96 protein-coding genes, 2 tRNA genes and 7 pseudogenes (1 of these 105 running past the window's edge) are annotated in these 115,343 nt (G+C 51.1%); 53 read left to right on the plus strand and 52 right to left on the minus strand.

What is annotated here, in order from left to right:
• Position 1: 1 nt before the first annotated feature.
• Positions 2 to 77: transfer RNA gene (locus ACLJQJ_RS19895), tRNA-Gly, on the minus strand.
• Positions 78 to 352: 275 nt separating this feature from the next.
• Here ACLJQJ_RS19895 and ACLJQJ_RS19900 point away from each other — a divergent pair.
• On the plus strand, positions 353 to 1,093 hold the full coding sequence (locus tag ACLJQJ_RS19900; protein ID WP_000727892.1) for an arginine ABC transporter substrate-binding protein: 741 nt from the start codon (positions 353 to 355) through the stop codon (positions 1,091 to 1,093).
• Between the two features lie 61 nt (positions 1,094 to 1,154).
• On the opposite strand, the gene orn is transcribed toward ACLJQJ_RS19900, so the two are convergent.
• Positions 1,155 to 1,700 carry an oligoribonuclease gene (orn, locus tag ACLJQJ_RS19905; protein WP_001271546.1) on the minus strand — a complete coding sequence of 182 codons (546 nt, stop codon included), beginning with the start codon at positions 1,698 to 1,700 and terminating at the stop codon, positions 1,155 to 1,157.
• A 106-nt stretch (positions 1,701 to 1,806) separates the two neighbouring features.
• On the opposite strand from orn, the gene rsgA reads away from it, so the two are divergent.
• The 3 genes from rsgA (at position 1,807) to mscM (ending at position 7,264) form a co-directional block, all read left to right on the plus strand.
• A complete protein-coding gene (rsgA, locus tag ACLJQJ_RS19910) occupies positions 1,807 to 2,859 on the plus strand; it encodes a small ribosomal subunit biogenesis GTPase RsgA (protein WP_000041988.1) in 1,053 nt (350 codons plus the stop codon).
• Between the two features lie 91 nt (positions 2,860 to 2,950).
• Entirely contained in the window at positions 2,951 to 3,919 is a 969-nt protein-coding gene (gene asd / locus ACLJQJ_RS19915; RefSeq protein WP_063809005.1) for an archaetidylserine decarboxylase, read from the plus strand.
• An 18-nt stretch (positions 3,920 to 3,937) separates the two neighbouring features.
• Positions 3,938 to 7,264, plus strand: coding sequence for a miniconductance mechanosensitive channel MscM (mscM, locus tag ACLJQJ_RS19920; RefSeq protein WP_001236755.1), 3,327 nt, complete (start codon positions 3,938 to 3,940; stop codon positions 7,262 to 7,264).
• Between the two features lie 136 nt (positions 7,265 to 7,400).
• On the opposite strand, the gene ACLJQJ_RS19925 is transcribed toward mscM, so the two are convergent.
• The 3 genes from ACLJQJ_RS19925 to epmA all read right to left on the minus strand — a co-directional run bounded on the left by ACLJQJ_RS19925 (position 7,401) and on the right by epmA (position 10,491).
• Positions 7,401 to 7,721: a hypothetical protein gene (locus ACLJQJ_RS19925; RefSeq protein WP_001736544.1), complete on the minus strand. Its 321-nt coding sequence runs from the start codon at positions 7,719 to 7,721 to the stop codon at positions 7,401 to 7,403.
• A gap of 64 nt (positions 7,722 to 7,785) precedes the next feature.
• Positions 7,786 to 9,288 carry a glutamate/gamma-aminobutyrate family transporter YjeM gene (yjeM, locus tag ACLJQJ_RS19930; protein WP_000149876.1) on the minus strand — a complete coding sequence of 501 codons (1,503 nt, stop codon included), beginning with the start codon at positions 9,286 to 9,288 and terminating at the stop codon, positions 7,786 to 7,788.
• A gap of 225 nt (positions 9,289 to 9,513) precedes the next feature.
• The gene (gene epmA / locus ACLJQJ_RS19935) at positions 9,514 to 10,491 is read right to left on the minus strand and encodes an elongation factor P--(R)-beta-lysine ligase (protein WP_000004794.1); all 978 of its coding nucleotides are present in this window, start codon (positions 10,489 to 10,491) and stop codon (positions 9,514 to 9,516) included.
• Between the two features lie 322 nt (positions 10,492 to 10,813).
• On the opposite strand from epmA, the gene frdA reads away from it, so the two are divergent.
• The 5 genes from frdA (at position 10,814) to ACLJQJ_RS19960 (ending at position 14,751) form a co-directional block, all read left to right on the plus strand.
• Positions 10,814 to 12,604: a fumarate reductase (quinol) flavoprotein subunit gene (gene frdA / locus ACLJQJ_RS19940; protein ID WP_001192954.1), complete on the plus strand. Its 1,791-nt coding sequence runs from the start codon at positions 10,814 to 10,816 to the stop codon at positions 12,602 to 12,604.
• On the plus strand, positions 12,597 to 13,331 hold the full coding sequence (frdB, locus tag ACLJQJ_RS19945; RefSeq protein WP_000829509.1) for a fumarate reductase iron-sulfur protein: 735 nt from the start codon (positions 12,597 to 12,599) through the stop codon (positions 13,329 to 13,331). Before frdA ends, frdB begins: the two co-directional genes overlap by 8 nt.
• Before the next feature lie 10 nt (positions 13,332 to 13,341).
• Positions 13,342 to 13,737 (plus strand): fumarate reductase subunit FrdC, encoded by a 396-nt coding sequence (gene frdC, locus ACLJQJ_RS19950; protein ID WP_000208749.1) that lies wholly within the window; start codon positions 13,342 to 13,344, stop codon positions 13,735 to 13,737.
• A gap of 10 nt (positions 13,738 to 13,747) precedes the next feature.
• Positions 13,748 to 14,107, plus strand: a complete 360-nt coding sequence (gene frdD / locus ACLJQJ_RS19955; protein WP_000609650.1) for a fumarate reductase subunit FrdD — start codon at positions 13,748 to 13,750, stop codon at positions 14,105 to 14,107.
• 110 nt (positions 14,108 to 14,217) lie between these two features.
• The gene (locus ACLJQJ_RS19960; RefSeq protein WP_063809006.1) at positions 14,218 to 14,751 is read left to right on the plus strand and encodes a lipocalin family protein; all 534 of its coding nucleotides are present in this window, start codon (positions 14,218 to 14,220) and stop codon (positions 14,749 to 14,751) included.
• Positions 14,752 to 14,767: 16 nt separating this feature from the next.
• Here ACLJQJ_RS19960 and sugE read toward each other — a convergent pair whose 3' ends face one another.
• Positions 14,768 to 15,085, minus strand: coding sequence for a quaternary ammonium compound efflux SMR transporter SugE (gene sugE / locus ACLJQJ_RS19965; protein ID WP_000118469.1), 318 nt, complete (start codon positions 15,083 to 15,085; stop codon positions 14,768 to 14,770).
• Between the two features lie 255 nt (positions 15,086 to 15,340).
• Between sugE and ACLJQJ_RS19970 the strand changes: the two genes are divergently transcribed.
• Positions 15,341 to 15,928 (plus strand): helix-turn-helix transcriptional regulator, encoded by a 588-nt coding sequence (locus ACLJQJ_RS19970; protein ID WP_000912959.1) that lies wholly within the window; start codon positions 15,341 to 15,343, stop codon positions 15,926 to 15,928.
• Positions 15,929 to 15,958: 30 nt separating this feature from the next.
• Here ACLJQJ_RS19970 and ecnB read toward each other — a convergent pair whose 3' ends face one another.
• The 3 genes from ecnB to efp all read right to left on the minus strand — a co-directional run bounded on the left by ecnB (position 15,959) and on the right by efp (position 16,974).
• A complete protein-coding gene (gene ecnB / locus ACLJQJ_RS19975; protein ID WP_000239598.1) occupies positions 15,959 to 16,105 on the minus strand; it encodes a lipoprotein toxin entericidin B in 147 nt (48 codons plus the stop codon).
• A gap of 107 nt (positions 16,106 to 16,212) precedes the next feature.
• Positions 16,213 to 16,347 carry an entericidin A/B family lipoprotein gene (locus ACLJQJ_RS19980; RefSeq protein WP_000977687.1) on the minus strand — a complete coding sequence of 45 codons (135 nt, stop codon included), beginning with the start codon at positions 16,345 to 16,347 and terminating at the stop codon, positions 16,213 to 16,215.
• Between the two features lie 60 nt (positions 16,348 to 16,407).
• Positions 16,408 to 16,974, minus strand: coding sequence for an elongation factor P (efp, locus tag ACLJQJ_RS19985; RefSeq protein ID WP_000257282.1), 567 nt, complete (start codon positions 16,972 to 16,974; stop codon positions 16,408 to 16,410).
• 40 nt (positions 16,975 to 17,014) lie between these two features.
• On the opposite strand from efp, the gene epmB reads away from it, so the two are divergent.
• Positions 17,015 to 18,043, plus strand: a complete 1,029-nt coding sequence (gene epmB / locus ACLJQJ_RS19990; RefSeq protein ID WP_000940482.1) for an EF-P beta-lysylation protein EpmB — start codon at positions 17,015 to 17,017, stop codon at positions 18,041 to 18,043.
• Positions 18,044 to 18,324: 281 nt separating this feature from the next.
• Positions 18,325 to 19,182, plus strand: a complete 858-nt coding sequence (locus tag ACLJQJ_RS19995; protein ID WP_001229227.1) for a YjeJ family protein — start codon at positions 18,325 to 18,327, stop codon at positions 19,180 to 19,182.
• Between the two features lie 47 nt (positions 19,183 to 19,229).
• Here the strand turns inward: ACLJQJ_RS19995 and ACLJQJ_RS20000 are convergent, their stop codons facing one another.
• The 3 genes from ACLJQJ_RS20000 to ACLJQJ_RS20010 form a co-directional block, all read right to left on the minus strand.
• Positions 19,230 to 19,583 carry a DUF4156 domain-containing protein gene (locus tag ACLJQJ_RS20000; RefSeq protein ID WP_000558210.1) on the minus strand — a complete coding sequence of 118 codons (354 nt, stop codon included), beginning with the start codon at positions 19,581 to 19,583 and terminating at the stop codon, positions 19,230 to 19,232.
• 234 nt (positions 19,584 to 19,817) lie between these two features.
• A complete protein-coding gene (gene groL, locus ACLJQJ_RS20005) occupies positions 19,818 to 21,464 on the minus strand; it encodes a chaperonin GroEL (RefSeq protein ID WP_000729126.1) in 1,647 nt (548 codons plus the stop codon).
• Between the two features lie 43 nt (positions 21,465 to 21,507).
• Positions 21,508 to 21,801, minus strand: coding sequence for a co-chaperone GroES (locus ACLJQJ_RS20010; protein WP_000027827.1), 294 nt, complete (start codon positions 21,799 to 21,801; stop codon positions 21,508 to 21,510).
• Positions 21,802 to 22,076: 275 nt separating this feature from the next.
• Here ACLJQJ_RS20010 and yjeH point away from each other — a divergent pair, with 275 nt between their 5' ends.
• Positions 22,077 to 23,318 (plus strand): L-methionine/branched-chain amino acid transporter, encoded by a 1,242-nt coding sequence (gene yjeH / locus ACLJQJ_RS20015; protein WP_023217921.1) that lies wholly within the window; start codon positions 22,077 to 22,079, stop codon positions 23,316 to 23,318.
• A 58-nt stretch (positions 23,319 to 23,376) separates the two neighbouring features.
• On the opposite strand, the gene ACLJQJ_RS20020 is transcribed toward yjeH, so the two are convergent.
• Positions 23,377 to 23,853 carry an FxsA family protein gene (locus tag ACLJQJ_RS20020; RefSeq protein WP_001267291.1) on the minus strand — a complete coding sequence of 159 codons (477 nt, stop codon included), beginning with the start codon at positions 23,851 to 23,853 and terminating at the stop codon, positions 23,377 to 23,379.
• A 340-nt stretch (positions 23,854 to 24,193) separates the two neighbouring features.
• Between ACLJQJ_RS20020 and aspA the strand changes: the two genes are divergently transcribed.
• The 6 genes from aspA to ACLJQJ_RS20050 all read left to right on the plus strand — a co-directional run bounded on the left by aspA (position 24,194) and on the right by ACLJQJ_RS20050 (position 29,996).
• Positions 24,194 to 25,630, plus strand: a complete 1,437-nt coding sequence (gene aspA, locus ACLJQJ_RS20025; protein ID WP_000069440.1) for an aspartate ammonia-lyase — start codon at positions 24,194 to 24,196, stop codon at positions 25,628 to 25,630.
• A 114-nt stretch (positions 25,631 to 25,744) separates the two neighbouring features.
• On the plus strand, positions 25,745 to 27,046 hold the full coding sequence (gene dcuA, locus ACLJQJ_RS20030; RefSeq protein WP_000637595.1) for an anaerobic C4-dicarboxylate transporter DcuA: 1,302 nt from the start codon (positions 25,745 to 25,747) through the stop codon (positions 27,044 to 27,046).
• A gap of 120 nt (positions 27,047 to 27,166) precedes the next feature.
• Positions 27,167 to 27,514, plus strand: coding sequence for a divalent cation tolerance protein CutA (gene cutA, locus ACLJQJ_RS20035; RefSeq protein ID WP_000887832.1), 348 nt, complete (start codon positions 27,167 to 27,169; stop codon positions 27,512 to 27,514).
• Positions 27,490 to 29,193, plus strand: a complete 1,704-nt coding sequence (locus ACLJQJ_RS20040) for a protein-disulfide reductase DsbD (protein ID WP_063809008.1) — start codon at positions 27,490 to 27,492, stop codon at positions 29,191 to 29,193. Before cutA ends, ACLJQJ_RS20040 begins: the two co-directional genes overlap by 25 nt.
• A gap of 36 nt (positions 29,194 to 29,229) precedes the next feature.
• A complete protein-coding gene (locus ACLJQJ_RS20045; protein ID WP_001188504.1) occupies positions 29,230 to 29,805 on the plus strand; it encodes a transcriptional regulator in 576 nt (191 codons plus the stop codon).
• 115 nt (positions 29,806 to 29,920) lie between these two features.
• Positions 29,921 to 29,996 (plus strand) — tRNA-Phe (locus ACLJQJ_RS20050).
• Positions 29,997 to 30,075: 79 nt separating this feature from the next.
• Here ACLJQJ_RS20050 and ACLJQJ_RS20055 read toward each other — a convergent pair.
• A pseudogene (locus ACLJQJ_RS20055) lies at positions 30,076 to 30,153 on the minus strand (helix-turn-helix domain-containing protein); the annotation flags it as partial.
• 552 nt (positions 30,154 to 30,705) lie between these two features.
• Here ACLJQJ_RS20055 and ACLJQJ_RS20060 point away from each other — a divergent pair.
• Positions 30,706 to 31,458 (plus strand): non-specific acid phosphatase, encoded by a 753-nt coding sequence (locus tag ACLJQJ_RS20060; protein WP_000842426.1) that lies wholly within the window; start codon positions 30,706 to 30,708, stop codon positions 31,456 to 31,458.
• Positions 31,459 to 31,589: 131 nt separating this feature from the next.
• Here the strand turns inward: ACLJQJ_RS20060 and ACLJQJ_RS20065 are convergent, their stop codons facing one another.
• The 10 genes from ACLJQJ_RS20065 to ACLJQJ_RS20110 all read right to left on the minus strand — a co-directional run bounded on the left by ACLJQJ_RS20065 (position 31,590) and on the right by ACLJQJ_RS20110 (position 40,416).
• Entirely contained in the window at positions 31,590 to 32,438 is an 849-nt protein-coding gene (locus ACLJQJ_RS20065; protein WP_039590031.1) for an SdiA-regulated domain-containing protein, read from the minus strand.
• Positions 32,439 to 32,463: 25 nt separating this feature from the next.
• The gene (locus ACLJQJ_RS20070; RefSeq protein WP_001112365.1) at positions 32,464 to 32,610 is read right to left on the minus strand and encodes a hypothetical protein; all 147 of its coding nucleotides are present in this window, start codon (positions 32,608 to 32,610) and stop codon (positions 32,464 to 32,466) included.
• A gap of 276 nt (positions 32,611 to 32,886) precedes the next feature.
• On the minus strand, positions 32,887 to 33,099 hold the full coding sequence (locus tag ACLJQJ_RS20075) for a FaeA/PapI family transcriptional regulator (RefSeq protein WP_000063793.1): 213 nt from the start codon (positions 33,097 to 33,099) through the stop codon (positions 32,887 to 32,889).
• Between the two features lie 72 nt (positions 33,100 to 33,171).
• Entirely contained in the window at positions 33,172 to 33,756 is a 585-nt protein-coding gene (locus ACLJQJ_RS20080) for a hypothetical protein (RefSeq protein ID WP_077950914.1), read from the minus strand.
• A 42-nt stretch (positions 33,757 to 33,798) separates the two neighbouring features.
• Positions 33,799 to 34,458 carry a DsbA family protein gene (locus tag ACLJQJ_RS20085; protein ID WP_023256219.1) on the minus strand — a complete coding sequence of 220 codons (660 nt, stop codon included), beginning with the start codon at positions 34,456 to 34,458 and terminating at the stop codon, positions 33,799 to 33,801.
• A 180-nt stretch (positions 34,459 to 34,638) separates the two neighbouring features.
• On the minus strand, positions 34,639 to 35,106 hold the full coding sequence (locus ACLJQJ_RS20090; protein WP_000750457.1) for a hypothetical protein: 468 nt from the start codon (positions 35,104 to 35,106) through the stop codon (positions 34,639 to 34,641).
• 716 nt (positions 35,107 to 35,822) lie between these two features.
• The gene (gene afaD / locus ACLJQJ_RS20095) at positions 35,823 to 36,260 is read right to left on the minus strand and encodes an AfaD family invasin (protein WP_000191852.1); all 438 of its coding nucleotides are present in this window, start codon (positions 36,258 to 36,260) and stop codon (positions 35,823 to 35,825) included.
• A 19-nt stretch (positions 36,261 to 36,279) separates the two neighbouring features.
• Positions 36,280 to 38,850, minus strand: coding sequence for a fimbria/pilus outer membrane usher protein (locus ACLJQJ_RS20100; protein ID WP_072102714.1), 2,571 nt, complete (start codon positions 38,848 to 38,850; stop codon positions 36,280 to 36,282).
• Between the two features lie 228 nt (positions 38,851 to 39,078).
• Complete coding sequence (locus ACLJQJ_RS20105; RefSeq protein WP_063809014.1) at positions 39,079 to 39,909, minus strand: fimbria/pilus periplasmic chaperone; 831 nt, start codon at positions 39,907 to 39,909, stop codon at positions 39,079 to 39,081.
• 201 nt (positions 39,910 to 40,110) lie between these two features.
• On the minus strand, positions 40,111 to 40,416 hold the full coding sequence (locus tag ACLJQJ_RS20110; protein ID WP_000370555.1) for a PapB/FocB family fimbrial expression transcriptional regulator: 306 nt from the start codon (positions 40,414 to 40,416) through the stop codon (positions 40,111 to 40,113).
• A 532-nt stretch (positions 40,417 to 40,948) separates the two neighbouring features.
• On the opposite strand from ACLJQJ_RS20110, the pseudogene ACLJQJ_RS20115 reads away from it, so the two are divergent.
• Together ACLJQJ_RS20115 and ACLJQJ_RS20120 are read left to right on the plus strand one after the other, a co-directional pair.
• Positions 40,949 to 41,092, plus strand: a pseudogene (locus tag ACLJQJ_RS20115) (transposase); the annotation flags it as partial.
• Positions 41,093 to 41,108: 16 nt separating this feature from the next.
• Positions 41,109 to 41,455: pseudogene (locus ACLJQJ_RS20120) on the plus strand (Rpn family recombination-promoting nuclease/putative transposase); the annotation flags it as partial.
• 280 nt (positions 41,456 to 41,735) lie between these two features.
• Here ACLJQJ_RS20120 and ACLJQJ_RS20125 read toward each other — a convergent pair.
• The 3 genes and pseudogenes from ACLJQJ_RS20125 to ACLJQJ_RS20135 form a co-directional block, all read right to left on the minus strand.
• A pseudogene (locus ACLJQJ_RS20125) lies at positions 41,736 to 41,984 on the minus strand (IS481 family transposase); the annotation flags it as partial.
• 214 nt (positions 41,985 to 42,198) lie between these two features.
• Positions 42,199 to 42,690, minus strand: coding sequence for a GNAT family N-acetyltransferase (locus tag ACLJQJ_RS20130; RefSeq protein WP_063809015.1), 492 nt, complete (start codon positions 42,688 to 42,690; stop codon positions 42,199 to 42,201).
• On the minus strand, positions 42,687 to 42,980 hold the full coding sequence (locus ACLJQJ_RS20135) for a DUF1778 domain-containing protein (protein WP_001110453.1): 294 nt from the start codon (positions 42,978 to 42,980) through the stop codon (positions 42,687 to 42,689). The genes ACLJQJ_RS20130 and ACLJQJ_RS20135 overlap by 4 nt, the downstream gene beginning before the upstream one ends.
• 317 nt (positions 42,981 to 43,297) lie before the next feature.
• Between ACLJQJ_RS20135 and ACLJQJ_RS20140 the strand changes: the two are divergent.
• From ACLJQJ_RS20140 to ACLJQJ_RS20165, 6 genes and pseudogenes are all read left to right on the plus strand, one after another.
• Positions 43,298 to 43,520 (plus strand): annotated as a pseudogene (locus ACLJQJ_RS20140) (hypothetical protein).
• A 265-nt stretch (positions 43,521 to 43,785) separates the two neighbouring features.
• Positions 43,786 to 44,661: an AraC family transcriptional regulator gene (locus tag ACLJQJ_RS20145; RefSeq protein ID WP_000921674.1), complete on the plus strand. Its 876-nt coding sequence runs from the start codon at positions 43,786 to 43,788 to the stop codon at positions 44,659 to 44,661.
• Positions 44,658 to 44,945, plus strand: a complete 288-nt coding sequence (gene rtsB / locus ACLJQJ_RS20150; protein WP_001269916.1) for a transcriptional regulator RtsB — start codon at positions 44,658 to 44,660, stop codon at positions 44,943 to 44,945. Before ACLJQJ_RS20145 ends, rtsB begins: the two co-directional genes overlap by 4 nt.
• A gap of 22 nt (positions 44,946 to 44,967) precedes the next feature.
• Complete coding sequence (locus tag ACLJQJ_RS20155) at positions 44,968 to 45,183, plus strand: hypothetical protein (protein ID WP_001595136.1); 216 nt, start codon at positions 44,968 to 44,970, stop codon at positions 45,181 to 45,183.
• Between the two features lie 7 nt (positions 45,184 to 45,190).
• Positions 45,191 to 45,334, plus strand: a pseudogene (locus ACLJQJ_RS20160) (hypothetical protein); the annotation flags it as partial.
• 120 nt (positions 45,335 to 45,454) lie between these two features.
• Positions 45,455 to 45,580: pseudogene (locus ACLJQJ_RS20165) on the plus strand (hypothetical protein); the annotation flags it as partial.
• A 293-nt stretch (positions 45,581 to 45,873) separates the two neighbouring features.
• On the opposite strand, the gene ACLJQJ_RS20170 reads toward ACLJQJ_RS20165, so the two are convergent.
• On the minus strand, positions 45,874 to 46,779 hold the full coding sequence (locus ACLJQJ_RS20170) for an SdiA-regulated domain-containing protein (RefSeq protein ID WP_001268200.1): 906 nt from the start codon (positions 46,777 to 46,779) through the stop codon (positions 45,874 to 45,876).
• Positions 46,780 to 47,082: 303 nt separating this feature from the next.
• On the opposite strand from ACLJQJ_RS20170, the gene ACLJQJ_RS20175 reads away from it, so the two are divergent.
• Positions 47,083 to 48,483, plus strand: a complete 1,401-nt coding sequence (locus ACLJQJ_RS20175; RefSeq protein ID WP_063809019.1) for a DUF1996 domain-containing protein — start codon at positions 47,083 to 47,085, stop codon at positions 48,481 to 48,483.
• Positions 48,484 to 48,567: 84 nt separating this feature from the next.
• Here ACLJQJ_RS20175 and ACLJQJ_RS20180 read toward each other — a convergent pair whose 3' ends face one another.
• The 4 genes from ACLJQJ_RS20180 to ACLJQJ_RS20195 all read right to left on the minus strand — a co-directional run bounded on the left by ACLJQJ_RS20180 (position 48,568) and on the right by ACLJQJ_RS20195 (position 53,071).
• Positions 48,568 to 49,161, minus strand: a complete 594-nt coding sequence (locus ACLJQJ_RS20180) for a molecular chaperone (protein WP_001524257.1) — start codon at positions 49,159 to 49,161, stop codon at positions 48,568 to 48,570.
• Between the two features lie 74 nt (positions 49,162 to 49,235).
• Entirely contained in the window at positions 49,236 to 50,009 is a 774-nt protein-coding gene (locus ACLJQJ_RS20185; protein ID WP_063809021.1) for a dimethyl sulfoxide reductase anchor subunit family protein, read from the minus strand.
• Positions 50,002 to 50,628, minus strand: coding sequence for a DMSO/selenate family reductase complex B subunit (locus ACLJQJ_RS20190; RefSeq protein ID WP_000816143.1), 627 nt, complete (start codon positions 50,626 to 50,628; stop codon positions 50,002 to 50,004). Before ACLJQJ_RS20190 ends, ACLJQJ_RS20185 begins: the two co-directional genes overlap by 8 nt.
• 13 nt (positions 50,629 to 50,641) lie before the next feature.
• Entirely contained in the window at positions 50,642 to 53,071 is a 2,430-nt protein-coding gene (locus tag ACLJQJ_RS20195) for a DMSO/selenate family reductase complex A subunit (protein ID WP_063809023.1), read from the minus strand.
• A 355-nt stretch (positions 53,072 to 53,426) separates the two neighbouring features.
• Between ACLJQJ_RS20195 and ACLJQJ_RS20200 the strand changes: the two genes are divergently transcribed.
• The 5 genes from ACLJQJ_RS20200 (at position 53,427) to fumA (ending at position 59,586) form a co-directional block, all read left to right on the plus strand.
• The gene (locus ACLJQJ_RS20200) at positions 53,427 to 55,058 is read left to right on the plus strand and encodes a sensor histidine kinase (protein ID WP_063809025.1); all 1,632 of its coding nucleotides are present in this window, start codon (positions 53,427 to 53,429) and stop codon (positions 55,056 to 55,058) included.
• Complete coding sequence (gene dcuR, locus ACLJQJ_RS20205; RefSeq protein ID WP_000611307.1) at positions 55,055 to 55,774, plus strand: two-component system response regulator DcuR; 720 nt, start codon at positions 55,055 to 55,057, stop codon at positions 55,772 to 55,774. The genes ACLJQJ_RS20200 and dcuR overlap by 4 nt, the downstream gene beginning before the upstream one ends.
• 316 nt (positions 55,775 to 56,090) lie before the next feature.
• On the plus strand, positions 56,091 to 56,357 hold the full coding sequence (locus ACLJQJ_RS20210) for a hypothetical protein (RefSeq protein ID WP_063809027.1): 267 nt from the start codon (positions 56,091 to 56,093) through the stop codon (positions 56,355 to 56,357).
• A 146-nt stretch (positions 56,358 to 56,503) separates the two neighbouring features.
• On the plus strand, positions 56,504 to 57,844 hold the full coding sequence (gene dcuB, locus ACLJQJ_RS20215) for an anaerobic C4-dicarboxylate transporter DcuB (RefSeq protein ID WP_000899149.1): 1,341 nt from the start codon (positions 56,504 to 56,506) through the stop codon (positions 57,842 to 57,844).
• A 95-nt stretch (positions 57,845 to 57,939) separates the two neighbouring features.
• Complete coding sequence (gene fumA / locus ACLJQJ_RS20220; protein WP_000037205.1) at positions 57,940 to 59,586, plus strand: class I fumarate hydratase FumA; 1,647 nt, start codon at positions 57,940 to 57,942, stop codon at positions 59,584 to 59,586.
• A gap of 97 nt (positions 59,587 to 59,683) precedes the next feature.
• Here fumA and melB read toward each other — a convergent pair whose 3' ends face one another.
• Positions 59,684 to 61,114, minus strand: coding sequence for a melibiose:sodium transporter MelB (gene melB, locus ACLJQJ_RS20225; protein ID WP_000028070.1), 1,431 nt, complete (start codon positions 61,112 to 61,114; stop codon positions 59,684 to 59,686).
• Positions 61,115 to 61,197: 83 nt separating this feature from the next.
• Positions 61,198 to 62,553, minus strand: a complete 1,356-nt coding sequence (melA, locus tag ACLJQJ_RS20230; protein WP_001534541.1) for an alpha-galactosidase — start codon at positions 62,551 to 62,553, stop codon at positions 61,198 to 61,200.
• Between the two features lie 268 nt (positions 62,554 to 62,821).
• Between melA and melR the strand changes: the two genes are divergently transcribed.
• The 7 genes from melR to pmrB all read left to right on the plus strand — a co-directional run bounded on the left by melR (position 62,822) and on the right by pmrB (position 72,312).
• Entirely contained in the window at positions 62,822 to 63,754 is a 933-nt protein-coding gene (melR, locus tag ACLJQJ_RS20235) for a transcriptional regulator MelR (protein ID WP_000106992.1), read from the plus strand.
• A gap of 232 nt (positions 63,755 to 63,986) precedes the next feature.
• Positions 63,987 to 66,254 (plus strand): arginine decarboxylase, encoded by a 2,268-nt coding sequence (adiA, locus tag ACLJQJ_RS20240; RefSeq protein WP_001538051.1) that lies wholly within the window; start codon positions 63,987 to 63,989, stop codon positions 66,252 to 66,254.
• A gap of 297 nt (positions 66,255 to 66,551) precedes the next feature.
• On the plus strand, positions 66,552 to 67,313 hold the full coding sequence (locus ACLJQJ_RS20245) for an AraC family transcriptional regulator (RefSeq protein ID WP_001217083.1): 762 nt from the start codon (positions 66,552 to 66,554) through the stop codon (positions 67,311 to 67,313).
• Between the two features lie 139 nt (positions 67,314 to 67,452).
• Positions 67,453 to 68,790 carry an arginine/agmatine antiporter gene (adiC, locus tag ACLJQJ_RS20250; protein WP_000093130.1) on the plus strand — a complete coding sequence of 446 codons (1,338 nt, stop codon included), beginning with the start codon at positions 67,453 to 67,455 and terminating at the stop codon, positions 68,788 to 68,790.
• Positions 68,791 to 68,923: 133 nt separating this feature from the next.
• A complete protein-coding gene (gene eptA / locus ACLJQJ_RS20255; RefSeq protein ID WP_000919294.1) occupies positions 68,924 to 70,567 on the plus strand; it encodes a phosphoethanolamine transferase EptA in 1,644 nt (547 codons plus the stop codon).
• Positions 70,564 to 71,232 (plus strand): two-component system response regulator PmrA, encoded by a 669-nt coding sequence (gene pmrA, locus ACLJQJ_RS20260; protein ID WP_000697899.1) that lies wholly within the window; start codon positions 70,564 to 70,566, stop codon positions 71,230 to 71,232. The genes eptA and pmrA overlap by 4 nt, the downstream gene beginning before the upstream one ends.
• Positions 71,233 to 71,241: 9 nt before the next feature.
• Complete coding sequence (gene pmrB / locus ACLJQJ_RS20265) at positions 71,242 to 72,312, plus strand: two-component system sensor histidine kinase PmrB (RefSeq protein WP_001212189.1); 1,071 nt, start codon at positions 71,242 to 71,244, stop codon at positions 72,310 to 72,312.
• Between the two features lie 7 nt (positions 72,313 to 72,319).
• Here the strand turns inward: pmrB and pmrR are convergent, their stop codons facing one another.
• Together pmrR and proP are read right to left on the minus strand one after the other, a co-directional pair.
• Positions 72,320 to 72,409: an LpxT activity modulator PmrR gene (gene pmrR / locus ACLJQJ_RS20270; protein ID WP_000844399.1), complete on the minus strand. Its 90-nt coding sequence runs from the start codon at positions 72,407 to 72,409 to the stop codon at positions 72,320 to 72,322.
• Positions 72,410 to 72,478: 69 nt separating this feature from the next.
• On the minus strand, positions 72,479 to 73,981 hold the full coding sequence (gene proP / locus ACLJQJ_RS20275; protein WP_000919711.1) for a glycine betaine/L-proline transporter ProP: 1,503 nt from the start codon (positions 73,979 to 73,981) through the stop codon (positions 72,479 to 72,481).
• Between the two features lie 467 nt (positions 73,982 to 74,448).
• Here proP and ACLJQJ_RS20280 point away from each other — a divergent pair, with 467 nt between their 5' ends.
• The 6 genes from ACLJQJ_RS20280 to yjcO all read left to right on the plus strand — a co-directional run bounded on the left by ACLJQJ_RS20280 (position 74,449) and on the right by yjcO (position 80,467).
• A complete protein-coding gene (locus ACLJQJ_RS20280) occupies positions 74,449 to 74,784 on the plus strand; it encodes a zinc ribbon domain-containing protein YjdM (RefSeq protein ID WP_000056482.1) in 336 nt (111 codons plus the stop codon).
• 119 nt (positions 74,785 to 74,903) lie between these two features.
• Positions 74,904 to 75,347, plus strand: coding sequence for a VOC family metalloprotein YjdN (yjdN, locus tag ACLJQJ_RS20285; RefSeq protein WP_001131305.1), 444 nt, complete (start codon positions 74,904 to 74,906; stop codon positions 75,345 to 75,347).
• Positions 75,348 to 75,498: 151 nt separating this feature from the next.
• Positions 75,499 to 75,933 carry an aminoalkylphosphonate N-acetyltransferase gene (phnO, locus tag ACLJQJ_RS20290; RefSeq protein WP_001526214.1) on the plus strand — a complete coding sequence of 145 codons (435 nt, stop codon included), beginning with the start codon at positions 75,499 to 75,501 and terminating at the stop codon, positions 75,931 to 75,933.
• 257 nt (positions 75,934 to 76,190) lie between these two features.
• Positions 76,191 to 77,099 (plus strand): lipid A hydroxylase LpxO, encoded by a 909-nt coding sequence (gene lpxO / locus ACLJQJ_RS20295; RefSeq protein ID WP_063809028.1) that lies wholly within the window; start codon positions 76,191 to 76,193, stop codon positions 77,097 to 77,099.
• Positions 77,100 to 77,453: 354 nt separating this feature from the next.
• Positions 77,454 to 79,601 carry a formate dehydrogenase subunit alpha gene (gene fdhF, locus ACLJQJ_RS20300; protein WP_077950916.1) on the plus strand — a complete coding sequence of 716 codons (2,148 nt, stop codon included), beginning with the start codon at positions 77,454 to 77,456 and terminating at the stop codon, positions 79,599 to 79,601.
• A gap of 176 nt (positions 79,602 to 79,777) precedes the next feature.
• A complete protein-coding gene (gene yjcO, locus ACLJQJ_RS20305) occupies positions 79,778 to 80,467 on the plus strand; it encodes a Sel1 family TPR-like repeat protein YjcO (RefSeq protein ID WP_000771454.1) in 690 nt (229 codons plus the stop codon).
• Positions 80,468 to 80,624: 157 nt separating this feature from the next.
• Here yjcO and gltP read toward each other — a convergent pair whose 3' ends face one another.
• The 7 genes from gltP to nrfA form a co-directional block, all read right to left on the minus strand.
• A complete protein-coding gene (gene gltP, locus ACLJQJ_RS20310; protein ID WP_000793278.1) occupies positions 80,625 to 81,935 on the minus strand; it encodes a glutamate/aspartate:proton symporter GltP in 1,311 nt (436 codons plus the stop codon).
• 344 nt (positions 81,936 to 82,279) lie between these two features.
• Entirely contained in the window at positions 82,280 to 82,900 is a 621-nt protein-coding gene (gene nrfG, locus ACLJQJ_RS20315; RefSeq protein WP_063809032.1) for a heme lyase NrfEFG subunit NrfG, read from the minus strand.
• Entirely contained in the window at positions 82,897 to 85,119 is a 2,223-nt protein-coding gene (gene nrfEF / locus ACLJQJ_RS20320; RefSeq protein WP_063809033.1) for a heme lyase NrfEFG subunit NrfEF, read from the minus strand. Before nrfEF ends, nrfG begins: the two co-directional genes overlap by 4 nt.
• Positions 85,112 to 86,068, minus strand: a complete 957-nt coding sequence (gene nrfD, locus ACLJQJ_RS20325; protein ID WP_023208375.1) for a cytochrome c nitrite reductase subunit NrfD — start codon at positions 86,066 to 86,068, stop codon at positions 85,112 to 85,114. The genes nrfEF and nrfD overlap by 8 nt, the downstream gene beginning before the upstream one ends.
• Entirely contained in the window at positions 86,065 to 86,736 is a 672-nt protein-coding gene (gene nrfC / locus ACLJQJ_RS20330; protein WP_001278035.1) for a cytochrome c nitrite reductase Fe-S protein, read from the minus strand. Before nrfC ends, nrfD begins: the two co-directional genes overlap by 4 nt.
• Complete coding sequence (nrfB, locus tag ACLJQJ_RS20335; RefSeq protein ID WP_000115065.1) at positions 86,733 to 87,299, minus strand: cytochrome c nitrite reductase pentaheme subunit; 567 nt, start codon at positions 87,297 to 87,299, stop codon at positions 86,733 to 86,735. The genes nrfC and nrfB overlap by 4 nt, the downstream gene beginning before the upstream one ends.
• Positions 87,300 to 87,410: 111 nt before the next feature.
• Complete coding sequence (nrfA, locus tag ACLJQJ_RS20340; RefSeq protein WP_063809034.1) at positions 87,411 to 88,847, minus strand: ammonia-forming nitrite reductase cytochrome c552 subunit; 1,437 nt, start codon at positions 88,845 to 88,847, stop codon at positions 87,411 to 87,413.
• Between the two features lie 431 nt (positions 88,848 to 89,278).
• Here nrfA and acs point away from each other — a divergent pair, with 431 nt between their 5' ends.
• The 3 genes from acs to actP all read left to right on the plus strand — a co-directional run bounded on the left by acs (position 89,279) and on the right by actP (position 93,437).
• Positions 89,279 to 91,237 carry an acetate--CoA ligase gene (gene acs, locus ACLJQJ_RS20345; RefSeq protein WP_021001033.1) on the plus strand — a complete coding sequence of 653 codons (1,959 nt, stop codon included), beginning with the start codon at positions 89,279 to 89,281 and terminating at the stop codon, positions 91,235 to 91,237.
• Positions 91,238 to 91,476: 239 nt separating this feature from the next.
• Entirely contained in the window at positions 91,477 to 91,791 is a 315-nt protein-coding gene (locus ACLJQJ_RS20350; protein ID WP_063809035.1) for a DUF485 domain-containing protein, read from the plus strand.
• On the plus strand, positions 91,788 to 93,437 hold the full coding sequence (gene actP, locus ACLJQJ_RS20355) for a cation/acetate symporter ActP (RefSeq protein ID WP_000832536.1): 1,650 nt from the start codon (positions 91,788 to 91,790) through the stop codon (positions 93,435 to 93,437). The genes ACLJQJ_RS20350 and actP overlap by 4 nt, the downstream gene beginning before the upstream one ends.
• Positions 93,438 to 93,475: 38 nt before the next feature.
• Here the strand turns inward: actP and ACLJQJ_RS20360 are convergent, their stop codons facing one another.
• Positions 93,476 to 94,165, minus strand: coding sequence for an LrgB family protein (locus ACLJQJ_RS20360; RefSeq protein WP_001067096.1), 690 nt, complete (start codon positions 94,163 to 94,165; stop codon positions 93,476 to 93,478).
• A complete protein-coding gene (locus ACLJQJ_RS20365; RefSeq protein ID WP_000257347.1) occupies positions 94,158 to 94,568 on the minus strand; it encodes a CidA/LrgA family protein in 411 nt (136 codons plus the stop codon). Before ACLJQJ_RS20365 ends, ACLJQJ_RS20360 begins: the two co-directional genes overlap by 8 nt.
• A gap of 103 nt (positions 94,569 to 94,671) precedes the next feature.
• On the opposite strand from ACLJQJ_RS20365, the gene ACLJQJ_RS20370 reads away from it, so the two are divergent.
• Positions 94,672 to 95,559, plus strand: a complete 888-nt coding sequence (locus ACLJQJ_RS20370; protein ID WP_000354962.1) for a LysR family transcriptional regulator — start codon at positions 94,672 to 94,674, stop codon at positions 95,557 to 95,559.
• Between the two features lie 94 nt (positions 95,560 to 95,653).
• Here ACLJQJ_RS20370 and ACLJQJ_RS20375 read toward each other — a convergent pair whose 3' ends face one another.
• From ACLJQJ_RS20375 to soxR, 4 genes are all read right to left on the minus strand, one after another.
• Complete coding sequence (locus tag ACLJQJ_RS20375; RefSeq protein ID WP_000402189.1) at positions 95,654 to 97,300, minus strand: Na+/H+ antiporter; 1,647 nt, start codon at positions 97,298 to 97,300, stop codon at positions 95,654 to 95,656.
• Between the two features lie 149 nt (positions 97,301 to 97,449).
• Positions 97,450 to 98,799, minus strand: a complete 1,350-nt coding sequence (gene ghxP / locus ACLJQJ_RS20380; protein ID WP_000106907.1) for a guanine/hypoxanthine transporter GhxP — start codon at positions 98,797 to 98,799, stop codon at positions 97,450 to 97,452.
• Between the two features lie 346 nt (positions 98,800 to 99,145).
• Positions 99,146 to 99,814, minus strand: coding sequence for a glutathione S-transferase family protein (locus ACLJQJ_RS20385; protein ID WP_000958575.1), 669 nt, complete (start codon positions 99,812 to 99,814; stop codon positions 99,146 to 99,148).
• A 292-nt stretch (positions 99,815 to 100,106) separates the two neighbouring features.
• Positions 100,107 to 100,565, minus strand: a complete 459-nt coding sequence (soxR, locus tag ACLJQJ_RS20390) for a redox-sensitive transcriptional activator SoxR (RefSeq protein ID WP_000412686.1) — start codon at positions 100,563 to 100,565, stop codon at positions 100,107 to 100,109.
• Between the two features lie 86 nt (positions 100,566 to 100,651).
• On the opposite strand from soxR, the gene soxS reads away from it, so the two are divergent.
• A complete protein-coding gene (gene soxS / locus ACLJQJ_RS20395) occupies positions 100,652 to 100,975 on the plus strand; it encodes a superoxide response transcriptional regulator SoxS (protein WP_000019483.1) in 324 nt (107 codons plus the stop codon).
• Here the strand turns inward: soxS and ACLJQJ_RS20400 are convergent.
• A complete protein-coding gene (locus ACLJQJ_RS20400) occupies positions 100,963 to 102,564 on the minus strand; it encodes an EAL domain-containing protein (protein ID WP_000083651.1) in 1,602 nt (533 codons plus the stop codon). The genes soxS and ACLJQJ_RS20400 overlap by 13 nt on opposite strands.
• Positions 102,565 to 103,125: 561 nt before the next feature.
• Between ACLJQJ_RS20400 and ACLJQJ_RS20405 the strand changes: the two genes are divergently transcribed.
• Entirely contained in the window at positions 103,126 to 103,407 is a 282-nt protein-coding gene (locus ACLJQJ_RS20405; RefSeq protein WP_000719058.1) for a YjcB family protein, read from the plus strand.
• A gap of 276 nt (positions 103,408 to 103,683) precedes the next feature.
• On the opposite strand, the gene siiF is transcribed toward ACLJQJ_RS20405, so the two are convergent.
• Positions 103,684 to 105,750 (minus strand): SPI-4 type I secretion system protein SiiF, encoded by a 2,067-nt coding sequence (gene siiF, locus ACLJQJ_RS20410; protein ID WP_063809036.1) that lies wholly within the window; start codon positions 105,748 to 105,750, stop codon positions 103,684 to 103,686.
• 39 nt (positions 105,751 to 105,789) lie between these two features.
• On the minus strand, positions 105,790 to 115,343 hold the 3' portion of the coding sequence (gene siiE, locus ACLJQJ_RS20415; RefSeq protein ID WP_108679513.1) for a non-fimbrial adhesin SiiE. 7,129 nt of this gene lie beyond the right edge of the window; the window shows 9,554 of its 16,683 coding nt (coding positions 7,130-16,683); its start codon lies beyond the right edge, outside the window — the gene reads right to left on this strand; the stop codon is at positions 105,790 to 105,792.

The following is a 115,343-nucleotide window of genomic DNA, read 5'->3' on the forward strand; positions in this document are numbered from 1 at the left end:
TTGGAGCGGGAAACGAGACTCGAACTCGCGACCCCGACCTTGGCAAGGTCGTGCTCTACCAACTGAGCTATTCCCGCAAATTTGTTGCTGTCGTAATTCGCATTTCTGCGTCGTTACGGGAGGCGCATTATACGAGAAATCCATTTAGCTGCAAGCCCCTGAACGCATTTTTTCGCGATTTTTGTTTGAATGCTGATTAAATCACCAAACAAGACAAAAAACGAGCAAAGCGTGCGCTATGCAACAAAAAACTTTTCACGCCACGCCTAAAGGCACAGAATCAGAATAGCACCCTGCGCCAAAAAAAGAATAGCACGGTGACCACAACATCCAATTGATATCAGGGATCAAGATGAAAAAAAAACTTATTGTCATGCTGTTAGCCAGCCTCTCCGTTCACGCCGCTTCCGTTTCCGCCAGAACATTACATTTTGGCACCTCCGCCACCTATGCGCCCTATGAGTTTGTCGATGCCGATAATAAAATTGTTGGTTTCGATATTGATGTCGCCAACGCGGTCTGCAAAGAGATGCAAGCGGAGTGCTCATTCACTAACCAGAGCTTTGATAGTCTGATCCCCGGCCTACGCTTCAAAAAGTTTGATGCGGTGATCGCCGGTATGGATATGACGCCCAAACGTGAACAGCAGGTCTCCTTTAGCCAACCCTATTACGAAGGTTTATCGGCGGTAGTCGTCACGCGTAAAGGGGCTTATCACACTTTTGCCGATCTGAAAGGCAAAAAAGTCGGTCTGGAAAACGGTACAACGCATCAGCGCTATTTGCAGGATAAACAACAAGCCATCACGCCTGTCGCCTATGACAGCTATCTAAACGCCTTTACCGATCTGAAAAACAACCGTCTTGAGGGCGTGTTTGGCGATGTCGCCGCGATTGGTAAGTGGCTAAAAAACAATCCGGATTACGCCATCATGGATGAACGCGCCAGCGATCCTGACTACTACGGAAAAGGGTTAGGCATTGCGGTACGCAAAGGCAACGACGCGCTATTGCAAGAAATTAATGCCGCGCTCGACAAGGTGAAAGCATCGCCGGAATATGCGCAAATGCAGGAGAAATGGTTTACGCAGTAATTCAGCGTGGGGAGAGCTGCCGGATGAGACGCTCTGGCGTTGCCATCCGGCATGTTACGCCTCACAGCTTAATGAAATGCTCGCGGTAGTAAGCCAGCTCCGCCACCGACTCGCGAATATCATCCATCGCCTGGTGCGTGCCCTGCTTGGTAAAGCCGGCCAGAATCTCCGGCTTCCAGCGGCGCGCCAGTTCCTTGAGCGTACTGACATCCAGATAGCGATAGTGGAAGTAGGCCTCCAGTTCCGGCATATATTTAAACAGAAAACGACGATCCTGACCGATGCTGTTACCGCAAATCGGCGACTTACCCGCAGGCACCCACGTTTTCAGAAATTCAATCGTCGCCAGTTCAGCGTCTCGTTCGCCCATCGTACTTGCCTTAACGCGATCTACCAGGCCGCTGCCGGTATGGGTGCGCACGTTCCAGTCATCCATTAACGCCAGTTGCGCATCGGATTGATGTACCGCAATCGTCGGCCCTTCCGCCAGAATGTTCAGGCTGGCATCCGTCACCAGCGTGGCTATCTCAATAATGCGATCGCGCTCGGGGTCCAGACCTGTCATCTCCAGATCGATCCAAATCAGGTTGTTTTCATCGGCACTCATGCTATTTTCCACCCTTCAGAGGTCACATTCACTGTGACTATATTCATCTACAATTGCGTGTATCATAGATGTTTTGCCCACTATGGGCGACCAGGAGCCAGTACGATTGAGCAAAAATAAACTCTCCAAAGGCCAGCAGCGCCGTGTGAACGCCAATCACCAGCGTCGTTTAAAAACGTCCGTGGAGAAAGCCGACTACGATGACAACCTGTTTGGCGAGCCTGCAGAAGGTATCGTCATTAGCCGTTTTGGTATGCATGCCGATGTGGAGTCTGCTGACGGCGAGGTTCACCGCTGCAATATCCGCCGCACTATCCGTTCGCTGGTGACGGGCGATCGCGTCGTCTGGCGTCCGGGCAAAGCCGCCGCAGAGGGCGTCAACGTAAAAGGCATCGTTGAAGCGGTGCATGAGCGCACCTCGGTATTGACGCGCCCGGACTTCTACGACGGCGTGAAGCCTATTGCCGCCAACATTGACCAAATCGTTATCGTCTCCGCGATTTTGCCGGAGCTGTCGCTGAATATCATCGATCGCTATCTGGTCGGCTGTGAAACCCTACAGGTTGAGCCGCTTATCGTACTCAATAAAATTGATCTGCTGGACGACGAAGGTATGGACTTCGTTAATGAGCAGATGGATATCTACCGCAATATCGGCTATCGCGTGCTGATGGTCTCCAGCCATACGCAGGATGGTCTGAAACCGCTGGAAGAAGCGTTAACCGGTCGTATCAGTATTTTTGCCGGGCAGTCCGGCGTCGGAAAATCCAGTCTGCTAAACGCTCTGCTCGGCTTACAGAACGAGATTCTGACGAACGATGTGTCGAATGTCTCCGGTCTGGGTCAACATACCACTACCGCTGCTCGTCTGTATCATTTCCCGCATGGCGGCGATGTCATTGATTCCCCCGGCGTGCGCGAGTTCGGCTTATGGCATCTGGAGCCGGAACAAATCACCCAGGGCTTTGTCGAATTTCATGACTATTTGGGACATTGCAAATACCGGGACTGCAAGCATGACGCCGATCCAGGCTGCGCCATTCGCGAAGCGGTAGAGAACGGCGCTATTGCGGAAACCCGTTTCGAAAATTATCACCGAATTCTTGAAAGTATGGCGCAGGTAAAAACGCGTAAAAACTTTTCTGATACGGACGACTGACAGATACGCTAGGCGTCGTTAGAATCGTCCCCTTTTTTCAGGATACCGGTATAACTGCCGGTTCAGGAACAACAATGGCCTGGAGGCTACCTTGTTAAACTCATTTAAACTTTCGCTACAATACATTCTGCCGAAACTATGGCTCACTCGCCTGGCGGGCTGGGGCGCAAGCAAACGAGCAGGATGGCTGACAAAACTGGTTATCGATCTCTTCGTAAAGTATTACAAAGTCGATATGACCGAGGCGCAAAAACCGGATACCGCCAGCTATCGTACGTTCAATGATTTCTTTGTTCGTCCGCTGCGTGATGACGTGCGTCCGCTCAATACCGATCCTAACATCCTGGTGATGCCTGCCGACGGCGTGATAAGCCAGTTGGGTCGTATCGAAGAAGATAAAATTTTGCAGGCCAAAGGCCATAATTACAGCCTTGAGGCATTGCTGGCGGGTAACTACCTGATGGCGGATAAGTTCCGCAACGGCACGTTTGTGACCACTTACCTCTCCCCTCGCGACTACCATCGCGTGCATATGCCATGCAACGGCATCCTGCGTGAAATGATCTACGTACCGGGCGATCTGTTCTCCGTTAACCATCTGACCGCGCAAAACGTCCCCAACCTGTTTGCCCGCAACGAGCGCGTTATCTGCCTGTTTGATACCGAGTTCGGCCCTATGGCGCAGATTCTGGTCGGCGCAACTATTGTCGGCAGTATCGAAACCGTCTGGGCGGGGACCATTACCCCGCCGCGCGAAGGCATCATCAAGCGCTGGACCTGGCCAGAAGGCGAATATGAAGGGTCTGTCGCCTTGTTGAAAGGCCAGGAGATGGGACGCTTTAAACTGGGTTCCACGGTCATCAACTTATTTGCGCCGGGGAAAGTGAATCTGATCGCGTCGCTGGCAAGCCTGTCCGTTACCAAAATTGGCCAACCGCTGGCGACGTCGACCGAAACATTCGTCGCGCCGGAGGTAGAACCTGCTCCGCTGCCGGCAGAAGAAATTAAAGCCGAACACGACGCCAGCCCGCTGGTTGACAATAAAAAAGACGACACCTAATCAAGAGAGAATGCTGACGTGCGCCTGATTATCGCTTTTCTGATGGCCTGGTGCCTCAGCACGGGGGCGTTCGCCGCAACGGCCCCCGACGCCAAACAAATCACGCAGGAACTGGAGCAGGCAAAAGCGGCGAAGCCCGCTCAGCCGGAAGCCGTTGAGGCGCTCCAGACTGCGTTAAACGCGCTTGAAGAGCGAAAAGGCTCGCTTGAGCGCGCGAAACAATATCAACACGTTATTGATAACTTCCCTAAGCTATCCGCCACCTTGCGCGCCCAGTTGAATAATCTGCGCGATGAACCTCGCAGCGTACCGCCAGAGATGTCCACCGAAGCGTTAAATCAGGAGATCTTGCAGGTTAGCAGCCAGCTACTGGATAAAACCCGCGAGGCGCAACAGGAGCAGGAGCGCGTCAGGGAGATCGCCGACTCGCTCAGCCAGCTTCCCCAACAGCAAAACGACGCCCGCCGCCAGCTTAATGAGATTGAGCGACGACTCGGCGCCGCAGGCGGAAGTGCCGCGCTTAGCCAGGCGCAAAGTCTCAGTATGCAGGCGGAGTCCGCCAAACTAAAAGCGTTAGTCGACGAACTGGAGTTGGCGCAACTGTCCGCCAACAACCGGCAGGAACTGGCTCGTCTGCGTTCCGAGCTGGCGGAAAAACAGAGTCAGCAATTGGATGCGTATCTTCAGGCGCTGCGCAATCAGCTCAATAGCCTGCGCCAACGTGAAGCGGAACGCGCGCTGGAAAGCACTGAGCTGCTGGCGGAAAACAGCGCCGGTTTGCCGGAAGGCATCGTCGAACAATTTAAAGTCAACCGCGAGCTGTCACAGGCGCTCAATCAACAAGCGCAGCGGATGGATCTGGTCGCTTCGCAGCAGCGACAGGCCACCAGCCAAACGTTACAGGTGCGCCAGGCGCTCAATACGCTGCGGGAGCAGTCGCAATGGCTTGGCGTGTCCAACATGCTTGGCGAAGCGCTGCGCGCGCAGGTCGCCCGTCTGCCAGAGATGCCTAAACCGCAGCAGCTTGATACGGAAATGGCGCAGCTACGCGTTCACCGTATGCGCTATGAAGAATTACTCAATAAACAGCCGCAGCTACGGCAAATACGTCAGGCCAATGGACAACCACTGACCGCCGAGCAAAACCAGATTCTTGACGCCCAGCTTCGCACTCAGCGCGAGCTGCTCAACTCTTTGTTACAGGGCGGCGACACGCTGATCCTGGAGTTGACCAAACTGAAAGTCTCCAACAGCCAACTGGAGGATGCGCTTAAAGAGGTTAATGAAGCGACCCACCGTTATCTGTTCTGGACCGCTGACGTTAGCCCGCTATCGCTCTCCTGGCCTGTTGATTTGGTTCAGGATTTACGTCGGCTTATCTCATTAGATACGTTTAATCAGTTAGGTAAAGCCAGCATCATGATGCTGACCAGCAAAGAGACGCTACTGCCGTTATTCGGCGCGCTGGCGCTGGTCGGGTTTAGCCTCTATTCACGCCAACACTTCAACCGGTTCCTTGAGCGCTCGGCCTCGCGCGTCGGGAAAGTCACCCAGGATCACTTCTCGCTGACGCTGCGAACGGTGTTCTGGTCGATTCTGGTCGCCTCGCCGCTGCCCGTCTTGTGGGCGACGCTCGGCTATGGTCTACAGGAAGCCTGGCCGTATCCGCTGGCCGTCGCCATCGGTGATGGCGTGACGGCGACAGTACCGCTGTTGTGGGTAGTCATGATTTGCGCCGCTTTTGCCCGTCCTAATGGTCTGTTTGTGGCGCATTTCGGCTGGCCGCGAAACCGGGTAGCGAAAGCGATGCGCTACTACCTGATGAGCATTGGGCTGATCGTGCCGCTCATCATGGCAGTGATCATGTTTGATAATCTTAACGATCGGGAGTTTTCCGGCTCGTTGGGCCGCCTTTGCTTCATCCTGATATGCGGCGCGCTGGCGCTGGTCACGCTGAGTCTGAAAAAAGCGGGCATCCCGCTCTATCTTGATAAAGAAGGCAACGGCGACAACATGGTCAACAGCCTGCTGTGGAATATGCTGATGGGCGCGCCGCTTATCGCGATTCTGGCGGCGGCGGTGGGTTATCTGGCCACGGCGCAGGCGCTACTGGCGAGACTGGAAACCTCGGTCGCCATCTGGTTCCTGTTGCTGGTCATTTATCACGTCATTCGCCGCTGGATGCTGATCCAACGACGCCGACTGGCTTTTGACCGCGCCAAACATCGTCGGGCGGAAATGCTGGCGCAGCGCGCGCGCGGCGAAGAAGAACCGGCGCACTCCTCCAGCCTGGAAGGCGCGGTCGACATCGATGAAAGTGAAATCGATCTTGACGCTATTAGCGCTCAGTCGCTGCGTCTGGTCCGCTCAATTCTGATGCTTATCGCCCTGCTATCGGTAATTGTACTGTGGTCGGAAATCCACTCGGCATTCGGCTTCCTGGAGAATATTTCGCTGTGGGATGTCACCTCTACGGTGCAAGGCGTGGAAAGCCTGGAGCCGATTACTCTGGGGGCGGTGCTCATTGCGATTCTGGTCTTTATCATCACCACGCAGTTGGTGCGTAATCTGCCTGCGCTGCTGGAACTGGCGTTATTACAGCATCTCGATTTAACGCCAGGTACCGGTTACGCCATCACGACCATCACCAAATATCTGTTAATGCTGATTGGCGGACTGGTCGGTTTCTCAATGATCGGCATTGAGTGGTCGAAGCTACAATGGCTGGTGGCCGCGCTCGGCGTTGGGCTTGGTTTTGGCCTACAAGAAATTTTCGCTAACTTTATCTCCGGCCTGATTATTTTGTTTGAAAAGCCGATTCGTATCGGCGATACGGTGACCATTCGCGATCTCACCGGCAGCGTGACCAAAATCAATACCCGCGCCACCACCATCAGCGACTGGGATCGTAAAGAGATTATCGTGCCGAATAAAGCCTTTATCACCGAACAGTTTATCAACTGGTCGCTGTCTGACTCCGTTACGCGCGTGGTGTTAACCATCCCGGCGCCAGCGGATGCCAATAGCGAAGAGGTGACGCAAATTCTGCTGACGGCGGCGCAGCGCTGTTCTTTGGTGCTTGATAACCCACCGCCTGAAATCTTTCTGGTGGATCTCCAGCAGGGTATTCAGATTTTCGAACTGCGTATCTATGCCGCGGAAATGGGACACCGTATGCCATTACGCCATGAGATCCACCAATTGATTCTGGCTGGCTTCCGCGAACACGGTATTGATATGCCGTTCCCGCCGTTCCAGATGCGTCTGGAGAGTCTCGGCGGTAAACAAACGGGGAGAACGTTAACGTCAGCGGGTAAAACCAGCCGCCCGGCGGGCAGTTTGTAGCGCATGATTCAGGCAAGAAATGCCGGATGCGACCCGTCGGGTCTTATCCGGCCTACGGGCCGGCAATTAACCTGTAGGCCCGATAAGCTTGCGCCATCGGGCATTTCATCGCAGCTCACAGATATTTTCGGACTTATTATGCGTCCAGATCGGCAACAGGCAGGTTAATTTCGCTATAGCGCATTCGGAATAAATCGCCGTAACCCACCAGTTCTCCGCGAAATACGAGGCATCTTATAACATACGCGCAATAAATATCCGACACATGTTTCCACTTATCCTCATCGCGATCCCTTAACGTGCCAATAGTCATTCCTACTACCATCGCAACCTTTCGACGTGCAACATGAACGGAAGAAAGAATAACCTTTTCTATTTCAAGGATATCTTCCGGAGTAAAATTGAGTGCCCTAACCTCATCTTCCGTGATAATCGGGTCTCTCGAACTATCATTCATAATGTTCTCCATCGGGCAATAAACGCCGGATGCGACCCTTGGGGTCTTATCCGGCATACGGTCTTTACTCCGCCGCCCACTCCGGATCAGCGCTCATGCGGCTGCTGTAATTCTGATAAATCGCCATCGCCAGCAGCGAGAAGAAGATCGGGCCGCCGATCATCCACAAGGCGCTGTCCCAGTCCCCAGCTTCAATCACCGGCTGGATGATGGTAAAGACGTTGGCAAACGTCACCACCAGCACCACAACACCCGTCGCGACCAGGGTAGAGGCTTTGGTTTTAAATAGAACAAATGGCCGCTCCAGATCCTGACGCGCTTTAAAGAAGGGAAATGCCAGCGCAAGGAACAGGTATGGCAAGGTCATTGAGACGTTCGCCATCAGCGTGAGTTTGTTATAAAACGCCGATGCAGTGTCACCGCCAAAAGAGACCAGCAAAATAAACAGACTCACCAGCACGCACTGTAGCCACATAGCGGTCGCCGGCATACCGTTAGCGTTCAGTGTCGTCATCGGCGCGGGCCACAACGCTTTTGGCGTCCCCTGAATAATGGCTTTCAGCGGTGAATAGCTCAACGTAAAAAACGCGCCGGTATAAGCCAGAAACATAGAAAGGCCGGTGATACGCGCAAACCAGACGCCCACCGTCATCGCAGCTTCCGGAGAAAGGTTTAACGCGTTACCTAATGTCGTGCCTAAACTCGACATCAGAATGTAGGTGATATTCCCTAAGTTAACGGCGCTATTACTTAATATCTGTTGCCAGTTAGTGCTGACGCCCCATAAAAAGATCGCCAAAGAATAACCAATTGAAATCACAATGGCCGCGAAAACAATACCTTTCGCAAAATTCTTTTCCGGTTTCTCGGTTTTATCCACCAGTCCGCCGACAGCCTCAATACCGCCGTAAGCAAAAATAGCAAATACCACAAATGACAACATTGCCAGGCCGGAGTGATAACCCGGATTCGGTGACGAGGTAAAATTAATCTCTTGTGCAAAATGCCCACCATTTAATAACAAAATAGCGACACTCACTAACAATAAAACTAAATTAAGACACATTACGGCAATACCTCCGACCGCCGTAATTCGCGCAATTTTATTGATCCCTCTGGCGGCGACACACGTCACCAGAATCATCCAGCCAACGGCGAGCAGCCCGACAACCTGCGTAGGCTCAAGCCCCGCAATACGCCAGTGCTGCGTCATATCGGCACCAAAAACAAAAGTAGAAAACGGTACCCAAATTTTTGCCGCCGTACTTACCATCCATATGACATACGATGAAAACCACATAAACGTGCCGATAAACGCGTAACGTGGCCCCACGCTATTATTCATCCACGAATAGATCCCGCCCTCTTCTTTGCGATAAGCGGAACCCATTTCAGCCATCATTAAGGCGAATGGAATAAAAAACAGCAAGGCAGAAAATATATACCACGGGATTGCGCTATACCCCATTAAATAAAACGCCGACGGGCTATTCGCAAAACCAAAAACAGAAGTAAAAATCATCAGGATAAGCCCAATAAGGCTCATCTTTTTTATCGTGTGGGTCATTCAACCATCCCTTACGCTCGAGCGCGTTTGCCAGACGCCGCTCACCGATTGACGCCGCCTTCTTTTTTACGAAGGTCAGCGATAAAAAAATCAACACAGGATTGATACCTAAATGGCATCAAAGTTCCAGCCTTATGTTGTGGAAAACAGAGGGTAATTGAAAAAATATGCTACAAAATGGCGCTTATTGCGCCATTTTATCTCGCGAAAGAGTGAATTTCAGATTTACGCCCGATCGACCGTAAAAGCAATCACGTCCGCCAGGCTTTCTGCTCCCAGCGCCAGCATCACCAGACGATCAACACCCAGCGCCACGCCGGAACAATCCGGTAGACCGGCGGCCAGCGCATCCAGTAGATTTTGGTCAATCGGCTGCTGCGGCAGACCGCGCGCGGCGCGCTTACGATTGTCCTGTTCAAAGCGCTGTTGTTGCTCACGTGCGTCCGTCAGTTCGTGGAAACCATTCGCCAGCTCAATACCTTTGTAGTACACCTCAAAGCGCTCGGCGACGCGATGATCCTCGGTACTGATTTGTGCCAGCGATGCCTGACTTGCCGGAAAGTGATAAATAAAGGTCGGCTTTTCTTTACCTATATGCGGCTCAACCCCCATCGTGAACAGCAGTTGCAGCAACGTATCACGGTCTTCTTCCGTATCGGCGATATTGCTTAAATCAAGCTTTGCCGCCGCCTCACGCAGTTGCGTTTTATCTGCTGATAACGGGTCAATCTCCAGATGGCGCTGAAACGCCTGTTGATAGGAGAGACTTTCCGCAGGTTGACAATCCAGCACTTGCTGAAGCAAATCATCCACTTCATTCATCAGGCGGTACATATCGTAATGCGGGCGATACCACTCCAGCATAGTGAATTCCGGATTATGATGTCGTCCCATCTCTTCATTACGGAAACTGCGGCATAGCTGGAAAACCGGACCGCACCCTGCCGCCAGCAGGCGTTTCATATGGTATTCCGGACTGGTCATTAAATAGAGGTTGATCCCCTGGGAATGGCCAGGTCCGACGAAACGCGTTTCGAACGGGAACAGATGAATGTCTGTGACCGTCGCCTGACTCATGCAGGGCGTCTCAACCTCAAGCACTCCACGATCGGCAAAGAAACGACGGATTTCCGCCATAATCGCCGCACGTTTTAATAAATTGGGGATGGACGCGCTCGGCTGCCAGGTTGCCGTTTCGCTCATGATTCTTTCTCCAGTTTAAGACAAGGTCACGAAGTCTACTCGCAACGCGCGGGCGAAACAAATTTTGCGCAGGCGTATCGGGCGCCTTCTGGAGGGTAAAAAAAGTGATTTCAGATGGTTTAGTAATTAAATTAATCAAAATCAATGATAATTCATCCCTCTGATACGCTAAAAAAATCGAACACGTCAAATTTCCCTCACATCCCTGAGACTATACTGTTGTACCCATAAAGGAGCAGTGGAAACGCATTCATACTTCGCAGAACCCAGAGGCTTTATCTGGCTGCGCGAGGGTGAAATTACAATAATCTGGAGGAATGTCGTGCAAACCTTTCAAGCCGATCTTGCCATTATAGGCGCCGGTGGCGCGGGATTACGTGCTGCAATTGCTGCCGCACAGGCGAATCCCAATGCTAAAATCGCACTGATCTCAAAAGTGTACCCGATGCGCAGCCATACCGTCGCTGCCGAAGGGGGTTCAGCCGCTGTCGCCCAGGATCATGACAGCTTTGACTACCATTTTCACGATACGGTAGCAGGCGGAGACTGGCTGTGTGAGCAGGATGTCGTGGATTACTTTGTCCACCATTGTCCCACTGAGATGACGCAGCTGGAGCAATGGGGCTGCCCGTGGAGCCGCCGTCCGGACGGTAGCGTTAACGTGCGTCGCTTCGGTGGTATGAAAATCGAGCGTACCTGGTTCGCCGCGGATAAAACCGGCTTCCATATGCTGCATACTCTGTTCCAGACTTCCCTGCAGTTCCCACAAATCCAGCGCTTTGACGAACATTTTGTGCTGGATATTCTGGTTGATGACAACCATGCGCGCGGCCTGGTGGCAATGAACATGATGGAAGGCACGCTGGTGCAAATCCGCGCCAACGCCGTGGTCATGGCGACAGGCGGCGCAGGCCGCGTATACCGCTATAACACCAACGGCGGCATCGTCACCGGCGACGGGATGGGCATGGCGCTGAGCCACGGCGTTCCGCTGCGTGATATGGAATTCGTTCAGTATCACCCGACCGGCCTGCCAGGTTCCGGTATCCTGATGACTGAAGGTTGCCGCGGCGAAGGCGGTATTCTGGTCAATAAAAATGGCTACCGTTACCTGCAAGACTACGGCATGGGCCCCGAAACGCCGCTGGGCGAGCCGAAAAACAAATATATGGAACTGGGGCCGCGCGACAAAGTATCCCAGGCTTTCTGGCACGAATGGCGTAAAGGCAACACCATCTCCACGCCGCGCGGCGATGTGGTTCACCTCGATCTGCGTCATCTCGGCGAGAAGAAACTGCATGAACGTCTGCCGTTCATTTGCGAACTGGCGAAAGCTTATGTCGGCGTCGATCCGGTTAAAGAACCGATTCCAGTACGTCCGACCGCGCACTACACCATGGGCGGCATTGAAACCGACCAGAACTGTGAAAGCCGTGTCAAAGGGCTGTTTGCCGTTGGCGAATGCTCCTCTGTTGGCCTGCATGGCGCGAACCGCCTCGGTTCCAACTCACTGGCGGAACTGGTGGTGTTTGGTCGTCTGGCTGGCGAACAAGCAATGGAACGCGCTGCTACGGCAGGCGCCGCAAATAGCGCCGCGCTCGACGCCCAGGTTGCCGATATTGAACAGCGTCTGAAAAATCTGGTGAACCAGGAAGGCAACGAAAACTGGTCGAAGATCCGCGATGAGATGGGTCTGTCTATGGAAGAAGGTTGCGGTATTTACCGTACCCCGGAACTGATGCAGAAAACCGTTGATAAACTGGCCGAGCTTCAGGAACGTTTCAAGCGCGTACGTATCTCCGATACTTCCAGCGTGTTCAACACTGACCTGCTGTATACCATCGAACTGGGTCATGGTCTGAACGTGGCGGAATGTATGGCGCACTCTGCGCTGGCGCGTAAAGAGTCCCGCGGCGCGCATCAGCGTCTGGATGAAGGCTGTACCGAGCGCGACGATGTGAACTTCCTCAAGCACACCCTCGCCTTCCGCGATGCTGATGGCACGACCCGTCTGGAATACAGCGACGTGAAAATCACCACCCTGCCGCCAGCCAAACGTGTTTACGGCGGTGAAGCGGAAGCAGCCGATAAGAAGGAGAAGGCGAATGGCTGAGATGAAAAACCTGAAAGTTGAGGTGGTGCGCTATAACCCGGAAACCGATACCGCGCCGCACAGTGCTTTCTATGAAGTTCCTTATGATGAAACAACATCGCTACTGGACGCGTTGGGCTACATCAAAGATAACCTGTCGCCAGACCTGAGCTACCGCTGGTCCTGCCGTATGGCGATCTGCGGCTCCTGCGGCATGATGGTCAACAACGTCCCTAAACTGGCGTGTAAAACCTTCCTGCGCGATTACACCAACGGTATGAAGGTGGAAGCGCTGGCGAACTTCCCGATTGAGCGCGATCTGGTTGTCGATATGACGCACTTTATCGAAAGCCTGGAAGCGATCAAACCGTACATTATTGGCAACTCTCGCACGCCAGATCAGGGGCCGAATGTCCAGACCCCGGCGCAAATGGCGAAGTATCACCAGTTCTCCGGTTGCATCAACTGTGGTCTGTGCTACGCCGCGTGCCCGCAGTTCGGTCTGAATCCTGAGTTTATCGGACCGGCTGCGATTACGCTGGCGCATCGCTATAACGAAGATAGCCGCGATCACGGTAAGAAGGAGCGTATGGCGCAGTTGAACAGTCCGAACGGCGTATGGACCTGTACTTTCGTGGGCTACTGCTCCGAAGTCTGTCCAAAACATGTCGATCCGGCTGCGGCCATTCAGCAGGGTAAAGTGGAAAGCTCGAAAGACTTTCTTATCGCTACCCTGAAACCACGCTAAGGAGTGCAACATGACGACTAAACGCAAACCCTATGTGCGGCCGATGACGTCCACCTGGTGGAAAAAACTGCCGTTTTATCGCTTTTATATGCTGCGCGAAGGCACAGCGGTGCCGGCAGTCTGGTTCAGTATTGAACTGATTTTCGGTCTGTTTGCGCTCAAACACGGCGCGGAATCCTGGATGGGATTCGTCGGCTTTTTACAAAACCCGGTGGTAGTGATCTTAAACCTGATCACCCTGGCGGCCGCGCTGCTGCACACCAAAACCTGGTTTGAACTGGCGCCGAAGGCGGCCAATATCATTGTAAAAGACGAAAAAATGGGGCCAGAGCCAATCATCAAAGGGCTTTGGGTGGTCACTGCGGTAGTCACCGTAGTCATTCTGTATGTTGCCCTGTTCTGGTAAGGAGTCCCGGATGATTAATCCAAACCCAAAACGTTCTGATGAACCCGTATTCTGGGGACTGTTTGGCGCAGGCGGTATGTGGGGCGCGATCATCGCGCCGGTGATCGTGCTACTGGTTGGCATCATGCTGCCGCTGGGGCTATTTCCGGGCGATGCCCTGAGTTTTGAGCGCGTACTGACGTTCGCCCAAAGCTTTATTGGTCGCGTTTTTCTGTTCCTGATGATCGTGCTGCCGCTATGGTGTGGCCTACACCGTATGCACCACGCGATGCATGACCTGAAAATCCACGTGCCTGCGGGCAAATGGGTCTTCTACGGTCTGGCGGCAATCCTGACCGTTGTGACGGCGATTGGCGTTATCACTCTCTAAGTTGCCACGACGCCCTCTTATCTACCCGATAAGAGGGCGTTTTTTCTTTTCCTGCCTCTCATTTTCCCGCCAGGTTCTACACTTAGAAAAAACACTGGAAGGAAAATTTTATGCGCATTCTGCCCGTCGTTGCTGCAGTTACGGCTGCATTTCTGGTTGTCGCCTGTAGTTCGCCTACTCCGCCTAAAGGCGTTACCGTGGTAAATAACTTTGATGCCAAACGTTACCTCGGCACCTGGTATGAGATCGCACGCCTCGATCATCGATTTGAACGTGGGCTGGAACAAGTCACGGCCACCTATAGTCTGCGTGACGATGGCGGGATTAATGTCATCAATAAAGGCTATAACCCGGATCGGGGAATGTGGCAAAAAACAGAAGGCAAAGCGTATTTTACCGGTAATCCAAACCGCGCCGCGCTCAAGGTCTCTTTTTTCGGCCCGTTCTACGGCGGCTATAACGTGATTGCGCTTGACCGGGAATACCGTCATGCGCTGGTGTGCGGCCCGGATCGCGACTATCTGTGGATACTCTCTCGCACGCCAACGCTTTCTGAGGAAATAAAACAGCAAATGCTGGCCGTCGCGACCCGGGAGGGGTTTGACGTCAATAAATTAATTTGGGTAAAACAATCAGGTTCGTAGCAATATCAGCGACAAATTAATGCGCACTGAGTTTTAGCCCAATGATACCCGCGACGATCAAGCCAAGACTGAGCAAACGCGCCGGTGAGGCAGACTCGCCCAGCAGAAGGATACCGGTGATTGCCGCCCCGACGGCGCCGATGCCGGTCCAGATGGCGTACGCCGTTCCAACGGGCAGCGTTTTCATTGCCCAGGAAAGTAACGCCATACTGATAACCATGGCCGTAATGGTGATAATACTGGGGGTCAGACGAGAAAAACCGTGGGTATACTTCAGGCCGACAGCCCATACCACTTCAAGTAAACCAGCGATTAATAGAATGATCCAGGACATAGCAGGCTCCAGATAATTAATGGGGCCGTCCCCGGTGAGAATAGCGTTTACAGGTCGTCCTGTAACGTATACGGATGAAAAGCCATTTTTGCCTGAGAGAAAATGAATTTCAACCTTTTTATTTTTTTCCGTCTAAAGGCGGGAATTGGCCCTTTTAAGCCGCGTAGTTTTCGCATTTAGCGCCCACAGGAGTTCTCTATGATGGAACGCCTTCTGGGAAAGAAAGTGCTTTACTACTTCCGGGTGCAAACAACTATGTTGAAAATTTTAGTGATAGACCGATGCCACTTTACCCGTACGGGCATGGAGGCCTGGCTTAATCACACTGATGTGCTCAGTTCTTCACTGCTGGTATCCGGGATGAATAACCTTATACTGGCGAAAGAACATATTCTGCAATGGAAGCCCCATCTGGTTATCGCTGATTTATATGGTTTTCTCAACGATGCCTTACCCGAGCAGCCTATCAATGCATTTTTTGCCGCCTGCAGGATGACGCCGTTGGTATTATTACAGTCAGGGAATATGCCGTACAGACCGCAATATGCCAGTCATGCGGTGTTATCTAAACACACGCCTTTACATGAGCTTGCACAACGAATTAAAGGAGCGCTATATACTCATCCACTGCAGGAAGCGCCGGAAAGCGCCACGCCATTGCTCTCTCCGCAGGAGGAAAAAGTGCTCGCGATGTGGACGGAAGGCACCAGCAATAAAGAGATTGCGTATGCGCTTGGCATTCACGGGAAAACGGTTTACACCTATAAGCGTAATATCCGTATGAAACTTCATATGGATAACCGGTATTCTCCCTTTCTTATGCTTCCGGAGAAAATCGATTAACGGTACGACGCCATGCCGTACCGTTGATGATTACTGCTGAGCTCTGGTTGCAGCGCCAGAGATCGCACTACCACCGTCCGAGATGTCCTCGCCCACGCCGCGCGTGGTATTACAAGCAGTTAATACAGTGGAAAGTACCAAAACAGAAAAGATCGCTGCAATTGTCTTTTTAACCATAATGTCTTCCTTTTCTAGCCAATGTTGTTTGTGTATAGCAACTTAATAATAGACAACATCCCAGAAAATGACGGGCGATCGACTAATTTTAGGAAGACGAGAAGCGATTAGCTGGCTGCGCGGGAGATGGCGTGGCCAAGATGCTGAATATCTTCACCGAAGCCGCGGGCGGTATTACATGCCGTTAATAATGTGCTGGTAAGAAGAACCAGCGCGACAAGACCGATAAAGCGTTTCATCATTGAGGCGCGAAAAATAGGATGGCGCAGCATACGCTGCACCATTTTTCCCGATAACGTAAATTATTTTACGCGGGATACGTATTCGCCGGAACGGGTATCGACTTTGATCACTTCGCCAATCTGCACGAACAGCGGAACTTTAACCACTGCGCCAGTAGACAGCGTGGCTGGTTTGCCGCCAGTACCTGCGGTATCGCCCTTCAGACCTGGGTCGGTATCAACAATTTCCAGTTCAACAAAGTTCGGCGGAGTAACAGAGATAGGCTGACCGTTCCACAGGGTTACGATGCATTCCGCCTGATCCAACAGCCATTTTGCGTTGTCGCCGATAGCCTTGGCATCTGCAGACAGCTGCTCGAAGGTTTCGTTGTTCATGAAATGCCAGAACTCACCGTCGTTGTACAGGTAAGTCAGGTTCATATCGACTACATCCGCGCCTTCTGCGGAATCGGTCGATTTGAAGGTTTTCTCAACGCGCGTGCCGGTCAGCAGACGGCGCAGCTTAACGCGGGCAAACGCCTGGCCTTTACCCGGTTTCACGAATTCACTGGATTCAACCGCATAAGGTTCGCCATCCAACATGATTTTAAGACCGGAACGAAAATCGTTGCTATAGTAAGTCGCCATAAGGCCCTCTGAAATTGTTAACTGGTAGCTAAGCCACAAAATGGCGCATATTGTAACCCTAAATACCCCATTGCGAGAAGATTGGTTAGCGCAACTTGCCGATGTTGTGACCAATCCCGACGAACTGCTGCATCTTTTACAGATTGAAGCTGATGAAAACCTCCGGGCAGGACAGGACGCCAGGCGCTTGTTTGCCCTCCGCGTGCCGCGCGCTTTTATTGCGCGCATGGAGAAGGGCAACCCTGACGATCCTCTTTTACGTCAAGTGCTGACGTCCCGGGATGAATTTATTGTCGCCCCCGGTTTCTCCACCGACCCGCTGGAAGAGCAACACAGCGTGGTGCCAGGATTATTGCATAAATACCAAAACCGGGCGCTATTGCTGGTAAAAGGCGGATGTGCGGTAAATTGCCGCTACTGTTTCCGTCGTCACTTCCCGTATGCGGAGAATCAAGGCAATAAGCGCAACTGGACAGTCGCGCTGGAGTATATCGCTGCACACCCGGAACTGGATGAGATCATCTTTTCCGGCGGCGATCCGCTGATGGCGAAAGATCATGAGCTGGACTGGCTGCTCACGCAACTGGAAGCCATTAAGCACGTCAAGCGGCTACGCATCCACAGTCGGTTGCCTATCGTCATCCCGGCACGCATTACTGACGAACTGGTCGCCCGCTTTGACCAGTCACGTCTGCAAATTTTGTTGGTGAACCATATCAACCACGCTAATGAAGTGGACGAGGCATTCTGCCTGGCGATGAAGAAACTGCGCCACGTGGGCGTCACGCTTCTCAACCAGAGCGTCCTGCTGCGTGGCGTGAATGATAACGCGCGAACGCTGGCGAATCTGAGCAACGCGCTATTTGACGCCGGCGTGATGCCCTATTACCTGCATGTGCTGGATAAAGTGCAGGGCGCCGCGCATTTTATGGTCACCGATGACGAAGCCCGGCAAATCATGCGCGAACTGCTCACGCTGGTATCCGGCTATATGGTGCCAAGACTGGCGCGTGAAATCGGCGGCGAACCGAGCAAAACACCGCTGGATTTACAGCTTCGGCAGTGCTAATCCTCGCGGGCGCGTCAGGGACGACGAAAAATATTACCGCGCAATATTACGAGGAGACTCCCCCGCGATTCTCCTCACCCTTTGGCGAGGATAAACTAACCTTCGTTAAATACACCTTTCCGGTCCTCTCTTTTCAATAAAGTCCGTTTTAGGACTCGCTTAGCGTGTACTGCATTTTCGAATTATACTGGTTCTCCTTTTTATAGGACGGCATAAACAATTTATATATCAAATACATTGCAGTAAAACATTTAATTATTTTATATTTGTGGAGAATTGACATGGCCTTAACGATTAAGGGACTAAATACCGGCGTTATTCGTCACAATGATAAGTTTATCGCGCTGGCGCTTAAGGTGAAGTCACTGAGAAATAAAGAAACACTGCTTTTCTTTCCTGTGCTCGCGCTGCGAGACTTGTTGATCGGCCTTGAACACCGGCTTTATTTACAACACTCGCTTCCGGAACAAGAGCAGGAAAAACGCCAGAAAGCCAAAAGCAGTCATGTGCTTAAAATGCATGAGAATATTCCGGCAATACTCCGTGAAGAGCTGGAAAACGCCGATGTTAATCAGCGTGTTGAATCTTTAGCGTTGAGCGATAATACAGAAAAAGTATTAACCTTTACGTTAAAGCTGCACAATGGTAGCCATCTTGATTTACAGGTCGGTGAGTGGCAGGTTGAAGTTCTGGTGATGGCTATTATTCACGCCATTAATAATGCCGAAATGCGTGAGCTCGCATTGCGTATTTCTTCAATGCTGGACTTTTTACCATTATACGATGCTGACTGCCTGGAAAACGGTAATATCGAATTCGATACCTATAACCAGCCTGACTGGAAACATAATCTGTATAACCATTATTTAGCGCTCGTTTATCGTTATACGGATGAGGCAGGACAATCGCATGATTGCGGCACCATCATTAAGACCCGTAGTCAGTCAGGCTCTAAAGAAGCTGAAGCGATATCACGCCGCTTGCTGAATTTCAGCCCGCGTCTTAAAAAGCTGGAAGGAAAACCGTGTAAGGTTTTTGTCAGAACGCTTGGAACCGGTAAAGCAGCGCGTCTGACGCAAGATCAATGCATGCGCGCGTTGCATAATCTACGCATGGCGTCATCGCAGGAAAAACGCTAACCATATCGCCCTCTGAATCTTTCAGAGGGCGTTACGATTCAGACATATCAATTCGGACATTTATAAACCTGGCCGTTCATCTCGCTGGCCGTCGGGACAAAACTGGACAACATGCCCTGTGACGGACTACTTACGCCATACAGCACGTTTCCACCCATCGCGGCCGCCTGATTACGCAGATCGTTCGCTGCGCCACGCATTGAGCCACCCTCTTCGCCGTGCTGGCCTGAAAACCAGTTACTCTGTTTACCGGTTGCCGTACCAATTAGCTGGCATTCCGCGCCTGGCTTATCTTCGACAAAGCGTACATTTTGGCCGGCAGCGGTGAGTTCGTTGCTGGAGCTACAACCCGCCATCAGCAGCGCGGCGCCAACGATCCCTGCTAAATATTTCACGTGCATGTTATTCCCCATAATCAATGAGCTGGACGTTTTGTCCGTATCTGAATCTTATACTAAAAAGATGACTAAAAGAAAAACCCCCGGTCATTTCTGCCCGGGGGTTTCTCAATTCTGGGAGATAAGCACCCAAATCATTCTGGTTGCAGGAAGGCGGTAATCCCCAGTCACTTACTCAAGTAAGTGACTGGGGTTAGCCAACGCATCTGCAGCCTGAAGGATGCAGGGTGTGGGCAATTACATCATGCCGCCCATACCACCCATACCACCCATGCCGCCAGCAGCGCCTAAATCAGGAGCATCGCTTTTCGGCAGGTCGGTCACCATGCACTCGGTAGTGATCATCAGACCAGCCACAGAAGCCGCGTACTGCAGCGCAGAACGGGTAACTTTGGTTGGGTCCAGGATACCCATATCGATCATGTTGCCGTATTCTTCAGTTGCTGCGTTGTAACCGTAGTTACCGTCGCCGCCTTTAACGGTGTTAGCGACAACAGACGGCTCTTCGCCGCAGTTCAGCACGATCTGACGCAGCGGAGCTTCCATTGCGCGCAGCGCAACTTTGATACCCACGTTCTGGTCTTCGTTCTGGCCTTTCAGGTCAGCAATTTTAGAAGCAACGCGGATCAGCGCAACGCCACCACCAGCAACCACGCCTTCTTCTACCGCAGCACGGGTCGCGTGCAGGGCATCTTCAACGCGGGCTTTCTTCTCTTTCATTTCAACTTCGGTCGCAGCGCCAACTTTGATAACCGCAACGCCGCCTGCCAGTTTCGCTACGCGCTCCTGCAGTTTTTCACGATCGTAGTCGGAGGTCGCTTCTTCAATCTGCTGACGAATCTGAGCAACACGGCCCTGGATGGCAGCTTCTTCACCCACGCCATCAATGATGGTGGTGGTGTCTTTGTTGATCACAACACGTTTCGCCTGACCCAGGTCTTCCAGGGTTGCTTTTTCCAGCTCCATACCGATCTCTTCAGAGATTACGGTACCGCCGGTCAGGGTAGCGATATCCTGCAGCATCGCCTTACGACGATCGCCGAAGCCAGGTGCCTTAACAGCAGCCACTTTCACGATGCCACGCATGGTGTTAACAACCAGGGTAGCCAGCGCTTCGCCTTCAACATCTTCAGCGATGATCAGCAGCGGTTTGCCTGCTTTTGCAACGGCTTCCAGAACCGGCAGCATTTCGCGGATGTTGGAGATTTTCTTATCAGCCAGCAGGATGAACGGGCTTTCCAGTTCTACTGCGCCAGTTTCCGGCTTGTTGATGAAGTAAGGAGACAGGTAGCCGCGGTCAAACTGCATACCTTCAACCACGTCCAGTTCATCCTGCAGACCGGTACCGTCTTCAACGGTGATGACGCCTTCTTTACCGACTTTATCCATCGCTTCCGCGATCAGTTTACCTACGGTTTCGTCGGAGTTAGCGGAGATAGTACCTACCTGAGCAATCGCTTTAGAGTCAGAGCACGGTACGGACAGGGCTTTCAGCTCTTCAACCGCCGCAGCGACAGCTTTGTCGATACCACGTTTCAGGTCCATCGGGTTCATGCCCGCAGCAACGGCTTTCAGGCCTTCGGTAATGATGGACTGCGCCAGTACGGTCGCGGTGGTGGTGCCGTCGCCTGCAGCGTCGTTCGCTTTAGAGGCAACTTCTTTCACCATCTGCGCGCCCATGTTTTCAAACTTGTCTTCCAGTTCGATTTCACGCGCTACGGAAACACCATCTTTAGTGATAGTCGGCGCACCGAAAGATTTATCCAGAACCACGTTACGGCCTTTCGGACCGAGGGTTACTTTCACTGCATCTGCCAGTACGTTTACGCCGCGCAGCATTTTCACACGAGCGTCGTTACCGAATTTTACGTCTTTAGCTGCCATTTTCTCTTTCCCTTAAATTCGTATGTTCAGTGTCGTTCGCGGATTACGCTTCAACAATTGCCAGAATGTCGCTTTCAGACATGATCAACACTTCTTCATTGTCGATCTTTTCAGATTTCACACCGTAGCCATCGTTAAAAATGACGATGTCGCCAACTTTCACGTCCAGCGGCTGTACAGTACCGTTGTCCAGGATGCGACCCTTACCGACAGCGATGATTTCGCCACGAGTTGATTTACCCGCTGCGGAACCGGTCAGTACGATGCCGCCAGCAGATTTGGACTCAACTTCTTTACGTTTGACGATCACACGATCATGTAACGGACGAATACTCATTGATAGCTCTCCTTTGAGAAAGTCATTATCAGTTATGGGTGACGCCGGCCCGTAAACGGTTTCCCGGCTGGTGACCAGAGAGATGGGGATGGGGTTTTGCCCCTTCAAGGGGGGAGATGAAAAAAAATTCTTCTGAGCGAAAAAAGCGGTAAAAACGCTACTTATCTCACGTTTACCCAAGGTTTAGAACATCCTGCTATAAGAAAAGGCGTGTGTGATACGCTTAAAAATGCCTGTCGTCACCTGACGTTACAATGCCGCCGGATAATGAGCTGATGAATGAACTAAAAAAAGAGCTTGGGTTGGTTCAGGGCGTTATCTTGTTAACCACATCATTATTAGGGACTGGCGTTTTTGCGCTTCCGGAGCTGGCTGCGCTGGCAGCAGGCGACATCAGCCTTTGGGCATGGCCGCTGCTCATTATTTTGATTTTCCCTATTGCGATTGTCTTTGCTGTGCTGGGGCGCCATTTTCCACACGCTGGCGGCGTAGCGCATTTTGTCGGGATGGCATTTGGCCCGCGTCTGCAACGAGTGATCAGTTGGCTGTTTTTATCAGTCATTCCTGTTAGTTTTCCCGCAGCCTTGCATATTGCAGTGGGTTTCGGCCAGGCGCTGTTTGGCTGGCAAAGCGAACAGCTCTTATTTGGGGAGCTGGGTACTCTAGGTTTACTATGGTTTATGGGATCGCGCGGCGCCAGCTCCAGCGCCAACCTGCAAGCCATTATCGCTGGATTAATTATCGCGCTTATTGCCGCCATTCTGTGGAAAGGCGCGATTAAACCTGCAGATATCACCTTCCCAGCCGCAAACGAAATCACCTTTTCCCGGCTGTGTACCGCCCTGGCGATCATGTTCTGGGGATTTGTGGGAATTGAGGCTTTTACGCATTTGTCGTCTGAATTTAAAAATCCTGAACGTGATTTTCCGCGCGCATTGATCATTGGCCTGATGCTGGCCGGCGCCATTTATTGGACCTGTACCGCCGTGGTGCTGCATTTTGGCGTCTATAGCGACAAGATAGCGGCAACAGCCTCGCTACCGCTTATTATTGTTCATCTCTTCGGTATCCAGGCGTTGTGGGTAGCCTGCATTATTGGTTATCTCACCTGCTTTGCCAGCCTGAATGTGTATGCTCAGAGTTTTGCGCGTCTGATATGGACGCAAATGCAATATCAGCCCGATCACTATCTGGCTCAACTCTCTCCCGGGCGCCTTCCCTTGCACGCGTTAAACGTTATTCTGGCCTGTTGTTGCGTGAGTTCTCTGGTCGTCTACGCCCTGAAGATTAACCTCAATGCGCTGATCGTCTATGCTAACGGTATTTTTATTATGCTCTATCTGCTTTGTATGCTGGCGGGCTGTCGACTGTTGAAAGGGCGTTGCTATGCACTGGCGGTGACGGGTTGTCTACTGTGCCTGTTATTGCTGGCAATGCTGGGGTGGAAAAGCTTATATGCCATTATCATGCTGGCTGCATTATGGCTATTTTTACCGAAGCGAAAACGCATGGCGTAAGACGCATCCGCTGGCCGGATAGCGCCTCACGCGACTTATCCGACCAACATCTCTACCTTTAATCCCGACGATCATCTTTATGTTCAATACGATCGCGATCGTCATCTTTACGTTGATACTCGCCGTCAAATGTTTCGCCACCGCCAGTACCCGCGCTAAACCCGCCGCCCGGCATCCGGGAAAAACGTAAATGCGGCAGCAACTTCAGCGTCAAATGTTTTTGCACTGGCGGTAACAAAAGGAGAAGGCCGAGAAAATCGGTGAAAAACCCCGGCAACAGGAGCAGTAAGCCAGCGATGATCAGCGATACACTCTTAATCATTTCTGCCGCCGGGCTCTCACCGGCCGCCATTTTTTGTTGCATCAGCAAAAAGTTTTTAAAACCCTGGTTACGTACCAGCGACATACCGATAACAGACGTAAAAATCACCAGGATTAGCGTCATCAGGACACCAAGCACATGGGCGACCTGGATAAAGATAGAAATCTCAATGTAAACATAGAGAAAGACAGCTAAAAAGGGTATCCAGCGCAAAGGACTCTCCTGTAAGTCATGGCCGTCTGCGACGACCATTTGAATGGGGTTGCGATTCGCATCGATCCGATATGGTGGTGCGTAGCAAAATTTCAAGTGGTTTGTACACCTATTTTAGGTAGTAATACTAAAGCGGTGACCTATTTCACAAAATAATAAATAAGGGGTAAATTCCCACACTTTAAGTGATCCAGATTACGGTAGGAATTCTGAACCAGCATATGATCTCGTTTATCAGGCCGATGGAGGGGATAATCGTCGGTCAGAAAACATTCGAAATCACATATATCCTGTGTGTTTTAAAGTAAAAATCATTGGCAGCTTGAAAAAGAAGGTTCACATGTCAAACAACATTCGTATCGAAGAAGATCTGTTGGGTACCAGGGAAGTTCCAGCTGAAGCCTACTATGGTGTTCACACTCTGAGAGCGATTGAAAACTTCTACATTAGCAATAACAAAATCAGCGACATCCCTGAATTTGTGCGTGGCATGGTTATGGTAAAAAAAGCGGCGGCGCTGGCCAACAAAGAGCTGCAAACCATTCCTAAGAGTGTGGCGAACGCCATCATTGCCGCATGTGATGAAGTCCTTAACAACGGTAAGTGCATGGACCAGTTCCCGGTAGATGTCTATCAGGGCGGCGCGGGCACTTCCGTCAACATGAATACCAACGAAGTGCTGGCCAACATCGGGCTGGAACTGATGGGTCATCAGAAAGGTGAATATCAGTACCTGAACCCGAACGACCACGTGAATAAATGTCAATCCACTAACGACGCCTATCCGACAGGCTTCCGTGTAGCGGTTTACGCCTCTATCGTCAAACTGATCGATGCCATCAACCAGTTGCGTGAAGGTTTCGAACGTAAAGCGGTTGAATTCCAGGACATCCTGAAAATGGGTCGTACCCAGTTGCAGGACGCCGTACCGATGACGCTTGGTCAAGAATTCCGTGCGTTCAGCATCCTGCTGAAAGAAGAAGTGAAAAGCATCGAGCGTACTGCTGAGCTGCTGCTGGAAGTCAACCTTGGCGCAACGGCAATCGGTACTGGTCTGAACACGCCGAAAGAATACTCTCCGCTGGCGGTGAAAAAACTGGCTGAAGTCACTGGTTTCGCCTGTGTTCCGGCTGAAGATCTGATTGAGGCGACGTCTGACTGTGGCGCGTATGTTATGGTTCACAGCGCGCTGAAACGTCTGGCAGTGAAGATGTCCAAAATCTGTAACGACCTGCGCTTGCTCTCTTCTGGTCCTCGTGCCGGCCTGAACGAGATCAACCTGCCGGAACTGCAGGCGGGCTCTTCCATCATGCCAGCCAAAGTGAACCCGGTTGTACCGGAAGTCGTAAACCAGGTATGCTTTAAAGTCATCGGTAACGACACCACCGTTACGATGGCGGCGGAAGCCGGTCAGTTGCAGTTGAACGTTATGGAGCCGGTTATCGGTCAGGCGATGTTCGAATCCATCCACATTCTGAGCAACGCGTGCTACAACCTGCTGGAAAAATGCGTTAACGGCATTACCGCGAATAAAGAAGTGTGCGAAGGGTACGTTTATAACTCCATCGGTATCGTCACTTACCTCAACCCGTTCATCGGCCACCACAACGGCGACATCGTCGGTAAAATCTGTGCTGAAACCGGTAAGAGCGTACGTGAAGTTGTGCTGGAGCGCGGCCTGTTAACGGAAGCCGAGCTGGACGATATTTTCTCCGTACAGAACTTGATGCACCCGGCTTATAAAGCTAAACGTTATACTGATGAAAGCGAACAGTAATCGTACAGGGTAGTACCAAAGAGGCACGTCACGATGACGTGCCTTTTTTCTTACAAGAAGTTACCAAATAACAACAATTTAATATCAACTTGTTAAACAACAAGGAAGGCTAATATGATAGTTGTCGAACTTATCATTGTTTTGCTGGCAATCTTTTTGGGCGCCAGACTTGGGGGCATCGGTATTGGATTCGCAGGTGGGCTGGGTGTTCTGGTACTTGCCGCCATCGGCGTGAAGCCAGGGACAATTCCATTCGATGTCATTTCCATCATCATGGCGGTTATCGCCGCGATCTCTGCTATGCAGGTCGCGGGCGGTCTGGATTATTTGGTAAACCAGACGGAAAAACTGCTGCGTAAGAACCCGAAATACATCACTATCCTCGCACCGATTGTGACCTATTTCCTGACTATTTTTGCTGGTACCGGGAACATTTCCCTGGCAACGCTGCCGGTTATTGCTGAAGTCGCGAAGGAGCAGGGAATCAAACCTTGCCGTCCGCTCTCGACCGCCGTGGTATCCGCGCAGATTGCGATTACCGCCTCGCCGATTTCTGCGGCCGTGGTGTATATGTCTTCTGTTATGGAAGGTCATGGCATTAGCTACATTCACCTGCTGTCCGTGGTTATCCCCTCTACGCTGCTGGCGGTGCTGGTGATGTCCTTCCTGGTCACGATGCTGTTCAACTCCAAACTGTCGGACGACCCGATTTACCGCAAACGTCTGGAAGAAGGGCTGATTGAACTGCGTGGTGAAAAGCAGATTGAAATCAAACCGATGGCAAAAAATTCCGTCTGGCTGTTCCTGCTGGGCGTTATCTGCGTGGTTGTTTATGCGATTGTTAACAGTCCGAGCCTCGGCCTGGTTGAGAAACCGCTGATGAACACCACCAACGCTATTTTGATCATCATGTTGAGCGTCGCAACGCTGACCACCATCCTGTGTAAAGTGGAAACTGACGCCATCCTCAACTCCAGTACCTTTAAAGCAGGGATGAGCGCCTGTATCTGTATTCTGGGCGTGGCGTGGCTGGGCGATACTTTCGTATCCGCTAACATCGACTGGATCAAAGACACTGCGGGTAGCGTCATCCAGGGTCATCCGTGGCTGCTGGCCGTCATCTTCTTCTTTGCTTCCGCGCTGCTCTACTCTCAGGCGGCAACGGCGAAAGCGCTGATGCCGATGGCGCTGGCGCTGAACGTCTCTCCGCTGACGGCAGTCGCTTCCTTCGCCGCCGTTTCCGGCCTGTTCATTTTGCCGACCTACCCGACTCTGGTTGCGGCGGTACAGATGGATGACACCGGTACAACCCGTATCGGTAAATTCGTCTTTAACCACCCGTTCTTCATCCCAGGCACCCTGGGCGTCGTTCTGGCTGTCTGCTTCGGCTTCCTGCTGGGCAGCTTTATGCTGTAAGTGTTTCACCCGCGGGGCGTATCACGCCCCGCATTCTCCCGCCCTTTGACTAACATCCTGCCCTCGTCCGTTGTATAGTGACCGTTCACTTGCGGGTCTTTTTGTTCTTTCGAGGTGTTTATGCTTGATGTTAAGAGTCAGGATATTTCCATCCCCGAGGCCGTTGTGGTGCTTTGTACCGCCCCGGATGAAGCTACCGCCCAGGATCTGGCCGCCAAAGTGCTGGCGGAAAAACTGGCCGCCTGCGCCACCCTCCTCCCCGGCGCGACATCGCTGTACTACTGGGAAGGCAAGCTGGAGCAGGAGTATGAAGTTCAAATGATCTTAAAAACCACCGTTTCACATCAGCAAGCGCTTATCGACTGCCTGAAGTCTCATCACCCGTATCAAACGCCTGAACTTCTGGTTTTACCTGTTACTCACGGAGATACTGATTACCTCTCATGGCTCAACGCATCTTTACGCTGATCCTGCTGCTGTGCAGCACATCCGCCTTCGCCGGATTATTCGACGCGCCGGGTCGCTCGCAGTTCGTCCCTGCCGACCGGGCGTTTGTTTTTGATTTTCAGCAAAATCAACACGATCTTACCCTCTCCTGGCAGGTAAAAGAGGGTTACTACCTTTACCGTAAACAAATCAGTATCACGCCGACGAAAGCGGATATCGCTGCAGTCCAACTCCCGGCAGGCGTCTGGCATGAAGATGAATTCTACGGAAAAAGCGAAATCTACCGTAAGCGGCTAAACGTTCCGGTAACGGTTAACCAGGCGGCGGCTGGCGCGACATTAACGATAACGTACCAGGGGTGCGCCGATGCGGGATTCTGTTATCCGCCGGAAACGAAAACGGTGCCGCTAAGTGAAGTTGCCGCGGCAATAGACGCCACGCCGACGCCAGCTGTCACCCAGACGGGTGAGACGTCAAAACCCGCCGCCCAGCTACCTTTTTCCGCGCTCTGGGCACTGCTGATCGGCATAGGCATCGCCTTTACGCCCTGCGTTTTACCCATGTATCCGCTGATTTCCGGTATTGTCCTGGGGGGAAGACAACGTTTGTCGACGGGGCGCGCACTGCTGCTGGCCTTTATCTATGTACAAGGGATGGCGCTGACCTATACCGCACTGGGTCTGGTCGTCGCCGCGGCGGGATTACAGTTTCAGGCGGCGTTACAGCACCCTTATGTGTTAATCGGCCTTGCCATCGTGTTCACCCTGCTTGCGTTGTCGATGTTTGGCCTGTTCACACTACAGCTCCCCTCCTCACTGCAAACCCGGCTGACATTAATGAGTAATCGTCAGCAAGGCGGCTCGCCCGGCGGTGTCTTTGTTATGGGGGCGATTGCCGGATTAATTTGCTCGCCCTGCACTACAGCGCCGTTAAGCGCGATCCTGCTTTATATCGCTCAGAGCGGCAACATGTGGCTGGGCGGCGGTACGCTGTATTTGTATGCATTAGGTATGGGTCTGCCGCTAATGCTGGTCACCGTGTTTGGCAACCGCCTGTTACCAAAAAGCGGCCCGTGGATGGCGCATGTCAAAACCGCTTTTGGTTTCGTGATCCTCGCGTTACCGGTCTTTTTACTGGAGCGGATTATTGGCGAGGCTTGGGGTTTACGTCTGTGGTCGCTGCTGGGCGTCGCTTTCTTTGGTTGGGCCTTTATCACCAGCCTTCAGGCCAGACGAGCGTGGATGCGTATCGTACAGATTATCCTGCTGGCGGCAGCGCTCATTAGCGTGCGGCCTCTACAGGATTGGGCGTTCGGATCGCCATCCGCGCAAGCTCCAGCGCACCTCAATTTCACGGCTATTTCTACCGTGGACGAACTCAATCAGGCGCTGGCGCAGGCCAAAGGCAAACCCGTTATGCTGGATTTCTACGCCGACTGGTGCGTGGCCTGTAAAGAGTTTGAAAAGTATACCTTCAGCGATCCGAGGGTCCAGCAGGCGCTCGGCGACACGGTGCTCTTGCAGGCTAACGTCACCGCTAACAATGCGCAGGACGCCGCGCTGTTAAAGCATCTGCAAGTCCTCGGGCTGCCCACCATTCTGTTCTTTAATGCCCAAGGCCAGGAACAGCCGCAATCGCGAGTCACCGGCTTTATGGACGCCGCCACCTTTAGCGCGCATTTGCACGATCGCCAACCGTGAGCGACACTTGCAAAAGCAAAGACGGAGGAGAATACCGTGCAACGTGAAGATATTCTGGGAGAAGCCCTGAAATTACTGGAGACGCAAGGGATAGCCGATACTACGCTGGAAATGGTGGCGGAGCGCGTAAATCGCCCACTCGACACATTACAGCGTTTCTGGCCAGATAAAGAAGCCATTTTATATGACGCGCTACGTTATCTGAGTCAGCAGGTAGATATCTGGCGACGCCAGCTTCTTCTTGATGAATCGCTTTCTGCTGAACAAAAGCTACTGGCACGCTACAGCGCGCTTTCGGAATGTGTCAGTAATAACCGTTATCCTGGTTGCTTGTTCATTGCCGCCTGTACGTTTTATCCCGACCCAACCCATCCTATTCACCAACTGGCTAATCAACAAAAACGCGCGGCACATGATTTTACCCATGAACTACTGACCACGCTGGAAATTGACGATCCGGCGATGGTTGCAAGGCAGATGGAGCTGGTGCTGGAAGGTTGTCTCAGCCGAATGCTGGTCAACCGCAGTCAGGCTGATGTAGATACCGCTCAGCGGTTGGCGGAAGATATTCTGCGTTTTGCACAGTGCCGTCAGGGTGGAGCGCTCACCTGACGGGTACTGATTTTATGCATTTTGCCTGAAAAGCAGGCAGTCAGCGCGCTTTTATCACTTTTTTCGTGTAAAGCCGTTGACGACCGCGCCCCTTTACGGTTTAATGCGCCCCGTTGCCCGGATAGCTCAGTCGGTAGAGCAGGGGATTGAAAATCCCCGTGTCCTTGGTTCGATTCCGAGTCCGGGCACCACTTATTCAGAAAACCCAGCCTATGGCTGGGTTTTTGCTTTTCTGGGAATGGAAATCCATAGCCCCCATCTCCGGCCTGACTAGCTATAACGAGAAGGCCAGATTTTCTCTGGCGCAACGCCCAGCGCTTCGGCGAACAGCCGCTCACCTTTGGGCCAGGGTCAAAAGCTTACTTAGCTACAGGGAGATTATTATCAGTAATAACGCGTATCACTCCATCTGACGGTTCGCTAGCCTCGACAAGTGAATCCAATATTTCCGCCATGAACTTTTCCATCACTGACAACAATAATCCCTTCGCCAATTTTGGCATTTTTCTTTGTCGGTTTCTTTATTCTTAAATACTGTTTCCGACTCTTGTTCATAATCATAAATTAATACTCAGCACATCATGACTGATGGTAGTTGTCGGGGTAATAGGGCACATAATTTAAAATACTTATTCATAGTTTGTTATTGCGGAAACATTTTAACCTAATGCGTGTCAGTCAGGCACGCAGATAAAAAATAATCGGGGAGAAAAGTTAAACAAAATGCTGTTAGCCGGAAATACCAGTATTGTTCTGTTATCCGCTGCAGTCAGTCCGGTATGGACAGACAATAATACCAGTGCAGCGTCCTGCTTTTTTACCTGTATGTTGAATAACCATTGCAATAAATCATTATAGGATTACATCTGTTTATTATTGCCTGATCCGGAGTGAGTCTTTATGAAAAGTCGTTATTTAGTATTTTTTCTACCACTGATCGTAGCTAAATATACATCAGCAGAAACAGTGCAACCCTTTCATTCTCCTGAAGAATCAGTGAACAGTCAGTTCTACTTACCACCACCGCCAGGTAATGATGATCCGGCTTTCCGCTATGATAAGGAGGCTTATTTTAAGGGCTATGCGATAAAGGGTTCCCCGCGATGGAAACAAGCTGCTGAGGATGCAGATGTAAGCGTGGAAAATATAGCCAGAATATTCTCGCCAGTAGTGGGTGCTAAAATTAACCCCAAAGATACGCCAGAAACCTGGAATATGTTAAAGAATCTTCTGACAATGGGCGGCTACTACGCTACTGCTTCGGCAAAAAAATATTATATGCGTACTCGTCCCTTTGTCTTATTTAATCATTCCACCTGCCGTCCTGAAGATGAGAATACTTTGCGAAAAGATGGCTCTTACCCTTCCGGGCATACTGCTTATGGTACACTTCTGGCATTAGTATTATCCCAGGCCAGACCGGAACGCGCGCAGGAGCTCGCCAGACGAGGATGGGAGTTCGGGCAAAGCAGAGTGATATGCGGTGCTCACTGGCAAAGCGATGTTGATGCTGGCCGTTATGTGGGAGCAGTAGAGTTTGCAAGGCTACAAACAATCCCGGCTTTTCAGAAGTCACTGGCAAAAGTTCGTGAGGAGCTGAACGACAAAAATAATTTATTGAGTAAAGAAGAACGCCCCGAACTTAATTACTGAAGGTGAAAGTCTTCCCGCAAACTGGCCACAGCAAATGAAAGGAAGTGCAACTGCGTAGGGGCGACCGGGCGTGGAGAACGCCTTTGGTTTCCCCGATTCGCAAACCACCCGTTTGCAGTCCGTCCAGACCGTCATGACATCGTTGTCCGGCTGAAGCGGTAAAACCGGTCTGGCTCACTGACTATCCACAGCGAATTCCGGCCATCAGAAGCTATCCCCTCCGCCTGTGGAATGTCCCGCTCCAGACCACTGTGTCCCCGGCGCAGCGGCATCACCCTCCAGCCGCCCTCGGGGTCTGACACCATTACCAGGGCTGATTCATGGGAAAGCACATACAGCCGCCTGTTTTTCCTGTCGTAATGCAGGCCGGAGATATCCTTCAGGAACCACGGCAGGGACAACCGGTGTGTCAGTGAATCACTGACCGACAGAGAGTCATGGCTGTGGTCCGTTTCTAAAAAACGAAGCGGTTTCTTTTCCTGCGCCACTATCAGTGCATTCTCTCCCCGTCCACGGGCAAGGCCTTCAAAACCGGCATTGTCGCTTTTTCTGTCCACATCCAGAGTCAGGGTGTATGACGCCGGCGGCAGGACAGACGTGTTCCTGCCAATGTGGTGGGTGGTGAGCATCCGTCCCCGCTCCCGGGACAGGACATAGCGGTTCCGGCCGAGGTACTCAATGGCCTCAAAATCATGGTCGCCATCCGATGGTATCACCCGCAGCACGTTCCCGTCCGTGTCCAGCTCCACCACCGACGACGGATGGTCGGTCACGGCAAACAGCGTTCCGCTGTCCGGGTTCCACGTCAGGCCGGAGAGACCGCCCTGTATACCGGGAATGTCTTTTTCTGTCGCAAGCTGCCACTGCGTTTCCTCCGGGTACCAGGTTTCCGGAAAATACAGTGTGGCCGCACCGGCCACCATCAGAAGAGCGCCAGCCAGCAGTGCCGGTTTTTGTTTAAGTAAACGTCTCAGAGTCATGGTTCCGGATGTTCAGTTCATCGCATTACATGCAGTCAATGACAAACCAGAGCATGGCCAGGGCTCCGGTCAGGAAGCCGGAGATAAAAGCGCTGGTCAGCAGCAGTAAAATCAGCGCCCGGAGCGAAAAGCGTCCCCCGCCATACCCGGCGCGTCTTTCGTCATCCGGCATGTTGTCCTTCTGCAAAAAAAATTCTCCGGGGAATTACCGGTATGGAGATGTCCGGATAAAAAGAGCTTTATTCCCGTAAGGCCTGTCATGCAGCCCCGGATTATATTCATTCAATATTCAGTAACAGAAATACCGATACAAAAAACACCAGTGATATCATGACGACAAAAGAAATACAGATGTAATAAATCATCTTCAGAAAGTTCATCAGTCAGTTACCGCAATATCTGTTCCGGCCACTTGTTCTCTCCATGCCCCTGTTTTACCGGATATCCGTCAGACCAGCCGCCATCGGCCGGACACGCCTTTACCTGCATTCATTTTCTCCACCACGCCGGCGTCCTCAAGCGTAACCAGATAAGCCCTGGCCTGGTATATTGTCAGCCCGGCCGCATCCGCAATACTCCGGGTCCTGACCGGTATATTTATCCTGCCGTTTGCCTGTGACTGCATAAAAGACAGAATTTTGTCGCAAGCGTCATTACTCATTTTGTTCTCCTGTAACTACGGGGAAGCAATGGTGTCCCGGAAGCTGAAATACCTGCCCCGGGTCTTCACATATCAGAACCGTTGTCCGGTCTCATCTGTAATCACCCCGGGTAACAGGCCGCTCGTGCACAGTACATGCAGATTCTCCACCCCTGCATACTCCACCAGGCAGGCCCGGAGGTAATAATCCTTGCGTGATGCCGCCTTCAGTGAGGCATTCCTGTTTATGGCCGTACACAGGGATATCAAAGTCCGCTTTCGCAAGTCAGTCAGTTCACCTGAGCTTTCCGGCCCGGCTCTTCCCTTAAGCGCCTGACGCAGCATGTCACGCAGCCGGAGGAGGCTGTCCCGGCCACTGATAACCTGCGCAGTTCCTCTCAGGAGTCGCATTTCCTGCAGCCGCGAAGGTACCAGAACAACCATGGGAACCGGACTGGACGCGTGCAGCATTCTGATACCCTGCAGATGCCGTCCCCAGCCGGCCAGCGGCTCCGCACTCAGTGCCACCAGGGCCAGGTCATATGCCCCGGGAGGTGACATCTCCGGTCGCACCACGGCATACCCCATACCGGCAAGCAGATGTGACACCCCCAGCAGTTCATATTCACAGTTCCCCGTCAGCAGTATGCGTTTCCGACGGGACATGGCATTTTCCACTTATTTAGCTTCCTCCAGTTCACCGGCCTGCCAGCCAGATGCTCATTTTTTCTCCGGTGTACAAACCGTGACCGGATCATTCAGCAGGCCTTTCACTGCAGCCACATACGCATCACGAAACCCTTCCAGGCTGTTCGCCTGAAACGCGCCGTTCTCAACACGGTACCGGCCTTTGACAAACACCGTCGGCGTGCCCGTCACGCCATATTCCTTAAACAGACGCTTCTGTTTTTCCGTCATACTGGCCACTTCCTGACTGGTTAGCATCCGGTCATACTCCTCTGCAGAAAGCCCGGCCTTCACAAACACCGCCCGGATATCTTCCGGCGTTTTCAGCGTCCGGGAAACCATGACGGCATCAAACAGTAACGGCTCTACCCTCTCTTCCAGACCGGCCACCATGGCAACCGACCATGCCCGGGTCAGTTCATCCCCCAACTCCCCCAGAAAACCGGCATGATATTTGACCATCTTCTGCCCTGCCGGCAGGCTGTCACGGATAGCTTTGTCAATCCCGAGCTTCTGAGAAAAGAAATAACAGGGCGGGCAGTAAAAGGAGAAAAATTCCACAATCGTGGTATTTTCCTGCACGTCGCTGGTCACTGTTTTGTTCAGTGTCACACAGGTTGTACTGTCCGCCGCATATGACGCTGTTCCTGCTAATACTAAATACAGAAAAATAACCAGCTTATATTGGCGCATTCTACAGCCCCGATTAAAATATTAATACGGCAGCCATCTGTAATAATATTTAAATGTTACAATGGCTGACATTAAATTCATTGTATGATTACCGGATTTAATTGTCTGAAATTTACAATCACACGACATGCAGGGTGGTTCTGCCACCCTGCATGGATTACTCTCAGCTGTTACTTAAAATTAATTAGTCGCTACCTGAACGGTCGCAGTCAACTCATATACGCCAGGCGTCAACGTTTGTTCTTGCGTTGCCTTCATATTAATATTAGATTTAGCACCAGCTTGAATCACCGGGGTGGTAAAGCCGGTAGCCTCAGCCCAGCTCAGTCCCTCAGCATAAACAAGAATGTTTTTTGTTGGATCGGTCTTCTCAATATAACACGGGCTTGTAGCGCTCTCAGAACGGCACATGTTTGCACCCTCAAATACCACTTCCGCCTTACCCTCGATCGGGCCCGCATTGCTAACAATGAATCCACCTACGTTAGTATCCTTACCAAGCCAGGTACCTAAAATTTTTGCAGGCTGTGCTTCAATACTATATACGGCATCTCCCGAGATGGTTACGGTTGAGGTCGCCTGTGTAGCAGCGTTAGCCGCACAAATACCACCCAGTGAGAGAGCTAAAAATAATGCAGTCTTTTTCATTGATAATGCCTTTTTTAAGTAATAAATAATCGAGCAAGTTCAATTAATCCGTGAACAACTGTCTCATTCACGTTTAATATATTAATCGTCTTACCCACTTAACTTCCGGGACAGACAGGCCTGCACTTGTAACATTGTACGTCTGTGTCGACAAGCTTGCTTAATAAAGCCGCAGATACTATCTTCCGGTGATAGTCAACCACACCGGTGGTCCCGTGTTCATTAAATTCGGTGCCCAGCCTGCCCATACCATACGATAATATTCAGAAAATAAGCCTGTTTCGTTATTTCTTAAATTAACTTCATACAAAACAGTTATTAGGTTTTGGGATATATTACCGCAACCACCAGTGTACTGGCATGAGCAGCACAAAACTTTCCATATAGCACGCATTATCTCTCCTTAATTATATCAGAACCCATATCGATGCAGTAAAATTAAACGAAGCTGGCGCAATAAACGCTCTCAAGGAGCAGTTATTTATGACATATTTATTCATCACCAATATCTACATGACATCATTAAAAATAACTTTATCAGGTTCATTGTTATAGTATAAACACCATAACGTAAGGATTTTCTCAAAAAACGATATATTCAAATATATTTCCATCACATATGGTATTAACGGATGCATTCCGCACTATTTACATACCCAAGCTAACTATAAACTTCACATCATTATTTACAGGTTTTTATCTGTCACCTGACAAATTCACGGCTCAAAATAACGACCCTGCACCGTAATAACATAGGTATCTACTGGCACACTCTGATGACCATTTGCCACAATATCAAATTGTTCCTGCATTTCACGGGTTCGTTTTATAATTCCCTCCCCCCCTTTATTATCCGGCACCCAGCCATTCTGACCAATTATTACGTACAATTTATGTTGTCTGTTACTTTTCCCGGTTAACACATACCGATCTGGCGACTCACCATTTCTTTCAGCATTCAGCCACACCTGGTATCCACTGTGCGCCTGCTGAGTACTGATTCGACCATAGCCAATGAGTTGGCCATCTCTGATTTGCGAATTTAAATTCAGTGCACTGTTTAGCGTGATGTCCACATCATCGTTAGCATGAGCATATACCGCCCCAAAGATAACGAATGCTACCATCCCCCTCTTTATTACACCCTGAGTCATTTTATCAGCTCCTGGTCACTTACCGGCACAATGCCTTCAGATTTGACACACCTGCAATTTCGTCACTTTTCAATAACTGATAGTCGGCCCGACAGTGTTGCTGCTGCCCGTTACCCCACATCACCTGAAGTTGCCCTTTTTCGGGTAAACCGCTCATATATACGTCACCACTATCTCCGACAATACCAGTATCCCACCGGGTATCCTCCTGGCCCACAAGGCTGGCTACAGCCCCGAAGGGAACAGGCTTACCATTCACCTGCGTCAGTGTAATCAGTGCACGCCCACCAACCCGTGTCGCAAAACTCGCCGGAATAATAGCTCCTTCTGTTGGCACTACCCTGGTATCTGTTTGCGGTATCGCCACATTTGCTGGCAGAGTTACCGGATTCAAACTGATGATATTCTCCTGGTACGGAGCCAGGTTCCCCAGGGTGGTATAACCACGAAAATCTGTTTTAACCCCTGCAGCATTAATAACCGAGACACCACTGGCATCGGGCGCTTTAATCAGGGCGGCCGTTTTCCCCAGACGTTGCCCAAACGTCACGCCATCCCGGTGAACAACCATACTTCCCTGAACCCCGGCATTTACCTGATTACCGTTTTTACGGTAGCCATATCCCCCACTGATTTCACCGTAGGTACCATTCCAGCGTAAGTTCAGGTCACTGCTGTTCTGGTTGCTACCTGTTCCCCCCTGTGCTATCTGTTCACTTACATTCCAGTACAATCGCTGGTCAAAGGCATAACCATTCAATCCCATGTTATGTAACGTGCCCTGGTTTGTTCTGTTTTGCATCTGGTAAGAAACACTGGTATTGCCTCCCAGCCAACGATTTAACGGTACGTTAATCCACAGGTTAATAGACTGCTCAGTCTTATTGTCGTTATTTCCACGATAGGTGGAGTAATTCCATTTACGTTGGGTCCAGTCTACTGACCAGGAAATGCCCTGTATCATTGGGCCAGAGTAACGTGCTGACACCTCATTTTGACTCTGCGAGCGATTCCAGTAATCTTCTCTACTTCCACTAAAATAAAGTGCACCCCATTCACCCAACGGCTGATTCAACGTCACACTGGTACGTGACTTTCGTTTATCTGCAAAATTATTGTTATTCCAGGAAGATTGATACCCCGCCCCTGGATACCAGTAGTCCTTTGAGGACCAGACCTCACCCGAGCGATAAGAGTCCAGTACCCCAGATAATGTGTTATAACCTGGCGACGCATACTGATAACTGGCCAGCGTAAACCCGGTATTGGTGCTTTCAAATGACTTACTATAACGAACACGCCAGCTCTGCCCACGCTCTACATCCTGGTTCCGCTTCTGTCCGCGGGATAATGTACTGTCCACCGATACTGCACCAAAGGCCCCCAGGGAAACCCCTAATCCCAACGTGCCCGCCTGGTAATGACTGGCCCATTGTCCCCCACTGTAAGCCGTTAAGTTCCAGGGTAAACCGTACATGATGGTGGCCTGACCAACAGGCACTTTATCGACCGACGTATCCGCAGAACGATATTGCCCCATCATTACGTTGTATTTCAGGTACCCCTGGCGTAACGCAATCGCTGGCGTGGTATAGGGCACGGTAAAGATCTGACGGGTTCCATCCGCCTCGAAAACCGTTACCTGCAAATCACCACCTCCATTAACACCAGGCAGGTCCGACAAAGCAAAGGGGCCTGGTGCCACTGTAGTGTTATAGATCACATAGCCGTTCTGTTTAACTTCAATACGTGCTTGTGTCAGGGCGACTCCCTGCACTATCGGCGCAAATGCTCGCTGACTATAGGGCACCATGGAATCATCAGATCCAATCATCCCACCGCGAAACGGAACGCTGTCAAATACATCGGATGGAGTGAATCGGTCACCCAAAGTTAAACGGCTTTTCAGGCTATACAGCCCACGTTCGGCATAGGTATAGGAGGTCTGCCATTTTCCCTTCTGTGAGTTCTGCTTCTGCCAGGTGGTCAGGTTACGTAAACGCCACGCCCCAAAATTCAAGCCAGGCAATAACTGAACATCCATACCGTTTGTGTTTAATGTTGCTCCATTACTACGATAGCTAGAACGAAAAGAACTCGCCTGGTAATCCATCAAAAATGCAGGGATACCATCATTCCAAAGTGCCTGAGGTGCGATACCTGTATAATGAGGACGCAGCGCAATCTGTGGAATACTCAGTAACAACTGTTGATTGTTGAACTGATAGGTTTCGCTGGCCTGGGGGATCGCTGATATCCGCGCACAGTCAGCCCCCCGAGTTGCACCACTGCCATCCCCCCCCTTGAGGACCGGAAATAATCCGGGATAACTATCCACCTTAATACCATAATCCATCAACTGCTTACGTGTTAAACATGTCTGTAAAAACGGATTACCTTTTGCATCTTTCTCGATATGAAAGGCCATCTCACGTGAGTCAACTCGTTTACCATTAAGCATCACATCCACCAGATAGGTACCGGGAAACTGAGCGCCCTGCTCAAGCAAAGAAATATCAACATTCCCACCCTTATCTAACTGAGAAGCATCGAAAGTGTAATATTTAGCTTGCACACCAGAGCTGTACATCCCACAGATAAAAACCGTGCTAACAGCCAGGGCTACAGGACTATAAACCAAACGTACAACCGATGTTTTTTTAGAGAAGATTTTTTTCATCAAGCCATATTCCATTTTATTACCTTCCCGAAACAATGGTTCTGATTCAGGACGTTAAATTAGCTGATTAACAACATCTAAATAATTACACTCTGCTGTATATGATGCTTAATTAACCCACAGACAAACCGATACTATTTACTTAATATCTGCCTGATACACTTTACTCACACCACCATAGTCAGTGACAACGGTCCAATAAACCTTGCCCGCAGTTCCTTTGGGCAAAGCGAATGTATATGATGAAAATGGTGGCACGTAGTGTATATCTGAAATATCAGTATTACCGACCTTTAAAGATGACAAATTCATATAAAACGGCGTATCATTTACCGCTTTCAACTGCGAACCATGGCGAACCCAGGACAACGATGATGCCACATCATCAGGATGACCTTTAATACTCTCCGGACGAACAAATAACTTAATACAATTATCCACAGATAATTTAAGGTTCAATGAAACAGCCTTATTTACCGCGGGTTTTCCTTCTTTATCTTTAGCCCATAAGTCATCCGCTTTCGGAGGAATACCCTTTACGCACAACCACTGGAGTGTCTCGCGATCCTTCGCAAAGTCCCCGCCAGTACGGATAATACGTAAATTATTCTGTTGCAATCCATCCAGGCGAAATAGAGGTGGAGTCACCACAAAGGGAGCTTTGCTTTTCATATCCTCGGAATACACCCGAGACTGGACCAGCATAGGGTAATCACTGGGATTACTTACCGATATGCTTTGCCCCGTCGAACCCGGTGAATAAATAAGTCGACTAACTCCCAACTTAACACCAAACTCCTGAGAGTTTTTTTCAACCTTTATTTTCTCTGCAGCAATACTTTGCAAAGAAGACATACTCAACATGCACCACGTCATCAACAGCAACATTGTTTTCTTTGAGAATTGATAACGCGTCACAACGTTTAATATGCCACACTCCGTGATATTCAATGACTGTTTATTTTGCATTATGAATTTCCTAGTGCATCAGAATTAATTAACGAGCAATATAACTCAGTAATTTAAGTGAGCCTTTAATTTGCACCTGTAAACGTCAAGCATTCAACTACACGGATAAACCAGTGCGGTTGAAATTCATTGCGCGAGATTAATTAAAATCACACACAAGATGGATTATCTAATATAAAAGTTCCCAGGCCTTGATGGCGTTCATTCCTGAAACATGGTCAGTAATGTAACCGCATTTTCAATTCTAATAATTTTCGCCAGACTTAATGAAAAATATCCAACCGCCACTCCATTGCGCTCACATGCTTCCCGCCTTGTGTAGCCCAACACAAGATGATCTTTTAACGCGGCAATCACTTTTTCACTGTGAATGGGTGAAATTTCAATCAACAGCCAGAAACGATTTTCCGACATATCACCAAAAGAATGGTGCTTTTTTTTCTTGAAAGAGATCTCATTATTAATGAGATCGCTCACTCTGTTTCGCTGAATGACACTATTATCCATACCACAGTATCCCACTTATTCTATGTGTCACTATCGATAAAAAATAACTATCTCTCCAAATGCACAGTCATGGCATTTATCCGCCGGATTGCTTTTCATCTGGCCGCCATTCTAGTTTCAATCATTAATGCTGTAAAAGCATATTTTAACGATCTTAATAACTAACAAATAACACAAACAAAGAATAAAAATCTAATTTTATTAATTAAGTCAACACATAAATCCAAAACAAAAAAGAATTGCAGAAAAAAAGATCGCTATGGTTCTTTTTGTCAGAATATTTCCATAGCAAAAAACATGAAAAAACAATGCCTAAAGTCAAAAAAGAATTAACATATTTAATTAAATGTATACATCCTTGAAGCACTAACAACAGCACACTGCCACCCCCGGGGGGTTAAACCGGCGTCTATTTTCTGTTTTTTTTTCGCCTGTGTGCCGTGATTTTGCTTTCCACCATTCAGGTATGAAGTGGAGTGTCCCCCGAGCCTTTAGACAAATCTGCCCTATGGTTTGAGCACAGAAGTAGTCTATAGGCACACCACATTTTGCCCCTGAATTTAAGGAAGAAGCTGTCCGCCAGGTAACTGAGCGGGGCTATTCCATCGCTGAAGGATCTGAACGGCCCGGCGTGTCGGCGCGCAGTCTTTATAAATGGCTTCGGGCCGTTAAGCCGTGATAACACGGAGGAGGCCGCCATGCAGCGCCACCTGGAGGCAGGGCATAAAAAACTGCCACTGGTGATACCAGTGTTGTTCTATACGGGGAAACGCAGCCCGTATCCGTACTCCCCCCGCTGGCTGGACGAATTTGACGATACGGCGCTGGCAGGCAAACTCTACAGCAGCGCTTTCCCGCTGGTAGACGTTACGGTCATTCCGGATGATGAAATCGCCGGCCACCGTAGCATGGCCGCCCTGACTTTATTGCAGGAACATATTCATCAGCGGGACTTGGCAGAACTGGTGACCGGCTGGCTCCCATCTTGCTGGCCGGATATCTGTCTTCATCACAGGTAATATCGCTGGTACACTATATGAGGTTAAAGAGTCTCTCCGGGTTAATACATAATTAAACAACAGACAGTGTAATTTTCGACAGGAAAGGAATGATCAGGGGAGATATAACACGGCTCCGATAACGGTCAGGTGCAGGACACAAAGTTGCGCAAACCAGCGGCCACCGGGCAGCAGACCTGACAGCATCATCACGCCCCCGGACGGGATATTGAGCAGCAGGACAGACATCGTCAGTCTGGCGGCAGCCATCATCTTCTGACATCCGATCGTCAAAAAGAACAGAACACACAGTCTGGCCGAGAATGTCTGCTGGTAAATACGCCCAACGCCTTTCAGGTTGCCAACATAGAATATGTCCTGTGACCCCAGATAACCGGGATGCGCCGTTTCGATTTCTCCACACGCCTCGTCGTCACTGGCTCTACGCTCCAGCGCTTTCAGGCGCTTTTTGAAGTTCTCAAGGTTATGGCGAAACCAAACAGAACGGACACCGCTTCCGGAGATAAAGACTCTCTGTTTACGTAACTCATTACTGGTTCTGTGCTGACCTCGCTGCTGCATAATAACAAGCGATAGCTCTTATAAGTAACGTAGGACCAGGGTGTGTTTCGTAACTATTTTTTGTACAACTTGACGCTGCATATCGACGAAAACCCACTTAATTTGATGGAAAATGTTCAAAACTGAATTCATTTTTTATTTCAGGGGCAATGTTCATCCGTAACTTGAAGTGTCTGTGAGGTTAAGGGATACGTTCTGGAGTTTAAACACTCTCCACCAAATCCCCCAACGTCACCATCAACATCATCGGATCCATCGGCGACGGTACAAACCCCACCTGCTGGTAAAATTCCCGCGCTTCATCCGACAGGGCGTGAACCAGCATCCCGCGAATGCCGATAGTCTCCGCCACCTGAATAACCCGCAGCCCTGCGTCGCGTACCAGCGCCCGACCAACGCCCTGCCCATGAAGCGATTTATCCACCGCCAGACGCCCCAATACCACAATCGGAATCGGGTCAGGCATATTGCGACGAAAGCGACCGGGGGCGGTATTCGTCGTGACCGCGCTGGACGCCAGCGAGTAATAGGCCAGTACGTTCGAATCGCTGCCACAACACACAAAGATACGGGACGCGCCAGTGGTCTGATTTTTCATCGCCCGCTGTTTCAGCCAGTTATCTATAGAATCCACACCGCAGCAAAACGGAGTAAGAATATGTCCGGCATGAAGCGGCTCAGGGGAGGAGATCATTTTTCCTGCTCCCACGGCGCAGGGGTCTGCATGGTTTTACGCAGTGCGGCATTAGGTGAAGGTGTTTGATCCAAACGAGCCAGAAATTCCTGATAAGCCTGTGGATCAGCCATAATGATGCGTTGTTCGATCAGCGCTTCCTCTGCGGCAGCACGGGCAGCTTCCAGCACAAAGTCAGTGCGGTTTTTCCCTCTGGCTTTCGCCGCCCGATCGATAAGATCGCGCTCAGCGGGCTTGATGCGCAGGTTCAGGGTTTCGCGTTTCATCGCCATACTGTTTGCGGCTGGCATAGTGTTGTCCTCTTGTACTTCTGTGGATATTAAGTATACAACACGCGTAACGCAGATGTCATTACGATAAATTTAGAAGGAATGGAACCGGAGTATCGAACCGAAAGGTTTTCTACTCATTTAGAGATTCAGGACCAGGCTGTGCGCTGGCATTCGCTGTGAGTGATTCCTCCTCGGGGCCGACGCAGCAAAAGATTCAATACTGCCGCGCCAAAACACGCAACATTATACAATCCAGAAAGCATAAACCTAACGGATACGCACAGTCAGAACCTCAATAACGTGTTACACCGTTTTTCATAAAGCCAACCATACGATTGAATGCTTCCCCTCCCCCTCAAACTTCCGGATATCGCTACGCCATCTACCCGCCGCCGTATATATTTACCGCGTTGTATGCCTTTCCTGGCCGAGAGCGTTAATATTTACCTCCAGGATAAACCTTATCACAAATTAACATCAGATCTTATACCTCATGCTAACTACCTCCATGAAATTAAAGAGCTATTCTCTAAAAGATTAAAGGCAATTATTACTTAATTCAAATTTTAAAGAGATAATTTGATAATAACATGAGCCAATTCTTGTAAATTTCCATCTTTTTTTTATACGCGACATAGTTTTTTAACGATACTATAATATGTAGAAATGCAATATAAAATAGCATTTTCCATAGAAAATGAAAAGATCGCCACCTGATACCTTAAGTTCGCAAATAATTATATAGCTATATATTAGTTTTCTTTTGAAATATTTTTCAGAATAATTTTTGATTTACACGCACATTTAATAAAAGGAAATTATCATGCTAAAAGTATTTAATCCCTCACCTGTCCAGGTGGGGAGCATTGAATGTTTACAATCAGCACAAAACTGGCAGAGGAAATCCTTATCACTTCAGGGATTAAATTTACTGCAGTCCGTACTCATCAAGCTCACCACGGGTAAAATTTCAATTACGACATCGTCCGGGGAGTATATTACGGCATCAGGGCCAATGTTAATATTTTTAGCTAAAGATCAAACTATTCATATCACTATGGAAGAGACTCATGAACAGTTAAATTATAATTTAATTGAATTAGATTCTGCGTCAATAAAAAATGCTTATAATTTTTTTCTGTATGAACATGCAGACTTTTCGGCCCCATTAACAAAACCGACGACAAAACATCTGTTAGCGCCAATAGAAACAGGCGTAGCAAGAGTATTCAACCTTTTACACTCTTCAAATAAAAGCCAGAAATTATCCCAAGATAAAAAGGAATATTTAATAAGATTTCTACTTTCAGAGTTCATCTATGAACCTGAAGCATTTGCCCTCTTTAGAGAACTATCGCAAAATACATTAGCCGAAAATATCTATAATATTATTATAAGCGACATAAGTCGAAAATGGGCGCTCAAGGATATTTCTGACTCACTCTATATGAGTTGTTCCACATTAAAAAGGAAATTGAAACAAGAGCACACCTCATTCAGCGAAGTTTACCTTAATGCGCGAATGAATAAAGCGACAAAACTTCTACGCAATAGTGAATATAATATTACTCGCGTGGCTTATATGTGTGGTTATGATAGTGCTTCTTATTTTACATGCGTTTTTAAAAAACATTTCAAAACTACACCATCGGAATTTTTAGCGTTTTTATCTTCCTCTCGTCATCAATATGTTAATTGAGATATCTGACAATGCAGTATAAGAACAAAGCAAAACATATTAATATAAGAGATGGGATTCTGTTGCTCGCTAAAAAATTCGACCTAACATTGAGCGAAAAAAAAGTTATTTATTACGTGGCAGCAGGATTATCTGTTAAAAGTTGCTCAAATTTATTAGATCGAAATATAAAAACGATTTCAACACAAAAGAGATCGGCCTATAAAAAAATGGATATTACTACTGATGTTGAATTAATCCATTTGATGCTGAATGAGTTTTACATATCAGTCGATATTACGTAATTTTTCCTAAAATGTTGGTAGAGTGGTAGGCAAGGCAACTCTGGATATCATCTTCAGAGATCGTTCCGCAAACGCTATGGATAATTCTTCGCTGTCTATCGGCTGGCTGACGATAGACTCTACACCGCCAGTACGTTCCATGGAGGATAATAGTGATATCGGCGCCGGAGGCGATAATATCACTAACATCAATACACCGACCTTTATCGGGTCGCTTAGAAGCTCACGCAACAATTAAGCTGACTATGGATACACAACCGTCCGCCGAACCAACGTTGGGATCGACTGTTAGCAGTCTGGATAACACCGTCACCCTTAAGGGAGTCGTGGAGGCGCATCAGGATATTCAGGTGAAGGTCACGGTCAACGATACGGACTACACCGCCAGTATCGATAACGATATCAGTAACTGGCATGTTTCTGTTCCGCAATCCGCTATTCTGTCGGGGGGGGAGAATCAGTACATCATTACGGCCACCGATCCCGCCGGGAATAGCGCCACCGCCAATGGAACATTTACAGGCACATCGCCGACGTAAAACCCGGTTAACAAGAGTTCCGGCGTAGATGAAATGATTTCGCTTAGCGAGGCGACATGGCATTCGGTAAGTGTTGATGAAGAATATTATGCCTGATAACTAAACATCACCCTGCGAGGCCTCTTCGGAGGCCTCCTGAAAAAACAGAATAATATTTATTGTCTGTTAATTATTACAGAGAGAGTTAATTTATAAAAAAAAGCGGCAGACTACGCTGCCGCAAATATGAGGAGGACAATTACCGTTACGCTACACCACAAAGTAATCCGTTACTGAGGTAAGTAAAACATAAATATCCCCAACAATGAATCAACGAATCAAGCAATCGTCAAATCATGGTATTAATAACCTTGTTCTGTTTTAGCATACTGTGACAGTAAAAATAGATTTTAGTCATTCTGTATATCACACGAAAATTTATAAAACAGATTTGGTTCACTCACAATATACAAATTATTTTCATTATCCATGGCTATCCCTTCTGGTTGGGGGATATCGTCTCTGAGCCCTGACCACTCCGCCGTCAGGAACAATCGATCGCGCACCCGCCACTCGGAACTGACTTCCAGAATCATTTTTGACTCGTCCGACAACACCAGCAGCGAATCCGTTGGGGCATGGTATTCAAGTCCGGAGACATCGCTCACACTTGCAGTGATGGCAGAAGGCAACGCTCTGGTGATACCATTTTTGCTCATCTCTACTTCTTTGATCATTATGGGTTTTCTTTCTTTTGCGGCATATAATCTCTCATTTTTCGCATCCCATGCCGTACCTTCCAGCCCTTTATTTTTTGCTTTGTCATAGCCCTCAAGCTTCACCATGGAGATTATCTGCATGGTGCCGCGCTGAATATCCACCTGTGTTTTATAGACCGCGCCATCTTTCTCACTGCCTATCTGGAACTGGTTGCCCCCACTCCATGCAATAGACTCCGGGTCGTGGATGCCCTGCAGCGGCATCCGCCCTACCAGCTGCCCTTCTGTCGTTAACCAGACCAGTTCAGGGGGATTATTAATAACGGCGAAAAGCATCCTGTCTTCGGCGGAGTAGGTCAAACCTGAAAGGTTACTCTTAACTCCTGCGACTGGTTTTTGCTGAATAACCGCTTTATAGCTACTCAGTGCTAGCGCCGAGGGTTTATCACCATATTTGAGGATCAGTTGATAAACATAGCGTATATCGTCCCTGACCATAAATAAAATCACGCCCAAGAGTACAACCACAATAACGCGTTTTAGTAATCTCATAAAAAATCCATAGCAGATCGCGTCACGACTGATGTCGTAACGCATTTCTTAAAAATAAAGCCGATGTCCGATAGAATCGTTATTCGGTTATGGCGAGCGCCATTAGCATAGGCAAAATGAAATAGTGAGGGTTATCACAAAAAGCCCGATTTTAATCACTAACGTACCCTTTTTGTAAATTGACATAATCAAGAGGAGGGTAGTTTCGGCTAATTATTTAAATAGTACGTCTGCAAATTCGCCCCTGTATGCAGGGCAAATGACAAAAAGTGATAATTAATGAGATGTAACACCGCAATCTGATCTGCTATTGCTGCTCCCACTTCTATTCAACCGGGCAGCAAAAAAATGAAACTCAACCTTATTACCGTCAGCCTGGCTACGCTCGTTGCCGCTGGCGCATTCCCGGCCCATGCCGGTCCTCAGGCGCATGTCGTGTGCGGCTATCACCACACGCTGGGCGATGACGCGATTATGATGTTTGGTAAATCGAATCAGGCGATGTGGCATGACTTTTTTGGCAACACCCACACCGACGCGGTCTCTACCTACCAGACGTTGCGCGCGCAACCCGATACCACCTGTGATAATAAAGCCGACAGCTCCGCTTACTGGGCGCCGTCCATGAAATTACCTGATGGTGAAATCGTAAATCCGGCCTACCAAAAGACCTATTATCAATCCACAAATGTAGCGCAATATCCGCTCCATCCATTCCCGGCCGGGCTGGAGTTACTGGCAGGCGATCATCACGGTACTGGCCCCAGTTCCGCAATCACCTTTTTATGTGCCAACGGCAAAGGTTACACCAACAAGGTAGGCGAAATATGCGGCCTGCGTAAAGCGGGCGATGCCGTCCAGTTTAATATCGGGATCGCTTTCCCCAACTGTTGGGATGGCGTCAACCTGAAACCAACCCATAGCCACAATAACGCTATCTATGCCGACCACGGGAAATGTTCCGCAGACTATCCGGTAAAAATCCCGACGGTTAATATGAACATCGCCTGGATACTCCCGCAGATCTCCTCGCTGGATACGTCTAAAGTGGAATTGTCGATGGACCCGGTAATGCATGGCGAAACCCGGGAAGAGCGCTGGGGAAGTCTTTATACCGCCCATGCCGATTTTATGAATGGCTGGACGGAAGATGGCGCGCAGTTTATGACGGATCTGTGTATGAATCAGGGACTGGATTGCGGCACTACGGTTCCTTACGCCTACAGTAAAGCGGAAGAAAATACCTGGGTAAGCAGCGAAGACGACAAGCCTCATGCCAGCGTCGATACCTTGTACGTACAGGATGACTGGACAAATGGCGGACGCACGCAGCACCCGGAAACGCTCACGCTGGTGAAATTTAAGATCCCGCCCCTGCCTGCCAATATGGACGCTTCGCTATTCAAATACCGTATTCGCCTTTTTGGCGGCAAAACGGAAACGAACGGCGCCGATCAAATTTTCTTTTACCCGACCAGCAGTGACTGGCACGTCAGTACCGTGTCCTGGAACAATAAACCGGCGATCAACTACCGTTCCGATGCCGTGTTATATCTGGACCATTCACATGAGTATCGCATGGTTGATGTCGATAAAGCGGTGCGCAAAGCGCTGGCGGAAGGGAAAACGGAAATATCCTGGTATATCGGCGGCGACCGTCAGGGAAATCACTACGACTTCACGCCAGCGGACTCAAAACAGAGCCTGGTGCTGATGCTGACCGGTTTCAAAAAGACGCCGGAGCTGTAATAGTAAACTGTGCCCGCTGACGCAACAGCGGGCACGATGGCGGCACAAGCATTATGTGCACGCCATCAAAACCTGACCAATACCTCAGAAAAACAACCGTTTATTCTCAGGCTGTAGTCCCTGTTGCTGCTGAACATCCTGCAGATAACAGGTCGCTACGACGGCAAGCCGGGCATAGAAGGCGCTAACGGTATTGCGTTGCAGCAATTCCAGATAGCGGAATCCCCAGGGCAGCAGATGCGCCTCCAGTAACCGGTTGGCCGCCACGTTGTCGCCTCGTGCCAGCAGATCGCTACAGGCTAATAGCATCAGGCCAAACTGATCTTCCGGCTCGCGTTCACGGTCAGTGAATACCATTCCCTGCGACTGTAAAAAAGCTCGATAATCGGCGGTGGTTTCCCCCATCAGCAAATTATCTTTTTCCAGATAGACCGATCCCCAGGGCGGGACGGGCATCTTTCCCTGGCCTTCAAACAACACGGAAAATTGCCATGTAAGCGCATCATCATCCGGTAGCGACCATGACGCACACAGTGATTCAATAGGTCCGCGATCGCGCCAGGGGTAAAGCTCAGGCAACGTTGGCAAACAATCGAACAACGCTTTCACCTCCGGCCTCTCAGGGGAGTAGTAAAACAGTGCGCCGAGGATACGCGGCAAAACAGCACGGGAAGGCATAGCAATAGCTCCTGAAATATTTCGCCTGATGACGCTACGCTGATCAGGCTTACATGGCACAAGCCGGGCAAAAACTACATTGGCAGCGTCCACAGATTGTAAAACGCAATCCTACCCGCCAACTCCGCCGCGATAACCACCACAGCCGTCATGGCCAGCACCGTAGCGCTCGATTTCAGGCGCGCGCAGACCACCACCCCGACCACACCCGCCGCCAGCAATATCGCCTGGGCGGTAAACCAGCTATGTTGCGCAGCGGTCAGAGCGCTATCGGCGCTCATCAGCGTCGCCATATAGCCCGGGCGCAGACAAAAGCTCACCAAAATCGCCAATACGCTGACCAGTAGCCCCAGACGGCGCACGCCAAACAATGCCGCCAACGCGCCGCCGCCAATCAACGGCGTCAATATCATCATTGCCGTGGTGTAAGATGAACGCCAGGTCGCCACCGTCGGCAGTTGGTAAATCTGCGGAACGGCGTATAAGAAGACTACTCCGACTATCGCCGCCAACCAGACCAACGCGTTACACAGCGGCGTCGCCCGGTTCAGCAACAAACCGAGCGCCCCCAGCCCGCCGAGCGTCGCAAAAGCCGCCGACAAGACAATCTCGTTACTCATCGGCGAATGTCCGACGCGCAGCAGCATATTCAGCGCACGCAGCGGTTGCCCGACGTGGAAGGTGCCGACAATGACGCCCAGCCCAAACAGGCACATCACCGAGAACAGACCAATAGCCTTGCGCCGCGGCGCGACCAGCCCCATTGCGCCGCCAATCAGCAGCAGAATAAACGCGCCGACCGCGCTCTGGGTAAAGACCGTAAAAAAGACCAGCGGTAACTCATGCATGGCGCACCTCCCGAATGTTCATGATTGCGCCTTCCGTATCGCCCGTGGGTCTCGCTTTCGGATGCGGTTTAATAATGAGGTTAGGATGGGTGAACGACGCTGAAGGCAGCGGCGCGATTTGATTCTCCGTGCCATATTTTGCCCGTAATTCATCGACAGGGCCGAAATCCAGCGCTCGCTGCGGGCAAGAATCCACACAGATAGGGCGCAGATTGTTCTCCAGTCGGTCAAGGCAACCGTCGCATTTACGCATCACGTTTGCTTGCGTATCAAACTGCGGCGCGCCGTAGGGGCAGCGCATTTCACAATAGCGACAGCCGACGCATACGCTGTCATCCACCACGACCAGACCATCTTCTTTGCGTTTATGCATCGCCCCGGTTGGACAGCCGGAGACACATACCGGCTCATCGCAATGGTTACAAGCAATAGAGAGGTAGTAGGTAAAGGTGTCGTGATGCCAGCTTTCCCCCTCTTTCACCCAGCTTCCGCCGCCATATTCATAGACGCGGCGCAGTTTCGGACCGACATCCAGATCTTTATTATCCTTGCAGCTTACCTGGCAGGTTTTACAGCCTGAACAGCGCGAGGAGTCAACATAAAAGCCATACTGTTTCATCGTACATCACTCCTTAAGCGCGTTTAATTTCAACCAGATTGGTATGCTGCGGATTGCCTTTCGCCAGCGGCGAAGGATGGTGGCTGGTCAGCGTATTGATACAGCCGCCGACATCAACGCCGTTGCCGTCAAGCCGCGTCCACGCGCCCTGCGGCATCGCCGCCACGCCGGGTAAAATGCGCTGGGTCACTTTACAGGGAAGCTCCACCACGCCGCGGTCATTGAATACATGCACCCGATCGCCGGACTTCAGTTGGCGGGCGCTGGCGTCAATCGGGTTAATCCAGACTTCATCCGGCACCGCCTCATGCAGCATCAGCACATTGCTGTAGGTAGAGTGGGTATGCCCTTTGGTATGGAAGCCGCTTAACTGCAACGGATACTTCGCCGTCAGCGCTTTGTTAAGGTGCGACTCTTTCGCCGGACAAAATTCCGGCAATGCGGGAATTCGCTCGCCTTCTGGCAACGTCCACGTTTGCGCCAGATCCGCCAGCGCCTGGGAGTAAATTTCAATTTTGCCCGACGGCGTGGAGAGTGGATTAGCCTCGGCGTCGGCGCGGAAATCGGCAAACGCAAGGCTCTGCTGCTCGGTAGCGATACGCTGGTCAATCACGCCCATCTCTTTCGCCACGCTCCACTCCGGCAGGTATGGACGTTTTTCACGGATCTGCTGATAGTGCATCTCCGCCCACTGCGCCTGAGTTCGGCCCTCGGTATATTGCTCGCGCAGTCCAAGATGCCCGGCGATATCCGCGCAGATGTCATACGTGCTGCGCACTTCCCACATCGGTTTAACGGTTTTCTGAATCGCAATCATATAGTTATGCGATCCCGCCGCATAGGAGCTGTCCACCAGGTCTTCCGCCTCAAGATAGCTGGTCTCTGGCAAAAGCAGGTCCGCATACATCGCGCTGGGCGTCATATGGTTTTCAATCACGATAATGGTTTCACACAGCGATTCATCCGCGAGAATTTGACGGGTGCGGTTTGTTTCGCCGTGCTGATTCAGCAAAGTATTACCGGCCTGGTTGAAAAACAGCTTAATCCCGGTTTTTAGCCTGTCCGCGCCTTTTACGCCCATTGTCGTCGCGGTCATTTTCTCCGGATGCTGAATGGCGTCCGTCCACAGATAGCAAGGAATAGAGGTTGTGATCGGATTCTTACCGACGGGCAACAATGGCACGCCATACGGCGTACCGTAAGGCCAGTTGCCATTATTGGTGCCGGGCCGCCCGAAGTGGCCTGTTAACGCTGGCAGCGTCTGAATAGCACGCACGGTTTGCTCGCCGTTGGCATGACGCTGCGGCCCCCAGCCCTGGCAAATATAGCAGGCGCGCGCCGAGGCGATTTCGCGCGCCAGTTGGCGAATACGCGTTGCCGGAATACCGGTGATATCCGCCGCCCATTCCGGGGTTTTCGCGATACCGTCATCGCCCGTGCCAAGAACATAATCTTTATAGCTGGCGTTAGGCGCAGCCGTGTCCGGCAATGTGCTACGGTCATAGCCGACGCAATAGCGGTTTACCAGCGCCTCGTCGAGAAGCTGTTCGGTAATCAGCGTATGCGCTATGCCGGCGACTAACGCAGCGTCCGTGGTTGGGCGAATCGGTAGCCATTCGGCGTGTTCGGTAATCACCGAATCGGTATAGCGCGGATCGATAATAATGACCCGGGCTTTCGAGGTCTCCAGCGCCCGGCGCAGCTCTTCAACCTGACCGCCGCCGGACATCCGCGTTTCTGAGAGATTCAGGCCAAATAGCACCACCAGATCGGAATGCGCGATCTGCGTAAAATGGCTACCGACATAATCACCGTGGGTATAAGGCGTGGCGGTGGCGATTTGCGCCGTGGAATAGGTGTTGTGATAATTTAAATAACCGCCGGTGAGATTTAGTAATCTTATCCAGGCGGGTCTACCCTGCGTGTGATAATACGCGCCGGATTGATAATTATAATAAATAGCTTCCCGGCCATATTTTTCGCTAACGCGCGTTAATTCCGCCGCAATAAAGGCCGTGGCCTCATCCCATGAAATACGTTTAAATTTTCCTTCGCCGCGTTTTCCCACTCTTTTCATCGGATACTTAATGCGATCCGGGCTATAGACCCGCCAGCGACTGGAACGCCCGCGCAGGCAGGGACGAATCTGATGCTCGCCGAATACCGCGTCATCTTTCGCGTCTTCCGGTTCAATACGCACAATGCGATCATTTTTCACGATAACCTTAAGCGGGCATCGGCTGCCACAGTTGACCAGACAGGCGCTGTGCCTGACGGTTTCGCCGTTGGCATCCTTCGGTATCGGGGTATCCTGCGCCCGGGCAGTGGTAGCAAAAGGCAGCGTAATCGCCTGGCTTAGCGTCACCGCCGCCCCTACTTTTGCGGTAGCGACAATAGCATCACGTCGGGTTATGGTTGTGTTCAGCCATTTTTTTATTTCCATTTTTTATTTCTCACATTGCTTCCATAATTATTAATAATATGTAATGAAAACTAATCATAATAGATTAAATATTTGTGCTGATTGATTGTGATCAAACGCATTCTGAACGTCAGTAAAAATAAAATGTGATACCGCATACGTTATTATAAAAATTAATGAAAAATTATTTTATGTAATTCTGATGAAAATAAATTACCCATCACGGTATCCGGCGATATTAATTAACGACATGAGCAGGTAGCGCGCCCTGCAAGACCAGACGGGCTTTTCAACACTGGAGCAACATCGCCTATGCCTTTGAATTAGACGCCTCATCAGGGATAATAACCTTACGATTCGTCCGCTCAGGTCCACTATGAAACACTCCCTGCCATGCCGGGCGTTACGCAAACGCCCCATGAAACTCGGCACTACCGTCATTCTGATGGTCAGTGCCGTTTTGTTTTCGGTGCTCGTTGTGGTCCATCTGATCTATTTTTCGCAAATCAGCAGCATGACGCGCGACGCGCTGGCAGATAAAGCGCTGGCGGTGGCTCGCTCGCTGGCGGACTCTCCGGCAATTCGCGAGGGGCTGAAAAAACCGCCTGCGGAAAGCGGCATTCAGCCGCTCGCCGAAGCGGTGAGCCAGCATAATGGCTTTTTGTTTATTGTGGTGACCAATATGCAGGGCATCCGTTATTCGCACCCAGAAACGCAGCGAATCGGCCAACCGTTCAAAGGCGATGATATTCTGCTCGCGCTGCAGGGAAAGGAAAACGTTGCCATTAATCGCGGCTTTCTTGCCAAAGCGCTGCGCGTTTTCACACCGGTTTATGATGAACGTCACCGGCAGATCGGCGTGGTAGCGATTGGCCTGGAACTCAGTCACGTTACGCAGCAGATCAACAATAGCCGCGGCAGTATTATCTGGTCCATTCTGTTCGGCGCTCTGGTGGGGTTATTAGGCACGTATGCGCTGGTCAAGGTGCTAAAACGTATCCTGTTTGGCCTCGAACCCTATGAGATCTCAACCCTGTTTGAACAACGCCAGGCAATGCTGCAGTCAATCAAAGAGGGCGTTATCGCCGTGGATGATAGCGGCGAAGTCACGTTAATTAACCATGCGGCGCAGGCGCTGCTCGATTATCGAAAAACGCAGGATGACGCCAGATTATCCACCCTGAGTCATGCCTGGTCGCAGGTGGTGGACATTAGCGAAGTGTTGCGTGACGGTATGCCGCGCCGCGATGAAGAGATCATCGTCAAAGGCCGCCTGCTGCTGGTGAATACCGTTCCGGTGCGCAGCAACGGCGAAATTATCGGCGCGATATCCACCTTCAGGGATAAAACAGAAGTTCGCCAACTGATGCAGCGGTTGGACGGGATGGTGAACTACGCGGATGCGCTCCGTGAACGATCCCACGAATTCATGAACAAATTACATGTGATTCTGGGATTATTGCACCTGAAGAGTTATAAGCAGCTTGAAGCGTATATTATCAAGACGGCCAATAACTATCAGGAAGAGATCGGTTTGCTGCTGGGTAAAATAAAGTCGCCGATTATCGCTGGCTTTTTGCTCAGTAAGATTACTCGCGCCTCTGATTTCGGGCACAGCCTGGTGATAAGCAGCGACAGCCAGTTACCGGATAATAACAATGAAGATCAGGTTACGGTGCTGATTACGGCGCTGGGTAATTTGATTGAAAACGCGCTGGAAGCGTTGAGCCAGGAATCCGGCGGCGAAATCAGCGTCTCGTTACACTACCGTCATGGCTGGCTGCATTGCGAAGTGAGCGATGACGGTCCGGGTATCGAACCTGAGCGCATCGAGGCGATTTTTGAAAAAGGCGTCTCGTCGAAAGGCGCCGAACGCGGCGTCGGTTTAGCGCTGGTTAAACAGCAGGTTGAAGCGCTTGGCGGCGTAATTTCCGTGGAGTCCGAACCTGGGATCTTCACACAATTTTTTGTACAGTTACCCTGGGATGGAAAAAGGACCAGCCTATGATCAATGTATTAATTGTCGATGACGATGCGATGGTCGCGGAGTTAAATCGCCGCTATGTCGCGCAAATCTCCGGTTTTCATTGTTGTGGAACCGCTTCGACGCTGGAAAAAGCGAAAGAGTTTATCTTCAACAGTGAAAATCACATTGACCTAATCCTGCTGGATATCTACATGCAGCAGGAAAACGGATTGGATCTGCTGCCTGTCCTGCACAGCGCAGGCTGCAAAAGCGACGTTATTGTCATTTCTTCTGCCGCTGACGCCGCCACCATTAAAGATTCACTTCACTACGGCGTGGTGGATTATCTGATCAAGCCTTTTCAGGCCACGCGCTTTGAAGAAGCGTTGACCGGCTGGCTACGTAAGAAAACGGCGATGGAAAAACGCCAGTATTACGAACAGTCTGAGCTTGACCTGCTCATTCACGGTAATTCATCCAGCGAGCAGGAGCCTCGTCGGCTACCAAAAGGGCTGACGCAGCAAACGCTACGCACCTTATGCCAGTGGATTGATGCGCATCAGGAGCAGGAATTTTCTACCGACGAGTTGGCCAACGAAGTGAATATCTCGCGCGTCTCCTGCCGTAAATATCTCATCTGGCTGGTGAATTGCCATATCTTGTTTACCAGTATTCATTACGGCGTGACCGGCAGGCCGGTTTACCGCTACCGCGTTCAGCCGGAACATTACTCTTTACTGAAACAATATTGTCAGTAAGGATACCGCATAAAGCCGACGCGAAGCGTTATATCCTGGTAACATTTATTATAACAATGCCAATAAAAACGCTATCACATTAATAACAAACCTGGGAAATTGTGTCAGATCAAATATACTCAACCCAGGCCTGTTAACGTTATTTTCTATTATTACAGCGCTCTGCGCTGTTTTTAATTTCAAAACGCTAACAAAAGTTAATTAAGTATTATCCCATGCCGAGAGTGTGTATTTTTATTAAAAAAGGGATTTGTCCGGAATTTTCCTGACACTTAAATAAAATTATGTTTGTAGCAATGGAGCTTGTGCTACGCCTATGGACAATACGTATATTGGTGAGCAGATACGCGTCTCCACACGCCATACTAATAATTTAAAAAAATGGCGTGACAATGATCACATAAGTCACATTCTGTTCGATTTATCTCGTGATTTACCTGATGGCGAGACACAAAAATTAAATAATAAACGCCTGTTTTTAAAACAGACAAATCATAATTTACTGATCTCGCTGGCTCCACCTGCCCATCGCCAGAGGGTGCTTCCCTCTGAACATCACCATCGCAAGAAAATAATTACTTAAAGCAACTCTGTAAAAAGCTTAATCGTTAATCGTCGCCACTGTCGCATTGAATATTCGCCATTTCCTGATGCTCATTCACACAAATCAGAAGATGGCTGTGATCCATTTATCAAAATTGACTGGGTTTATCGCGAGGATAAATAAAAATGTTATTTAGTATACAGCTTCTCATAATATTAATATGTCTGTTTTATGGCGCCCGAAAGGGCGGGATCGCGCTCGGGTTGTTGGGCGGTATTGGTCTGGTCATTCTGGTGTTTGTTTTCCATCTCCAGCCAGGTAAACCGCCCGTTGACGTAATGCTGGTCATTATCGCGGTAGTCGCCGCGTCGGCAACGTTGCAGGCGTCAGGCGGGCTGGATGTGATGCTGCAGATTGCCGAAAAGCTGCTGCGTCGCAACCCCAAATACGTCTCTATTGTGGCGCCGTTCGTCACCTGTACCCTGACGATTCTGTGTGGGACAGGCCACGTGGTCTACACCATTTTGCCGATTATCTATGACGTGGCGATCAAGAATAATATCCGTCCGGAACGTCCAATGGCGGCCAGTTCTATCGGCGCGCAAATGGGCATCATCGCCAGTCCGGTTTCCGTCGCCGTGGTTTCTCTGGTAGCGATGCTGGGCAACGTGACATTTGACGGAAAACATCTGGAGTTCCTCGATCTGCTGTCGATCACCATCCCGTCTACCCTGCTCGGTATCCTGGCAATCGGTATTTTTAGTTGGTTCCGCGGTAAAGATCTGGATAAAGACGAAGCGTTTCAGAAATTTATTTCCGTACCGGAAAACCGTCAGTACGTGTACGGCGATACCGCGACGCTGCTGGATAAAAAACTGCCGAAAAGCAACTGGCTGGCGATGTGGATCTTCCTGGCGGCGATTGCCGTGGTCGCTCTCCTGGGCGCGGACTCCGACTTACGTCCAACCTTCGGCGGCAAACCGTTGTCGATGGTGCTGGTCATTCAGATGTTTATGCTGCTGACCGGGGCGCTCATTATCATCCTGACCAAAACCAATCCTGCGTCTATCTCAAAAAACGAAGTTTTTCGTTCCGGTATGATTGCGATTGTCGCGGTATACGGGATCGCCTGGATGGCGGAAACCATGTTCGGCGCGCATATGTCGGAAATTCAGGGCGTGCTGGGCGAAATGGTCAAAGAGTATCCGTGGGCCTACGCCATCGTTCTGCTGCTGGTCTCCAAGTTTGTTAACTCCCAGGCAGCGGCGCTGGCGGCGATTGTTCCCGTCGCGCTGGCTATCGGTGTCGATCCGGCGTATATCGTGGCCTCTGCGCCGGCATGTTATGGCTACTATATCCTGCCGACCTACCCAAGCGATCTGGCGGCGATTCAGTTTGACCGTTCCGGCACAACCCGTATTGGCCGCTTCGTCATTAACCACAGCTTCATTCTGCCGGGTTTGATTGGCGTGAGCGTCTCCTGCGTCTTTGGCTGGATCTTTGCCGCAATGTACGGATTCCTGTAATGGCCGCGCGCGCTGCCCGGTTATGCGCGGCGCGCGACTTAGAGCCTGGCCCATGAGGCTCTTAATACATTTTCTTACTATTAGGCTGGAAGCACATGTCGAAAAAAGAGTTTATCTATCAGGCGCCTTTCCCGATGGGAGAGGACAAAACAGAGTATTATCTGCTCACCTCCGATTATGTCAGCGTCAGTGAATTCAACGGAGAATCTATCCTCAACGTTGAGCCGCAGGCGTTAACGTTGCTGGCTCAGCAGGCCTTCCATGATGCGTCTTTTATGCTCCGTCCTGAACACCAGCAGCAAGTCGCCGCCATTCTCAATGACCCCGAAGCCAGCGAAAACGACAAATATGTGGCGTTGCAATTCCTGAGAAACTCCGAAATCGCCGCCAAAGGCATTCTGCCGACCTGCCAGGATACCGGCACGGCGATTATCATGGGTAAAAAAGGCCAACGCGTCTGGACGGGAGGCGGCGATGAAGCCGCGCTCTCCAAAGGCGTGTTTAATACCTATATAGAAGATAACCTGCGCTACTCGCAGAACGCCCCGCTGGATATGTACAAAGAGGTCAATACCGGCAGCAACCTGCCAGCGCAAATCGATCTCTATGCCGTTGATGGCGACGAGTACAAGTTCCTTTGCGTGGCGAAAGGCGGCGGTTCAGCAAACAAAACGTATCTTTATCAGGAGACCAAAGCGCTGCTCACCCCAGGCAAGCTGAAAAACTTCCTCGTTGAGAAAATGCGCACGCTGGGCACCGCGGCCTGTCCGCCATACCATATCGCCTTTGTCATTGGCGGCACCTCGGCGGAAAGCACGCTGAAAACCGTTAAACTCGCCAGCACCCACTATTACGACGCGCTGCCGACGGAAGGTAACGAGCACGGCCAGGCATTCCGCGATCTCCACCTGGAACAGGAACTGCTGGAAGAAGCGCAAAAACTTGGCCTCGGCGCCCAGTTCGGCGGGAAATATTTCGCCCACGATATTCGCGTAATTCGCCTGCCGCGTCACGGCGCTTCCTGTCCGGTGGGGATGGGCGTCTCCTGCTCGGCCGACCGTAACATCAAAGCGAAAATCAACCGCGAAGGCATCTGGATCGAAAAACTGGAACACAATCCGGGCCAGTATATTCCGCCAGCGCTGCGTCAGGCGGGCGAAGGCGACGCGGTGAAAGTCGATCTCAACCGTCCGATGAAAGAGATCCTCGCCCAGCTATCGCAGTACCCGGTCTCGACTCGCCTGTCGCTGACGGGCACCATTATCGTAGGTCGCGATATCGCCCACGCGAAGCTAAAAGAGCGTATTGAATCCGGCGAAGACCTGCCGCAGTATATTAAAGACCATCCCATCTATTACGCAGGTCCGGCAAAAACCCCGGCAGGTTATCCATCTGGTTCATTAGGCCCCACCACCGCAGGCCGAATGGACTCTTATGTCGATCTACTGCAATCCCACGGCGGCAGTATGATCATGCTGGCGAAAGGCAACCGTAGTCAGCAGGTCACGGATGCCTGTAAAAAACACGGCGGCTTTTATTTGGGCAGTATCGGCGGCCCGGCGGCGGTACTGGCACAGCAGAGCATTAAGCATCTGGAGTGCGTCGAGTATCCGGAACTCGGCATGGAAGCTATCTGGAAAATTGAAGTAGAAGATTTCCCGGCCTTTATCCTGGTGGATGACAAAGGCAACGATTTCTTCCAGCAGATTGTCAGCAAACAGTGCGCTAACTGCGCGAAATAACCTGGCAGGCCCGGTGTTCTCCCGGGCCGCGTTATCGGTTAATTGCCGGATGGCGCTACGCTTATCCGGCTTATCCGGCCTGCACGAGAGACCATGCTCACGCTTTTACATCGCTGGTCGCTACCACAGAAATCGCCGGGCTATCCGGCTGTTCGACGAATGGCGGCGTTTTCCGGTATTTATCCAGCAGGTGGATCTGAATCTTGCGCAGCATGTCGCCGTTCAAACGGTAGTAGCGGAAGTAGAGAACCAACGTCATCATGAAAAACAGTACCGGCAGGACAATCATAATAAACTGCATCCCCTGCAGGGTTTGCGCAGACTGCGCCACGTTCGGCGTGTAGCCAATCAGCCCCAGCACCAGAGCGATAAAGAACGCCGCAAACGCCGAGCCGCCCTTCACGACCATCGTCTGTACGGAATAAGCGATACTCTCGCAGCGAATATTGAGCTTAAATTCCCCATAATCGACCGTATCCGCCACCATGATTACCTGAAGCACCCAAAAGAGCGCGGTCCCGATATTCAGGAAAATACCCGCCGCCACGATTAAAGCGGCATTATGGACATCCGCCAACGCCATCGCGAAGAGCCCTGCGCAACTCAGAACGGGCATCACGGAGGCGCCCGCCCACAATATCCGCCGCGATAACATTTTCACCAGCCGGGGGAAGACAATCAGCGTCAGCAGATTCGCCGCGCCAGCGTAAGAAAGGTAATAGGGAAAAAGATCGGCATCGCCAATCACATAGGTGAAGTAGTAGATCGCAAAGCCATTGATAATATTGGAGGCAATGTTATACGCCAGCGCCATTCCCAACAGGCAAGAGAGCTGATCGTTTTTGTATATCAATCCAACGATCGTTTTTAACGTCAGATGTGGGCGGCCCGCCGTTACACCGTTGTCGGAGGAGTACACCTCATGTACGTTGCGTAATGTCACGATAGTCGAGGCGATAAAGAACGCAATCAGCACCAGCGTAAACATCTGAAAGCCGAACCCACGATCCGCCCCGCCAACATAGTTCACAAACGGCAGCGTTATACCGGCAGTGACGAAGCCAGCCAGACTGGCGAAGAAACGCGGGAACGGCACCAGTTGTTCGCGTTCTCGCTTATCAAGCGTAATGGTCGGCACCAGCGACCAAAATGGGATATCCATAATGGTATACGTCATGCCCCACAGGATGTAAGTTACGCAGACAAATACAACCTGCGCGGTTCCCTCAAAAAGATGGGCGCTGAACAGCAGGAAAAGCACCAGCGAATTGGTTAAGGTGCCGATCAATATCCACGGCTTAAATTTCCCCCACCGCGAACGCGTGGCGTTGACAATCCAGCCCATGATGGGATCGTTTATCGCATCCCAGATTCGCGCGACCAGAAAAAGGGTGCCGACGAGGCCGACCGAGAGTCCCACCACATCGGTGTAGTAATACATCAGGTACATATACACAATGCCGATGGCGAAATCCTTACCAAACGCACCGAACCCGTAACTCAGCTTTGTTGTCAGAGAGATGCTCATAGGGTACCGGGTCGCTGTTACCAGCGCCCGCCTTCTGTTAGTAGAGGTTAAACGCCGGATCTGCCGTCCAGCGCGGCTGGAGATTAACGGCGTAACCAGGCCGGAAGCCAGTCGCCATGCGCGGCGATCAGATCGTCAACCAACGCATAGATTTCTTCGATACCCAGCACCGCTGCGGTATGAGGGTCCATCATCGCCGCGTGATACACGCGATCGCGGTTTTCCGTGAGGATGGCTTCGGTCAACAGCGTTTGCACGTTGATGTTGGTCTGCATCATCGCCGCCAGATGAGAAGGGATCGTCCCCACCTTCGTCGGTTGAATGCCGTTGGCATCCACCAGACAAGCCACTTCCACGCAGCTTCCCTGCGGCAGGTTATCAATCAGCCCCTCATTACGCACATTGCCGTAAATCACGCTCGGCTCGCCGGTCCACAGAGCGTTCATAATGGTGCTGGCGTACTCGCGGGACGGTTTGATGTCGATACGCTCGGCGGTTTTATACTCCTCCAGCTCTTTATGCCAGTTCGCCAGTTGTTCTACGCAGCGTTTCGGATATTCATCCAGCGGCACCTTGTAGCGCGCAATCAGATCCTCGCGTCCCGGTTTAATAAACCACGGCGTGTACTCGGCAAAATGCTCTGATGACTCGGTGACGAAGTAGCCCAACTTTTTGAACATCTCGTAGCGCACAATGTTCTGGCAGCGTTCATTGCCGTGAATATTGGGCTTCGGCGCCTGTCCGGCGTCATAGGCTGCCAGCAATTCAGGATAGAGATCGACATAAGTCCCGTCAGCCGTTTTGCGCTCCAGTTCCAGGTAAAACGCCATGTGGTTAATGCCGGCGCAGCGGTAGCGCAGCGAGGCGGGATCGATATTCAGGTCGCGCGCCAGTTCTTCCGCCGTTCCCTGTACCGAATGGCACAGGCCGACCTGTTTGATATGCGGATAGCGGGCATACATCGCCCAGGTATTCATCGCCATCGGGTTGACGTAATTGAGCATGGTGGCCTTCGGACAGACTTCCATCATGTCTTCGCAAATCCGCCACAGATGCGGGATAGTCCGCAGCGCGCGCATAATGCCGCCCGGCCCCAGCGTATCGGCGATCGTCTGTTCCAGGCCATGACGCTTACAAACCTCAAAATCGGTCACGGTGCAGGGTTCATAGCCGCCAATCTGAAAGGCGACCACCACGAAATCCGCATCCTGTAGCGCCGCTTTCTGATGGGTATGGCAGGTAATCCGGCCTGAAGCGCCCGCGGAGTCCATCAGTTTCCGTACCACAATGTGCGACTCTTCCAGCCGGGTTTCGTCAATATCCATCAGGGCGACATGCGCTGACTTTAGCGCCTCGCGGTGAAACACATCGCCGAGGATATTTTTGACGAAAATCGTAGAACCTGCGCCGATAAAGGTAATTTTGGGTGCCGTCATCATGACTCTCCAGAACAGTAGTGAACACCTTCATGGTGGCACGCGTTCCCGGTGAAAACCTCCGTCTTCCCCGATGAGCATTCCCGAAAACTCAGATCGTATGCTGGCGCGCGGGAGATCTGAGTTTTTGGGACAAAATGGCGTAAAAAGCAGAGTATTCGGCCTGATAGTCAGGCTACGCTCTACAATATCGACGGATTCTGTGTCCGGATTCCCGGTTTCCTCCCGGCTAAAGGGGCATAATTCTGATAATTCAGGAAATGGAGTGACGATGAGTACGCAAGCAATATCCCTCCTCCCGCCCGACCCGCACATGTGCAACGGCGATGAAAAGCAAACCCGTAGCCCGCTGTCGCTCTATTCCGAATATCAACGACTGGACGTTGAACTGAGGCCGCCGCACAGAATGGCCAGCAGTCACTGGCATGGACAAGTAGAAGTGAATGTTCCGTTTGACGGCGATGTGGAGTATTTAATCAACAATGAAGTCGTGCAGATAAAGCAGGGACATATCACCCTGTTTTGGGCCTGTACGCCACACCAGCTTACCCGCCCCGGCAACTGCCGCCAGATGGCGATTTTCAGTTTGCCGATGCACCTGTTTCTCTCCTGGCCGCTGGATCGCGATCTTATCAACCATGTCACGCACGGGATGGTGGTTAAATCACTGGCGACCCAGCAGCTTAGCACCTTTGAAGTGTTGCGCTGGCAGCAGGAAACAAGCAGCCCGAATGAGCAAATTCGCCAGTTGGCGATCGATGAAATCGGCCTGATGCTTAAACGCTTTAGCCTTTCCGGCTGGCAACCCATTTTGCTCAATAAAACATCACGCACCCACAAGAATAGCGTCTCACGCCATGCGCAGTTTTACGTAAGCCAGATGCTGGGATTTATTGCCGATAACTACGATCAGGCGCTCACCATTAACGACGTCGCGGAGCATGTCAAACTCAATGCTAACTACGCGATGGGGATATTCCAGCGGGTTATGCAATTGACGATGAAGCAGTACATCACGGCGATGCGCATCAATCACGTACGTGCCTTATTGAGCGATACTGACAAAACGATCCTCGATGTCGCTCTGACTGCCGGGTTTCGATCCAGCAGCCGTTTTTACAGTACTTTTAGCAAATTTGTCGGTATGTCGCCGCAACAATACCGCAAGCTAAGCCAGCAACGACGCCAGACGATGCCCGGCTAAAGCCGGATACCACTATCAGCCAAAAAAATAATTCACCTGTCGATAAACGGCGGGTGAAATCGCTCGCTATCAATAATTAACACATTGTTTATTAAAAAATAATATCAATAACTGACCATTATTCCATCACTTTACACCCCCTATTTGACGGGGTAATACTTGCCCACGTCACATTCATACGGCGGGTCGGCAAGGCGTAAATTGCACGGCCTCCACAACCGGGTAAAAGATGATGAAAGTATTAATTGTTGAAAGTGAGTTTCTGCATCAGGACACCTGGGTTGGCAACGCGGTTGAGCGTCTGGCGGATGCCTTGAGCCAACAAAATGTTACCGTCATTAAATCGACATCCTTCGATGACGGCTATGCCATCTTGTCCGCGAACGAAGCCATTGACTGTCTGATGTTTAGCTACCAAATGGAACAACCGGATGAGCACCTGAGCGTCAGGCAATTGATCGGTAAGCTTCACGAGCGTCAGCAAAACGTGCCCGTTTTCCTGTTAGGCGACAGGGAAAAAGCGACGGCATCGCTGGACCGCGACCTGCTGGAGCTTGTCGATGAATTCGCCTGGATTCTGGAAGACACCGCTGACTTTATCGCCGGACGCGCCGTTGCCGCCATGACCCGGTATCGCCAGCAACTGTTACCGCCGCTGTTTAACGCGTTGATGAAATACAGCGACATTCATGAATATTCATGGGCGGCGCCGGGACACCAGGGCGGCGTCGGTTTCACTAAAACGCCTGCCGGTCGCTTTTATCACGATTATTATGGCGAAAACCTGTTCCGCAGCGATATGGGGATTGAGCGTACCACGCTCGGTTCACTCCTCGACCATACCGGCGCGTTTGGCGAAAGCGAGAAAAACGCCGCCCGCGTATTCGGTGCTGACCGCTCCTGGTCCGTGGTTGTCGGGACCTCCGGTTCTAACCGTACTATTATGCAGGCCTGTATGACGGATAATGATGTCGTTGTACTGGATCGTAACTGCCATAAATCCATCGAGCAGGGGCTGATCCTCACTGGGGCCAAACCGGTATATATGGTGCCAAGCCGTAACCGTTACGGCATTATCGGGCCAATCTACCCGCAGGAAATGCAGCCTGAAACCTTGCAGAAAAAAATCAGCGCCAGCCCGCTGACCAAAACCAAAGCCGGACAGAAACCGTCTTACAGCGTGGTGACCAACTGTACCTATGACGGCGTATGCTATAACGCCAAAGAGGCGCAGGATCTGCTGGCAAAAACCAGCGATCGCATTCACTTCGACGAAGCATGGTACGGCTATGCGCGCTTCAACCCGATTTATTGCGATCACTACGCGATGCGCGGCGAGCCAGGCGACCATAACGGTCCGACCGTGTTTGCCACCCACTCCACGCACAAACTCCTGAATGCGCTTTCACAAGCTTCCTATATTCACGTCCGTGAAGGCCGTGGCGCGGTGAATTTCTCCCGCTTCAACCAGGCATATATGATGCATGCCACCACCTCTCCGTTATATGCCATCTGCGCATCCAACGATGTGGCGGTATCGATGATGGACGGTAACAGCGGTCTGTCCCTGACTCAAGAGGTGATTGACGAAGCGGTTGATTTCCGTCAGGCGATGGCGCGTCTTTATAAAGAGTTTACCGATGAAGGCGACTGGTTCTTTAAACCGTGGAATAAAGACGTCGTCACCGATCCACAAACCGGTAAAACATATGACTTCGCCGACGCGCCGGCAAAACTGCTGGCCACCGACCAGAACTGCTGGGTCATGCGCCCCGGGGAAACCTGGCACGGCTTTAAAGACCTGCCGGATAACTGGAGTATGCTGGACCCGATTAAAGTCAGTATCCTGGCGCCGGGTATGGGCGACGATGGCGAACTGGAAGCATCCGGCGTACCTGCTGCGCTGGTCACAGCATGGCTTGGCCGCCACGGTATCGTGCCGACCCGCACCACCGACTTTCAGATTATGTTCCTGTTCTCTATGGGGGTAACTCGCGGGAAATGGGGAACGCTGATCAACACGCTGTGCTCCTTCAAACATCATTACGACGCGAATACGCCGCTGGCGCAGGTGATGCCGGAACTGGTGCAGGATTATCCTGACACTTACGCGAACATGGGTATTCATGACCTGGGCGATAAAATGTTTGCCTGGCTACGTGAAAATAACCCGGGCGCCCGTCTCAACGCCGCCTATTCCACCCTGCCGGTTGCGGAGATTACCCCGCGCGACGCCTACAACGCGATCGTGAACGACAATATTGAAATGGTGGCGATTGAAAATCTACCGGGTCGCATTGCGGCGAACTCCGTTATTCCTTACCCGCCAGGCATCCCGATGCTGCTCTCCGGCGAAAACTTTGGCGATGAAAACAGTCCGCAGGTGGGTTACTTACGCTCACTGCAATCCTGGGATCATCACTTCCCTGGCTTTGAGCATGAAACCGAAGGCACGGAAATTATCGATGGCGTATATCACGTTATGTGCGTGAAAGCCTAATCACAAAGAGTCTTTTTTTTGAGGATGGCATGTATTCCCTGAGTATTGCTGCAAAACAATAATACTGTCATACCTTTTTGCGCGGGCCCCATCCCGCGCTTTTTTTATACAAAAATGACAAGTTGCCACTCGCGTACAACTTTTTGTACACCCTAATTCATCGTACAAATATTGTAATATTATTCAGGAAAGTTATTTTAGTGCAGTTTCAATTCATCACACAATTGACTCAGTCCCCGTTATCTCTCCCGTTTGGCGAGATCCGGTCTTTTATGTTCATATTCCAGGAGTTCGGGTATGAGGATTTGCAGCAACGAGCCTTGCATAGTGTTATTAACCGAAAAAGATACATGGTTACGAGTAAATGGTAAGGAGCCAATCAGTTTAAAAGCGAATTATATGGCCATTCTGGCTTGTGAAAATAACGTTATTGACATTTCATCATTAAATAGCGTGCTAGTAATACAAGTGAGTCGCAATAATATTAAAGACTATTTACAATTCCTGAATAAAGATCTCTCACACCTTCCCGTCTGGCAACGCAACGCCGATCCCTTATTGACCGCCAACTGTCTGACGCCGGATATCTTCAGGGTCGCCGCCCGCTACAGCGCGATGGAAACACCGGATGAAATTGTTAGTGAACGTACCCGTGCGCTCCTTTTCACCGTTTTATCCCGCTTTCTTGACCACAAAAAATTTATTTCTTTGTTAATGCACATGCTACGCAGCCGCATCAGTGACAGCGTTTACCACATCATTCAGAGCGATATTCATAAAGACTGGAATCTGAGCGCCGTTGCCAGTTGCCTGTGCCTGAGTCCAAGCTTGTTAAAGAAAAAGCTCAAAAACGAGAATACCAGTTATAGCCAAATAATCACGACCTGCCGAATGCGTTATGCCGTAAACCAATTATTAATGGACGGAAAGAATATCTCTCAAGTCTCACAGCTGTGTGGGTATAACAGCACATCGTACTTTATTTCCGTGTTTAAAGAGTTTTATGGTATGACCCCCCTGCATTATGTTAGCCAACATCGGGAACGATCGGCTGCCTAATTTTTCTACACTCAACGATAAGACACGATAATAACAGCATTGGCGATAACCCGTCTCCGACATAATTCAGCGGCATTCTGAGGGGGTATGATACGACGTAATTTATCGTAACGAAGTCACCTTTTCAGGAGTCCAAATTATGTCTTCGGATGCTGATGCTCACAAAGTGGGCCTAATCCCCGTCACCTTAATGGTATCGGGGAATATTATGGGTTCAGGGGTATTCTTACTCCCTGCCAACCTGGCGGCCACTGGCGGGATTGCAATCTACGGATGGCTGGTCACTATCATCGGCGCCCTGGCGCTGTCGATGGTTTATGCCAAAATGTCGTCCTTAGATCCCAGTCCCGGCGGTTCCTATGCCTACGCACGTCGCTGCTTCGGGCCGTTTTTGGGCTATCAAACGAACGTGCTGTACTGGCTGGCATGCTGGATCGGTAATATCGCGATGGTCGTTATCGGCGTCGGCTATCTGAGCTATTTCTTCCCGATTCTGAAAGATCCGCTGGTATTAACGCTTACCTGCGTCGCGGTGCTGTGGATTTTTGTTCTGCTGAACATCGTCGGGCCGAAAATGATTACCCGCGTACAGGCCGTCGCCACCGTACTGGCGCTGGTGCCTATCGTAGGGATTGCGGTCTTCGGCTGGTTCTGGTTTAAAGGCGAAACCTATATGGCGGCCTGGAACGTGAGCGGTATGAATACCTTCGGCGCGATTCAAAGCACGTTGAACGTCACGCTATGGTCATTCATCGGGGTAGAAAGCGCCTCCGTTGCGGCCGGTGTGGTCAAAAACCCGAAACGCAACGTGCCTATCGCCACCATCGGCGGGGTACTGATCGCCGCCGTCTGCTATGTGCTCTCCACAACGGCGATTATGGGGATGATCCCCAACGCGGCGCTGCGTGTATCGGCATCGCCTTTCGGTGACGCGGCGCGTATGGCGCTGGGCGATACCGCAGGGGCTATTGTTTCCTTCTGTGCGGCAGCAGGTTGCCTGGGCTCTCTCGGCGGCTGGACGCTGCTTGCCGGTCAAACCGCAAAAGCGGCGGCGGACGATGGTCTCTTCCCGCCGATCTTCGCGCGGGTTAATAAAGCCGGTACGCCAGTGGCTGGGTTGCTTATCGTCGGCGTGCTGATGACTATCTTCCAGTTCAGCAGTATGTCGCCGAACGCCGCGAAAGAGTTTGGTCTGGTCTCCTCCGTGTCGGTTATCTTCACCCTGGTGCCTTATCTTTACACCTGTGCCGCGCTGTTGCTATTGGGCCACGGTCACTTTGGTAAAGCGCGCCCGCTGTATCTGCTGATTACCTTCGTCGCGTTTGTGTATTGCATCTGGGCGGTCATCGGTTCCGGCGCCAAAGAAGTGATGTGGTCGTTCGTCACGTTGATGGTGATCACCGCGCTGTATGCGTTGAACTACAACCGCATTCACAAAAACCCGTATCCGCTGGATGCGCCGGTTAAACAGGATTGACCACGTGTAGTTAATGTTATCGCAACAGGCCGGATAGCGCAGGTTATCCGGCCGCCACCAACATTAAGTTCTTAAGGTTCACTTAATTTTACTTTGTCACGATTAGCGTCACCGAATCGATGGACGCATCAACATGTTAAAGCGCTTTCTTAAAAGACCTGTTCTTGGGCAAATCGCCTGGCTTCTGCTTTTTTCCTTTTATATTGCCGTCTGCCTGAACATTGCGTTCTACAAGCAGGTACTACAAGACCTACCGTTAAACTCGCTACGCAATGTGCTGGTGTTTATTTCCATGCCGGTCGTCGCGTTTAGCGTGGTCAATAGTGTGCTGACGCTGGCCTCATTTATTTGGCTAAACCGACTGCTGGCCTGCGTTTTTATTCTGGTCGGCGCTGCCGCGCAGTATTTTATTTTGACTTACGGCATCATCATCGATCGCTCCATGATCGCCAATATGATGGATACCACGCCCGCGGAAACCTTTGCGCTGATGACGCCGCAAATGGTGCTGACTCTGGGATTAAGCGGCGTTCTGGCAGCCGTGATTGCCTTCTGGGTCAAAATCCGTCCGGCGACGCCGCGCTTACGTAGCGGGCTTTACCGCCTGGTCAGCGTCCTGATCTCTATTTTATTAGTTATTCTGGTCGCCGCCTTTTTCTATAAAGATTACGCCTCGCTATTTCGAAATAATAAACAGTTGATCAAAGCGTTAAGCCCATCGAACAGTATTGTCGCCAGTTGGTCATGGTATTCGCATCAACGGCTGGCGAATTTGCCGCTGGTACGCATTGGCGAGGATGCCCATCGCAATCCATTAATGCTGAAAGGCGATCGCAAAAACCTGACGATTCTTATTGTTGGCGAAACCTCGCGCGGCGATGATTTCTCTCTTGGCGGCTATCCGCGCGACACCAATCCGCGGCTGGCGAAAGACGATGTGATCTATTTCCCGCATACCACCTCTTGCGGTACGGCGACCGCGATCTCCGTTCCCTGCATGTTTTCTGATATGCCGCGCAAACATTATGACGAAGAGCTGGCGCATCACCAGGAAGGGCTGCTGGATATTATCCAGCGCGCGGGGATTAACGTACTGTGGAATGATAATGACGGCGGCTGTAAAGGCGCATGCGATCGCGTTCCGCATCAAAATGTCACCGAGCTAAACCTGCCCGGACAATGTATCGACGGCGAGTGCTACGATGAAGTGTTATTTCACGGTCTGGAAGACTATATCGACCATTTGAAAGGCGATGGCGTTATTGTATTACATACCATCGGCAGCCACGGCCCAACCTATTACAACCGTTATCCACCGCAGTTTAAAAAATTTACCCCAACCTGTGACACTAACGAAATTCAGAACTGTTCCCAACAGCAGTTGATCAACACCTATGATAATACCGTGCTGTACGTGGACTATATTGTAGATAAAGCCATTAACCTGCTGAAATCCCATCAGGATAAATTCACCACCAGCCTGGTCTATCTTTCCGATCACGGTGAATCATTGGGTGAAAATGGCGTTTATTTACACGGTCTGCCGTATTCCATTGCGCCGGATACGCAAAAACATGTCCCGATGCTCATTTGGCTTTCTAAAGATTATCAACAGCGTTATCAGGTGGATCAGGCCTGCCTGCAAAAAAGGGCGAGCACGCTGGATTATTCACAGGACAATCTTTTCTCAACCATGCTGGGATTAACCGGCGTACAAACGACGTATTACCAGGCCGCAGATGATATTCTGCAACCGTGCAGGAGACTAAGCGAATGAAGATACTGATTGTTGAAGACGACACGCTATTATTACAGGGGTTAATACTCGCCGCGCAAACCGAAGGCTATGCGTGTGATGGCGTTTCGACAGCGCGTGCCGCCGAGCATAGTCTGGAGTCTGGTCATTACAGTCTGATGGTGCTGGATTTAGGGCTGCCCGATGAGGATGGCCTGCATTTCCTGACGCGAATCCGACAGAAAAAATATACCCTGCCGGTACTCATTCTGACCGCCCGCGATACGCTCAATGACCGCATTACCGGGCTGGATGTCGGCGCAGATGATTATCTGGTTAAACCCTTCGCCCTGGAGGAGTTGCACGCCCGCATCCGCGCGCTGCTGCGCCGCCATAATAATCAGGGTGAAAGTGAACTGACGGTTGGCAATCTGACGCTCAATATAGGCCGCCATCAGGCATGGAGGGATGGACAGGAACTGACCCTGACGCCTAAGGAGTACGCGTTGCTCTCACGGTTGATGCTCAAGGCAGGCAGTCCGGTGCACCGGGAAATTCTTTATAACGATATCTACAACTGGGATAACGAACCCTCGACCAACACTCTGGAAGTGCATATACATAATTTGCGCGACAAAGTCGGCAAGTCGCGCATTCGCACGGTTCGCGGGTTTGGCTACATGCTGGTTGCCACTGAGGAAAGCTAAGTGAGCCTGATGCGTTTTCAGCGAAGAGCGATGACCCTTCGCCAGCGTTTAATGCTGACAATTGGTCTTATTCTGCTGGTGTTCCAGTTAATCAGTACCTTCTGGTTATGGCATGAAAGCACTGAGCAAATCCAATTGTTCGAGCAGGCGCTGCGGGATAATCGCAACAACGATCGCCATATCATGCACGAAATTCGCGAGGCGGTCGCCAGCCTGATCGTCCCCGGCGTATTTATGGTTAGCCTGACGCTGCTAATTTGTTACCAGGCGGTACGGCGTATTACCCGTCCGCTCGCCGAACTGCAAAAAGAGCTGGAAGCGCGGACGGCGGATAATCTGGCGCCGATCGCCATTCACAGCTCCACGCTTGAGATTGAGTCCGTCGTCTCGGCGATCAATCAACTGGTTACGCGTTTGACCACCACGCTCGACAATGAACGCCTTTTTACCGCCGATGTGGCCCATGAGCTACGCACGCCGCTGTCGGGGGTGCGTTTGCACCTGGAATTATTGTCAAAAACCCACAATGTTGATGTCGCGCCGCTTATCGCCCGTCTTGACCAGATGATGGATAGCGTCTCCCAGCTTCTGCAACTGGCGCGCGTGGGCCAGTCATTCTCTTCCGGGAATTATCAGGAAGTAAAACTGCTGGAAGATGTGATCCTCCCCTCCTACGATGAGCTGAACACCATGCTGGAAACGCGCCAGCAAACTCTGTTGCTGCCGGAAAGCGCGGCGGACGTGGTGGTGCGCGGTGATGCGACGTTACTGCGTATGCTGTTGCGAAATCTGGTGGAAAACGCGCATCGCTATAGCCCTGAAGGAACCCATATCACTATCCACATTAGCGCCGACCCCGACGCTATTATGGCGGTCGAAGACGAGGGGCCGGGTATTGATGAAAGCAAATGCGGGAAGCTAAGCGAAGCGTTCGTGCGGATGGACAGCCGTTATGGCGGAATTGGCCTGGGGCTGAGTATCGTCAGCCGCATCACCCAACTACATCAGGGACAGTTTTTCCTGCAAAACCGTACGGAAAGAACAGGCACCCGTGCCTGGGTGCTGTTGAAAAAGGCATAACAGGCGTTTAATACGTCGTGACCCACACATAGATAAAACTGCTGACAATCAGCACACTACACAGGGTCGTCAAACTTTTATAAATATAGCTTTTCATGACGCTCTCCTCCAAAGGTATGGAGGAGAGTATGCCCGCGAGAGATTAAGCGAACCTTAAGCGCGAAATTTATTCATCGATACGCGGATGTTGCTGTACCAGACGCGAACGTTTAACCTGCAGCTCCGCAATTTCCTGATCGATGTCGTCGATTTTCTGCTCAATATTATCGTAATGCTCACCCAGAATTTCCTTCGCTTCCTGGATGTCCGACGCCGCTGGCGTTGCGCCTTTTAGCGGACGATTGGCCGTCTCTTTCATGGAAATACCGGTAACCAAGCCTATCACCGCGATGACCATCAAATAATACGCCGGCATCATCAGATCCTGCGAGCTTTCCACCAGCCAGGCCGCCAGCGTTGGCGTCAGACCGGCAATTAATACAGAGATATTAAAAGCCGCCGCCAGCGCGCTGTAACGAATATGCGTCGGAAACATCGCCGGCAATGTCGAGGCCATCACCCCGGTAAAGCAGTTCAGAATCACCGCCAGCATCAACAAACCGGCAAAAATCAGGCCAATAACGTTACTGTTAATCAGGATGAAGGCCGGGATCGCCAGCGCGAACAGCGCAATGCTGCCCATAATCACAAACGGACGACGACCGAAACGATCGCTCAGCAGCCCCATCACCGGCTGCACAAACAGCATCCCGATCATAATGGCGATGATAATCAACACGCCGTGATCTTCAGAATAGTGCAGGTTATGCGACAGGTAGCTCGGCATGTAGGTGAGCAGCATGTAGTAGGTCACGTTGGTGGCAATCACCAGACCGATACATGACAACAGGCTACGCCAGTGTTTGGTGGCAATTTCTTTAAAGGAGACTTTCGGCCCATCCTGCAACCCTTCGCGGTCGCCCTGCTCCAGTTTATCCACGTGCTGCTGAAACGCTGGAGTCTCCTCCAGCGCATGGCGTAAGTAGAGACCAATAATCCCCAATGGCAGGGCGATAAAGAACGGAATACGCCAGCCCCACTCAAGGAAATTCTCCTCGCCGACAATCGTTGAGATCAAGACCACCACGCCCGCGCCCAGCACGAACCCGGCGATGGAACCAAAATCCAGCCAGCTTCCCATAAATCCGCGTTTACGATCCGGCGAATATTCCGCGACAAAGATCGACGCGCCGGTATATTCCCCGCCAACCGAGAAGCCCTGCGCCATTTTACACAGCAACAACAGTATTGGCGCCCAGATACCGATCGTCGCGTAAGAGGGGATTAACCCGATACAGAAGGTACTGATCGACATAATCACAATCGTGATCGCCAGGATCTTCTGGCGCCCGTATTTATCGCCGAGCATACCAAAGAATAACCCGCCGAGCGGACGAATCAGGAAGGGAACGGAAAATGTGGCCAGCGCGGCAATCATCTGGACGCTGGGATCGGCGCCGGGGAAAAAGACTTTACCCAACGCGTAGGCAACAAATCCATAAACACCAAAATCAAACCACTCCATCGCGTTGCCCAGCGAGGCGGCGGTAATCGCTTTGCGAAGTTTACCGTCATCAATGATGGTCACATCGCCCAGTGTAATCGGTTTTATTTTTTTCCTTTTCAGCATAGCTGTCCTCATAGGCTAAGCCCTGTAGCGCTATATACGGCGGGCACTGGCATACCGCACCAGCGTCGCCGTCGAGCGGAGGGAGGGGCGCGAACGCTATCCCTCATACAAGCGTAGCAGGTTTACTTACACTGTCCGGTTACGGACTGTACAACCGAACCTGTTGACGCCTGAATGGGCAGTTAATGACCTTTTTACCCTAACAGGGTTTAAATATGTGATCAACTTCACATATATATGTCAATTCGGTCAAAAGGTGTAAATAAGGACGCCCTAATGCGCTGTGGTGACAGTAAAAAAGCGGTTATTTGAGTGTAAACCATTGCTGACTGGCGTGGCGCAGACCCTTTTATAAAAGCGGCAATAGTCCCGACAACGCTAAGGATTTTGTGTATAATTGCGGCCTTTTTCGGCGATCTGCCATTTTTGGGCGCGTTTGCCCCCGCTGACTTTTTGAGGATATCAACATGTCATTACCCCACTGCCCGCAATGTAACTCCGAATATACCTACGAAGATAACGGCATGTTCATCTGCCCGGAATGCGCTCACGAATGGAACGATGCGGAACCCGCTCAGGAGAGCGATGAGCTGATTGTCAAAGACGCCAACGGCAACCTGCTGGCAGACGGCGATAGCGTCACCATCGTGAAAGATCTGAAAGTAAAAGGCAGCTCTTCCATGCTGAAAATCGGCACCAAAGTGAAGAACATTCGTCTGGTTGAAGGCGACCATAACATCGACTGCAAAATCGATGGCTTTGGCCCGATGAAACTGAAATCCGAGTTCGTGAAAAAGAACTGATTTACCGCGTCATTGCCCGGTAGCGCCTCGCTTACCGGGCCTGAGCGGCCCTGCCACCGACAATATTGTGCCAATTTCGAACTACACTTAACGAGCATCTCTTATCTGAGGTAACCATCATGCCGTTAAGTCCCTATCTCTCTTTTGCCGGCAACTGTGCCGACGCCATCGCGTATTATCAACAAACGTTAGGCGCAGAACTGCTTTATAAACTCAGCTTCGGTGAAATGCCCCCCTCGGCGGCGGATAACGAAGAGGGCTGCCCGTCAGGAATGCGCTTTCCCGATACTGCTATCGCCCACGCCAACATGCGCATTGCCGGCAGCGATATCATGATGAGTGATGCCAGCCCGTCGGGAACGGCGCATTATTCCGGCTTTACGCTGGTGCTTGATACCCAGGATGTAGCAGAAGGGAAGCGCTGGTTTGATAACCTTGCCGCACAAGGGCAAATCGAAATGGACTGGCAGGAGACTTTCTGGGCGCAGGGTTTCGGCAAGGTCAGCGATCGTTTCGGTGTGCCGTGGATGATTAACGTGGTTAAACATCAGCCTGCCACCTAACTCCCCGGGAGGCTCGCCCTCCCCCTTGCCATCAGAGTGATCTTTGGCTGCACGTTATCCGCCGTTTAGCTGCCATAGAATAAATCATGACGGTAGTTTGCTACAGTCTGGCGAAAGATGGTTGATCCTGATGAAGCGTCGGGAGGACATTATGCCAGTCTGTGAATTACGCCACGCGACAACAGAGGATACCGATTCTGTTTACGCGCTTATCTGTGAGTTACTTAAAAATGAGCTTGATTATCAGGCTTTCAGGGATGGATTTGCCGCTAATTTACTGGACCCCAACGTTCATTATCGTTTAGCACTGCGCAACGGAGAGGTAGTCGGCATGATCAGCCTGCATATGCAGTTTCATCTCCATCATGCCAACTGGATTGGCGAAATTCAGGAGCTGGTGGTATTACCGCCGATGCGGGGACAAAAAATTGGCAGTCAGCTTCTGGCCTGGGCAGAAGAAGAAGCACGTCAGGCTGGCGCCGAGCTAACGGAGCTTTCCACAAATATTAAACGCCGCGATGCACACCGTTTTTATCTTCGCGAAGGTTACAAGCAAAGTCATTTTCGGTTTACGAAAGCATTGTGATCTGGCAGCCGTCATCGGGAGATAAGACATAACGTAATCAACCGTCACCGGGTGAAGTAGCGGAGCCATCTTAATTCTACTGTCGGCAAGCCTGGATAAAGGTTAAACGAGCTGACTCGCTTCTTTAGCAAAAATGGCCCTTTTAAGTTGTAGAAATGTAAATTTATTGTCAACGAACTACACTTTTCTCTTTGGCATCACCGGGAGGGTTGCCTGAAAATCCCGGGATGAGGTTTTCTTAGAAGGACAGTGACGTTATGTTCGCAGCAATCATTATCGGTATTTTTATTATCAGCGTCATTTATGCGCATTCACGCGGTGTGGAAAAACAAAAACTTTCCCGTCAGCTCTTTGACCACTCGACGTTTATGGCGCCGATCAATATGTTCATGACTCGCTTCTCAACGTTACCGGCAAAGCAGCCGTACTTTGATACCATGGCATTTCCAGAGCTGCAGAAGCTGACGGAAAACTGGCAGGTGATTCGCGAAGAGGCGCTACGGCTTCAGCATCACATAAAAGCCGCGCAGGCCAATAACGACGCCGGATTCAATACCTTTTTCAAGCGCGGCTGGAAACGGTTTTACCTTAAATGGTATTCCGATGCCCACCCGTCGGCGGAAACGTTATGCCCGATAACGACAAAGCTGGTCAACAGCGTCCCCTCTATTAAAGCGGCGATGTTCGCCGAGTTGCCTCCCGGAGCCTATCTGGGAAAACATCGCGACCCCTATGCCGGTTCAGTACGTTACCATCTTGGATTAAGCACACCGAATGACGACCGCTGTTTTATTGAAGTTGATCGACAGCGCCATAGCTGGCGCGACGGCGAAGCCGTCATCTTCGACGAAACCTACGTTCATTGGGCGGAAAATAAAACTGAGCAGACGCGTATTATCCTCTTTTGCGATATTGAGCGCCCAATGAAATGGCGCTGGGCGCAGAGCGTAAACCACTGGGTCGGCGCATCGTTGATGTCCGCCGCCAGTTCGCCAAACGACGAGAACGATCGCACCGGTGCGATTAATCGCATCTTTAAATACGTTCACGCAGCACGCGATGCCGGGCAACGGCTGAAAAAGAAAAACCGCACTCTCTATTACGCACTGAAATATCTCGTTATTGCCGCTATTTTTGCCGCGATAATCCTTTTCAGCCTCCTCTGAAGCCGGGCCGCGGTATGGAACTGCCTGCCGCGGCCTGTTCTATCCTGGCGTTAGTCTCAAAGCGTTCCCTGGCCTTGAGTCTATCCATCCGGGTAATTTCCACTTCAGGCAGATCAGATTGCCGGATGGCGGATCCGCCTTATCTGGCCTGCGCTCAGCGTTTCTCCCCATAATAAATGTCATGCGGCATTTTCTTTCGACACGTCAAAACTGACGATAGCCTGTTTTTCGTCAGGGTTTTGAGCAAAATTCGCCCGTAATATCAGGGAAAGCCCATACTAAAAAAGTGGCATAAAACATGCATACTGAGGGCGACAGCGCGTATGCGCGATTTGATTAACTGGAGCGAAACCGATGAAAAAAGTCGTCACGGTTTGCCCGTATTGCGCATCAGGTTGCAAAATCAATCTGGTGGTCGATAACGGCAAAATCGTCCGGGCTGAGGCGGCGCAGGGGAAAACCAACCAGGGTACCCTGTGTCTGAAGGGCTACTACGGCTGGGATTTTATTAATGATACCCAGATCCTGACCCCGCGCCTGAAAACCCCAATGATCCGTCGCCAGCGTGGCGGCAAACTGGAATCTGTTTCCTGGGATGAAGCGCTCAATTACGTCGCTGAACGTTTGAGCGCCATCAAAGCGAAGTACGGTCCGGATGCAATCCAGACAACCGGCTCCTCTCGCGGTACCGGAAATGAAACCAACTATGTAATGCAAAAATTCGCACGCGCCGTTATTGGTACCAATAACGTTGACTGCTGCGCTCGCGTCTGACACGGCCCATCGGTTGCAGGTCTGCACCAATCGGTCGGTAACGGCGCAATGAGTAATGCTATCAATGAAATTGATAACACTGATTTAGTGTTCGTCTTCGGGTATAACCCGGCGGATTCCCACCCTATCGTGGCGAATCATGTGATTAACGCTAAACGCAACGGGGCGAAAATTATCGTCTGCGATCCGCGCAAAATTGAAACCGCGCGCATTGCTGACATGCATATCGCGTTGAAAAACGGCTCGAATATCGCGCTGCTCAACGCCATGGGGCATGTCATTATTGAAGAAAACCTGTACGACAAAGCGTTTGTCGCCAGCCGTACCGAAGGTTTTGAAGAGTACAGTAAGATTGTCGAAGGCTATACGCCGGAGTCCGTCGAAGAGATCACTGGCGTGAGCGCACAGGAAATTCGTCAGGCGGCGCGGATGTATGCCAGCGCGAAAAGCGCAGCGATCTTGTGGGGTATGGGCGTCACCCAGTTCTATCAGGGTGTGGAAACCGTGCGTTCACTGACCAGCCTCGCGATGCTGACCGGTAACCTCGGCAAGCCAAGCGCGGGCGTTAACCCGGTTCGCGGCCAGAACAACGTTCAGGGCGCGTGCGATATGGGCGCGCTGCCGGATACTTATCCGGGCTACCAGTACGTTAAGTTCCCGGAAAACCGCGAGAAGTTCGCAAAAGCCTGGAGCGTAGAAAGTCTGCCTGCGCATACCGGCTATCGCATCAGCGAGCTGCCGCACCGTGCGGCGCATGGCGAAGTGCGCGCGGCGTACATTATGGGTGAAGATCCGCTGCAAACCGATGCGGAACTCTCTGCGGTACGTAAAGCGTTTGAGGATCTGGAACTGGTCATCGTGCAGGATATCTTCATGACCAAAACCGCGTCGGCGGCGGATGTGATTTTACCCTCTACCTCATGGGGCGAGCATGAAGGCGTCTTCTCTGCGGCTGACCGTGGCTTCCAGCGCTTCTTTAAAGCCGTTGAGCCGAAGTGGGACCTGAAAACCGACTGGCAGATTATCAGTGAAATCGCCACCCGGATGGGCTATCCGATGCACTACAACAATACCCAGGAAATCTGGGATGAGTTGCGTCATCTGTGCCCGGATTTCTACGGCGCCACTTACGAGAAGATGGGCGAACTGGGCTATATCCAGTGGCCGTGCCGCGACACGTCGGATGCCGATCAGGGAACCTCGTACCTCTTTAAAGAGAAGTTCGATACCCCCAACGGTCTGGCGCAGTTCTTCACCTGCGACTGGGTAGCGCCTATTGATAAACTCACCGAAGAGTACCCGATGGTACTGTCGACGGTGCGCGAAGTCGGCCACTACTCCTGCCGCTCAATGACCGGTAACTGTGCGGCGCTGGCCGCGCTGGCCGATGAACCGGGCTATGCGCAAATCAATACCGCCGACGCCGCGCGTCTGGGCATTGAAGATGAAGCGCTGGTGTGGGTTCATTCGCGCAAAGGCAAAATCATCACCCGCGCGCAGGTCAGCGATCGCCCTAACAAAGGGGCGATTTACATGACCTACCAGTGGTGGATTGGCGCCTGTAACGAGCTGGTGACTGAAAACCTCAGCCCGATTACCAAAACGCCGGAGTACAAATACTGCGCCGTACGCGTTGAGCCGATCGCCGATCAGCGAGCCGCCGAGCAGTATGTGATTGATGAGTACAACAAGCTGAAAACCCGCCTGCGCGAAAGCGCAATGGGTTGATCTGCCGGATGGCGGCATCAGAATGCTTTATTCGGCCTGCGTCTACTGTAGGCCTGATAAGATGCATTAGCATCGCCATCAGGCATTTTCCCTATAACAGCCTCCGCCCGGAGGCTGTTTTTTTATCCATACGATCTCTTTATACTGTCTTTTCCGTACCCTAAATAAAATTCAAAATGAAACTACTTCTTGCATTGATGTTGTTTATGACATTCTTTGCCCATGCCGCAGATCCTGAGCCGGGTAGCCAGTATTTGCAGGCAGCAGAGGCAGGTGACAGACGCGCACAATATTTTCTGGCCGACAGTTGGTTGAGCTATGGCGATTTGAACAAAGCTGAATACTGGGCGCAAAAAGCCGCCGACAGTGGCGACGCCGACGCCTGCGCGCTACTGGCGCAAATCAAAATCACTAATCCGGTAAGCCTGGATTATCCCGACGCGAAAAAGCTGGCTGAAAAGGCGGCTAACGCGGGCAGTAAAGCGGGAGAAATTACGCTGGCGCGGATCCTGGTCAACACCCAGGCCGGGCGCCCGGACTACCCAAAAGCCATCTCGCTGCTGCAAAAGGCCTCTGAAGATCTGGATAACGACTCCGCGGTGGATGCGCAAATGTTGCTTGGCCTGATTTACGCCAACGGCGTGGGCATTGCCGCCGATGATGAAAAAGCCGCCTGGTATTTCAAACGCAGTTCCGCCATTTCCCGTACCGGCTATTCAGAATACTGGGCGGGAATGATGTTTTTAAACGGTGAACCGGGCTTTATTGAAAAGAACAAGCAGAAGGCGTTGCACTGGTTGAATCTAAGCTGTCTGGAAGGGTTTGATACCGGTTGCGAAGAGTTCGAAACGCTAACAAATGGCTGATGTTTATTGCCGGATGAACGTAGTCGTTGTAGGCCTGATAAGCGTAGCGCCATCAGGCAACCCGGAGCAGGTTGTCGGGTGGCAGCGTGAACGCCTTATCCGGCCTACATTCTCTTTCGCTGTAGGCCGGATAAGCAAAGCGCCATCCGGCAATCCGTTATTGGGCGGTCTTATCAAATTTGCCCAGCACGTCGCGCTCGTAGGCCAGCGCTTTTTTGCGGTCAAACTTGTGTTCCCACTTGGCGATCACCAGCACCGCCAGCGCATTCCCCACCACATTTAGCGCAGTACGCGCCATGTCGAGGATACGGTCGACACCAGCGATAAACGCCAGCCCTTCCAGCGGAATGCCCACGCTTCCCAGCGTCGCCAGTAACACCACGAAGGAAACGCCAGGCACGCCGGCAATCCCTTTCGACGTCACCATCAGCGTCAGCACCAGTACAATTTCCTGCCACAACGACAGGTCGATACCGTATAGCTGCGCGATAAAAATGGCGGCGATGCTCTGGTATAACGTGGAGCCGTCGAGGTTAAATGAGTAACCGGTCGGTACCACGAAACTGGTGATAGAGGCTGGCGCGCCGTAAGCTTCCATCTTCTCGATAATGCGCGGCAGTACGCTCTCGGAGCTGGCGGTCGAGTACGCCAGAATCAATTCATCTTTCAGAATGCGAATCAGAATCCAGATACTTAACCCGCACAGGCGCGCCACGATGCCCAGCACCACCAGCGCAAAGAAGATAATGGCAAAGTGTACCAGCAGCACCAGTTTCGCCAGCGGCCACAGCGACGCGAAACCAAAATTCGCCACCGTGACGGCGATCAGCGCAAAAACCCCGACTGGCGCGTAACGCATCACCATGTGCGTCACTTTAAACATGGTTTCGGAGATAGAGCGGAATACCGTTACCAGCGGCTCGCGGTGAGTTGCCGGCAGAGAAGACAGACCTAAACCGAACAGTACCGAGAAGAAGATAATCGGCAGCATGTCCCCTTTGGCCATCGATGCGATGATATTGGTCGGCACCAGCGACAGTATCGTCCCCATCAGCCCATGCGCATGACTTTGTACTTCCGCCGTGGTGTTCTGGTATTTCGAAATATCGACGGTCGCCAGTTGCGACATATCAATGCCTGAGCCTGGCTGAAAGACATTCGCCAGCGTAATGCCGAGGATAATCGCCACCGTAGTGATCAGTTCAAAATAGAGAATGGTTTTGGCGCCGATACGGCCTAGCTGTTTTGCATCGCCAACGCCGGCGATGCCGACAATCAGAGTCGAGATCACGATCGGCACGACGATCATTTTAATCAGGTGGATAAAGATATCGCCAGCAGGCGACAGCAGGTTGGCAATCAGCCATTCACGACTGTCACTGTGATAATGCAGATAGCTGCCCAACAGAATGCCCAGCACCATAGCCAGCAAAATTTGCCAGGCCAGGCTGACTTTCAAATTTTTCATAACAACAGACTTCCTCGATGAAGCGTTGCTCTCCGCCGAAAGCATGAGAGCAATACATACTGAAAGGGTATGATTTGTGTTGCGTTGGTTTGTAGAGTTTTTTAACGCGCATAATCAGTATCATTTGCATAGCGTCTTGCGCAACCCTTTCATAACAGGGCTTTTGGCTGTTTTTATGCATAATAACGCGAGTTTATGGCGTTAATGATGAATAACTATTTGTTATGGAAAGTTTTTTACTTCGTCAAAAACGAATAATACACTGAGGTAATTAATTTTTACTTGTGTCTCATTCGCCGTTTTTTTAAACAGCACACATGACAAAAGTCACAAAAAAGAAAAAATTATTTCTGCAGATTTTGTAACAATTTAGCCAAATTAATGGCCTCTACCAGCTGCGCGCGGTTCACTCGCGGCGAGTTGGCATCCAGTAAGGTTTGCCACAGCGACACGGCTTGCGCATAATCCGCCTGCATAAACGCATCCGCCGCCAGCAGCATCTGCGCGGTCACTTCTGTCGCATCCAGCGCTAACGCTTTATTAATCATTTCACGCGTCGCAGGCGTCATATGTTGCCCGGCCTGGTAATACAGCACCGTTGCCAGCGCGGCGAAAAGCTGCGCGTTATCGCCTCGCAGACGCAACGCCTGACGATATGCCAGCAGCGCATTGTCATACGCATTGCGATAGAGATAATACTCGCCCAGCCGCGCCCATTGCTCGCTATCCTGCGGATTGGCGCGGATTTTTTCTTGCAGCCTGGAAAGCTGCGCCTCTGGCGTTTGCGGGTTCGTAAAGTCACGTAGCGGATCGGCCAGACGCTGTTGCTCGCTACGCACAGCCTGCCATTTCGGCGTCATCAGATAGCCGCCGACACAGGCAGCCACCATCAACACCGCCGCAGCCGCCAGACGCTTTACGGGCATGGGACGTAACGGCGCAGTGGAGTGTTCAGACTGGCTCATTGTTCCCCCTTTTCTGCGTGCTGACGCTTTCTCACCCGCCAGACTACCACGCCCACCAGCAATAACAGCAGGTACGGCAGCGCCCACAACAGCAGCGTTTGCTCATTCAACGGCGGGTTGTAGCGCACAAAATCACCATAACGGTCGGTCATCCAGGCGGTGATTTCCGCTTCGCTTTTACCTTCGGCCACCATGCTGTAAACCTGATGGCGCATACTGACCGCCACGGGCGCATTGGATTCCAGCAAATTCTGGTTCTGACACTGCGGACAGCGCAGTTGACCGGCAATAGACAGCGCTTTTTCCTGCTGTTGCGGATTGTCAAAGCGCCAGGTATCCACCACCTGGGCGTGGGTGCTAAAAGGCAGAAAAATCAGAAAAGCCACAAGTAACATCGTCTTGCCGGATGGCGGCGTAAACGCCTTATCCGGCCTACCATGCTTTTCACTCGTAGGCCTGATAAGCGCAGCGCCATCAGGCAATAACTCAGGATGCTTCCTCCCCCGCCATCCGCTCAGCAGCGCGCCACACACCATCAACAATCCCCCACCCCAGATCCAGCGCACGCCGGTCTGCACGTATAAGCGCATGGCGTAACGATCCGGTCCGGTTTTTTCGCCCATCACTGCGTACCAGTCATGTAGCAGGTTCCAGTGAATCCCCGGCTCCATCATCTGTTGACGACGCGCGGCATAGAAGCGCCTTTCAGGCTGCAGGCTGCCAATGCGTTTTTCATTCCGCCACAACGTGATCCGCGCTTTTTCACTGGTGTAGTTGCCTTTGGCTTCCAGATCCAGACGCTCAAAGCGGAAAATGTAGCCCGCCAGTACCACCTGCTGACCGGGGCTGAGGTTAAGGCTGATTTCATGCCGACTGCCGCTGGAAACCATGATCCCGGCGGCGAAGATAAATACGCCCGTATGCGCCAGCAATGCCGGAAGCTGACAACGCACAGAGACTTTGCGGCTTCTGATTGTCGCCAGCACGATAACTACCAGCATCAGCAGGCCAAACGGCAGCGTGACGCGATTAAAATAGGGCGCGCCCACCGAAAGCCTTCCCCAGCCCATCAAACCATAAATCATGGGGTAGAGCGTCCCGACCAGCACGATCAACAAGACGGCGCTAAAGAGTAGCAGCGTCGCCAGAATGAGCGTTTCGCGCTTTCCGCCGCCCAAACGCGTCGCCGGATACGGCTCCCGTGCCCGCCAGCCGTACAGAGCAAGCGATGCCAGACTTAACGCGGCAAAAAGGATAAACAGCGGCACCGCGCGCACATTATCTAACGCAAAAGCATGGACGGAGAGCAGAATGCCGGAACGCACAATCAGCGTTCCCAGCAACGAGAGGATCAGCGTCAGTATCGCCAGCAGCAACGACCAGTGGCGGAAGCTCCCGCGCTGGCGGCTGACATACAGACTGTGCAGCAACGCGCTGGCGGCAAGCCACGGCAACAATGAGGCATTTTCCACCGGGTCCCAGAACCACCAGCCGCCCCAGCCCAGTTCGCAATACGCCCACCACGATCCGAGAATGATCCCCAGCGTCAGAGCGCACCAGCCGGGTAACGCCCAGCGCCAGCACACCCAGGCGGTTGCCGCGTTAAAGCCGCCGCACAGTAGCGAGGCCAGCGCTACGCTCGCCGCGGTCATCAGGCCGCCATAACCCAGATAGAGCAGCGGCGGATGTAAGATCAGCCCCAGATGTTGCAGCATGGGATTAAGGTCGCGCCCTTCCATGGCGGGAGGGAAAATACGCAGGAACGGATCGGACCACAGCACAATAAATAGCAGCAGCGAAGCCATAATGAGGGACAAGACGCTCAGGGTCAGCGGAAAAAGCGCGTCAGATTCATGCCGGGAGCGCCAGGCGAATAGCGCCGTCCACCCCGAAAGAAGCAGCGCCCACAGCAGGAGCGAGCCTTCATGACCGCCCCATACCGCCGCCAGTTTCAGTCCCCATGACAACTGACGATGGCTATGCTGCGCAACATAAACGACCGAAAAATCGCTGGTCAGAAAACAGCTAACCAGAATCGCAAACGCCAGTAGCAGCAGCGTGAACGCCGTCCACGCGCCGCAGGTCGTCAGGCGCATGACGCCGCGCCAGTGCAGCCCCATCCCGCACCACGTCGCCAGCGGGGTCAACACGTTGACCCCGAGACTCAACAACAGCGCCAGAAATCCGGCTTCAGGAAGGAAGATGTCCAGATTATGCAACCGTTAGCTGTCCCGCATAAAGAATGAAAAAGCGCAGCAGCAGCACGCCGGTCAAACTGGCGCCGCAAACGGCCAGCACGCCGTGAAACGTGACGCTACGATTTGCCCAGGGTTTCAGCAGCAGCGGGATAATCAATCCCAGCCCTACGACGCCGAGCCAGAACCACCAGCTCCAGAATCCGCCGCCCAGCGCCGCCGCCAGCGCGCGCATTTTGCCGTCATCGCCCAGCGCCAGCCCGATAAAAAAGGCCGCCAGCAGGAAGATCTCCAGCCATACCACTGGGGTTTCAATGCGATGTACAAAGCGCGCCTCGGTGCTGTGCGGGTTGCTACGATGGCGTAACGCCATAGCGATCAGCGCCACCGCCGCGCCGGAGGAGATGCCGGAGAACAGAAACAGCGCCGGCAGGATCGGGTTATTCAGGAACGGATAGGATTTCAGCGCCGACAGCAGAAAGCCGGTGTACGCCCCGAGCAGGACCGCCAGCACCAGCATTAACGTCTCCAGCGCGCGATGAAACGGCGTTATTAGCGCCAACACTTTCTGCACGATCTCTAACCGCGGCAGCCAACGCTGTTGCAGGGCAATCACCTCTTTTTCAAAGATTTTTGCCAGCCACAGCACCAGCACTACCATGTACAACTGGAACAGCATCACCCCCATCGACATCACCGAGGTAAAGCTGTAGTGGAACATCAGCTTCCAGAAGGTCCACGGACGCGTCAGGTGGAAGACCAGAATCAGCAGACCAAGAATAATCGCCCCCGGCCCTAACACCAGCGTAGTGCGCAACAGCGTGCTGTCCGAACCGCCCGCCTCCGGATGGAAGCGGCGCAGCAGAATCGCCAACGTAACCAGTCCGGCGGAGATGCCAATCAGAAACAGATAGATGGCGATGGGCCAGTCCCACACCAGTGATGCAAAATGAAATGCAGAAGCGGATGTCATTGGCTCACCTCCCCATAGTTAAAGGGAACGCGGTAGACCTTCGGTTTTGTGCCCAGCGCCAGCTTGTAACGATAGGTGGTTTTCTGCCGCAACAAACGGGAAATATCGCTGTTGGGATCGTCCAGATTACCAAACGTCAGCGCCTTCGTCGGGCATGACTCAACGCAGGCGGGCTGTTTGCCCGCTTTCAGGTTGGTTTTCCGGCAGAAATCGCATTTATCCGCCGTCTTACTGACCGGATGGATAAAGCGCACGCGGTAGGGACACGCGGCAATGCAGTACTGGCAGCCGACGCAAAGGTCCGGGTTCACGTCGACAATACCGCTGGCGGCATCGCGGAATGATGCGCCGGTCGGGCAGACGTCAACGCAGGGGGCATGGTCGCAATGCTGGCACGAGTGGCGGAAGAAGCGATATTTCACATCAGGAAACGTCCCCTGCGGCTCGCTGCGAATAATCGTCAGGCGCGATACGCCTTCCGGCACGTTGTTGACTTCCCGACAGGCATCCATGCAGGCCGTGCAGCCGATGCATAATGACTCATCGTGTACCATGCCATAACGCACGCCGTTAATATTCAACGTGTTCGCTACAACGCGTCCTGCCATCCCACTGACCACCGCCAGCGCGCCGACGCGGGTAATAAATTGACGTCGGGTGCAACTCATGGCTGCTCCTTAAGCAACGGAACGGACGCCGGGTTAAAGTGCGGGTTAGTACGCTGATCGCTGTGGCAATCCACGCATATTTTGATCCGCCCTTTCTCGCTTAGCGTCTGCATCGTGTCTTGCTGCGGATGCAGGGAATGGCAACTGGCGCAGGTCACTTTAGTAACATGAACATCGTGCGGCCAGAACGCTTTTTGCAGTTGTTCAGGCAAGTGGCAGGACATACAGACGCTGTTCTGCTGCTCTACCGTATACATCGGGTCGTTAAAACGCATCACATCTTTCACCCCTTCACGGTGGTGAAGCGACGGTTGACCGTGGCAGTTGGTACAGGTTATCGGCAATTTATTGTTCGGGTTGATAGCGCCCGTATGTTTACCGTGCATACCTTCGGTGTCCGGCTTGTGACAGTCCAGACAGGCAGCATCCGGATTACGCTGCTGGGTGACCGTCCAGCGTTGATCCGACTCCTGCGGCGTTGGCGTGGCAGTAATTCCACTCAGGCTCCAGAACAGGCCTGACGCCAGCACCCCAGCAGTTAATAACGAACGTAATACGCTCATATTCACTCCATTACATAATGCCTGATGGCGCGCAGCTTTAAGGCCTACAAGACTTCTGTAGGCCGGATAAAGCGCTTGCGCTGTCATCCGGCAAATTTGTCACATGTGAGGTTATTGGCTTAACAGACCGTTTTTACGCGCCTGATCTTCCCACTGCGGTACGACCGTTTTCAGGAAGTCCTGCTTCTCCGCGTTGATTTGTTGCATATTCAAACCAATCGCTTTCTGCGCCTTCTCTTTCGTCGAAATATCCGGCAGCGAAATTTCATGGGTAATGCCTTTGGTCGCCAGCAGTCGCGCCAGTTTAGTACGGGCATCCGCGGCTTTATCCATCGCACTGCCTAACATCCGTAGACCTTCTTCCGGGGCATGCATATGAATACCGTGTGACGCAATCGCCAGATCCCAACGCCACTGCGCGTGGCGAATATCGTTCAGAATCGGTTTCATTTCCGCGTCTGTCGCCCCCGCATCCCATGCGGCTTTCGCTTCGAAGTGCGCATGTACCAGCTGATCTTCAACCTTGATTTTCAGGTCATGAATCGCCTGTTTACGCTCGGCGACCACTTTTTGCAGGGACGCTTTGTCCTGGGTGTGGCAGTTGGCGCAGGTTTGCGCGAAATTGTCGAACGGGTTGCCGATTTTATGGTCGGTGTAGAGCTTGCCTTCGGCGTTCTGTACTTTCGGCATGTGGCAGTCGATACAGGTCACGTTGTTCTTACCGTGAATGCCCGCGCTCCAGGTTTCATATTCCGGGTGCTGCGCTTTGAGCATCGGGGTTTTCGACAGAGAGTTAGTCCAGTCAGAGAAGGCGATGGCGTCGTAGTATTGCTCCATATTTTCGACCTTCATGCCCTCATCCCACGGGAACTTAACGGCTTTGTTTTTACCGTCAAAGTAGTACTCCACGTGGCACTGACCGCAGACCATCGATTGCTGATCAAAGCGACCGGCTTTCTCAAACGGTTTGCCGATAGCCTCCATCGCCCGTTCAGCATAGGGGCGCGACAACGTTAACGCTGGCTTCCCCTGGGCGAAATCGTCCGACGCGGTGTTATGACAGTCGGCACAGCCCAAATCGTTGACAATTTCCGGGCCGCCTCGCGCCCATTTGCCATGGAAGTAGCCGTCTTCGCCTTCTTGTTGGATAAGGCGCGCGACATCGGGGCTTTTACAGCTCCAGCAGGCCATCGGCAGCGGGCCGTCTTCCGCCGTTTTTGGCGCGCCGGTACGCAGTGTTTCGCGCACGTCAGTTACCGCATACGCGTGGCCGCGTGGTTTGTTGTAATCACGGGAGAAGGGATAGCCCGCCCACAGGATCACCAGACGAGGGTCTTCCGCCAGCGCATCTTCACGGGCAGACTGTTCTGACGTCGCTTTCCATGACTGATATTGGTCGGGGTGTTGAGGCGCGAACATTTCATTTTTCGCTTCAACAGTAACGGTTTTTGCGGATTCAGGCGTTTGCTCAGCGTAAACAGAGGTAATGAAGAAAAAAGGAAATATAAGGCTGAAGAAACGGCGTGCGCGTAGTGTTTTCCTTGCCATAGAGGTCTCATCCAGATTGCGCCATTATCTTTAATGGCGATTTTTTATCGTTTTCCATAACAGCAACCGCACAAATACTGTTATTACATTGATCTCCTCTATGTGTAACAAATAACCACACTTAAAATGTTGTCTTTAATCAATTGTAAGTGTATGTAAAATACCACTTTAGAGTTAGTAACCTGGACAAAACTCCCTCTCTTTTCTGATTTCCGGACACGGATCACTTTTTTAAAAAATTTCATATAACGTCATGTTATCCCGAAAATTTATCTAATTTTGCGGGACACAATCAAAAAATAGATTGCTGCTTATTTGCACAGTTCCCTTTTTGCGTGATCTGTCGCCCAAATACTAAACAAAACTTATTAAGACCCTACATTTAACGTTTATGCGACATATTATTAACATCCTACAAGGAGAACAACAGCATGAGCCAAACACATAAACACGCCATTCCCGCCAACATTGCGGATCGTTGCCTGATAAATCCAGAGCAGTATGAGACTAAATATAAACAGTCTATTAACGACCCCGATACGTTTTGGGGCGAACAGGGAAAAATTCTCGATTGGATCACGCCGTACCAAAAAGTGAAAAACACCTCCTTTGCGCCAGGCAATGTGTCGATTAAATGGTACGAGGACGGCACGCTGAATCTGGCGGCGAACTGTCTTGACCGCCATTTGCAGGAAAATGGCGATCGCACCGCCATTATCTGGGAAGGCGATGACGCGTCGCAGAGTAAACATATCTCTTATCGCGAACTGCATCGCGATGTCTGCCGTTTCGCGAATACACTGCTGGATCTGGGCATTAAAAAAGGCGATGTGGTAGCGATTTATATGCCGATGGTGCCGGAAGCGGCGGTGGCAATGTTGGCCTGCGCCCGCATCGGCGCGGTGCATTCGGTGATCTTCGGGGGCTTCTCGCCGGAAGCCGTCGCCGGACGCATTATCGACTCCAGCTCGCGGCTGGTGATCACCGCTGACGAAGGTGTACGTGCCGGACGCAGTATCCCGCTGAAAAAGAATGTCGATGACGCGCTGAAAAACCCGAATGTCACTAGCGTTGAGCATGTGATCGTCCTGAAGCGCACCGGCAACGACATTGACTGGCAAGAAGGCCGCGACCTGTGGTGGCGCGATTTGATTGAAAAAGCCAGCCCTGAGCACCAGCCTGAAGCGATGAATGCCGAAGATCCGCTGTTTATCCTTTATACCTCCGGCTCCACCGGCAAGCCGAAAGGCGTGCTGCACACCACCGGCGGCTATCTGGTCTACGCCGCGACCACCTTTAAGTATGTCTTTGATTATCACCCTGGCGATATTTACTGGTGTACCGCCGATGTGGGTTGGGTGACGGGGCACAGCTATCTGTTGTATGGCCCGCTGGCCTGCGGCGCGACCACCTTAATGTTTGAAGGCGTGCCGAATTGGCCAACGCCCGCTCGCATGTGCCAGGTGGTCGACAAACACCAGGTCAACATTCTCTATACCGCCCCGACGGCCATCCGCGCGCTGATGGCGGAAGGCGATAAAGCCATTGAAGGCACCGACCGTTCTTCACTGCGCATTCTGGGTTCCGTCGGCGAGCCGATCAATCCCGAAGCGTGGGAATGGTACTGGAAGAAGATCGGCAAGGAAAAATGTCCGGTCGTCGACACCTGGTGGCAGACTGAAACAGGCGGTTTTATGATCACGCCGCTACCAGGCGCTATCGAACTGAAAGCCGGTTCCGCCACCCGTCCTTTCTTTGGCGTACAGCCTGCGCTGGTGGATAACGAAGGCCATCCGCAAGAAGGCGCGACGGAAGGCAATCTGGTCATCACCGATTCCTGGCCGGGCCAGGCGCGCACTCTGTTCGGCGATCATGAACGTTTTGAGCAGACCTATTTCTCTACCTTTAAGAATATGTATTTCAGCGGCGACGGCGCGCGTCGCGATGAAGACGGCTATTACTGGATCACCGGTCGCGTGGATGACGTGTTAAACGTCTCCGGCCACCGTCTGGGTACGGCGGAAATCGAATCGGCGCTGGTGGCGCATCCGAAGATCGCCGAAGCGGCGGTGGTGGGTATTCCACACGCTATCAAAGGCCAGGCGATTTACGCTTATGTGACGCTCAACCACGGCGAGGAGCCGTCGCCAGAACTGTACGCGGAGGTGCGCAACTGGGTACGTAAAGAGATTGGCCCGCTGGCGACGCCGGACGTGCTGCACTGGACCGACTCACTGCCAAAAACCCGTTCCGGCAAAATTATGCGCCGTATTTTGCGCAAAATCGCGGCGGGCGATACCAGCAATCTGGGCGATACTTCGACTCTCGCCGATCCTGGCGTGGTGGAGAAACTGCTCGAAGAGAAGCAGGCCATCGCGATGCCGTCATAACCATAAATGCCGGATGGCAACGCGAACGCGTTTTATCCGGCCTACGACCCTACCCCTGCCCTCTCTCAAACCGGGAGAGGGAAATATAAAAAACCCTCCCCCAAAGGATTTCGTGTTACAGGAAGGCGGCAAGCGAGCACACCCTCAGCAGCATAGTTCACTATGTGGCTGGGGCGCGCGAGTGCGGCCAGCGCGCCTGTAGCGCGAAAGACGCAGGGGGACCTCTGGAGAGCTCTGTGATGAATGACCAAATTTATCAGCGGATAGAAGACTGTGCGCGTTTCAGGGAATTAGTTGAAAAACGGCAACGGTTTGCCACGATTCTGTCGGTTATCATGCTGGCGGTTTATATCAGCTTTATTTTACTGATCGCCTTCGCGCCTGGCTGGCTGGGCACGCCTCTACATGCGGGAACCAGCGTCACCCGAGGAATTCCCATTGGCGTCGGGGTGATTGTGATTTCTTTTGTGTTAACCGGAATTTATATCTGGCGGGCGAACGGCGAATTCGATCGTCTTAATAACGCCGTACTGCATGAGGTGAAAGCATTATGAAGAGAGTTCTGACGGCGCTTGCCGCCGCACTCCCCTTCGCCGCTCATGCGGCGGATGCCATTAGCGGCGCGGTTGAACGCCAGCCCACCAACTGGCAGGCGATTATCATGTTTTTGATTTTCGTCGTGTTTACGCTCGGTATTACCTACTGGGCCTCTAAACGCGTACGTTCCCGTAGCGACTACTACACCGCAGGCGGCAATATCACCGGGTTCCAGAACGGCCTGGCGATTGCCGGCGACTATATGTCCGCCGCGTCATTTCTCGGCATTTCAGCTCTGGTGTTTACCTCCGGTTATGACGGGCTGATCTATTCGCTGGGCTTCCTTGTCGGCTGGCCAATCATCCTGTTTTTGATTGCCGAGCGCCTGCGTAATCTGGGACGTTATACTTTTGCTGACGTTGCCTCTTATCGCCTGAAACAGGGGCCAATCCGTATTCTTTCGGCCTGTGGCTCCCTGGTAGTGGTGGCGCTTTATCTCATCGCCCAAATGGTCGGCGCCGGTAAACTGATTGAACTGCTGTTCGGCCTCAACTATCACATCGCTGTGGTGCTGGTCGGCGTGCTGATGATGATGTACGTGCTGTTCGGCGGGATGCTGGCGACAACGTGGGTGCAAATTATCAAAGCCGTCCTGTTGCTGTTTGGCGCCAGTTTTATGGCCTTTATGGTGATGAAACACGTCGGCTTTAGCTTCAATAATCTGTTTACCGAAGCCATGGCGGTACACCCGAAAGGCACGGCGATTATGAGCCCAGGAGGATTGGTGCAAGATCCGATTTCGGCATTGTCGTTGGGTCTGGGACTGATGTTCGGCACCGCCGGCTTGCCGCATATTCTGATGCGTTTCTTTACGGTCAGCGATGCCCGCGAAGCGCGCAAGAGCGTGTTCTACGCCACCGGTTTTATGGGCTATTTCTACATTCTGACCTTTATTATCGGTTTCGGCGCTATCATGCTGGTGGGGGCGAATCCCGCCTATAAAGATGCGGCGGGCGCGCTGATTGGCGGCAATAACATGGCGGCGGTGCATCTGGCCAACGCGGTAGGCGGCAACCTGTTCCTCGGCTTTATTTCGGCAGTGGCGTTTGCCACCATTCTGGCAGTGGTCGCCGGTCTGACGCTGGCGGGCGCATCGGCGGTGTCGCATGACTTGTACGCCAACGTGTTCCGCAAAGGCGCAACCGAACGTGAAGAGCTGAAGGTGTCGAAAATCACCGTCCTGGTGCTGGGCGTGATCGCCATTATCCTCGGCGTCCTGTTTGAAAATCAGAACATCGCCTTTATGGTGGGCCTGGCGTTTGCTATCGCCGCGAGCTGCAACTTCCCCATCATTCTGCTTTCCATGTACTGGTCAAAACTGACCACGCGCGGCGCTATGCTGGGCGGCTGGTTAGGTTTACTGACAGCGGTGGTGCTGATGATTCTTGGCCCTACCATTTGGGTGCAGATCCTCGGCCACGAAAAAGCGATCTTCCCGTATGAGTATCCGGCGCTGTTCTCTATCAGCGTGGCGTTCCTGGGGATCTGGTTTTTCTCGGCCACCGATAACTCGGCAGAAGGCAACCGTGAACGTGAGCAGTTCCGCGCTCAGTTTATCCGCTCCCAAACGGGATTCGGCGTACAACAAGGGCGTGCGCATTAATCTTACCGTTTCCTCCGGCCCCGTGGGTCGGAGGAAAATCAGAACATCACCCTCGCCACCAGCGGGGCTGCCAGCACCATCACCACGCCGGACAGCATCATGACCAGACTGGCGACGACGCCCTCCTGCTGACCAAGTTCATAGGAACGCGCTGTGCCCGCCCCATGTGACGCCGCGCCGAATCCTGCCCCTTTTGCCATGCCTTCCCGGATAGAGAGACGCAAAAATAGCGCGTCGCCGACCGCCATGCCAAACACGCCAGTGACGACCACGAACAGCGCTACAAGATCCGGCTGCCCGCCCAGGGGTTCTGCCGCCGCCAGCGCAAACGGCGTAGTCACGGAACGTACCGCCAGACTACGCTGAATCTCATCCGATAACGTGAACAGACGCGCCAGCCAAACGGAACTGGTGACCGCCACCACCGTCGCCGTCACTACGCCCGCGGTGAGCGACATCCAGTGACGTTTGATAATCGCGAGGTTATCGTACACCGGCACCGCAAAGGCAATGGTCGCCGGGCCGAGCAGCCACAATAGCCAGTGCGATTCACCAATATAGTTTTGCCAGGAGATATGACCGAACACCAGCATTAACACCAGCAGTGCCGGCGTCAACACTAATGGCATCAACGGCAGTTTGCGAAAACGGCGATACAGACGCTTATTGGCGAAGTAAATTCCCAGCGTAATCACCAGGCACAGTACGCTTAACTGAACGTTATTCACGGTTTAGCCTACTCATCTCATAGCGATACACTTTATCCACCACCCACGCCGTCGCGCCGAGTACCATTAAGGTACTGATCGCTATCACCGAGAAAATGCGCCAGCCGTCCACCAGTAACAGATGGGCATAGTTCACTACCGCCACGACGGCGGGAACAAAGAATAACAGCATCTCCGCCAGCAGCCAGCGTGCGCCTGCGCGTACCCAGCTAAGCGGAATAATCCGGCAAACGATCAGCGCCAACATAAGCACCATGCCGACCAGATTCGCGGGCAACGGCAGGTGCAGCCAGGAGACAAGATATTGGGAAAAAATGAATAAACCTGCATAGAGCAGTACCTGAACCGGTACCTGGAGTCGTTGCACAACGGCAGGCGTAACGCGGCTTATCGCCACAGCCATGAGGGAATGTCCTGAAAAATAATACGGAGCGCCAGTATAGAGAACCTCCGTCACGGGCAGAAATGAATTAAAATCATTGCAGGCATAGTCGGAAGGAATAATCATGGATATCAGAACGCTGCGTTATTTTGTCGAGGTGGTGCGCCAGCAAAGTTTCACCCGCGCAGCGGAGAAGTTATTTGTCACCCAGCCCACCATTAGCAAGATGCTGAAAAATCTTGAAGATGAGCTTAACTGTACGCTACTGATCCGCGACGGACGTAAGTTATTGCTGACCGATACCGGACGCGTGGTGTTTGAACGCGGTCTGGCGATCCTCGCTGAGTTTCGCCAGTTAGAGGCTGAGTTGAGCGATATTAACCATCTCAATAAGGGCGTGCTGCGGCTGGGTATTCCCCCGATGGTCGGCATGTTGATGGCCGGGCCAATCAGTTTGTTTCGACAACGCTACCCTGGCGTTGAACTCAAAATTTCGGAGTTTGGCGGCCTGACGGTACAGCAGGCGGTAATGAATGGCGAGCTGGATGTTGCGATGACCGCGCTCCCGGTGGAAGAAGCGAGCGGGCTGACGACGTTATCGCTGTTCAGTCATCCGCTGTGCGTGCTGGTTCCCCGTTCCGGTCAGTGGACAACCTGCGACTCCATCGCGCCTGAAGCTCTGGCGGAGCATCCTCTTCTTATCTATAACGAAGACTTTGCCCTGAGCCGCCAGTTGATGACCTTATTTAGCCAGCATGACGTAAAACCACGGATTGCCGTGCGCAGCGGGCAATGGGATTTTCTCGCCGCCATGGTGCAAGCGGGCGTCGGCATCGCCATTTTGCCGGAGCCGATTTGTCAGCGTCTGGATAAGGCCACGCTGCGCTGGCTACCGCTGGAAAGCGATCTCCGCTGGCAGTTGGGCATGATTTGGCGAGAGGGCGTGTATCTGTCGCACAGCGCCCGGGCATGGTTAACCTGTTGCGAAGGGTTTTGGCTGAAACAACCGTAAGCCATGGGTTAAGACCCTTGCCGGATGGCGGCGCAAGCACCTTATCCGGCCTACTTGTAGGCCCGGTAAGCATGGCGCCACCGGGCCACAAGGACTACTGATTTTCTATCAGTAGCGCTTCCATCAAATCCAGGTCGTGCAGCAGCTTTTGCAATGTTTCATTGCTGATTTCTCGCGTGGCGCGCAGATGATACAACTCGGCGCGTTCGGAACGCAGCGCCGCCAGACGGAAACGTCGCTCCAGGTTTTCTTCCTGTATGGAGCTTTCGACATCGTTTCGCCCATCGGCACGGCGACGCAAGTTACCAATGACACGCGAGCTTACTTCAGTAAGCAACTGATTATCGATGTTTTCTTCGGTATCCGCCGCCAGACGCTCTTCCATTTTCTGAATGGCAACAATCGCCACTTCCGCCGTCGCCGCGCGGGCGATACGCTCCTCTTTCAACTGTTGCGCATGATCGGCGACTTCCAGATGTTGCAACAGCAGCGGCAGCATGATCACGCCGACAAACAACGAGAACAGAATGACGCCAGCCGCCAGGAATACCAGTTCATAACGCGCCGGAAATCCGCTGCCATCCGGCAAAAGTAACGGTATAGAGAGCACACCAGCCAGGGTGATCGCCCCACGAACGCCAGCGAAGGAGGCAATCAGAATTTCACGCGACGTCCAGCTGGCGAACTCCATCGGTTTCTTCTTCAAAAAGCGCAGGCTGAACTTTTTCATGGTCCACAGCCAGCCGAAGCGAACCAGCATCAATGCCGCATAAATCAGCACGATATCGGTAAAGAGCATCCAGGTTTCGACATTCGGGTCAGCTTCCGCCGCCGCCAGCGAAGATTCCAGAATACCCGGCAATTGCAGTCCCAACAGCAGAAAGACCATACCGTTAAAGACAAATTCCAGCATCGCCCAGGTACTGTTCGCACGCAAACGCATTGCCAGCGGCGCGCGGCGCATTACGCCAGAACGGGTGATGGTCATCCCGGCGGCAACCGCGGCCAGGATGCCTGAGACGCCAATATGCTCGGCAATCAGGTAAGACGCGAAGGGCAGCAGAAACAGCAGGACGATTTGCGTCGCGGGTTCATCGCCGCCCCAGCGGCTCAAAAAACGCAGCGAGCGGCCATACAGCCAACTGACCACAAAACCCGCCAGAATACCGCCGATAGCGACCTTAAAAAATTCCAGCGTCGCGCCGCCGACGGTAAAGACCATCGTCCCCATCGCCACCGCGACGGCGAATTTCAGCGATACCAGACCGGAGGCGTCGTTCATTAACGCCTCTCCCTGCAGAATGCCCATGATTTTTTTCGGGATGCGCCCCTCGCCCACAATTCCGGAGAGCGCTACCGCATCGGTCGGCGACAACACGGCGGCCAGCGCAAAGGCGGGGATCAGCGGAATGCCGGGCACCAGCCAATAAATCAGGAAGCCGATTCCCACGACCGTTACCAGGACCAGCGCCAGCGCCAGCCCGAAAATCTCTCGTCCATGCTCAAGAAATTCACGAGTCGGCGTCTTCCAGCCATCCGCAAACAGCAGCGGCGGAATAAACAGCACCAGGAAGAGTTCCGGGTCGAATTCCACATGCAAACCAAACGTCGGCCACGCCAACAGCGCGCCAATGGCGATCTGCATAAGGGGTAAAGGAAGCTGGAAGGGTAATACACGCGTAAATACCCCCGACAGCGAGACCACAAGGGTCATGATGAGTATTGTGAAGAAAATTTCCATGCGTTCCCTGTTTGCGATGTTTTTTATGATGGAGAAAGGCATCATGCCTCGGTTTCACCTTCTTCAGATTAACGCAAAAGGTAACGTGATGTGTCCTGAAAATGAAAACGGGCGACCAACGCCGCCCGTTTTTCAGAATGAAGGCAGAACTAGATAGCCCAACCGCCGGCATAAAAAGCGACCAGCGCGACCGCAATGACGACAGTTCCGATATTCAGCTTACGCCATTCGCCGGAAACCAGACGCCCGACGACCAGCGTGGCAAAGCCGATCATAATCCCGGTGACAATGTTACAGGTCAGTACAATAAATACAGCCGTTACCAGCCCCGCCATCGCATCGACGAAATCAGCAAAATCGATTTTCGCCACGTTACTCAGCATCAGCAGACCGACATACATGAGCGCCGGGGCAGTTGCGTAGACGGGAACGAGATAAGAGAGCGGCGAAAGAAACAGGATCAGCAAAAACAGCACGCCCACGGTAATCGCCGTCAGGCCCGTTTTACCGCCCGCCGCCGTACCGGCCGCAGATTCGATATACACCGCGGCTGGCGCTGCCCCGACCAGGCCGGAGAAAACGCTACTCAGGGAGTCGGTGGTTAACGCTTTGCCGCCATCGATAATTTGTCCGTCTTTGTCCAGCAGATTAGCCTGCCCTGCGACCGCACGGATCGTGCCGGTCGCATCAAACACCGCCGTCATCACCAGCGCCAGTACGCTTGGCAGAACGACAGGGTTTAACGCGCCCATAATATCCAGGCTGCCGATCAGTGAGTTGCCGTTTTCATCGCTCAACGAAGGCATGGCGAAAATGCCGGAAAAATGGACGTTAGGATCGAAGAGCAAACCCACAATAGAAATGCCAATAATGGTCAACAGAATGCCGCCGGGGACTTTCAGCTTTTCCAGACCGAGAATAACAGCCAGCCCTACAAGCGACATAATCACCGGGAAGGTGTCGAAATCGCCCAGCGCGACCGGCAGGCCATCCAGCGGGTTTTTAATGACCAGGCCGACGCCGTTGGCGGCAATCAGCAACAAAAACAGGCCAATACCGATACCGGTTCCGTGGGCCACGCCCTGTGGCAAGTTACGCAAAATCCAGCTACGAATGCCGGTGGCGGAGATAACGGTAAACAGTACGCCCATCAGGAATACGGCGCCAAGCGCGACCGGGACGCTAATATGCTGCCCCAGGACCAGGCTAAACGCGGTAAACGCCGTCAACGAGATAGCACAACCGATAGCCAGCGGCAGATTCGCCCATAGCCCCATAACAATAGAGCCGACGCCTGCGACCAGGCAGGTCGCTACAAAGACGGCGGCAGGCGGGAACCCGGCTTTACCCAGCATCCCTGGCACCACGATGACGGAGTAAACCATCGCGAGAAACGTGGTTAAGCCAGCAACGACTTCCTGGCGAACGGTGCTCCCGCGTTGTGAAATTTTAAACCAGGCGTCGAGTGAACCGCCGGTACGCGCTGAAGGCGTAGACATAGAAAACATCCCCTGAGAATTTATTATTCGTCGGTATACGTGGGAGGTAATCCACTAACAGCGCAACGTTATCTCCTTGTGCTACATTTACGACAACCGGGGCGCCGCAAAAAAGCAAACGTTTAGCTCCACGTATACAAAACGGGTGGCAAAAAAAAGCAAACGATTATCCAGCGATCATCAACGCTTTTTCAACTGAACTTTGCCGCTTTTTATGCTTTTCTGCTTAGTATGCACAATAAATCGCCAGACGATGCGCAAACGTTATCGTCCCTGCGCAATCCAGCAACAATTTTTCGCATCGCTGTTAGCAAATACGTTGCGCAATCTGCTCACAAAAACACCGTTATCCGCCGGGAATGGTAAACGGACCGCCCTGCTGAATCGCTCGCTGCCAGGCTGGACGCATTTCTACCCGCGCTTTCCATGCGTTGATATGGTCGAGATGAGCGATCCCGCCTCGGGCAAGCAGCGCAAATAGCGGGAAGCTCATCTGGATATCCGCCATACTTAACTGCTCTCCGGCAAACCAGGGGTGATTTGCCAGATGCCCGTCAATAAAGCGCGCATGGGTTTCCAGTTGCGGATTAAGGTACGCTTTTTGCGCGCCCTTACCGATAACGCCGCCCAACGTTCGCAGACCCAATGGTACCGGCGGTTTACCCAGAGAGGTAAAGAGCAGCCTCATCAATAGCAAGGGCATGAGCGAACCTTCAGCGTAATGTAGCCAGAATCGATAGTGTTGTTTCCCCTGCGCATCCGCAGGTTTAAAGCGTCCGATACTGTCGTAAGTGTCCTGCAAATATTCCAGGATGGCGCCCGATTCCGCAATAACCATACCGTGATCTTCGATAACCGGAGACTTGCCCAGCGGATGCACTTTTTTCAATGCCGGCGGCGCCAGCATGGTCTTTTCACGCTGGTAACGCACAATCTGGTAAGGCAACGCCAGCTCTTCCAGCGCCCAGAGGATGCGCTGCGAACGAGACTGATTTAAATGGTGCACCGTCAGCATGGCTGTCTCCTGTAAGGTATGCCAACTAACTATAGAAAATTATGGCAGTTGCCGTAAAAATTTCGGCTAAAAAATCAGCATTTCGCTGGCGAACAGGGCGTCGTCGCTTACACTTACAGTATCAACACAAACCGGAACCTCCACCACGTGCTCGATATGAGGGGTGTTGACGTCGGGGGAAACCCTCCTGTAATCAGCGGGATAGAGCGAAAGACAAAGACCGGAAACAAACTAAAGCGCCCTTAGCGGCGCTTTAGTTTTAGGTGAACTCAGCCCGATGGCCGAGTGCATGTTAATCATCTTCAAGCAGCCGGGCACCCGTCCCGTGTTCGCCGAGCCTGTCGCCTGGATTTCGCAGCGGACAGTCGCTACGCGATAAACAGCCGCAGCCGATACAACCGTCCAGCTCATCGCGCAACGCCACCAGCGTATGAATACGTCGGTCTAACTCTTCGCGCCACTGCGAGGAGAGCTGCTTCCACTCTTTCGCGCTTAACGTATGTCCTTCCGGCAAGATACCAAACGCGTCGCCGATAGTTGCCAGCGGGATGCCGATACGCTGGGCGATCTTGATAATCGCGACATAACGCAACACGTCACGCTTGTATCGCCGTTGGTTACCGCTATTACGGATACTGGTAATTAGCCCTTTGCTTTCATAGAAGTGCAGGGCGGACACAGCAACACCGCTACGTTTCGCAACTTCCCCCGGCGTCAGTAAGGCTTTTAAACGGGGAGATTTTTTTTCCATAAATCGCTTTACCTCAAGTTAACTTGAGGAATTATACTCGCCCGCAGACAAAACGACGAATCGAATACTGTTTAAGAGGCAACAATATGTCGCATCAGCAGATAATTCAGACCCTTATCGAATGGATTGATGAACATATCGACCAACCGCTAAACATTGATGTGGTGGCAAAAAAATCGGGCTACTCCAAGTGGTATTTGCAGCGGATGTTTCGTACGGTAACGCATCAAACATTAGGCGAGTATATTCGCCAGCGCCGTCTCCTGTTGGCGGCCGTTGAGCTACGAACGACCGAGCGCCCGATTTTTGATATCGCGATGGACCTGGGCTATGTATCGCAGCAAACCTTCTCGCGTGTATTTCGCCGCGAGTTCGATCGCACTCCCAGCGATTACCGTCACCGCCTGTAGGGCGTCTGCCCGCGTATCGTCAGAGGCGCGGGCGTTTGTTGTAACCAGGCGATGAATTCCTGCGGTGGCAACGCCTTCGCAAAGTGCCATCCCTGACAATACTGAACGCCGCGTTTTAGCAACCAGCTAACCTGTTCAGCCGTTTCAACCCCCTCAGCAATGATTTTTAGCCGCAAACTTTGCGCCATTTCAATAATATGTTCCACAATCAAATGGCTGGCGCTATTAGTGGTTAGCGTGTCGACAAAAGATTTATCAATTTTTAAAAGGTCGACATTTAATGAGTACAGGTTATGCAAGTTCGAATAGCCGGTACCAAAGTCATCAATTGCCACCTCGTATCCCGCCTGGCGAAACGCCTGAATAATCGGCGTCATTTTAGGCACATCAATAAATCCGCGCTCAGTCACTTCAACCTTTATCTGTTGCGCAAGCACTGAATGCTGACGCGTTTTTTCATGAATCATCACAATTAGTCGGGAAGAGAGAAAATCGGCGGCAGAGAGATTGATAGAGACATAAAGATGCGGGTGCGCGGCCAGAAAACCACCTAAATCATTAAATACCTCTTCGACGACATAATCGGTGATCTGCTCAATCATCCCCTCTTTTTCCGCCAGCGGAATAAATTCGCACGGGCTCATCACCGGACCGTGATAGCCCGGCCAACGCAATAGCGCTTCGGCACCTACACATGTCCCATTTCGGATATCAATGATCGGCTGATAATGAAGGCAAAGCTGGTGCCTGGTAATGGCCCGTTGCAGCAATCGACGCGGTGAGTAATATGCCTGCCGGGATCGTGACCACATAAATAAGACGATAATGCTACAGATGATCCCTAACGGTAGCGTTAACGTAAGCTGATGAAAGAGGTTCTGGTAAAAGCGTTGCTTTGAGGTTGACACAATCGCGGCAACCGGTCGTTTTGCTGATTTAACCAGAGTATAAAAACGCTCACCCTGTTGGAACACAGGTTCACTCCGTCGTACCAAAGGTAATAGCTGATCAGCCTGCGCCTGTTCACTCAGGGAGAAAAAGGTGTTGGTCACCGTATCATACATTCCCCAGGCCAACGCCGGATCGTCTGACATCACCTCGCTATAAGATAAGGGATTGATAACCGCGACATAGTTTCCCCGCTGCATATATGTCATTTTATAACCGTTGAAAAAAGGCGTATCACGATAGTAATAAATAGCGATGTCAGGCTTTCGTTTATAGTCAGCGCGGGGAATAAAATAAGGACTTGTTGGCGTCATAACCGTAGAGCATAGAAAACGCTGGCCCTTAGCATAAATCAACTCATTAATGTACAAACGACCGCGGATAATATTCAGCATTCGCTGTTGATGGGCTGGCGTACAGGCTTGCCCCTGATATTGTTCAGCGGCATCGCGGGCTAAATCTGCTTGCAGGATAACCCGCTCCGTTTTATCTAATACCAACTGCGCAAATGAATGTAACTGATTTCTGGTTTCAGAGACTGCCCGGATATGAGCAAACCAGATCGCCAGCAATACAGGAAGTAACACCACAATGATCGTTCCGAGAAATCTCAACACCTTGCGTCGTGTGCTTTGACTCATTTTCAGCCTATTTCCCTGCATTATTTGTGACTATTATTGGCAAAATAAGACGTGAACCAAATGGAGGTTTACGGTGCATGAATTTATCAATATTAGCAACAGACTTTTACCGATCAACATTTATCATTAATAACTACGCGCAATCTCTTTCGCATACCAGGCAGGACGCTAAATATTTTTGATAATATCAGATTTATACTCAAGTAAACGATGGGGTATACATCTTTACTCCTTTCTTTTGATAAATAACTTGATATTTTTATCAGGTCTGAATTTCACGAAAAAAATAAAAGAGTAGTAATAATACATCTTTGCTTTCCGGCAGTTTCTCTACGGACGCGTAGAAGTCACACAAAAAATACGGTTATAAAACGCACAAAAAATACATTGCCGATCTGGCGAACAAGCTGGTTTTTGTGATATAGTTCACAAAAACAATGAAATAGAAACAATGTTTCATTCGATGTTGATGTGACGTCCGTCGATAGCCAGAATATCCCATGCTTCCCGGGAGCAACGCCGCGCTGTCCTGGACAAAGGTCTATTCAGAGGAAATGTTTCATGGCTGCCATAACCACTGGTGTCGTTCTTCTCCGTTGGCAACTGCTGAGCGCCGTGCTCATGTTTTTAGCCAGCACGCTCAATATCCGTTTCCGTAAATCAGATTATATTGGTCTGGCGGTGATCAGTAGCGGTCTGGGCGTGGTATCCGCCTGCTGGTTTGCCACCGGTTTACTCGGTATTACCATGATGGATCTCGCTGCGATCTGGCATAACATTGAAGCCGTAATGGTCGAAACGATGAGCCAGACCCCGCCAGAATGGCCGATGGTGCTGACCTGATACGCTATTGCTGCCGCTGAAGTCGCCCACCGGTTATCTCAACGCGGAATCGCGCGCCAGGGGTAGCCTTGCGAACCATCACGTCCCTCACATAGCCGTTGATGAGGGCCGCCAGGTGTGGTTATCCAAAAATGGCAAGTGGAATAGCCCTAACAGAATCGAGCTAAACTTATTGAAAACATTGCCGACTCGTTAAATGACAAAAAGACCCGTTTGTGCAACGGGTCTTTTTTATTAAGTAGTACCGCCTGATAACAGCGACAAGCGCTGCTTATTTTACGTTAATAATTTATCCGGAGAACAATCACGGATTATTTTTCCACCTTTCATTACCAGGACCCGGTCAAAATACTTTATCAGATATCGACGATGCGTCACCATGATCAACGTTTTCCCATGAATAAACTCATCTAAGTTATCAAAAATTTGCTTCTCGGTATTCTCATCCAGATTTGATGTTGGTTCATCCCATAAAAAGACGCTGGCGTTACTGCTCAGACTACGAGCTAATAATAACTGCTGCTGCTGTCCGGATGACAGGTTTTTAGCCATAAAATTCACCGGAAACTTCAGCCCCATAGGATGTTGCAAGATAAAACCACAGTTCGCCAGATGAAGCGCCTTGAGTACCCGGCCCCTGTCGTTTTGCGGTTTTAACGCGAAATTACTTTCAATGGTTCCGGTGAATAAAACATCATGTGTCGTCACCACACTTAAATGCTGAGAAAAAAAGTTCTGCGATAAATGTCCTAAGTTATATCCATCATATAAGATGGCACCGTCTGTTGGCGAAAGGTAGCCAGATAGCATTCCCAGTAATGAGCTTTTTCCTGCTCCGCATTCGCCTACCACCGCGACACGTTGCCCCGCAGGTATGTCTATAGACAGTCGGTTAATAATCATCGGAGATTGAGCATCATACTGATAACTCACGCCCCGGATAGAGATATCGCCATTGCACTTTGATATTGACTGTAATGCCGGTGTTTTTTCTGCCTGATCTTCATCAAAAAAAGAAAGCAGATCCTTACCGGTTTTTTCTGCTGATAAAATAGAGATTAATGTAGAAGAAAAATTCGAAATGATCCCGGAAATACGACCAGAGACAATGACAGATGAAACAATTGCGCCAGTAGTAACATCACCCTTGATTACCATAAAAAAGGCTATTACCATAATGGTTATTTGGGTAATAGATGACATACTCCCCAATATAGATTGATAGATAAGATTTAATTTCCTTATCTTCAGGTTAAGATACGACTGTTCATTTGATGTGTTGACCCAATCAAAAAGTAAACCTTGATTATTTAAGGTATGGATCATTTTAATAGATAAGAAAACTTCTGAGATAAAAATATTCCTGTTCTTCTGTCCTTCTTTTTGTTTGTTCATTAACTCATTAGTATAATGGTGGTTAACGAGGGAAATAATAATAGAGACGATAAACATGGTAACAGGGACAATAACGACCAGACCTAAATTTACATATATAACAATGAGAAATATAATAAATATTGGAATATCGGCTATACGTTGAAAGATCGAGTTTAATAAAACGGGTTTAATTTTCTGAAACTCATTCCATAGCACAAATGCTGATGACATGGATCTGCCATTTTTCTTTTTACTATAAAGTACCGCTTCAAGAAATGCGATATCAATATCGACGTCATCCTGCCTTGCTGTGATAGACTGATAAATATCTTTCGAAGTACGAAGGATAAACTCAAAAACAATAAATACAGCAACAATTATAGCCACGCCAAATAAAGATGAAACCGAAGCACTTGGAACAAGCTTATCATAGAACAGATTACTAAATACTGGGATAGTTAACGCAAAAATTGCCATAAAAAGAGATGAAAAGAAGTATTTAGTATAAAAAATCTTGTTCATCGATAAAGAGTTTTTTATGATATTTTTTACTCTTATACTATCAACAACTTTATTTAAAGGTAGTATGCTAAATGCAGATAACTCTTTTAAGTATTCATCTTCAATTTCAACATAACAGAGTTCACCGCGCGCGTTTACCAACTTTATTTTTTGCCCGCCGCTCACACACACCATCCACTTCATTTCTGGTGTTAATAGTAAAATCGGCATAGGCTCATTTAGTAAATCTTCACCATTATTAAATAATATATCCTGTAGAGAAAGCCCTAACGACAAAAAGAAATTCTTCATTTGTATAGAGTCGTCAGTGTTATTTCTGTCGTATTTTTTAAATCTTAAATTTATATCATCCTCTTTGATGTCAATTTTTATGTTGAATTTTTTAGACACTATAGATAATGCCGTTTCCGCACTTAAATAATAAGGTTCTAGTTTTTTATCCATAAGTAAACCCCCTCACCCAAAGGTGAGGGGCCTCCGTTATTATGCGTGTTCTTCTTGATTATCTACAGGTAGCGTAACTTCATTAACGGCGAAAACATCAATAGCGCCGTTATTGTTGTGCCCTACAGAACTCGTGGAAGGGGAATCATTAATATCATCCTCGGTCTTTCCTCTTGCATTCATTGCGTTCACAATATCCGCCGAGGAGTGATCGACTGAGAATGTTTTCTCCTTAATCAGGAAATCATCGTCCTTATCAATGAATTTCACGTCCATAGTATATTCACCATCTTCCAAAGATAGCGGAACTTCGAATATTGCTTTCTGGTTAGTTATCGGCAGAGTAAACTCTTCTCCTTCAAACATAACACTGACATTAACAATATTCTCAGGTACTGATATTTCAAAAGAAGGTGTCTGACTAATTGAACGATCTATTTCATCACCAGAGTCAGCGTTTAACAATGTAATACTATAGGCTGTCTCCTTCACCACGCTTTCTTCCGCCGCCGACGGCACAGTTCGAAGATGCGTAGCGCTTTCGGCATTCACTGTTTCAGACTCCGGTGGAGTAACCGCTGTTGCCGTGGCATCATCGATCTCATCGTCATGCTGGCTATCCGCTGTTACCGTCACCGTTGAGTCAACCGTCACCTCCAGCGAAGCAGATTGCAGTGAGTTCCCCGCGCGATCCACCACCGTCACGCTCAGCGTGTAGGTACCATCATTCCAGGCGGCTGGCGGCGTGAAGGTCCAGCCATCCGCGCCTTGCGTCGCCTGATAGATGTCTGTCACGCCATTATGCGTCACGTTTACGGTCACCCCGGTCACATCAGCATCAATATGCTGCAGCGTGAACTTAGGCTGGGTGTGATTGTGATTCGTCACGTTATCGCTGTCTGAAGCGCCATTGTCTTCACCTGCTGCCAGCGCAATCTCCGGCACGGTCAGCGTACTGTCGATCGTAACGGTAATGGGTAACGAGTTTTTCTGATTACCCGCGGCATCGCTTGCGATTACCGATATCGTATAGGAACCATCAGCTAACGGTGTACCTGGCGTAAAGAACCAAACGCCATCGGCATTTTTTTCAGCATTATATACGGTCCCATTGATATCGACCTGAACGACCACAACATCGCTTTCCAGATTCCCGATAATAAAGGTAGGTTGCTTATCTCGCGTAATATTATCGCCCACCGTACCACTGTCTGAGTCTGGAGATAATGAAATAACAGGAGTCTCTTTCATGATATCGAGAGGGACATCATCACTCCGGTTACCAATCGCATCCACACTCGTAATGGTAAACTTCCCTTCCGATGGATACGGGATCGCCATACTCCATTTACCATTATCAGGAACGGTTAGCGTATAAGTATTCCCATTACTATCGGTTATTATTAGCTGAGATTTGGCTTCCGCCGTTCCCTGCATAATAATTAGATCGTTGACAATATCTGAATAAGTTACGACCGGAGCGTTTGGCGGCGTTCGATCAATAAATATTTCATGTACCTCTTCCTTACGGTTGCCTGCGTTATCCTCAATACTCAACGTGATATCGTATTTCCCTTCCGGAAGCTGATCGGTCGATAACTCCCACTGCCCATTAGCCGCAACAACAGCGGTTGCCAGCGTGACCCCTGCCACGATTAATGATACCGTAGCGCCAATTTCCCCCATACCTCTCATGGTAATAGTGGAGCTATTACTCCACCAGTCCGTTTTCGATGATGATTTATTGTCATCAAGCTCGCTGGTAAATACCTGGATATGCGTATCGACCCAAATGGAATACTTTTCCTGATTGACGTTACCAGCACGGTCCGTAGATTTAACAGTGATATCCAGCTGGCCTTCTGTGAAATAAAGCGGGTTCACCGGCATCTGCCAGTGGCCTTTGTCATTAACCCAAACTTCCCCCACATTTAAGCCATTAATGATGATTTCTATTTTGCTATTGGGCTCGGCACTGCCACTAAACAATAAGTTACGTGTCGTGTCCGTTATATATATTTTGCCATCACTACCGGTCATCTCTGCTAACGTTTGTCCGCCGATAGAATCAATGGCGACAGGCGTCGTATTAAAGGTATCGATAGTAAAGTTTAGCGTTTTCGAGGTAGCCGTGTTGCCTGCTTTATCGGTGATAACATAATAAATGCTATGGGAACCATCGCCCAACGGTGACTCAGGTCGATAAACTTGATTTCTGTCCGTCACCGTGATCGTATCGACTAGCACTCCATCAATGAAAATCTGAACACTCTGGTTCATTTCTCCAAAAATACTAAACGCAGGCCGGGTTTGACTCGTTATACTATCATTACTGAAAATACCGTTATCAGATCCTGCCATCATAACAGGATTATCGATAAACGTACTGGTATCTATCGTGACGAGTAAGCGAGGCGATTCTGCCGTATTACCTGCCGGGTCTTCGGCAACCACTCGGATAGAATATTCACCATCTTTTAACGCATTATCAAACTGATAGGACCAGGTTCCATCTTCAAGCACAAGAACATTTGCCACGATCTTTTCATCCACATAAATATGGATTGTGGCTCCCGCTTCTGCGGTGCCTACTAACACAGGCTTGTTGTGACTAGTAATCAGATCGTCAAGTGAACCAGAGTTGCTCGCATCTTCAAGGTTGAGCGTTGGGAAGTCGGTTGATGAATCGACATCCACGCTATAATCCTTGCTCACTTCAGTGTTACCAGCAACGTCAGTAATGCTGAAATGAATATTAAACTTACCATCATCTTGCAGCAGTATCGGCGCGCGCCATGTGCCATCAGCCTCAACCATAACAACGTTGACTAATTTACCATCGACAAAGATGCTGACCTGAGAACCTGCCTCCCCGACACCTGAGACTGACAACGCCCGGTTATTAGAGAGGGCCGGTAATGAATCTTCATCAATGTCAAAGACAGCAATTTGAGAATCGATTGTCACGGTTGTAATCGCAGACTCAACCCGGTTACCAGCAGTATCCGTAGCAACAAATTGCACCTGATACTCGCCGTCGGCGCTATTTGCCGGCATGGTATAGCTAATATTACCTGACGAACTCGCCTCTACTGTGCCTTGTAACACACCATTAATATAAACCTGTACCGTCGCGCCGGGATCGGTCATGGCAACCAGTACCGGAGACTTATTATTGGTAATCAGATCATATTTATCACCGCTATTAGTATCCCGACTTAATGAAATATCGCTGATTTCAATCTGCGTATCATGTTCTATCAGAATATCTTTTTGTTGGCTGTTGCCCGCTTTATCTTCCGATACCACGACAAAGGCATTACTACCTTCACGCAGATCTAATTCTGCGCTCCATCGACCATCATTGCCTACCACCAGGGTAGCAATAACCACCCCCTGCGGATTCCTGATGGTTAAAGTACTTCCGGCTTCGGCAGTACCATCGATGGTGACATGAGATTTATTGGTGATCCAGTCGCCAACTTTGCCACTGTCATCAGCTTCGCGTAATACCACGGTTAACGGCGAAATTACCGTATCCAGTATCACATTCTGCGGACCAAACTCTCTGATATTGCCGGCAACATCTTCAACTTTAAACGTTAATTCATAATTACCGTCATTACCCAAAGCGGGTAATACTACGCCCCAGTGTCCTGTTCCTGTGGTATAAGCAATCGCTTTTTCAACGCCATTCACAAAGATAGTGATTTTGCTGTTTGGCTCACTGGTGCCGCCAATCTCCGGCGTCACCGTGTTGATATATCCGCCCTCATGCATTCCAGATATATTCCATACCAGTTCAGCAACCTCGGTATCGATAGTGACATCAACGGCGGTGGAACGCAGTTCGCTATTATCGCGAGGGTTGACGATACCCACCTGGACGACATAATGGCCATCTTTCATTTCCGATAACTGGAAAGTATATCGACCCGCTGTATCCGCTGTCGCCTCGCCGACCTTCACGCCATCCACATAAATACTCACAATCGCATTAGGTAACGTGTTTCCAACCAGGGTCGGCGTTTTATTATTCGTGGTAAAGTCTCCTAAGGCACCACTATCGCTCTCCTCGCTGAGCTTTATGGTTGGAGGCGTGACATCAATAACAGGTATTACGACAGGAAAGTCGACCTGCGACGATTCATTACCCGCTTTATCTTTGGCAACAATGCTCACAACATAGGAGCCTGGCGCTAATACTGATGGCGGCGTCCAACTCCATTCGCCATTCGCATTGGCGTTTGCCGAGCCGACCACTTTCCCATCCCACTGAATCATAATCGTCGAGAACGCTTCGGCGAGCCCTTTGAACTCAGGACGCAGGCTGGTTGCCTCATACTGATCATCAATAGATGGATCCGAAAGGCGAATGGTAGGATCGATCGTAACCGTATCGATAGTGAATCTTTCCTGCGTTTGCGCAGTATTTCCCGCGACATCTGTTGCGACGACGTTGATGGTATACATGCCATCCGGCAGTATATTCGGCGTCACACTCCAGTTGCCATCGGCGCCAACCGTAATCGTGTGTTTTAAAACCTCCCGACCTGACTTATCGTCAACAATGGTAATCACCAGTTTCGCATTAGGCTCTGCAGTACCTTCGAATTTGGGATTTTGCTTATTCGTAAGGTTATCGCTATTGGAGCTGCCGGTATCAGACGCTGGCTCCATTCTGACACTGACGCTTGTCGTGGTATCAATGGTAAAGGGCAGCTTAGTTTCAGAAGTATTTCCGGCAATATCTCTGAAGACAACAACGGCTTCATATACGCCATCGTTTAACGCAACGGGAACCTGAAATTCCCAGAGGTTATTGCCATTTGCCGTAACCGGATAAGAAACGCCGTTAATTCTGATTACCACAGTATCAATATCGGCGGGTACATTGCCAATAACGAAACGTGGTTTAGTGACACTCGTAATATTATCAACAGCGCTTTCGCCAGTATCATCCGCATCCAGCAAATCAATACGGGGATCAGAAACAACAGTGTCTATTGTGAATGATACCTCTTTGCTAATTTTATTACCTGCGATATCTTCAGCCACTATTTCTATTTTGTAAGTTCCATCCACTAACGGTGTATCAGGGGTAAATAGCCATTTATTACCTGCCCCCTGAGTCAGTGTGCTGGATTTCCCGTTTAAAATTACCGTCACGCTCTGCAGCGGTTCTCTGGCTGAAATTTCAAAACGTGGAGAGGTAATATTCGTAATACCATCCGTAGAATCCTTTCCGGCGTCGTCCAGCATCACGACGCTCAGGCCGTCAATCTGCGTATCCACGGTGAAGCCCAGCGTGGAATTTGCCGTATTCCCTGCCCGATCCGTCGCCTGGACATGGAGAGTATAATGACCATCAGACAATGCGCTACCTGCAGTAAATTGCCACTGCCCGGCCGCATTTTTACTGACAGGCGTCCAGTTTACGCCATCGAAAGAAACCAGCACCGATGTCACATCATCAGGCGTTGCAATTTCAAAAGAGGGACGGGTAGCATTGGTGACATTATCGTGATCGTTGACGCCGCTATCTGTTGTTAACGTAACACTGTCAATCTGAACCTGCGTGTCGATTTCAATCTTCAGTTCAGCCGATGTTTTGGTATTACCAGCAATATCCGTTACGGTAACAGAGATCGTATGCTGACCGTCAGACAGCGGTTGATCCGGCGTAAAGGTTAAATTCCCCCCTGTGTTTTCAATGGTGTAATCCCGACCATCAAGATGAACCACAATGTGTGATACATCATTATCGACATTACCGATAATAAACACCGGTTTGTTAATCCTGGTAAGATTATCATTAGTATCATCACCAGTATCATGGGTGGGATCGAGTACAATTGTCGGCTCTCGCAGAGTCGTATCAATCGTAAACTGCAGCGTTTCTTGCGCAACGTTGCCGGCGATATCAGTCACATCAACCAAGAGAGTGTGTTGCCCATCAGGTAATGCCGAACCGACATTAAATATCCAGCGGCCATCCCCTCCTTTTGTGAGTTCAATCCAATTAGCGGCGTTATCGATTTTAACGCGCACATGGGTAATATCATCAGCGGTAACAATACTAAACTGCGGCTTGTCGACTTTGGTAATGTTATCTACATCGCTATCACCGCTATCTGTAACCAACGTGACGCTTTCAATTTCAGCCGTCGTATCTATCACAACAGGTAATGGTTTCGATGTCGCGGTATTTCCGGCCTTATCTTCAACCGTAACGGTAATATTATAAGAACCATCCGGAATGGCATTGCCTGGTGTAAATTGCCAACCAGCCCCAACCTTAGTCGCGTTATAATCATGACCATCAATCGTCACCACGACTTTGATAACATCGGGGTCAACATTACCAATCGTAAAGGTGGGTCGTGAAATATTAGTAATATTATCGGCGGTATTCGCTCCGGTATCTTGTCCTGCGTCTAAAGCAATAGTAGGAACCTGTATATTAGTATCGATATTAAATACTAAATCTTTATTCGCAATATTACCTGCCTCATCCGTGGCCTCTACGCGAAGGGTATATGTGCCGTCAACCAGAGTATTCGGGCTGTCAAAAATCCACTGTCCGTCGGCATTTTTGCGTATCACATTCCAGTTAGCGCCACCATCCAGGGTTACGCGTACCTGGATGACATCACCGGGAACGTCAATTCTGAATGACGGTTTAGCAACATTCGTTAATTGATCATTCTGCACGCCAGTATCATTAAGCAATACGATATTGTTAATGGTTGTCGTGGTATCAATACGCACCTCTAACGGCGCAGATTCTTTTACATTCCCCGCCAGATCTTCCACCACAACGGCTAACTGATATGAGCCATCAGCCCAGCTCGCAGAAGGCGTAAAGCGCCATTGACCATTGGTGAATACCGCCGTTTCCTCGTGCGTTTTACCGTTGTAAGTTACTTTGACCATCACGCGCGTAACGTCAGAATCAACCTGGCGTATGTCGAACACAGGCCGATCGTGTTTGGTGAGGCGATCGCCAACAGTACCGCTATCTTCGCCGGCCGCCAGCTCAATCACCGGCGTAGTCAACGAACCGTCTATCGTCACCTTTAAAGGCGCGGATGTTTGCTGGTTGCCTGCCACATCTGTTACCGTCACGGTGAATGTGTAGCTACCGTCCGCCAAAGCAGAATCCGGTCGATAGCGCCAGCCGTCGGCTGATTCGGTGAGTACCACCGTTTTAAACGTGCCGTTATGCTCAATACTCAATTCCACGTGTCGAACATCTTTATCGATACTCCCCAACACAAATACTGGTTGAGTGACGCTGGTCAGATTATCGTTCTTATTCTGTCCGGTATCCTGATCGGGCGCCAGCTCAATGGTTGGCGTCAACAACGTGATGTCGATAGTGAAATTGAGCGTCTCCGTCATCTTATTACCCGCACCGTCAGTCACTTCCACGGTCAGGGTATGCTGTCCCTCTGGCATATCCGTCGGCCAGGTGTAATCCCAAATGCCAGCCGTCGAACTCTTGATTGCAGTAACCCAGGTCGTGCCGCCGTCAATACTCAGAAGAACCTTTTCCACATCATCCGGTACCGAGATCTGGAACTGCGGACGCACATGTTTTGTCACATTATCGCCAGGGACGCCGCTATCGTTGACTAATTCAATACGATCAATGGCTATTTGCGTATCCACTGTCACCGTCAGCGGCGTAGACGGACGCGTATTTCCCGCCCGATCCTCCACTGTCACCGTCAGCGTATAATCACCGTCGCCCCACGGCGCTGGCGGTGTAAAGCTCCATCCTCCAGCCCCCTGTGTCGCGGTAAACGAGGTTGTCGTTCCATTATGCGTGACGCTGACTGTAACGTTGATAACATCCGAATCGATATTCTGCAGAATAAAGGTCGGTCGGGTGCGATTGGTCATATCATCGCCAGGCGTACCGGTATCATCCGTGCTATCCAGCGCAATGGTCGGCGTCGACAACCGGGTGTCGATGAAAAATTCAAGCGTTTGCGTCGCCGTATTGCCCGCTCTGTCGGTGACCATGACGGTTAGGGTGTGTTTTCCATCGCCCATATCCGTTGGCCAGGTATAGCCCCAGACGCCTTCGATACCCTGCGCCGCGCTCACCCAGTTTGCGCCCCCATCAATGCTCAGTTGCACAGAATTCACATCCGCCGGCACCGTGATCTCAAACTGCGGACGGGTACTGTTAGTTAGATTGTCATCAGGCACGCCATGATCATTGACCAATGTAATATCAGTAATGCTGGTTTGCGTATCTACCGTCACTATCAGCGGCGTGGACTGGCGGACATTCCCCGCGTTATCCTGGACTTCTACCGTTAGCGTATAGCTACCGTCCGCCCAGTCAGCATCTGGCGTAAAGCGCCACTGTCCTCCAACCTGGGTTAGTGTCACTTCCTGGCTATTGCCGCCCTGTGTGATCCGCAAAATGACCGAGTGCGCATCGGCGTCAATATTGCCAATGGTAAAGCCCGGTCTTTTGACGCTCGTAATATGATCGCCAATGGCGCCTGTATCGTCCCTGCTATCCATAGCGATGGTAGGCGTTGACAGCCGGGTATCAATGGTAAAATCGAGCGTCTGCGTCGTCTGGTTCCCCGCCTTATCGGTCGCTTCTACCGTCAGGGTATGTAGCCCGTCGGTCACATCTTTCGGCCAGGTGTAATCCCAGATCCCTGCCGTGCCCTGTGTTGCACGAACCCACGTATTACCGCCGTCGATACTCAGACGTACCTCGTTGACATCCCCTGGCACCGTGACGCGGAAGTGTGGACGAACGTCATTGGTCAGGTTGTCGCCGGGAATACCGTTATCATTAACCAGTTCAATATCATCAATGGCAATATGGGTATCGACCGTAACCGTCAGCGGTGCTGAGTATTTTACGTTACCCGCATCATCCTCCACCCTCACCGTCAGCGTATGACTGCCATCCGCCCACATACCGGTCGGTGTCACGCTCCAGATGCCGGTCGCGCCTTTGGTGGCCGTCAGCACCTCTTTCGTGCCGCCATGCTGTACCTCAACCGTGACATACCGTGCGTCCGCGTCAATATTGCCCAGTATAAACGTCGGCTTATTCACGCTGGTCAGGTTATCGCCTTTTGTTCCGCTGTCGTCCGTGCTGTCCAGAGCGATAGTCGGTTCTGACAGTAGGGTATCGATGATGAAGTCCAGTTTCTGCGTCGTCTGGTTTCCCGCCTTGTCGGTCGCCTCCACTGTCAGGGTATGCTTACCCTCTCCCACATCAGCCAGCCAGGTATAATCCCAGACGCCCGGCGTCGCGCTCTGGGTAGCGTTGAACCACGTCTTGCCGCCGTCAATGCTCAGGCGTACCTCGTTAACATCCGTCGGTACCTTCACCTGGAACTGCGGACGCACGTTATTAGTCAGATTATCGTCGGGAATACCGCTGTCATTGACCAGTTCAATGTTATTAATGGCGATTTGCGTGTCCACCGTCACCGTCAGCGATGCAGAATGGCTGGTGTTCCCCGCTTTATCTTCGACTGACACACTCAGGGTATAATCACCCGCCCCCCATGATGTCGGCGGCGTAAAGGTCCATCCGCCTGTGCCTT

Source organism: Salmonella sp. SAL04202, assembly GCF_046550775.1.
Taxonomy (GTDB): Bacteria; Pseudomonadota; Gammaproteobacteria; order Enterobacterales; family Enterobacteriaceae; genus Salmonella; species Salmonella enterica.

What these genes read in the sequence shown, in the direction of transcription:
- ACLJQJ_RS19900 (WP_000727892.1), top strand. Translation starts at nt 353, where the DNA reads ATGAAAAAAAAACTTATTGTCATGCTGTTAGCCAGCCTCTCCGTTCAC.
- orn (WP_001271546.1), bottom strand. Translation starts at nt 1,700, where the DNA reads ATGAGTGCCGATGAAAACAACCTGATTTGGATCGATCTGGAGATGACA.
- ACLJQJ_RS19925 (WP_001736544.1), bottom strand. Translation starts at nt 7,721, where the DNA reads ATGAATGATAGTTCGAGAGACCCGATTATCACGGAAGATGAGGTTAGG.
- yjeM (WP_000149876.1), bottom strand. Translation starts at nt 9,288, where the DNA reads ATGACCCACACGATAAAAAAGATGAGCCTTATTGGGCTTATCCTGATG.
- epmA (WP_000004794.1), bottom strand. Translation starts at nt 10,491, where the DNA reads ATGAGCGAAACGGCAACCTGGCAGCCGAGCGCGTCCATCCCCAATTTA.
- frdB (WP_000829509.1), top strand. Translation starts at nt 12,597, where the DNA reads ATGGCTGAGATGAAAAACCTGAAAGTTGAGGTGGTGCGCTATAACCCG.
- frdC (WP_000208749.1), top strand. Translation starts at nt 13,342, where the DNA reads ATGACGACTAAACGCAAACCCTATGTGCGGCCGATGACGTCCACCTGG.
- frdD (WP_000609650.1), top strand. Translation starts at nt 13,748, where the DNA reads ATGATTAATCCAAACCCAAAACGTTCTGATGAACCCGTATTCTGGGGA.
- ACLJQJ_RS19960 (WP_063809006.1), top strand. Translation starts at nt 14,218, where the DNA reads ATGCGCATTCTGCCCGTCGTTGCTGCAGTTACGGCTGCATTTCTGGTT.
- sugE (WP_000118469.1), bottom strand. Translation starts at nt 15,085, where the DNA reads ATGTCCTGGATCATTCTATTAATCGCTGGTTTACTTGAAGTGGTATGG.
- ACLJQJ_RS19970 (WP_000912959.1), top strand. Translation starts at nt 15,341, where the DNA reads ATGTTGAAAATTTTAGTGATAGACCGATGCCACTTTACCCGTACGGGC.
- ecnB (WP_000239598.1), bottom strand. Translation starts at nt 16,105, where the DNA reads ATGGTTAAAAAGACAATTGCAGCGATCTTTTCTGTTTTGGTACTTTCC.
- ACLJQJ_RS19980 (WP_000977687.1), bottom strand. Translation starts at nt 16,347, where the DNA reads ATGATGAAACGCTTTATCGGTCTTGTCGCGCTGGTTCTTCTTACCAGC.
- efp (WP_000257282.1), bottom strand. Translation starts at nt 16,974, where the DNA reads ATGGCGACTTACTATAGCAACGATTTTCGTTCCGGTCTTAAAATCATG.
- epmB (WP_000940482.1), top strand. Translation starts at nt 17,015, where the DNA reads ATGGCGCATATTGTAACCCTAAATACCCCATTGCGAGAAGATTGGTTA.
- ACLJQJ_RS19995 (WP_001229227.1), top strand. Translation starts at nt 18,325, where the DNA reads ATGGCCTTAACGATTAAGGGACTAAATACCGGCGTTATTCGTCACAAT.
- ACLJQJ_RS20000 (WP_000558210.1), bottom strand. Translation starts at nt 19,583, where the DNA reads ATGCACGTGAAATATTTAGCAGGGATCGTTGGCGCCGCGCTGCTGATG.
- groL (WP_000729126.1), bottom strand. Translation starts at nt 21,464, where the DNA reads ATGGCAGCTAAAGACGTAAAATTCGGTAACGACGCTCGTGTGAAAATG.
- ACLJQJ_RS20010 (WP_000027827.1), bottom strand. Translation starts at nt 21,801, where the DNA reads ATGAGTATTCGTCCGTTACATGATCGTGTGATCGTCAAACGTAAAGAA.
- yjeH (WP_023217921.1), top strand. Translation starts at nt 22,077, where the DNA reads ATGAATGAACTAAAAAAAGAGCTTGGGTTGGTTCAGGGCGTTATCTTG.
- aspA (WP_000069440.1), top strand. Translation starts at nt 24,194, where the DNA reads ATGTCAAACAACATTCGTATCGAAGAAGATCTGTTGGGTACCAGGGAA.
- dcuA (WP_000637595.1), top strand. Translation starts at nt 25,745, where the DNA reads ATGATAGTTGTCGAACTTATCATTGTTTTGCTGGCAATCTTTTTGGGC.
- cutA (WP_000887832.1), top strand. Translation starts at nt 27,167, where the DNA reads ATGCTTGATGTTAAGAGTCAGGATATTTCCATCCCCGAGGCCGTTGTG.
- ACLJQJ_RS20040 (WP_063809008.1), top strand. Translation starts at nt 27,490, where the DNA reads ATGGCTCAACGCATCTTTACGCTGATCCTGCTGCTGTGCAGCACATCC.
- ACLJQJ_RS20060 (WP_000842426.1), top strand. Translation starts at nt 30,706, where the DNA reads ATGAAAAGTCGTTATTTAGTATTTTTTCTACCACTGATCGTAGCTAAA.
- ACLJQJ_RS20065 (WP_039590031.1), bottom strand. Translation starts at nt 32,438, where the DNA reads ATGACTCTGAGACGTTTACTTAAACAAAAACCGGCACTGCTGGCTGGC.
- ACLJQJ_RS20070 (WP_001112365.1), bottom strand. Translation starts at nt 32,610, where the DNA reads ATGCCGGATGACGAAAGACGCGCCGGGTATGGCGGGGGACGCTTTTCG.
- ACLJQJ_RS20075 (WP_000063793.1), bottom strand. Translation starts at nt 33,099, where the DNA reads ATGAGTAATGACGCTTGCGACAAAATTCTGTCTTTTATGCAGTCACAG.
- ACLJQJ_RS20085 (WP_023256219.1), bottom strand. Translation starts at nt 34,458, where the DNA reads ATGCGCCAATATAAGCTGGTTATTTTTCTGTATTTAGTATTAGCAGGA.
- ACLJQJ_RS20090 (WP_000750457.1), bottom strand. Translation starts at nt 35,106, where the DNA reads ATGAAAAAGACTGCATTATTTTTAGCTCTCTCACTGGGTGGTATTTGT.
- afaD (WP_000191852.1), bottom strand. Translation starts at nt 36,260, where the DNA reads ATGACTCAGGGTGTAATAAAGAGGGGGATGGTAGCATTCGTTATCTTT.
- ACLJQJ_RS20100 (WP_072102714.1), bottom strand. Translation starts at nt 38,850, where the DNA reads ATGTACAGCTCTGGTGTGCAAGCTAAATATTACACTTTCGATGCTTCT.
- ACLJQJ_RS20105 (WP_063809014.1), bottom strand. Translation starts at nt 39,909, where the DNA reads ATGCAAAATAAACAGTCATTGAATATCACGGAGTGTGGCATATTAAAC.
- ACLJQJ_RS20110 (WP_000370555.1), bottom strand. Translation starts at nt 40,416, where the DNA reads ATGGATAATAGTGTCATTCAGCGAAACAGAGTGAGCGATCTCATTAAT.
- ACLJQJ_RS20130 (WP_063809015.1), bottom strand. Translation starts at nt 42,690, where the DNA reads ATGATCTCCTCCCCTGAGCCGCTTCATGCCGGACATATTCTTACTCCG.
- ACLJQJ_RS20135 (WP_001110453.1), bottom strand. Translation starts at nt 42,980, where the DNA reads ATGCCAGCCGCAAACAGTATGGCGATGAAACGCGAAACCCTGAACCTG.
- ACLJQJ_RS20145 (WP_000921674.1), top strand. Translation starts at nt 43,786, where the DNA reads ATGCTAAAAGTATTTAATCCCTCACCTGTCCAGGTGGGGAGCATTGAA.
- ACLJQJ_RS20170 (WP_001268200.1), bottom strand. Translation starts at nt 46,779, where the DNA reads ATGCGTTACGACATCAGTCGTGACGCGATCTGCTATGGATTTTTTATG.
- ACLJQJ_RS20175 (WP_063809019.1), top strand. Translation starts at nt 47,083, where the DNA reads ATGAAACTCAACCTTATTACCGTCAGCCTGGCTACGCTCGTTGCCGCT.
- ACLJQJ_RS20180 (WP_001524257.1), bottom strand. Translation starts at nt 49,161, where the DNA reads ATGCCTTCCCGTGCTGTTTTGCCGCGTATCCTCGGCGCACTGTTTTAC.
- ACLJQJ_RS20185 (WP_063809021.1), bottom strand. Translation starts at nt 50,009, where the DNA reads ATGCATGAGTTACCGCTGGTCTTTTTTACGGTCTTTACCCAGAGCGCG.
- ACLJQJ_RS20190 (WP_000816143.1), bottom strand. Translation starts at nt 50,628, where the DNA reads ATGAAACAGTATGGCTTTTATGTTGACTCCTCGCGCTGTTCAGGCTGT.
- ACLJQJ_RS20195 (WP_063809023.1), bottom strand. Translation starts at nt 53,071, where the DNA reads ATGGAAATAAAAAAATGGCTGAACACAACCATAACCCGACGTGATGCT.
- ACLJQJ_RS20200 (WP_063809025.1), top strand. Translation starts at nt 53,427, where the DNA reads ATGAAACACTCCCTGCCATGCCGGGCGTTACGCAAACGCCCCATGAAA.
- dcuR (WP_000611307.1), top strand. Translation starts at nt 55,055, where the DNA reads ATGATCAATGTATTAATTGTCGATGACGATGCGATGGTCGCGGAGTTA.
- ACLJQJ_RS20210 (WP_063809027.1), top strand. Translation starts at nt 56,091, where the DNA reads ATGGACAATACGTATATTGGTGAGCAGATACGCGTCTCCACACGCCAT.
- dcuB (WP_000899149.1), top strand. Translation starts at nt 56,504, where the DNA reads ATGTTATTTAGTATACAGCTTCTCATAATATTAATATGTCTGTTTTAT.
- fumA (WP_000037205.1), top strand. Translation starts at nt 57,940, where the DNA reads ATGTCGAAAAAAGAGTTTATCTATCAGGCGCCTTTCCCGATGGGAGAG.
- melB (WP_000028070.1), bottom strand. Translation starts at nt 61,114, where the DNA reads ATGAGCATCTCTCTGACAACAAAGCTGAGTTACGGGTTCGGTGCGTTT.
- melA (WP_001534541.1), bottom strand. Translation starts at nt 62,553, where the DNA reads ATGATGACGGCACCCAAAATTACCTTTATCGGCGCAGGTTCTACGATT.
- melR (WP_000106992.1), top strand. Translation starts at nt 62,822, where the DNA reads ATGAGTACGCAAGCAATATCCCTCCTCCCGCCCGACCCGCACATGTGC.
- adiA (WP_001538051.1), top strand. Translation starts at nt 63,987, where the DNA reads ATGAAAGTATTAATTGTTGAAAGTGAGTTTCTGCATCAGGACACCTGG.
- ACLJQJ_RS20245 (WP_001217083.1), top strand. Translation starts at nt 66,552, where the DNA reads ATGAGGATTTGCAGCAACGAGCCTTGCATAGTGTTATTAACCGAAAAA.
- adiC (WP_000093130.1), top strand. Translation starts at nt 67,453, where the DNA reads ATGTCTTCGGATGCTGATGCTCACAAAGTGGGCCTAATCCCCGTCACC.
- eptA (WP_000919294.1), top strand. Translation starts at nt 68,924, where the DNA reads ATGTTAAAGCGCTTTCTTAAAAGACCTGTTCTTGGGCAAATCGCCTGG.
- pmrA (WP_000697899.1), top strand. Translation starts at nt 70,564, where the DNA reads ATGAAGATACTGATTGTTGAAGACGACACGCTATTATTACAGGGGTTA.
- pmrB (WP_001212189.1), top strand. Translation starts at nt 71,242, where the DNA reads ATGCGTTTTCAGCGAAGAGCGATGACCCTTCGCCAGCGTTTAATGCTG.
- pmrR (WP_000844399.1), bottom strand. Translation starts at nt 72,409, where the DNA reads ATGAAAAGCTATATTTATAAAAGTTTGACGACCCTGTGTAGTGTGCTG.
- proP (WP_000919711.1), bottom strand. Translation starts at nt 73,981, where the DNA reads ATGCTGAAAAGGAAAAAAATAAAACCGATTACACTGGGCGATGTGACC.
- ACLJQJ_RS20280 (WP_000056482.1), top strand. Translation starts at nt 74,449, where the DNA reads ATGTCATTACCCCACTGCCCGCAATGTAACTCCGAATATACCTACGAA.
- yjdN (WP_001131305.1), top strand. Translation starts at nt 74,904, where the DNA reads ATGCCGTTAAGTCCCTATCTCTCTTTTGCCGGCAACTGTGCCGACGCC.
- phnO (WP_001526214.1), top strand. Translation starts at nt 75,499, where the DNA reads ATGCCAGTCTGTGAATTACGCCACGCGACAACAGAGGATACCGATTCT.
- lpxO (WP_063809028.1), top strand. Translation starts at nt 76,191, where the DNA reads ATGTTCGCAGCAATCATTATCGGTATTTTTATTATCAGCGTCATTTAT.
- yjcO (WP_000771454.1), top strand. Translation starts at nt 79,778, where the DNA reads ATGAAACTACTTCTTGCATTGATGTTGTTTATGACATTCTTTGCCCAT.
- gltP (WP_000793278.1), bottom strand. Translation starts at nt 81,935, where the DNA reads ATGAAAAATTTGAAAGTCAGCCTGGCCTGGCAAATTTTGCTGGCTATG.
- nrfG (WP_063809032.1), bottom strand. Translation starts at nt 82,900, where the DNA reads ATGAGCCAGTCTGAACACTCCACTGCGCCGTTACGTCCCATGCCCGTA.
- nrfD (WP_023208375.1), bottom strand. Translation starts at nt 86,068, where the DNA reads ATGACATCCGCTTCTGCATTTCATTTTGCATCACTGGTGTGGGACTGG.
- nrfC (WP_001278035.1), bottom strand. Translation starts at nt 86,736, where the DNA reads ATGAGTTGCACCCGACGTCAATTTATTACCCGCGTCGGCGCGCTGGCG.
- nrfB (WP_000115065.1), bottom strand. Translation starts at nt 87,299, where the DNA reads ATGAGCGTATTACGTTCGTTATTAACTGCTGGGGTGCTGGCGTCAGGC.
- nrfA (WP_063809034.1), bottom strand. Translation starts at nt 88,847, where the DNA reads ATGGCAAGGAAAACACTACGCGCACGCCGTTTCTTCAGCCTTATATTT.
- acs (WP_021001033.1), top strand. Translation starts at nt 89,279, where the DNA reads ATGAGCCAAACACATAAACACGCCATTCCCGCCAACATTGCGGATCGT.
- ACLJQJ_RS20350 (WP_063809035.1), top strand. Translation starts at nt 91,477, where the DNA reads ATGAATGACCAAATTTATCAGCGGATAGAAGACTGTGCGCGTTTCAGG.
- actP (WP_000832536.1), top strand. Translation starts at nt 91,788, where the DNA reads ATGAAGAGAGTTCTGACGGCGCTTGCCGCCGCACTCCCCTTCGCCGCT.
- ACLJQJ_RS20365 (WP_000257347.1), bottom strand. Translation starts at nt 94,568, where the DNA reads ATGGCTGTGGCGATAAGCCGCGTTACGCCTGCCGTTGTGCAACGACTC.
- ACLJQJ_RS20370 (WP_000354962.1), top strand. Translation starts at nt 94,672, where the DNA reads ATGGATATCAGAACGCTGCGTTATTTTGTCGAGGTGGTGCGCCAGCAA.
- ACLJQJ_RS20375 (WP_000402189.1), bottom strand. Translation starts at nt 97,300, where the DNA reads ATGGAAATTTTCTTCACAATACTCATCATGACCCTTGTGGTCTCGCTG.
- ghxP (WP_000106907.1), bottom strand. Translation starts at nt 98,799, where the DNA reads ATGTCTACGCCTTCAGCGCGTACCGGCGGTTCACTCGACGCCTGGTTT.
- ACLJQJ_RS20385 (WP_000958575.1), bottom strand. Translation starts at nt 99,814, where the DNA reads ATGCTGACGGTGCACCATTTAAATCAGTCTCGTTCGCAGCGCATCCTC.
- soxR (WP_000412686.1), bottom strand. Translation starts at nt 100,565, where the DNA reads ATGGAAAAAAAATCTCCCCGTTTAAAAGCCTTACTGACGCCGGGGGAA.
- soxS (WP_000019483.1), top strand. Translation starts at nt 100,652, where the DNA reads ATGTCGCATCAGCAGATAATTCAGACCCTTATCGAATGGATTGATGAA.
- ACLJQJ_RS20400 (WP_000083651.1), bottom strand. Translation starts at nt 102,564, where the DNA reads ATGAGTCAAAGCACACGACGCAAGGTGTTGAGATTTCTCGGAACGATC.
- ACLJQJ_RS20405 (WP_000719058.1), top strand. Translation starts at nt 103,126, where the DNA reads ATGGCTGCCATAACCACTGGTGTCGTTCTTCTCCGTTGGCAACTGCTG.
- siiF (WP_063809036.1), bottom strand. Translation starts at nt 105,750, where the DNA reads ATGGATAAAAAACTAGAACCTTATTATTTAAGTGCGGAAACGGCATTA.